Source organism: Streptomyces sp. NPDC093984 (assembly GCF_044764595.1).
Classification (GTDB): domain Bacteria; phylum Actinomycetota; class Actinomycetes; order Streptomycetales; family Streptomycetaceae; genus Streptomyces; species Streptomyces cynarae.
The window spans coordinates 1-114,440 of record NZ_JBIWIM010000005.1 but is presented as its reverse complement, the minus strand read 5'-3'; the positions used below and the strand labels follow the sequence as shown (position 1 = coordinate 114,440).

98 protein-coding genes, 1 tRNA gene and 3 pseudogenes (1 of these 102 running past the window's edge) are annotated in these 114,440 nt (G+C 72.3%); 53 read left to right on the top strand and 49 right to left on the bottom strand.

Features of this window, described 5'->3' with window-relative positions; translation table 11 throughout:
• A pseudogene (locus tag ACIRC0_RS19965) lies at positions 1-590 on the top strand (SelB C-terminal domain-containing protein) (its annotated part extends 1,159 nt beyond the left edge of the window); the annotation flags it as partial.
• 34 nt (positions 591-624) lie between these two features.
• Here ACIRC0_RS19965 and ACIRC0_RS19960 read toward each other — a convergent pair.
• Positions 625-718, bottom strand: a tRNA-Sec gene (locus ACIRC0_RS19960).
• Positions 719-752: 34 nt separating this feature from the next.
• Between ACIRC0_RS19960 and selD the strand changes: the two genes are divergently transcribed.
• Positions 753-1,760, top strand: coding sequence for a selenide, water dikinase SelD (gene selD / locus ACIRC0_RS19955; protein WP_403617463.1), 1,008 nt, complete (start codon positions 753-755; stop codon positions 1,758-1,760).
• A 16-nt stretch (positions 1,761-1,776) separates the two neighbouring features.
• Here the strand turns inward: selD and fdh are convergent, their stop codons facing one another.
• The 7 genes from fdh to ctaD all read right to left on the bottom strand — a co-directional run bounded on the left by fdh (position 1,777) and on the right by ctaD (position 11,419).
• Positions 1,777-5,037: a formate dehydrogenase gene (gene fdh, locus ACIRC0_RS19950; RefSeq protein ID WP_403617462.1), complete on the bottom strand. Its 3,261-nt coding sequence runs from the start codon at positions 5,035-5,037 to the stop codon at positions 1,777-1,779.
• A gap of 6 nt (positions 5,038-5,043) precedes the next feature.
• A complete protein-coding gene (locus tag ACIRC0_RS19945) occupies positions 5,044-5,859 on the bottom strand; it encodes a hemerythrin domain-containing protein (RefSeq protein ID WP_403617461.1) in 816 nt (271 codons plus the stop codon).
• A gap of 84 nt (positions 5,860-5,943) precedes the next feature.
• Positions 5,944-6,963, bottom strand: a complete 1,020-nt coding sequence (gene nrfD / locus ACIRC0_RS19940) for an NrfD/PsrC family molybdoenzyme membrane anchor subunit (RefSeq protein ID WP_403617460.1) — start codon at positions 6,961-6,963, stop codon at positions 5,944-5,946.
• Positions 6,960-8,006 carry a 4Fe-4S dicluster domain-containing protein gene (locus ACIRC0_RS19935; RefSeq protein ID WP_403617459.1) on the bottom strand — a complete coding sequence of 349 codons (1,047 nt, stop codon included), beginning with the start codon at positions 8,004-8,006 and terminating at the stop codon, positions 6,960-6,962. The genes nrfD and ACIRC0_RS19935 overlap by 4 nt, the downstream gene beginning before the upstream one ends.
• 459 nt (positions 8,007-8,465) lie before the next feature.
• Positions 8,466-9,206 (bottom strand): DUF4142 domain-containing protein, encoded by a 741-nt coding sequence (locus tag ACIRC0_RS19930; protein WP_403617458.1) that lies wholly within the window; start codon positions 9,204-9,206, stop codon positions 8,466-8,468.
• A gap of 132 nt (positions 9,207-9,338) precedes the next feature.
• Positions 9,339-9,710: a hypothetical protein gene (locus tag ACIRC0_RS19925; protein ID WP_403617457.1), complete on the bottom strand. Its 372-nt coding sequence runs from the start codon at positions 9,708-9,710 to the stop codon at positions 9,339-9,341.
• Entirely contained in the window at positions 9,707-11,419 is a 1,713-nt protein-coding gene (ctaD, locus tag ACIRC0_RS19920; protein ID WP_403617456.1) for a cytochrome c oxidase subunit I, read from the bottom strand. The genes ACIRC0_RS19925 and ctaD overlap by 4 nt, the downstream gene beginning before the upstream one ends.
• A 210-nt stretch (positions 11,420-11,629) precedes the next feature.
• Between ctaD and ACIRC0_RS19915 the strand changes: the two genes are divergently transcribed.
• From ACIRC0_RS19915 to ACIRC0_RS19905, 3 genes are all read left to right on the top strand, one after another.
• A complete protein-coding gene (locus ACIRC0_RS19915) occupies positions 11,630-12,649 on the top strand; it encodes a YihY/virulence factor BrkB family protein (RefSeq protein ID WP_403617455.1) in 1,020 nt (339 codons plus the stop codon).
• A gap of 152 nt (positions 12,650-12,801) precedes the next feature.
• Entirely contained in the window at positions 12,802-14,607 is a 1,806-nt protein-coding gene (locus ACIRC0_RS19910) for a thiamine pyrophosphate-requiring protein (protein ID WP_403617454.1), read from the top strand.
• Positions 14,597-15,760, top strand: a complete 1,164-nt coding sequence (locus tag ACIRC0_RS19905; protein ID WP_403617453.1) for an enolase C-terminal domain-like protein — start codon at positions 14,597-14,599, stop codon at positions 15,758-15,760. Before ACIRC0_RS19910 ends, ACIRC0_RS19905 begins: the two co-directional genes overlap by 11 nt.
• Before the next feature lie 27 nt (positions 15,761-15,787).
• Here the strand turns inward: ACIRC0_RS19905 and ACIRC0_RS19900 are convergent, their stop codons facing one another.
• From ACIRC0_RS19900 to ACIRC0_RS19890, 3 genes are all read right to left on the bottom strand, one after another.
• A complete protein-coding gene (locus ACIRC0_RS19900) occupies positions 15,788-16,597 on the bottom strand; it encodes a ribonuclease BN (RefSeq protein ID WP_403617452.1) in 810 nt (269 codons plus the stop codon).
• 111 nt (positions 16,598-16,708) lie between these two features.
• Positions 16,709-17,704: a YbhN family protein gene (locus ACIRC0_RS19895; RefSeq protein WP_403617451.1), complete on the bottom strand. Its 996-nt coding sequence runs from the start codon at positions 17,702-17,704 to the stop codon at positions 16,709-16,711.
• A gap of 203 nt (positions 17,705-17,907) precedes the next feature.
• Positions 17,908-18,195: a hypothetical protein gene (locus ACIRC0_RS19890; protein WP_403617450.1), complete on the bottom strand. Its 288-nt coding sequence runs from the start codon at positions 18,193-18,195 to the stop codon at positions 17,908-17,910.
• A 58-nt stretch (positions 18,196-18,253) separates the two neighbouring features.
• Between ACIRC0_RS19890 and ACIRC0_RS19885 the strand changes: the two genes are divergently transcribed.
• The 5 genes from ACIRC0_RS19885 to ACIRC0_RS19865 all read left to right on the top strand — a co-directional run bounded on the left by ACIRC0_RS19885 (position 18,254) and on the right by ACIRC0_RS19865 (position 26,467).
• On the top strand, positions 18,254-18,640 hold the full coding sequence (locus ACIRC0_RS19885; protein ID WP_403617449.1) for a hypothetical protein: 387 nt from the start codon (positions 18,254-18,256) through the stop codon (positions 18,638-18,640).
• Positions 18,641-18,871: 231 nt separating this feature from the next.
• On the top strand, positions 18,872-23,437 hold the full coding sequence (locus ACIRC0_RS19880; RefSeq protein ID WP_403617448.1) for an HAD-IC family P-type ATPase: 4,566 nt from the start codon (positions 18,872-18,874) through the stop codon (positions 23,435-23,437).
• Positions 23,438-23,762: 325 nt separating this feature from the next.
• Positions 23,763-24,173: a hypothetical protein gene (locus tag ACIRC0_RS19875; protein WP_403617447.1), complete on the top strand. Its 411-nt coding sequence runs from the start codon at positions 23,763-23,765 to the stop codon at positions 24,171-24,173.
• Between the two features lie 196 nt (positions 24,174-24,369).
• Positions 24,370-25,521 carry a glutathione-independent formaldehyde dehydrogenase gene (locus ACIRC0_RS19870; protein ID WP_403617446.1) on the top strand — a complete coding sequence of 384 codons (1,152 nt, stop codon included), beginning with the start codon at positions 24,370-24,372 and terminating at the stop codon, positions 25,519-25,521.
• A 64-nt stretch (positions 25,522-25,585) separates the two neighbouring features.
• Positions 25,586-26,467, top strand: a complete 882-nt coding sequence (locus ACIRC0_RS19865) for a universal stress protein (protein ID WP_403617445.1) — start codon at positions 25,586-25,588, stop codon at positions 26,465-26,467.
• Positions 26,468-26,471: 4 nt separating this feature from the next.
• Here the strand turns inward: ACIRC0_RS19865 and ftsH are convergent, their stop codons facing one another.
• Positions 26,472-28,610: an ATP-dependent zinc metalloprotease FtsH gene (gene ftsH, locus ACIRC0_RS19860; protein WP_403617444.1), complete on the bottom strand. Its 2,139-nt coding sequence runs from the start codon at positions 28,608-28,610 to the stop codon at positions 26,472-26,474.
• Between the two features lie 323 nt (positions 28,611-28,933).
• Here ftsH and ACIRC0_RS19855 point away from each other — a divergent pair, with 323 nt between their 5' ends.
• The 3 genes from ACIRC0_RS19855 to ACIRC0_RS19845 all read left to right on the top strand — a co-directional run bounded on the left by ACIRC0_RS19855 (position 28,934) and on the right by ACIRC0_RS19845 (position 34,627).
• Positions 28,934-30,499, top strand: a complete 1,566-nt coding sequence (locus ACIRC0_RS19855) for a cytochrome P450 (protein ID WP_403617443.1) — start codon at positions 28,934-28,936, stop codon at positions 30,497-30,499.
• Entirely contained in the window at positions 30,483-31,487 is a 1,005-nt protein-coding gene (locus tag ACIRC0_RS19850) for a (-)-alpha-amorphene synthase (protein ID WP_403617442.1), read from the top strand. The genes ACIRC0_RS19855 and ACIRC0_RS19850 overlap by 17 nt, the downstream gene beginning before the upstream one ends.
• A 236-nt stretch (positions 31,488-31,723) precedes the next feature.
• Positions 31,724-34,627 (top strand): ATP-binding protein, encoded by a 2,904-nt coding sequence (locus ACIRC0_RS19845; protein ID WP_403617441.1) that lies wholly within the window; start codon positions 31,724-31,726, stop codon positions 34,625-34,627.
• A 9-nt stretch (positions 34,628-34,636) separates the two neighbouring features.
• On the opposite strand, the gene ACIRC0_RS19840 is transcribed toward ACIRC0_RS19845, so the two are convergent.
• On the bottom strand, positions 34,637-35,053 hold the full coding sequence (locus tag ACIRC0_RS19840; protein WP_403617440.1) for an ATP-binding protein: 417 nt from the start codon (positions 35,051-35,053) through the stop codon (positions 34,637-34,639).
• A gap of 146 nt (positions 35,054-35,199) precedes the next feature.
• Between ACIRC0_RS19840 and ACIRC0_RS19835 the strand changes: the two genes are divergently transcribed.
• Together ACIRC0_RS19835 and glpK are read left to right on the top strand one after the other, a co-directional pair.
• Entirely contained in the window at positions 35,200-35,967 is a 768-nt protein-coding gene (locus ACIRC0_RS19835; protein ID WP_403617439.1) for an IclR family transcriptional regulator, read from the top strand.
• A 41-nt stretch (positions 35,968-36,008) separates the two neighbouring features.
• Positions 36,009-37,526, top strand: a complete 1,518-nt coding sequence (gene glpK, locus ACIRC0_RS19830; RefSeq protein WP_403617438.1) for a glycerol kinase GlpK — start codon at positions 36,009-36,011, stop codon at positions 37,524-37,526.
• Between the two features lie 40 nt (positions 37,527-37,566).
• Here the strand turns inward: glpK and ACIRC0_RS19825 are convergent, their stop codons facing one another.
• On the bottom strand, positions 37,567-39,297 hold the full coding sequence (locus tag ACIRC0_RS19825; protein WP_403617437.1) for a thiamine pyrophosphate-dependent enzyme: 1,731 nt from the start codon (positions 39,295-39,297) through the stop codon (positions 37,567-37,569).
• Positions 39,298-39,635: 338 nt separating this feature from the next.
• Here ACIRC0_RS19825 and ACIRC0_RS19820 point away from each other — a divergent pair, with 338 nt between their 5' ends.
• Entirely contained in the window at positions 39,636-41,231 is a 1,596-nt protein-coding gene (locus tag ACIRC0_RS19820; protein ID WP_403617916.1) for a cytochrome bc complex cytochrome b subunit, read from the top strand.
• Positions 41,232-41,243: 12 nt separating this feature from the next.
• Here ACIRC0_RS19820 and ACIRC0_RS19815 read toward each other — a convergent pair whose 3' ends face one another.
• From ACIRC0_RS19815 to ACIRC0_RS19760, 12 genes are all read right to left on the bottom strand, one after another.
• Entirely contained in the window at positions 41,244-41,735 is a 492-nt protein-coding gene (locus tag ACIRC0_RS19815) for a hypothetical protein (RefSeq protein WP_403617436.1), read from the bottom strand.
• Positions 41,736-41,738: 3 nt separating this feature from the next.
• Positions 41,739-42,101: a hypothetical protein gene (locus tag ACIRC0_RS19810; RefSeq protein ID WP_403617435.1), complete on the bottom strand. Its 363-nt coding sequence runs from the start codon at positions 42,099-42,101 to the stop codon at positions 41,739-41,741.
• Positions 42,098-43,771: a cbb3-type cytochrome c oxidase subunit I gene (locus ACIRC0_RS19805; RefSeq protein WP_403617434.1), complete on the bottom strand. Its 1,674-nt coding sequence runs from the start codon at positions 43,769-43,771 to the stop codon at positions 42,098-42,100. Before ACIRC0_RS19805 ends, ACIRC0_RS19810 begins: the two co-directional genes overlap by 4 nt.
• Complete coding sequence (locus ACIRC0_RS19800; RefSeq protein WP_403617433.1) at positions 43,768-44,427, bottom strand: cytochrome c oxidase subunit II; 660 nt, start codon at positions 44,425-44,427, stop codon at positions 43,768-43,770. Before ACIRC0_RS19800 ends, ACIRC0_RS19805 begins: the two co-directional genes overlap by 4 nt.
• A gap of 96 nt (positions 44,428-44,523) precedes the next feature.
• Positions 44,524-44,673, bottom strand: coding sequence for a hypothetical protein (locus ACIRC0_RS19795; protein ID WP_403617432.1), 150 nt, complete (start codon positions 44,671-44,673; stop codon positions 44,524-44,526).
• Positions 44,674-44,738: 65 nt separating this feature from the next.
• Entirely contained in the window at positions 44,739-44,945 is a 207-nt protein-coding gene (locus ACIRC0_RS19790; RefSeq protein ID WP_103842360.1) for a hypothetical protein, read from the bottom strand.
• 20 nt (positions 44,946-44,965) lie between these two features.
• Positions 44,966-45,550 (bottom strand): DUF5947 family protein, encoded by a 585-nt coding sequence (locus ACIRC0_RS19785; protein WP_403617431.1) that lies wholly within the window; start codon positions 45,548-45,550, stop codon positions 44,966-44,968.
• On the bottom strand, positions 45,547-46,098 hold the full coding sequence (locus ACIRC0_RS19780) for a NifU family protein (RefSeq protein WP_403617430.1): 552 nt from the start codon (positions 46,096-46,098) through the stop codon (positions 45,547-45,549). The genes ACIRC0_RS19785 and ACIRC0_RS19780 overlap by 4 nt, the downstream gene beginning before the upstream one ends.
• A complete protein-coding gene (locus ACIRC0_RS19775; protein ID WP_403617429.1) occupies positions 46,091-47,884 on the bottom strand; it encodes a nickel-dependent hydrogenase large subunit in 1,794 nt (597 codons plus the stop codon). The genes ACIRC0_RS19780 and ACIRC0_RS19775 overlap by 8 nt, the downstream gene beginning before the upstream one ends.
• A gap of 8 nt (positions 47,885-47,892) precedes the next feature.
• A complete protein-coding gene (locus ACIRC0_RS19770) occupies positions 47,893-49,014 on the bottom strand; it encodes a hydrogenase expression protein HypE (protein WP_403617428.1) in 1,122 nt (373 codons plus the stop codon).
• A complete protein-coding gene (locus ACIRC0_RS19765) occupies positions 49,011-49,556 on the bottom strand; it encodes a hemerythrin domain-containing protein (RefSeq protein WP_403617427.1) in 546 nt (181 codons plus the stop codon). Before ACIRC0_RS19765 ends, ACIRC0_RS19770 begins: the two co-directional genes overlap by 4 nt.
• A 55-nt stretch (positions 49,557-49,611) precedes the next feature.
• The gene (locus ACIRC0_RS19760) at positions 49,612-50,697 is read right to left on the bottom strand and encodes a hypothetical protein (protein ID WP_403617426.1); all 1,086 of its coding nucleotides are present in this window, start codon (positions 50,695-50,697) and stop codon (positions 49,612-49,614) included.
• A gap of 215 nt (positions 50,698-50,912) precedes the next feature.
• On the opposite strand from ACIRC0_RS19760, the gene ACIRC0_RS19755 reads away from it, so the two are divergent.
• Entirely contained in the window at positions 50,913-51,329 is a 417-nt protein-coding gene (locus ACIRC0_RS19755) for a phage holin family protein (RefSeq protein WP_403617425.1), read from the top strand.
• A 365-nt stretch (positions 51,330-51,694) separates the two neighbouring features.
• A complete protein-coding gene (locus ACIRC0_RS19750) occupies positions 51,695-51,904 on the top strand; it encodes a hypothetical protein (protein ID WP_403617424.1) in 210 nt (69 codons plus the stop codon).
• 104 nt (positions 51,905-52,008) lie between these two features.
• Here ACIRC0_RS19750 and ACIRC0_RS19745 read toward each other — a convergent pair whose 3' ends face one another.
• The 7 genes from ACIRC0_RS19745 to ACIRC0_RS19715 form a co-directional block, all read right to left on the bottom strand.
• Positions 52,009-52,758 carry an SDR family NAD(P)-dependent oxidoreductase gene (locus ACIRC0_RS19745; protein ID WP_403617423.1) on the bottom strand — a complete coding sequence of 250 codons (750 nt, stop codon included), beginning with the start codon at positions 52,756-52,758 and terminating at the stop codon, positions 52,009-52,011.
• Positions 52,755-53,726 (bottom strand): fumarylacetoacetate hydrolase family protein, encoded by a 972-nt coding sequence (locus ACIRC0_RS19740; RefSeq protein ID WP_403617422.1) that lies wholly within the window; start codon positions 53,724-53,726, stop codon positions 52,755-52,757. Before ACIRC0_RS19740 ends, ACIRC0_RS19745 begins: the two co-directional genes overlap by 4 nt.
• Positions 53,727-53,833: 107 nt before the next feature.
• Positions 53,834-54,772, bottom strand: a complete 939-nt coding sequence (locus tag ACIRC0_RS19735; protein ID WP_403617421.1) for a VOC family protein — start codon at positions 54,770-54,772, stop codon at positions 53,834-53,836.
• Positions 54,773-54,794: 22 nt separating this feature from the next.
• A complete protein-coding gene (locus ACIRC0_RS19730) occupies positions 54,795-55,844 on the bottom strand; it encodes an amidohydrolase family protein (protein WP_403617420.1) in 1,050 nt (349 codons plus the stop codon).
• Positions 55,841-57,001: an FAD-dependent oxidoreductase gene (locus ACIRC0_RS19725; protein ID WP_403617419.1), complete on the bottom strand. Its 1,161-nt coding sequence runs from the start codon at positions 56,999-57,001 to the stop codon at positions 55,841-55,843. Before ACIRC0_RS19725 ends, ACIRC0_RS19730 begins: the two co-directional genes overlap by 4 nt.
• A gap of 174 nt (positions 57,002-57,175) precedes the next feature.
• On the bottom strand, positions 57,176-58,150 hold the full coding sequence (locus ACIRC0_RS19720) for a cyclase family protein (protein WP_403617418.1): 975 nt from the start codon (positions 58,148-58,150) through the stop codon (positions 57,176-57,178).
• On the bottom strand, positions 58,129-59,109 hold the full coding sequence (locus tag ACIRC0_RS19715; protein ID WP_403617417.1) for a fumarylacetoacetate hydrolase family protein: 981 nt from the start codon (positions 59,107-59,109) through the stop codon (positions 58,129-58,131). The genes ACIRC0_RS19720 and ACIRC0_RS19715 overlap by 22 nt, the downstream gene beginning before the upstream one ends.
• Before the next feature lie 122 nt (positions 59,110-59,231).
• Between ACIRC0_RS19715 and ACIRC0_RS19710 the strand changes: the two genes are divergently transcribed.
• Positions 59,232-60,170, top strand: a complete 939-nt coding sequence (locus ACIRC0_RS19710; RefSeq protein ID WP_403617416.1) for a LysR family transcriptional regulator — start codon at positions 59,232-59,234, stop codon at positions 60,168-60,170.
• A 319-nt stretch (positions 60,171-60,489) separates the two neighbouring features.
• Here the strand turns inward: ACIRC0_RS19710 and ACIRC0_RS19705 are convergent, their stop codons facing one another.
• On the bottom strand, positions 60,490-61,764 hold the full coding sequence (locus ACIRC0_RS19705; protein ID WP_403617415.1) for an MFS transporter: 1,275 nt from the start codon (positions 61,762-61,764) through the stop codon (positions 60,490-60,492).
• 383 nt (positions 61,765-62,147) lie between these two features.
• Between ACIRC0_RS19705 and ACIRC0_RS19700 the strand changes: the two genes are divergently transcribed.
• On the top strand, positions 62,148-63,548 hold the full coding sequence (locus tag ACIRC0_RS19700) for an MFS transporter (protein ID WP_403617414.1): 1,401 nt from the start codon (positions 62,148-62,150) through the stop codon (positions 63,546-63,548).
• A 460-nt stretch (positions 63,549-64,008) separates the two neighbouring features.
• Here the strand turns inward: ACIRC0_RS19700 and ACIRC0_RS19695 are convergent.
• Positions 64,009-64,212 (bottom strand): annotated as a pseudogene (locus ACIRC0_RS19695) (RidA family protein); the annotation flags it as partial.
• A 27-nt stretch (positions 64,213-64,239) separates the two neighbouring features.
• On the opposite strand from ACIRC0_RS19695, the gene ACIRC0_RS19690 reads away from it, so the two are divergent.
• From ACIRC0_RS19690 to ACIRC0_RS19655, 8 genes are all read left to right on the top strand, one after another.
• Positions 64,240-64,437, top strand: a complete 198-nt coding sequence (locus ACIRC0_RS19690; RefSeq protein WP_403617413.1) for a cupin domain-containing protein — start codon at positions 64,240-64,242, stop codon at positions 64,435-64,437.
• Positions 64,438-64,855: 418 nt separating this feature from the next.
• Positions 64,856-65,587, top strand: a complete 732-nt coding sequence (locus ACIRC0_RS19685) for an SOS response-associated peptidase (protein ID WP_403617412.1) — start codon at positions 64,856-64,858, stop codon at positions 65,585-65,587.
• Positions 65,588-65,673: 86 nt separating this feature from the next.
• Positions 65,674-66,765: a substrate-binding domain-containing protein gene (locus ACIRC0_RS19680; RefSeq protein WP_403617411.1), complete on the top strand. Its 1,092-nt coding sequence runs from the start codon at positions 65,674-65,676 to the stop codon at positions 66,763-66,765.
• A 112-nt stretch (positions 66,766-66,877) separates the two neighbouring features.
• Positions 66,878-68,209 (top strand): ABC transporter substrate-binding protein, encoded by a 1,332-nt coding sequence (locus tag ACIRC0_RS19675; protein ID WP_403617410.1) that lies wholly within the window; start codon positions 66,878-66,880, stop codon positions 68,207-68,209.
• Between the two features lie 26 nt (positions 68,210-68,235).
• Positions 68,236-69,213 carry a carbohydrate ABC transporter permease gene (locus ACIRC0_RS19670; RefSeq protein ID WP_403617409.1) on the top strand — a complete coding sequence of 326 codons (978 nt, stop codon included), beginning with the start codon at positions 68,236-68,238 and terminating at the stop codon, positions 69,211-69,213.
• Positions 69,210-70,073: a carbohydrate ABC transporter permease gene (locus tag ACIRC0_RS19665; RefSeq protein ID WP_403617408.1), complete on the top strand. Its 864-nt coding sequence runs from the start codon at positions 69,210-69,212 to the stop codon at positions 70,071-70,073. The genes ACIRC0_RS19670 and ACIRC0_RS19665 overlap by 4 nt, the downstream gene beginning before the upstream one ends.
• A gap of 30 nt (positions 70,074-70,103) precedes the next feature.
• On the top strand, positions 70,104-71,135 hold the full coding sequence (locus tag ACIRC0_RS19660; RefSeq protein WP_403617407.1) for a hydroxyacid dehydrogenase: 1,032 nt from the start codon (positions 70,104-70,106) through the stop codon (positions 71,133-71,135).
• Positions 71,132-73,033, top strand: a complete 1,902-nt coding sequence (locus tag ACIRC0_RS19655; protein WP_403617406.1) for a DUF2264 domain-containing protein — start codon at positions 71,132-71,134, stop codon at positions 73,031-73,033. The genes ACIRC0_RS19660 and ACIRC0_RS19655 overlap by 4 nt, the downstream gene beginning before the upstream one ends.
• Positions 73,034-73,044: 11 nt before the next feature.
• Here the strand turns inward: ACIRC0_RS19655 and ACIRC0_RS19650 are convergent, their stop codons facing one another.
• From ACIRC0_RS19650 to ACIRC0_RS19640, 3 genes are all read right to left on the bottom strand, one after another.
• Entirely contained in the window at positions 73,045-73,893 is an 849-nt protein-coding gene (locus tag ACIRC0_RS19650) for a chitosanase (RefSeq protein ID WP_403617405.1), read from the bottom strand.
• A 183-nt stretch (positions 73,894-74,076) separates the two neighbouring features.
• Positions 74,077-76,869, bottom strand: a complete 2,793-nt coding sequence (locus tag ACIRC0_RS19645; RefSeq protein ID WP_403617404.1) for a SpoIIE family protein phosphatase — start codon at positions 76,867-76,869, stop codon at positions 74,077-74,079.
• A gap of 89 nt (positions 76,870-76,958) precedes the next feature.
• A complete protein-coding gene (locus ACIRC0_RS19640; protein ID WP_403617403.1) occupies positions 76,959-77,156 on the bottom strand; it encodes a hypothetical protein in 198 nt (65 codons plus the stop codon).
• 371 nt (positions 77,157-77,527) lie between these two features.
• Here ACIRC0_RS19640 and ACIRC0_RS19635 point away from each other — a divergent pair, with 371 nt between their 5' ends.
• The 15 genes and pseudogenes from ACIRC0_RS19635 to ACIRC0_RS19565 form a co-directional block, all read left to right on the top strand.
• On the top strand, positions 77,528-78,247 hold the full coding sequence (locus ACIRC0_RS19635; protein ID WP_403617402.1) for a hypothetical protein: 720 nt from the start codon (positions 77,528-77,530) through the stop codon (positions 78,245-78,247).
• 687 nt (positions 78,248-78,934) lie between these two features.
• On the top strand, positions 78,935-80,668 hold the full coding sequence (locus ACIRC0_RS19630; RefSeq protein WP_403617401.1) for an enoyl-CoA hydratase-related protein: 1,734 nt from the start codon (positions 78,935-78,937) through the stop codon (positions 80,666-80,668).
• 24 nt (positions 80,669-80,692) lie between these two features.
• On the top strand, positions 80,693-81,883 hold the full coding sequence (locus tag ACIRC0_RS19625) for a hypothetical protein (RefSeq protein WP_403617400.1): 1,191 nt from the start codon (positions 80,693-80,695) through the stop codon (positions 81,881-81,883).
• A complete protein-coding gene (locus tag ACIRC0_RS19620) occupies positions 81,880-82,422 on the top strand; it encodes a hydrogenase maturation protease (RefSeq protein ID WP_403617399.1) in 543 nt (180 codons plus the stop codon). Before ACIRC0_RS19625 ends, ACIRC0_RS19620 begins: the two co-directional genes overlap by 4 nt.
• Positions 82,423-82,497: 75 nt before the next feature.
• The gene (hypA, locus tag ACIRC0_RS19615) at positions 82,498-82,893 is read left to right on the top strand and encodes a hydrogenase maturation nickel metallochaperone HypA (RefSeq protein ID WP_403617398.1); all 396 of its coding nucleotides are present in this window, start codon (positions 82,498-82,500) and stop codon (positions 82,891-82,893) included.
• Between the two features lie 3 nt (positions 82,894-82,896).
• Entirely contained in the window at positions 82,897-83,646 is a 750-nt protein-coding gene (gene hypB / locus ACIRC0_RS19610; RefSeq protein WP_403617397.1) for a hydrogenase nickel incorporation protein HypB, read from the top strand.
• Positions 83,643-86,093, top strand: coding sequence for a carbamoyltransferase HypF (hypF, locus tag ACIRC0_RS19605; RefSeq protein ID WP_403617396.1), 2,451 nt, complete (start codon positions 83,643-83,645; stop codon positions 86,091-86,093). The genes hypB and hypF overlap by 4 nt, the downstream gene beginning before the upstream one ends.
• 53 nt (positions 86,094-86,146) lie before the next feature.
• Positions 86,147-86,458 (top strand): HypC/HybG/HupF family hydrogenase formation chaperone, encoded by a 312-nt coding sequence (locus tag ACIRC0_RS19600; protein ID WP_403617395.1) that lies wholly within the window; start codon positions 86,147-86,149, stop codon positions 86,456-86,458.
• On the top strand, positions 86,455-87,579 hold the full coding sequence (gene hypD / locus ACIRC0_RS19595; RefSeq protein ID WP_403617394.1) for a hydrogenase formation protein HypD: 1,125 nt from the start codon (positions 86,455-86,457) through the stop codon (positions 87,577-87,579). The genes ACIRC0_RS19600 and hypD overlap by 4 nt, the downstream gene beginning before the upstream one ends.
• The gene (gene hypE, locus ACIRC0_RS19590) at positions 87,572-88,651 is read left to right on the top strand and encodes a hydrogenase expression/formation protein HypE (RefSeq protein WP_403617393.1); all 1,080 of its coding nucleotides are present in this window, start codon (positions 87,572-87,574) and stop codon (positions 88,649-88,651) included. The genes hypD and hypE overlap by 8 nt, the downstream gene beginning before the upstream one ends.
• Positions 88,652-88,926: 275 nt before the next feature.
• A complete protein-coding gene (locus ACIRC0_RS19585) occupies positions 88,927-89,418 on the top strand; it encodes a hypothetical protein (RefSeq protein ID WP_403617392.1) in 492 nt (163 codons plus the stop codon).
• A gap of 31 nt (positions 89,419-89,449) precedes the next feature.
• Entirely contained in the window at positions 89,450-91,582 is a 2,133-nt protein-coding gene (gene pabB, locus ACIRC0_RS19580) for an aminodeoxychorismate synthase component I (protein WP_403617391.1), read from the top strand.
• Positions 91,579-93,105, top strand: coding sequence for an AMP-binding protein (locus ACIRC0_RS19575; protein WP_403617390.1), 1,527 nt, complete (start codon positions 91,579-91,581; stop codon positions 93,103-93,105). Before pabB ends, ACIRC0_RS19575 begins: the two co-directional genes overlap by 4 nt.
• A gap of 2 nt (positions 93,106-93,107) precedes the next feature.
• Entirely contained in the window at positions 93,108-93,890 is a 783-nt protein-coding gene (locus ACIRC0_RS19570; protein WP_403617389.1) for an AMP-binding protein, read from the top strand.
• Positions 93,794-94,294 (top strand): annotated as a pseudogene (locus ACIRC0_RS19565) (aminotransferase class IV); the annotation flags it as partial. The gene ACIRC0_RS19570 and the pseudogene ACIRC0_RS19565, both read left to right, overlap by 97 nt.
• A gap of 67 nt (positions 94,295-94,361) precedes the next feature.
• Here ACIRC0_RS19565 and ACIRC0_RS19560 read toward each other — a convergent pair.
• From ACIRC0_RS19560 to ACIRC0_RS19550, 3 genes are all read right to left on the bottom strand, one after another.
• Positions 94,362-94,847: a carboxymuconolactone decarboxylase family protein gene (locus ACIRC0_RS19560; protein WP_403617388.1), complete on the bottom strand. Its 486-nt coding sequence runs from the start codon at positions 94,845-94,847 to the stop codon at positions 94,362-94,364.
• 56 nt (positions 94,848-94,903) lie between these two features.
• Positions 94,904-96,481: a N,N-dimethylformamidase beta subunit family domain-containing protein gene (locus ACIRC0_RS19555; RefSeq protein ID WP_403617387.1), complete on the bottom strand. Its 1,578-nt coding sequence runs from the start codon at positions 96,479-96,481 to the stop codon at positions 94,904-94,906.
• A gap of 80 nt (positions 96,482-96,561) precedes the next feature.
• The gene (locus tag ACIRC0_RS19550; RefSeq protein ID WP_403617386.1) at positions 96,562-97,752 is read right to left on the bottom strand and encodes an AI-2E family transporter; all 1,191 of its coding nucleotides are present in this window, start codon (positions 97,750-97,752) and stop codon (positions 96,562-96,564) included.
• A gap of 209 nt (positions 97,753-97,961) precedes the next feature.
• On the opposite strand from ACIRC0_RS19550, the gene ACIRC0_RS19545 reads away from it, so the two are divergent.
• The gene (locus tag ACIRC0_RS19545; RefSeq protein ID WP_403617385.1) at positions 97,962-99,695 is read left to right on the top strand and encodes a GAF domain-containing protein; all 1,734 of its coding nucleotides are present in this window, start codon (positions 97,962-97,964) and stop codon (positions 99,693-99,695) included.
• Positions 99,696-99,942: 247 nt separating this feature from the next.
• Here ACIRC0_RS19545 and ACIRC0_RS19540 read toward each other — a convergent pair whose 3' ends face one another.
• Together ACIRC0_RS19540 and ACIRC0_RS19535 are read right to left on the bottom strand one after the other, a co-directional pair.
• Complete coding sequence (locus ACIRC0_RS19540) at positions 99,943-100,644, bottom strand: response regulator (protein ID WP_403617384.1); 702 nt, start codon at positions 100,642-100,644, stop codon at positions 99,943-99,945.
• A gap of 221 nt (positions 100,645-100,865) precedes the next feature.
• Positions 100,866-101,330: a cyclic nucleotide-binding domain-containing protein gene (locus tag ACIRC0_RS19535; RefSeq protein ID WP_403617383.1), complete on the bottom strand. Its 465-nt coding sequence runs from the start codon at positions 101,328-101,330 to the stop codon at positions 100,866-100,868.
• Positions 101,331-101,620: 290 nt separating this feature from the next.
• Between ACIRC0_RS19535 and ACIRC0_RS19530 the strand changes: the two genes are divergently transcribed.
• From ACIRC0_RS19530 to ACIRC0_RS19505, 6 genes are all read left to right on the top strand, one after another.
• Positions 101,621-102,508 carry a universal stress protein gene (locus ACIRC0_RS19530; RefSeq protein ID WP_403617382.1) on the top strand — a complete coding sequence of 296 codons (888 nt, stop codon included), beginning with the start codon at positions 101,621-101,623 and terminating at the stop codon, positions 102,506-102,508.
• A 160-nt stretch (positions 102,509-102,668) separates the two neighbouring features.
• Complete coding sequence (locus tag ACIRC0_RS19525; protein WP_403617381.1) at positions 102,669-105,047, top strand: phosphoketolase; 2,379 nt, start codon at positions 102,669-102,671, stop codon at positions 105,045-105,047.
• A gap of 294 nt (positions 105,048-105,341) precedes the next feature.
• Positions 105,342-106,409, top strand: a complete 1,068-nt coding sequence (locus ACIRC0_RS19520; RefSeq protein ID WP_403617380.1) for a zinc-dependent alcohol dehydrogenase family protein — start codon at positions 105,342-105,344, stop codon at positions 106,407-106,409.
• 19 nt (positions 106,410-106,428) lie between these two features.
• A complete protein-coding gene (locus tag ACIRC0_RS19515; RefSeq protein WP_403617379.1) occupies positions 106,429-107,115 on the top strand; it encodes a helix-turn-helix domain-containing protein in 687 nt (228 codons plus the stop codon).
• 50 nt (positions 107,116-107,165) lie between these two features.
• Positions 107,166-107,885, top strand: a complete 720-nt coding sequence (locus tag ACIRC0_RS19510) for a CBS domain-containing protein (RefSeq protein ID WP_403617378.1) — start codon at positions 107,166-107,168, stop codon at positions 107,883-107,885.
• A 24-nt stretch (positions 107,886-107,909) separates the two neighbouring features.
• Positions 107,910-108,488 (top strand): hypothetical protein, encoded by a 579-nt coding sequence (locus ACIRC0_RS19505; RefSeq protein WP_403617377.1) that lies wholly within the window; start codon positions 107,910-107,912, stop codon positions 108,486-108,488.
• 65 nt (positions 108,489-108,553) lie between these two features.
• On the opposite strand, the gene ACIRC0_RS19500 is transcribed toward ACIRC0_RS19505, so the two are convergent.
• The 3 genes from ACIRC0_RS19500 to ACIRC0_RS19490 all read right to left on the bottom strand — a co-directional run bounded on the left by ACIRC0_RS19500 (position 108,554) and on the right by ACIRC0_RS19490 (position 110,235).
• A complete protein-coding gene (locus ACIRC0_RS19500; RefSeq protein WP_403617914.1) occupies positions 108,554-109,174 on the bottom strand; it encodes a CBS domain-containing protein in 621 nt (206 codons plus the stop codon).
• 82 nt (positions 109,175-109,256) lie between these two features.
• The gene (locus tag ACIRC0_RS19495; protein WP_403617376.1) at positions 109,257-109,712 is read right to left on the bottom strand and encodes a Crp/Fnr family transcriptional regulator; all 456 of its coding nucleotides are present in this window, start codon (positions 109,710-109,712) and stop codon (positions 109,257-109,259) included.
• A gap of 265 nt (positions 109,713-109,977) precedes the next feature.
• The gene (locus ACIRC0_RS19490) at positions 109,978-110,235 is read right to left on the bottom strand and encodes a DUF1876 domain-containing protein (protein WP_403617912.1); all 258 of its coding nucleotides are present in this window, start codon (positions 110,233-110,235) and stop codon (positions 109,978-109,980) included.
• 197 nt (positions 110,236-110,432) lie between these two features.
• Between ACIRC0_RS19490 and ACIRC0_RS19485 the strand changes: the two genes are divergently transcribed.
• Positions 110,433-110,984 carry a hypothetical protein gene (locus ACIRC0_RS19485; protein ID WP_403617375.1) on the top strand — a complete coding sequence of 184 codons (552 nt, stop codon included), beginning with the start codon at positions 110,433-110,435 and terminating at the stop codon, positions 110,982-110,984.
• Positions 110,985-111,154: 170 nt separating this feature from the next.
• Here ACIRC0_RS19485 and ACIRC0_RS19480 read toward each other — a convergent pair whose 3' ends face one another.
• The 3 genes from ACIRC0_RS19480 to ACIRC0_RS19470 all read right to left on the bottom strand — a co-directional run bounded on the left by ACIRC0_RS19480 (position 111,155) and on the right by ACIRC0_RS19470 (position 113,250).
• Positions 111,155-111,715 carry a hemerythrin domain-containing protein gene (locus ACIRC0_RS19480; RefSeq protein WP_263228356.1) on the bottom strand — a complete coding sequence of 187 codons (561 nt, stop codon included), beginning with the start codon at positions 111,713-111,715 and terminating at the stop codon, positions 111,155-111,157.
• Positions 111,716-111,907: 192 nt separating this feature from the next.
• On the bottom strand, positions 111,908-112,528 hold the full coding sequence (locus ACIRC0_RS19475) for an L-threonylcarbamoyladenylate synthase (protein ID WP_366027652.1): 621 nt from the start codon (positions 112,526-112,528) through the stop codon (positions 111,908-111,910).
• Between the two features lie 191 nt (positions 112,529-112,719).
• Positions 112,720-113,250 carry a pep a2 gene (locus tag ACIRC0_RS19470; protein ID WP_403617374.1) on the bottom strand — a complete coding sequence of 177 codons (531 nt, stop codon included), beginning with the start codon at positions 113,248-113,250 and terminating at the stop codon, positions 112,720-112,722.
• 237 nt (positions 113,251-113,487) lie between these two features.
• Here ACIRC0_RS19470 and ACIRC0_RS19465 point away from each other — a divergent pair, with 237 nt between their 5' ends.
• Together ACIRC0_RS19465 and ACIRC0_RS19460 are read left to right on the top strand one after the other, a co-directional pair.
• The gene (locus ACIRC0_RS19465; protein WP_403617373.1) at positions 113,488-113,733 is read left to right on the top strand and encodes a DUF5133 domain-containing protein; all 246 of its coding nucleotides are present in this window, start codon (positions 113,488-113,490) and stop codon (positions 113,731-113,733) included.
• Between the two features lie 84 nt (positions 113,734-113,817).
• On the top strand, positions 113,818-114,440 hold a 623-nt coding region (locus tag ACIRC0_RS19460), incomplete at its 3' end, for a maltotransferase domain-containing protein (RefSeq protein WP_403617372.1).

Genomic DNA, 114,440 nt, shown 5'->3' with positions numbered 1-114,440 from the left:
TGCCGCCGCCCACCGCGCCCGTCGCCGGGGAGTGGCTGGTCGACGAGACCCACTGGGCGGCACTGCGGGAGCGCCTGGCCGCCGAGGTGAAGCGGTACGCCGAGGAGCACCCGCTGGAACCGGGCCTGCCGGCCGAGGCGGCCCGGCGCCTGCTCGGCCTGCCCGACCGGACGTTGGTGGACGCGCTCGCCGAGACACCGGGCCAGTCCCGACTGCTGCGCCGGCAAGGCCGGTTGTACGGTCCCGGCAGCCTCCGGCCGACACTGCCACCGCCCCTCCAGGCCGCCGTCGACGCCGTACGACACGAGCTGACGCGGACGCCGTTCCGCGCACCGGACGCCGACCGCCTGAAGGAACTCGGGCTGACCCGCAAGGCGGTGGCCGCCGCGGTCTCGGCGGGCGCGCTGCTGGCGGTGGCCGACGGCATCGTGCTGCTGCCGGGAGCGGACGCCCGGGCCGCCGACGTCCTGCGCCGGCTGCCCCAGCCGTTCACACTCAGCGAGGCCCGCCGCGCCCTGGACACCACGCGCAGGGTGGCCGTGCCGCTCCTGGAACTGCTGGACGCGCGGGGACACACCGAGCGGGTGGACGACCAGCGCCGGCGCTGCCGGCCCGAGCCGGGCAGCGGAGGCGGACGGGAATCGAACCCGCCTGCCCGAGATCCTCGGACACCTCGGTTTTGAAGACCGGGAGGGCCACCAGGCACCCACACGCCTCCACCGCCCGCCAGGCTAGTGCCCCAGGAGACAGGTATGACACCGACCCGCCAAGAGACCGTCCGCCTCACGCAGTTCGCCCATGGCGGCGGCTGCGCCTGCAAGATCCCGCCCGGAGAGCTGGAGGAGGTGGTCGCGGGGCTGACCGTGCCACCGCTCGCCGGGGGCGACACCCCGTTGCTGGTCGGCCTCGCCACCGGCGACGACGCGGCCGTGGTCACCCACCGGGGGACGGCGATCGTCTGCACCGCCGACTTCTTCACCCCGGTCGTGGACGACCCCTACGACTGGGGGCGCATCGCCGCCGCCAACGCCCTGTCCGACGTGTACGCGATGGGTGGCCGGCCCGTGCTGGCCGTGAACCTCCTGGCCTGGCCGCGCGACCGGCTCCCGTTCGACCTGGCCCGCGAGGTGCTGCGCGGTGGACTGGACGTCGCCACCGAGGCGGGCTGCCACGTCGGCGGCGGGCACAGCGTGGACGACCCGGAACCGAAGTACGGCATGGCGGTCACCGGTGTCGCCGACCCCGAGCGGCTGCTGCGCAACGACGCCGGCCGGCCGGGACTGCCGCTGTCGCTGACCAAGCCCCTGGGCACCGGTGTGCTCAACAACCGGCACAAGGCCACCGGCGAACGGTTCGAGCAGGCCGTCGCCACGATGGCCGCCCTCAACCGGGACGCATCCCAGGCCGCCCTCGCCGCCGAAGTCACCTGTGCCACCGACGTCACCGGCTTCGGCTTCCTCGGCCATCTGCACAAGCTGGCCCGCGCCTCCGGCGTCACCGCCGTGGTCGACACCGCCGCCGTGCCCTACCTCGACGGCGCCCGCGAGGCCGTACGGGACGGCTACGTCAGCGGCGGCACCCGGCGCAACCTCGAATGGGTCACCCCGCACACCGACTTCGGGGACACGGACGCCGACACCCGTCTGCTGCTGGCCGACGCGCAGACCTCCGGCGGCCTGCTCGTCGCCGGGGAGGTACCCGGCGCGCCGGTGATCGGGGAGCTCGTGCCGCGCGGCTCGCACTCGGTGGTACTGAGGTGAGCTCCGCGACGGTGGCTCAGACCTCCGTGCCGGTGTGGTCGTCGATGCCGGCCCGGGCCCGGTAGGCGCGCACCAGCTCGACGGCCGCCGGGCCCCTGGGACGGCGGCCGGGCCGGATGTCGACGGCGAACGCCTTCGTCTCCTGGATGTGGGTGTTGGGGTCGAGGGACATGTGCACCAGCTCGTTGGCCGCGTCGCCCGTGGTGTAGCCGTTCGGCCCCCAGTGGTAGGGCAGACCGACCTGGTGCAGGGTGCGGCCGTGCACGGTCAGCGGGGGCACCCGGTCGGTCACCAGCACCCGCGCCTCGATGACGTTCCGGGCGCTGACGATCGTTGCCCAGCCGGTGTGCTCCAGGCTGCGCTCGGCGGCGAGTTCGGGTGATACCTCGCAGAAGAACTCCGGCTGCAACTCGGCCAGGTAGGGCTGCCAGCGGGACATGCCGCCCGCGGTGTGGTGCTCGGTGAGCCGGTAGGTGGTGGCGACGTACGGGAACACCTCCGTGCCCGGCTCGTCGCCGCTGGGCTGGTAGCGGTTGTCCGGGTGCGTCGGCAGCAAGTGCCGTACGGGATTGCGCTGCTGGGGGTACAGCAGGTTGGTGAAGGGCGAATCCTGCGGCTCGTAGTGCGTGGGAAGCGGCCCGTCGGTGAGCCCGGAGGGCACGAACAGCCAGGCCTTGCCGTCGGCCTGCATGATGAACGGGTCGGTGCCCGACAGCGCCTCGGCGCCCGTGGCGTCCGGCGGGGGCTGGTGATGAGGGGACTTGTTGTTCGCGAAGTCGGGGATGTCGTGTCCCACCCACAGCGCCTTGTCCTCGTCCCACCACACCAGTGCCTTGCGCTCGCTCCACGGCCTGCCGTCCGGGTCGGCGGAGGCGCGGTTGTAGAGGATGCGGCGGTTGGCCGGCCACGCCCAGCCCCACTCGTTCGCCACCCAGTTCTGCTGCTTGCCCGGCTTGCGGCGGGCCGCCTGGTTCACGCCGTCGGCGTAGACCCCGCAGTAGATCCAGCAGCCGCAGGCCGTGGAGCCGTCGTCGCTCAGTTGCTCGTAGGAGGCCAGCGGGTCGCCCTCGGCGTCGTAGCCGTTGATCTCCGCGAGGACCGCCTCCGCCTCCGGTTCGGCGTTCTCGCCCTTCGTGGGGTAGTCCCAGGTCAGGTCCAGCACCGGGCGGTCCATCCCGTCGGCCGACCCGGCGAGCTTCTCCCGGATGATGCGGCCGAGGTGGTAGGTGAACCACAGGTCGCTGCGCGCCTCGCCAGGCGGCTCGACGGCCTGGTGGTGCCACTGCAGCAGACGCTGGGTGTTGGTGAAGGTGCCGTCCTTCTCGGTGTGCGCGGCGGCCGGAAGGAAGAACACCTCGGTGCGGATGTCCTCCGTGCGCAGCTCGCCCGTCTCGATCTCCGGGCCGTCCTTCCACCAGGTGGCCGACTCGATGAGGGAGAAGTCGCGTACGACGAGCCAGTCGAGATTGGCCATGCCCAGCCGCTGCATCTTGGAGTTGGCCGAGCCGACCGCCGGGTTCTCACCCATCAGGAAGTAGCCCTTGCAGGTTCCCTCCAGCTGGGCCATCACCGTCTCGTAGGTCGAGTGGGAGCCCGTCAGGCGCGGCAGATAGTCGAAGCAGAAGTCGTTGTCGGGCGTCGCGGCGTCGCCCCAGTACGCCTTGAGCAGGCTCACCAGGTACGCGCGCATGTTGCCCCAGTAGCCCTTGTGCGCCGCCTCCGCCTCGATGAAGGCGTCGAGGTCCTGGTTGTGGTGCGCGTGCGGCATCGGGATGTAGCCGGGCAGCAGGTTGAACAGGGTGGGGATGTCGGTCGAACCCTGGATGGAGGCGTGTCCGCGCAGGGCGAGGATGCCTCCGCCCGGACGGCCGATGTTGCCGAGCAGGCTCTGCAGCACGGCGGCCGTGCGGATGTACTGGACACCGACGGTGTGCTGCGTCCAGCCGACCGCGTAGGCGAAGGCGGTGGTCCGCTCGCGTCCGGAGTTCTCCGTCACGAGTTCGCACACCTGGCGGAACAGGTCCTGCGGCACTCCGCAGATCCGCTCGACCATCTCCGGTGTGTAGCGGGCGTAGTGGCGCTTGAGCACCTGGAAGACACAGCGCGGGTGGGTCAGTGTCTCGTCGCGCCGGGGCTCGCCCTCCGGGATCGCGGCGCCGCCCGAACCGTGGGCCTCACCGCGCGCCGCCTCCGACACCGAGCGGCCGCCACGCGTGCGCTCCTGGTACTCCTGGTCACGTTCGCCCGAGGCCGCCTGGATCTCCGTGCCCTCGTACTGCCAGCTGCTGTTGTCGTAGCTGCGGCTGTCGGTGTCCAGACCCGAGAAGACGCCGTCGAGGTCCTCGGTGTCCCGGAAGTCCTCCCGCAGCAGCACCGGCGCGTTGGTGTACGCCACGATGTAGTCGCGGAAGTACTTCTCGTTGCTCAGGACGTAGTTGACGATCCCGCCGAGGAAGGCGATGTCCGAGCCCGCGCGCAGCGGCACATGCAGGTCGGCCAGCGCGCTGGTGCGGGTGAACCGCGGGTCGACGTGGATCACCTTCGCTCCGCGGGCCTTGGCCTCCATCACCCACTGGAACCCGACCGGGTGGCACTCGGCCATGTTCGAGCCCTGGATGACGATGCAGTCGGAGTTCTGCAGGTCCTGCTGGAAGGTGGTCGCGCCGCCGCGGCCGAACGAGGTTCCCAGACTGGGAACGGTGGAGGAGTGTCAAACACGCGCCTGGTTCTCGATCTGAATCGCTCCCAGGGCGGTGAACAGCTTCTTGATCAGGTAGTTCTCTTCGTTGTCGAGGGTCGCCCCGCCGAGGCTCGCGATGCCGAGCGTGCGCCGGGTGCGGGTCCCGTCGACCTCCCACTGCCAGCCGGCCCGGCGCGCCGCGATCACCCGGTCGGCGATCATGTCCATCGCCGTGTCGAGGTCGAGACGCTCCCAATCGGTGCCGTACGGGCGCCGGTACAGGACGTGGTGCTCGCGCGAGTCGCCGGTGGTCAGCTGGAGGCTCGCCGCGCCCTTGGGGCACAGACGGCCGCGTGAGATGGGGGAGTCGGGGTCGCCCTCGATCTGCGTGACCCGCTCGTCCTCGACGTAGACGTTCTGGCCGCAGCCCACGGCGCAGTACGGGCAGACCGACTTGACCACCCGGTCGGCGGTGGCTACCCGGGGCGTGAGCCGCGCGCTGGTCCCGCTCTTGGCGGCGGCCCCGCGGCCCAGCGGGTCGGTGCCCTTGAGCTGGCGGTAGACCGGCCAGGAGTCGATCCATGTGCGTACGCCCATGTTTGGCTACTCCTCCCGCTCGGTTCCTCGTCGTGCGGCCTCCCAGGCGCGCACGACGCCGGACCCCAGACGTTCCCGGTCCTCCTGCGGCAGATTCTCCCGCAGGCGGGCGAAGACGGCATCCTCGAACGCCGCGTGCCGGCGCAGTCGGTCCACGAGTTGCTCGACCAGGTCGTCGAACTCCTCGGTGTCCGGGGACGCCTCGCTCAGGGCCGCGAGGGTGCCGGCGCCCTCCCGCTCCTGCCGGAGCCCCTGATCCGCCAGATGGTCCCCGTCGTCGAGCGCCTCCCGTACGGCCGGCCAGAGGTGGCGCTGCTCGGCCGGCTCATGACTGCGCAACGCCTCGGTGATCAGGCCGACGAGCAACCCCCTGCGCGACCGCTGGGCCTTCGAGCCGCCCTTCTTGGCGCCCGGCAGAGCCTGCACCTGCTTCAGCAGGGCCGTCACCCGGTCGTGGTCGCGCGTCAGCACCGTGGTCACCTCGTGCACGTCACCGGGGGCCCGCTCGCCCTCCGGGCGGAGATCCCGCTGCTCGGCGGCCCGCCGCATCTGGCGGTCCGCGGCGGCGCGGTGCTTGACCCACTGGTGTACGGCGTCCTTGCCGGTGGGGTTCTCGGACGGCGGGCTGGACAGGTGCTGGGTGGACTCCCCGGGCATGCCCGGACGGTGCTGCTCCGCGGTGGTGAGGGTGTCGCCGCCGTCCGCGGGCAGCCCCGTCGCGATCAGGAATGCCTGCCCCGCGGGTATGCCGAGCCGCCGGCCGGCCTCCTCGTAGTCGAGGCCGTCCGAGAGCAGGTCCAACACCTGGCTCCGGGTGGGCATGACGTCCACCTCCTTCCGGCCCGGCTGGTCCTGGGTACCCTCCGCGCGGCCGGTGAAACGGCCGCCCGGCCGGGTGCCGGGCCGTCAGCGACCGCGCGCGTCCAGCCGTTCCCGCTGCGGCACGACCGTGTACTTGGGGTCCTCGGCGGACACCACCCCGGCGTGGAAAACGGCGAACCGCAGAGCCGCCGAGCCGGCCAGCAGTGCCGCGCCCGCCGTCACCGACAGACGGCGGCCCGGACGCCGGCCCGCGAGGGCCGCCAGCGCCGCGCCGCCCGCCGTGAGCGCCTCCGCGGCGCGCAGCAGCGTACGGGGCCTGCCCTGCTCGTACGGTTCCGCCGCCAGGCCTGTGCGCCGCTTCATCAGCCGGAAGGCGCCGAGCTCCAGGGCGGCGCCCAGCACCGCCATACGGTGCGCGGGCCCCGCCTGCGCCGCCGGGGCGCCGACCAGGCCCAGCCCGGCCGCCGCGCTCGCGGCGGATCCCGCGAACACGAACGGCATCTCGCGGTAGCCCTCGTGCCAGGTGGGCACCGCCGTGTCGGAGATCAGGACGGCGGTGTAGGTGGCGACCGCCGGTCCCAGGACGGCCGCGCCCGCCGTGGCGGCGGCCCCGGCCATGCGGTAGCGGCCCGCGACGTCGGCGGCCGCGGCGGCCACCGTCAGCGGCGCGTAACCGGCGAGCAGCCAGGAGCCGACGCTCATCGGTGAGGTCGGCTTGAGGACGCGGAGCATGTTGACGAAACGGGCCGGGCGCCCCAGGTCGTGCACGAGCGCGGCCAGCGACAGCGAGATCGCGCCCGCGGCGCCCAGCTTCGCGGTACGCGCCAGCACCGGCCGTCCGGTGGCCTGGCCCCCGGCGGCGAGCAGCGACGACGCGCCCGCGAGGCCGCCGAGGTAGAGGTAGCCCGCGATGTCGAGGGGTTTCCAGACCGGCTTGTTCAGGATCGGTTTGCCGTAGTACGAGGAGAACCGCGCCTCGGGCACCATGGACCGCTCACCGCGTCCGCGGCGTCGCCGGCGGCGTCCGGTGTGCGCGCCGGTGAGGGCCTCGCGTCCGGGGCGGGCCCCCTCCACGCCGTCGCGGGTGACGTCGGAGCCGGTCATCGCGGCCTCCTGGCGAAGCTGACGGCGGCCAGCGCCGCGAGCGATGCGGCGGCCGCCGCCGCGTGCCGCCACATCGAGGGCAGGTCCCGGGTGGTGACGACCGGGTCGGGCGGCAGTCCGTAGACCTCCGGCTCGTCCAGCAGCAGGAAGAACGCGCCGTCGCCGCCGACACCGTCCTCGGGGCTCTCGCCGTACAGGCGGGCATCGGTGACGCCGGCGGCGTGGAGCTGTGCGACCCGGGCGGCGGCGCGTTCGCGCAGCTCGTCGAGCGGGCCGAACTGGATGGAGTCGGTGGGGCAGGACTTGGCGCAGGCCGGTTCCATCCCGACGCCGAGCCGGTCGTAGCACAGGGTGCACTTCCACACCCGCCCGTCGTGGGGACGCTGGTCGATGACGCCGTACGGGCAGGCGGGCACGCAGTACCCGCAGCCGTTGCAGATGTCCTCCTGGACCACCACCGTGCCGAACTCCGTCCGGAACAGCGAGCCGGTCGGGCACACATCGAGACAGGCGGCGTGCGTGCAGTGTTTGCAGACGTCCGAGGACATCAGCCAGCGGAGTTCGGTGCGTCCGTCCGGGGACACCGGCGAGATCTCCCCGGCCGGTGCGCCGGGGGGTGCGGAGCCGGGCGTGGGCGCCGTGGCTCCCGGACCCGGGGAGGAGGCGGAGGTGCCGAGGCTCCGGGCGGCGTCGAAGACGTCGACGTCCTGGTGACCGGCACCGGGTTCCTGACCGCCGAGCGGTTTGCGCTGCTCGATGAACGCCACGTGCCGCCAGGAGTCCGCGCCCAGCCCCTGGGTGTTGTCGTAGGACATGCCGGTCAGTTCCAGGCCGTCCTCGGGTACGGAGTTCCACTCCTTGCAGGCCACCTCGCACGCCTTGCAGCCGATGCACACCGAGGTGTCCGTGAAGAAACCCATGCGCGGCGGGGTGTCGGTGTAACCGGACGCCTTCGCCACGTCGGGTTGCGGACCGAAGAGCAGGTTGGCGCGCACGGCCTCCTCGCCTGCCCCGCCGGCCTCCGCGCCGCTGCCACGCGTCATGCCCCGACCTCCTGGACCCTGTCGTCACATCTCCGCCTGCGGCGCGACGCCTGGCCGCCCTGCGGACGGACGACGGGCATGTGACGGCAGGGCTCGCCCAGTCGTCACCGGCACCCGTCGAGCTCGGCGCTCACTCGCGTTTCGAGCCTGGCACGAGTCCCCCGGGCGCGCTCGCCGGAAACACCCTCGGGGGATTCCGTCCCGGAGACGGCAGTTCGGCAGCCCGGCCCGTTCGGCCCAGCGACGAGCCGCCGTGGACGGCGTCCACCGGCCGGCGAGTGGGGGTTCGCGGGAGCCGGGAGCGCCGCGCGGTGGAAAGGACGTATGCCGGAGCGTGAGGGCCCCGCGCGGGCCGCGGACGACGTCGTCGGCACCCGCGGAGAGCGAGCCGGAGCCGCATCCGCTCGCCTGGCGGCACGATGACCCCCGCCGCCGTCCCTCCCACCGCGTCGGCGGGCGTCAGTTGGCCGACGGGCTGGGCGTGGGGGAGGCCGTGTTGATGTTCAGGTCCGGGCGCGGAGTGAGGACGACCATCGGCTCTCCGGGCTGGGGCGCCGGCGGGGTGAGCTGGTCCTTGGGGAGCTTGGGCGGGGTGGTCTGCTGGAAGTTGGCCTGGTCGAAGTTGACCGTGCCCGTCTTCTCCATCATCGTCAGGTGGTCCAGGACGGTGTCGTTGGCCAGGTCGGCGAGCTGACGCACCAGCGTGTTCTTGGTGGTGGCACGGACCTTGGCGATCACCGGGAAGATCTGGCCGTGGGTCACACGCATGATGTTCGCGGCGGTGGAGTCGAACTCCTTGCCGTTGGCCGCGTCCGCGGTCGCCACGAACTGCTGCTGTTGCGGTGTCGCCCGGTTGGGCAGGGTGATGCCCAGCTCCGGGGCGATCTTGCGGCACATCTCGTCGAGTCCGGCGTGCCCGACGATGAGGTGCTTGCCGGCTTCCCGCATCTCCGGCGACGAGCCCTTCTTCAGCGAGATCTCGCCCAGGGGGTACTCCCACAGCCCCGCGGAACGCACCTTGACGACGAAGTCGCGGTCGGACTCGGTCAGCGGGCCGTACCGCGTGTTGGCGATGACCCGGTCCGGAGAGCTGGACGTGGTCTGGACGCCGAGCATGGCGGGGTAGGCGAGGGCGGTGAGGGTCAGGCCCAGTGCCCCGGCCACGAAGAGGGTTCCTGCGATGTTGCGGGATATGGGCATGCTGCCTCCATGCACGAGCGGCTTGTACAGCAGGAGGTACGTAGGCGCCAGCCGCATCGATCATTGCTTTGGGAAAAACTTGTCCATCCCCCTGTGTCGTGCGTCACAGGGGGAGGTGTGCGGGAGGTGCGTTCACCGTGTCAGGGGGCACAGGGCCGTGATGAGGCCTGTGATACCGAGGAGTGCGCAGGCGCACGCCGCGTGAGCCTTGAACAGAGCGCGCCGCAGTGCGGCGTACCGGGCCTCGTACTCGTCCCGCAGTTGCCGGGCGCGTCGGGCGATGGTGGCCAGTGTCTGACGGGTGATGTCGAGACGCTGGGTGACGTAGTGGCGTACCAGCTCCTCGGCCTGTGCGGTCGTCAGCCAGGGGAGCCGGGCGCACAGGGCCTCGGCTTCGCGGTGCGCCCTGTCGTACTCGGCGTGGGCGAGCAGGTAACCCTCGACCTCGGCGGCGAGCGCGGGCCCCTCGGTGTGCGGTGTCCTGTCGTCCGGTGCGGCGCTCACCGCGCAGGTCCCTGGTGTCCCGGTGCCTCGATGACGTCGCGCTTGCCGGTGTAGGTCGCGTAGTCGACCTCGGCCAGGTCGGGGTGGTGCAGGTCGAAGGCGGGGGACTCGGAGCGGATCCGGGGCAGGGTGGTGAAGTTGTGGCGCGGCGGTGGGCAGGAAGTCGCCCACTCCAGCGAGCGGCCGTAACCCCAGGGGTCGTCGACCTGGACGCGCTCGCCGTACTGCGCGGTCCTCCACACGTTGTACAGGAACGGCAGGGTGGACAGGCCCAGCAGGAAGGCGCCGATGCTGGAGACGGTGTTCAGCCAGGTGAAGCCGTCGGCGGCCAGGTAGTCGGCGTAGCGGCGGGGCATGCCCTCGGCGCCGAGCCAGTGCTGGACCAGGAACGTGGTGTGGAAGCCGACGAACAGCGTCCAGAAGTGGATGTACTCCAGGCGGTGGTTGAGCATGGTGCCGGTCATCTTCGGCCACCAGAAGCTGAATCCGCCGAACATCGCGAACACGATGGTGCCGAAGAGCACGTAGTGGAAGTGCGCGACCACGAAGTAGCTGTCGGTGACTTCCCAGTCGAGTGGCGGCGAGCCCAGGATCACGCCGGTCAGCCCGCCGAAGAGGAAGGTGACGAGGAAGCCGACCGCCCACAGCATCGGCGGCTCGAAGGACAGCGAGCCCTTCCACATGGTGCCGATCCAGTTGAAGAACTTCACACCGGTCGGCACGGCGATGAGGTAGGTCAGCAAGGAGAAGAACGGCAGCAGCACGGCCTGGGTGGCGAACATGTGGTGGGCCCACACCGTGACCGAGAGGCCGGCGATCGAGATCGTCGCACCGACCAGGCCCATGTAGCCGAAGATCGGTTTGCGGGCGAACACGGGGATGATCTCGGTGATCACGCCGAAGAAGGGCAGGGCGAGGATGTAGACCTCGGGGTGCCCGAAGAACCAGAACAGGTGCTGCCACAGGATCGACCCGCCGTTGGCCGGATCGAAGACATGGGCGCCGAAGCGGCGGTCGGCCTCCAACGCGAAGAGGGCGGCGGCCAGCACGGGGAAGGCGAACAGGACCAGGACCGAGGTCAGCAGCACGTTCCAGGTGAAGATCGGCATCCGGAAGATCGTCATGCCGGGAGCGCGCATGCACACGATCGTGGTGACGAAGTTGACCGCACCCAGGATGGTCCCGAACCCCGCCAGTGCCAGCCCCATGATCCACAGGTCGGCACCGAGGTGGGCGGTGCGCTCCGGGCCGCTGAGCGGGGTGTAGGCCGTCCAGCCGAAGTCCGCCGCCCCGTTGGGGGTGAGGAAACTGCTCAGCACGATCAGCGCGCCGAACAGGAACAGCCAGTACGACAGCATGTTCAGCCGCGGGAAGGCCACGTCGGGCGAGCCGATCTGCAGCGGCATGACCGCGTTGGCGAAGCCGGCGAAGGTCGGGGTGGCGAAGAGCAGCAGCATGATCGTGCCGTGCATCGTGAACAGCTGGTTGTACTGCTCCTCGGACACGATCTGCAGGCCCGGGCGCGCCAGCTCCGCCCGGATCAGCAGCGCCATCACCCCGCCGACCAGGAAGAAGACGAACGACGTGATCAGATACAGATGCCCGATCTTCTTGTGATCCGTCGTCGTCAGCCAGGACACCACCACGCGCCCCGGGTGGCGACGCCCCTCGACCGGTACGAGTGTGGCCGGCTCCGTCTGTGCGGTCATCGCAACAACTCCAGATACGGGAAAAAGCCGCGAATGGAAATTACGCGGTCAAAGATCCCGTAACGGCGCTTGCTGCGCACGCGCATGCGGCTGAATGGCCCGTCGTGTCGGACACCCGCCCAGTGGCGGGTGCATGCCACCTGACCTATCCTCACGAGCAGGACGACGTGAGGTGCCGGCGGGTGCCCGGCGGAGCGCACGAGGCAGACCATGGGAGTCGTGGCCCGCGTGGACGCGTACCAGCGGCGCCACCGCTGGGCGGGGCTGCCGCTCGCGGTGCTGTACAAGTTCTACGACGACCAGGCGACCTATCTCGCCGCGGTCCTCACCTACTACTCGTTCCTGTCGCTGTTCCCGCTGCTGCTGATCCTCGTCTCCGTCCTCGGCACCCTGCTCAGCGGCAACCCCCAGCTGCGGGAACGCCTGCTGAACTCCGCGCTCGGCGAGTTCCCCGTCATCGGCGACCAGCTCGGCGAGAACATCCACTCCTTCCACGGCAGCGGCGTCGCCCTCGTGGTGGGCGTGGTGGGCAGCCTCTACGGCGCCCTGGGCGTGGCCCAGGCCGCGCAGCACGCGCTGAACAAGATCTGGGCCGTGCCACGGCACGCGCGCCCCGATCCGTTCCGGTCACGGCTGAGGGGCCTGCTGTTCCTGTCGATCCTCGCGCTCGGGTTGTGCCTGACCACGGGGCTGTCCGTCGCGGAGTCGCGGGCGAGCGTCTTCGGCGCCCGGCTGGAGACCGGCGTCAGAGTCGCCGCCGCGGCCGCGGCCATCGTCCTCAACGCGGCTCTGCTGCTGCTCATCTACCGGACGCTGATCCGGCGCCGGCTGCCGCTGCGCCGTCTGTTCGGCGCCGTCCTCGGCGGCGCCTTCGCCTGGCAGCTGCTGCAGTGGGGCGGCTCGTACTACGTCAGCAAGGTGCTGCACGGCGCCACGGCCACCTACGGCCTGTTCGGCATCGTCCTCGGTCTGCTGGCCTGGCTCTACCTCGGCGCACTGATCTTCCTCATGACGGCCGAGGTCAGCGTGGTCCGGATCATGCGGCTGTGGCCGCGCAGCCTGCTGACCCCGTTCACCGACCGGGTGCAGCTCACTTCGGCCGACCGGCGCGCCTACCAGTCGTACGCGGCCACCGAGGCCTTCAAGGGCTTCCAGAAGATCAGAGTCCGCTTCGGTCCGCCCCCGCCCCCGCCCTCCGACTCCGAGGACCCTCCCAAGACAGCCGGCTGACCGGCGGGCGGCGGCACGACGGGCGGCGTGTCGTAGATTCTCCGGTTTCCGGCGCCTACGGCGTGAGGGTGGCCGCGTCGCCCGTGCCGTTTACGCGTCGCCCGAGAGGGTCACTCATCGTGGCGGCAGAGGTGCGTGGCGAGGGAGCAGACATGACGTTGGTCGCCGATTTCATGTTGCAGCGCCTGCGCGAGTGGGGTGTCGAAAGGGTCTTCGGCTATCCGGGGGACGGGATCAACGGACTGCTCGGTGCCTTCGACCGGGCCGCGGGGCATCCGGAGTTCGTCCAGGTCAGGCACGAGGAGATGGCCGCCTTCATGGCGTGCGCCCATGCCAAGTTCACCGGCGAGGTCGGCTGCTGCACGGCCACCTCCGGCCCCGGCGCGGTGCACCTGCTCAACGGGCTGTACGACGCCAAGCTGGACCACCAGCCCGTGGTCGCGGTGGTGGGCCAGCAGAAGCGGCTCTGTCTCGGCTCGCACTACCAGCAGGAGATCGCCCTCGAGCAACTGTTCGCGGACGTCTCCGAGTTCTGTCAGATGGTGGTCCACCCGGGGCAGGCCCGGCACGTCATCGACCGGGCGTTCAAAACCGCGCTGACCACCCGAGGCGTCGCCACGATCATCATTCCCGAGGACGTGCAGGAGGCGGACGCCCAGCCCTCGCCGCCCAAGACGCACGGCGCCGTCTTCTCCAGCGTGGGCTGGAGCCGCCCCCGGGTGCTGCCCGACGAGGCCGAGCTGCGCAAGGCGGCCGACGTGCTGAACTCCGGCAGCAAGGTCGCCATGATCATCGGCCAGGGTGCGGCCCACGCCGAGAGCGAGGTCGTCGAGACGGCCGAACTGCTGGGCGCCGGGGTCGCCAAGGCGCTGCTGGGCCGCGAAGTGCTGCCCGACGACCTGCCGTTCGTCACCGGCCCCATCGGTCTGCTCGGCAGCAAGGCCAGCGACAACATGATCCAGGGCTGCGACACCCTGCTGATGGTCGGCACCAGCTTCCCGTATGCCGAATGGCTGCCCGACGAGGGCCAGGCCCGCGGCGTCGAGATCGACATCGACGGGCGGATGATCGGCATCCGCTATCCCATGGAGGCCCATCTCGTCGGGGACTCCAAGGAGACGCTCAAGGCCCTCCTGCCGCTGCTCAGGCGCAAGGAGGACCGCGGCTGGCGGAAGAAGATCGAGAAGGACGTCGCCGAGTGGAACGCGGTCTGCGAGAAGTGGTCCGACCAGCACTTCGGCGGGAAGATCAACCCCCAGGCCGTCGCGGCCGAGCTGTCGCCCCGGCTGCCCGACGGCGCGATCCTGACGGCCGACTCGGGTTCGGGAACGAACTGGTGGGCGCGCCATCTGAAACTGCGCGAGGGCATGCAGGCCTCCCTGTCGGGCACGCTGGCCACGATGGGTCCGGGGACGCCGTACGCGATCGCCGCGCGGTTCGCGTATCCGGAGCGGCCGGTGATCGCGTTCGTCGGCGACGGCGCGTTCCAGATGAACGGCATGAACGAGATGATCACCGTCAAGCGGTACCTGGACCGGCTGTCCGGACCCGCGCCGTTCGTCTTCTGCGTGTTCAACAACCAGGACCTCAACCAGGTCACCTGGGAACAGCGGGCCATGGCCGGGGACCCCAAGTTCCCGGGCTCCCAGTCCATCCCCGACGTCCCGTACGCCAAGTACGCCGAACTCCTCGGCCTGAAGGGCGTCTACTGCGACAAGCCGAAGAAGGTCGGCGCCGCCTGGGACGAGGCGCTCGCCAGTGACCGGCCGGTGGTGCTGGAGTTCAAGGTGGACCCGGAGATCGCCCCGATCCCGCCGCACATCGTGACCGAGCAGGGCAAGAAGGCCGCCAAGGCCGCCGTGCGCGACCCCGAGAGGGTGGGCATCGCCACAAGGGGCGTGCGCCAGAAGCTCGCCGAGTACGCCGAGCGCCTCCCCGGACGCCACCATGGGGACTGACACCGGAACCGCCGGGGCCACCGGCCCGGCGACGGCCGAGTGCCGCATCGACGCGGTGGACGTGCACGCCTTCGAGGTGCCCACCGACGGCCCGGACGGCAAGGAGCAGGACGGAACGCTGGACTGGGACTCCACCACGGTCGTCCTGGTCCGGGTCCACGCCGGCGGGCGGACCGGGCTGGGGTACACCTACGGGGACGTGTCGGCCGCCTCGTTCGTCGAATCCAAGCTGGTGCCGGCGGTCAAGGGGCAGGACGTGACCTCGCCGCCGGCCCTGTGGCAGCGGATGGGCGTGCGGATCCGCAACGCCGGGCGCCCGGGCGTGGGAGCCATGGCGGTGTCCGCCGTCGACGTGGCGCTGTGGGACCTCAAGGCGAGGCTGCTGGGGCTCCCCCTGGTCCGGCTGCTCCCGGCCTACCACGACCGCGTGCCCGTCTACGGCAGCGGCGGCTTCACCAACTACTCGCCGGCCCGCCTCACCGAGCAGCTCACCGGATGGGTGGACCAGGGCATCCCCCGCGTCAAGCTGAAGACCTCGCGGGAACCGGAGCGCGACCCGCTGCGGCTGACCGCGGTGCGCAAGGCGGTCGGCGACGAGCCGGAGCTGTTCACCGACGCCAACGGGGCGCTCGGCCGCAAGGAGGCGCTCTACTGGGCGCGCCGCTTCCACGACGAGTGGGACGTGCGCTGGTTCGAGGAACCCGTCAGCTCCGCCGACCTGGAAGGACTGCGCCTGCTGCGCGAGCGCGGACCGGAGCGAGTGGAGATCGCGGCGGGCGAGTACGCCTACACGATGCGGGACTTCGTCAACCTCGTGGAGCGTCCGGCCGTGGACTGCCTCCAGGCCGACGTCACCCGCTGCGGCGGCATCACCGGCGTCCTGGAGGTGGCCGGCCTCTCGGCGGCCCATGACCTCGACCTGTCTGCGCACTGCGCCCCGGCGGTGTCCGCGCACGCCTTCTGCGCCGTACGACGGCTGCGGCACCTGGAGTACTTCCACGACCACGTACGGGTCGAGAACCTGCTGTTCGACGGCGCCCTGTCGCCCGAGGACGGCGCCCTGCGACCGGACACCGGACGCCCGGGGCTCGGCCTGGACGTCAAGTGGGCCGACGCCGAGCCGTACCGCGTGTACGGGGCGCCGCCGAGCTGAGCCGTGGCGGGCGCGGTGGCGGGCCGATCAGTGCGTGTAGCGCGGCCGCCAGTGGTGTTCGCAGAACCAGCGGCCGAACAGCGCACCGCCGTAGACCACGAACCCGACGCCGGTCAGCCAGGACTCCAGTACGAGGACGACCCCGAGCGGTCCGTAACTGACCGCGTTGCTGACGATGAGCGGCGTGAAGACGAGGTAGGAGAAGACCCGCAGACCGATCAGCCCGACCACGGTGGCCAGCGCGCCCGGCAGCAGGTCTCGCCAGCGGACCTGACCGCCCAGGAGGAAGCGCTGGCCCCACCAGAAGAACAGCACGCCGGTCGCCAGGGACACCGCGACCCGCAGCCATCCGTGCAAGGCCAGACGTGTCTGCACCTCCTGGTAGAGGTAGGTGGTGAGCACGATCAGCCAGGTGGCCTGGCGCCAGATGCGGTGCCACGGGCCGGGAGGCAGGTTCCAGATCCGTTCGTAACCGTTCTGGACGCTCCCGCCGAAGGACACCCCGAATACGGCGAGCAGAATCCCGCCCCACACACTGGTCGCGCTGATCACCTTGCGCGGCGCGGCGGTGATGGCGGTGACCACGTGCGCGGACCGGCCGGACAGCCCCATGCCGTCGACCAGCCACGTCGTGAAGCCCCCGTGCGCCAGAGGGTCGGCGGCCGCCACCACGATGAGCAGGGGCGCCAGCGTCACCAGGGCCAGCGTGGCGAAGCCGAGGGCGCGGTGCATCAGCTCCAGTTCACGGCCGCGCCGGACCAGGTCGTACGTCTTCAGCCGGTCCCACACGTGGTGCACGGCCTGCCGGATCAGTTTCACGGCCTGCTCCGCGATCATCCTCCCGCTCCTTGGGTGCCCCGCCGATGCATGACGGGTGATCGGGGGACGGGGGGACAAACGTGGGGCGGCACGGGCGGACCCGCTGTGACCTGACGGGATTCCCCCGGATCACAGCACCTTGCGCTGGACCAGGGCCGCGAGGGCCAGCGCGCCCGGGAGCAGCGGCAGCCAGACCGTCAGGACCCGGTAGCCGATCACGGTGGCCGTGGCCAGCTCCACCGGTGCGCCGTACGCGACCAGGGTGACCACCAGCGCCGCGTCGACCGGGCCGATGCCGCCCGGTGCGGGGACGGCCCCGGCCGCCGTGCTCGCGGCGAGGAACGCGAAGATCATCTGCGGCCAGGACAAGGGAAGGCCGAGCGAGGCACCGGCCGAGGCGACCACACTCGCCTGGAGCACCGGGGCGGCGGCCGAACCGCCCCACAGGGCGAGGACCCGGCTGGGCCGCGTGTGCAGCAGCCGCGCGTCGGCCAGGGCGGTGCGCGCGAAGCCGAGCGCCGCCCGGCGCAACGGACGTACGGCCGTCAGGAGCACGGCGGCCGTGCCGAGACCGAGGACCGCCCCTCCGGCCACCAGGAGCAACGTCCCCTCGTCCGGGACGAGTCGGCCGAGCCTCAGCATCCTGGGGAACGCCAGGACGAAAGCCACGAGCACCAGCGTCTTCGCGATCGGTTTGACCAGCGAGTACAGGGCCAGCGAGGCGGTGGCCCGGGCGAAAGGGATGCCGTGGGCCTGCAGGAACCGCAGGGTGACGGCATGGGCGCCGATGCTCGCCGGCAGCACGTGGTTGGCCGCCCCGGCGGCCAACTGGGACGCGAGCAGCGGCAGCGGCGGAAGCCGCTCCGGTACGGCGCCCTGGCGGACGCACGCCGCGGTCACCCAGCCCAGGCAGGTGAAGAAGACCCCGGCCACCAGCCACCAGGGGTCGGCGGAGGCCAACCGTGCCGTGCCGTCGCGCACGGCACGCCAGTCGGCCACCGCCCACGCCCCGACCAGCAGGAGCGGGACCAGGCCCAGCGCACGGCGGGCAAGGCGCGCGTACGAAGGGGAGCGGACGGGGGCGGGGAGCGGTCGGGAGAGGTTGTCGAGCGGGAGCAGGGACACGGCGCACATCGTCCTTCCCCATCACTCCCGCGGGTGCGCGGCGGACGGACGCAAGGCGAGGCAGGGGGACGCGAGCAACGTTCCCGCCCGGTGTGACGGCACGGTGTCCGGGAGGCGAAGGTCCGTCGGCGGGCGGACGACCGGCGATCGGCGGGCGGACGACCGGCCGAGGGCCCGCCGTCCCGCGCCCGCGACGTCCGCCGTCACTTCGAGCCGGAGAACCGGGCGAGCGGGCCCTTGTGCCGGAGCAGGGCGTAGCCGATGCCGAGCCCCAGGGCCACCGGCGCCTCGAGAGCGCCCGCGACGGCCAGCGCGCCGAGACCCACGTACAGGGGCAGGCCGTGCGCCTCGGGCAGGACCCGGCGCGCGGCGGCCACAGGAACCGCGACGGCGTTGACCGCCCAGGTGGCGGCCTCGCCGAGCGAGGGGACGGTCAGCGTGATCGTGCGCCCACCGAAGACGGCGGGCGGCCTCCTCTCCGGCCGTCTCACGGCCGACTGCCGCACGACCGGCCGAGCCGCGACGGACTGTCTCACCGTCGCCTGTCTCGTGGTCGCCCCTCTCGCCGCCGCCTGTCTCGTGGTCGCCTGCCTCGTCGCCGGCCGTTTCGCGGACGACTGTCGAGCGGACGACTGTCGAGCGACCGGCCGCGTCGCGGACGACTGTCGAGCGGACGACTGTCTCTTCGTCGTCCGGCTCGTCGCCTGTCTCCTCCTCGGCTGTGTCGCTGCCGCCTGTCTTGTCGTCGCCGGCCTTGTCGCCGACTGTCTCGTGGTCGGCTGCCCTGTGGTCGGCTGTCCTGTGGTCGGTTGTGTCGCGTTCGGCCGGCCGGCGACAGGCCGTCGGGCGGCCGACGAGGCGTCGGAGCGCTGCCTGGTGCGCGCCGCGGCGGCGGGCTGCCCCGCCTTCGTGCTGCTCGTCACCGTGCGTCTCTGAGCGGTCTTCACCGGGCGCTTCTGCGTGGACTTTCGCGCGGTCTTCGGCGTGGTCACGGTTCACATCCGTTCGTGGGTCCGGGACATCGCCCCCCACCGAGGCAGACGGTACCGGCGGGGAAAGGGGCCTGCGAGCCGGGAAGCCGTTCGGATCAGCCCGCCGAGCGGGTGCTTCCGGTGCGCGCGATGATCGGATCCGTACGGGGACCGGCCCGCTCGGGAGGTGGCACGGATGTCGCTGCTGTCAGGGACGCGCCTGCCACTGCCGGGCCCGCTGGCCGACGGCCTGGCCGCCGGCGCCCGGGGTGCCGCGGAGGCGGCCGTGACGCTGCTCGGCCTCGGCCGGAGGGACGTGTGGTCCCGCCCGGGCCGCTGCCACATCCAGGTCCGCGGCGTGCACGGTCCCCGCGGCCTGCGGGTCGGCCGGATCGTGGAGCGCGCGCTGGAGGAGCATCCCGGGGTCCTGTGGGCGCGCGTGAACGCACCGGCGGAACGGGTCGTCGTGGAACTGGCCTCGCCGCCGCCGTCGCGGCAGGAGCTGCTCCGGATCGTCTCCCACGCCGAGGCCCACGGGGCCGCCGCCACCGCGGAGCCCGGCGAGTACGACGAATGGTGCCCCGGACCGCACCACCCCTGTGAGGCGCCGCACAGCCGGCCCACCCTCCCGGTCCTCGCCGCGGACATCGCGGGCCTGCTCCTCACGGTCGCCACCCGCCTGTCGCCGTGGACACCGCTGCCGGCCGAGGTGGGCGCGCTGGCCACCGCAGTCCAGTGCCACCCGTGGCTGCGCAGGCTGGTCACCGCCGGCCTCACGGAACTGGAACGCCCCGAATCGGTGGTTCCGACGCTCAACGCGCTCGTCCAGGGCCTGGCCACCCGTGGCGGAGGACTGATGCTCGACGCCGCCCAGCGCATCGCGCAGTGGCGGGAGGCGAACGCGACCCTCGAGGCGTGGGCGGACGCGGAGCCGCGGCTGGTGCGGGGACCGGAGGACGCGCAGGCCGAGCCGGTCGTCGTGGAACGGCCGCGGGTCCACCGCGACGTGACGGCACGTTACGCCGAACGGGCCATGGGGGCGGGCGCCGCCGTGGGCGCCCTGACCGCGCCGTACGCGGGACCGCGGCGCGCGCTCGCGGTGGCGCTGGCCGGCATGCCGAAGGCTCCCGAGGCCGGGCGGGAGGGCTTCGCCACCAGCCTCGGCCGGTTCCTCGCACTGCGCGGCGTCGTGGCCATGGACCGCGGTGCGCTGCGCCGCCTGGGCCAGGTGGACACCGTGGTGCTGGACGTGGACGTGCTGCGCGGCGGGCGGTACGAGCTGACCGACCTGGTGCCGCTCGACGGCGCCGACACCGAACAGTGCTCCGACCGGCTCTTCGCCCTGTTCGACCCGGCCGCGCCGACACGGGTCCGGCGCGACGGCGAAGGCTGGGTGCTCGGCCCGCTCGAGGACCTGGAACTGACCGGCCGCACCGGGCGCCCGGATGCCGAGCGGCTGCGGTCCCGGGGCGGCGAACGGGTGCTGGGACTCGCCCTGCGGCGCCGCCTGATGGCCGTCGCGGGCGTGGCGACGCAGACCCTTCCGGGCGCGCAGGCCCTGGCCGCGGCCGCCAGACGTTCCCGGATCCGGGTGGTCCTCGCCGGCGACCGGACCGACCCGCGCCTCGGCTTCGTCGACGCCACGGTGCCCTCGGGGCGCCACCTGGTGGCGTCGGTGCGGGCCCTGCAGGCGGACGGCGCGGTGGTGCTGCTGGTGTCGGGCAACCGCCGTGCGCTCGCGGCCTCGGACTGCGGCATCGGCGTGCACCGGGACGGGGAGCCGCCGGCCTGGGGCGCCGACCTGCTCGTCGGCACCGATCTGGAGGCCGTGGCGCTGATCCTGTCCGGCGTCGGCGTGGCCCGCCGGGTCGACCGGGACAGCGCCGTGCTGTCCACCGGCGGCAGCGGCATCGGCGCGGTGGCGGCGTTGCGGGCACCGGCCACCGAGGCGTGCTCGCGCGGGCAGGCGGCGTGCAACACGGCCGGGGCGATCGCCTTCTGCCTGGGTGTCTGGCGCGCCCGGCAACTCTGCTCCCGCCCCGTCACCCCCTCCGTGGCGACCGTGCCCTGGCACCTGATGCCGCCCGCGCGGGTCCTTCAGAGGCTGCGGACGTCCGCCGACGGGCTCTCCCCGCAGGAGGCCGCCGCGCGGGCCGAAGGCCCCTCGGGGACGGGTGCCGCGCCGCGCACCACCCTGCTGTCCGCGTTCGTCGAGGAACTGGCCAACCCGCTGACTCCGGTGCTCGCGGGCGGGGCCGCCCTGGCCGCCGCCGTCGGGTCCAGGGCGGACGCCGCACTGGTCGCCGCGGTCACCGCCACCTCGGCGCTGGTCGGCGGTGTGCAGCGGGTCCGCACCGAGCGCGCGCTCGCCGAGCTGACCGCGCGCTCCGCGGTCGGGGCACGGGTGCGGCGCGGGGGCGTCGAGCGGCTGGTCACCGCCGAGGAGCTGGTGCCGGGGGACGTCGTCGTGCTGAGGCCCGAGGACGTGGTGCCCGCCGACTGCCGGCTGCTGCACGCCGAGGGTCTGGAGGTCGACGAGTCGTCCTTGACCGGCGAGTCCCTGCCCGTCGCCAAGACCCCGGCCCCCGTGGTCGCCGCGCAGCTCACCGAGCGCTCCTCGATGCTCTACGAGAGCAGCACCGTCTCCGCAGGCGAGGCGGTCGCCGTGGTGGTGGCCACCGGCGCGGCCACCGAGGCAGGGCGCACCATGGCCACCGCACGGGAGGCCGCACCGGTCACCGGCGTCGAGGCGCGGCTGTCGTCGCTGACCAAGGCCAGCCTTCCCGTGGCGACGGCGTCCGCGGTGGCGGTGGCCGGGGCGGGACTGCTGCACGGGCGCCCGCTCGCCCAGAGCCTCGCCTCCGCGGTGAACCTGGCCGTCGCCTCGGTCCCCGAAGGCCTGCCGTTCCTCGTCAACGCCGCCCAACTGGCCTCCGCGCGCCGCCTGGCCGAGCAGGGCGCCCTCGTCCGCAACCCGCGCACCATCGAGGCGCTGGGCCGGGCCGATGTGCTCTGCTTCGACAAGACCGGCACCCTCACCGAGGGCAACCTCCAGCTCGTCGCGGTCAGCGACGGAGAGCGGAACATGTCCGTCGACCGGCTGGGCCCGCGGCACAAGGCGATCCTGTCCGCGGCGCTCCGGGCCACCCCCGCCGCCCGGCAGTCCGAGCCGATGGCCCACCAGACCGACCGGGCGGTGGACGCCGGGGCCCGCCGGGCGCGGGTGTCGGTCGGCCGCGGCGCGCCCGGCTGGCGGCGCAGCGGCACCCTGCCCTTCGACCCGTCCCGGGCCTACCACGCCACGGTGGGCCGCACCGTCGGCTCCACCCTGCTGAGCGTCAAGGGCGCCCCGGAGACCGTCCTGGCCCGCTGCTTGCGCAGACGCCGGAACGGGGCCGAGAGCGCGCTCGACGACGCCGGGCGCAAGGCACTCGCCCGGGCCACGGAGGAGCTCGCCGGCGCGGGCCGCCGCGTCCTCGCCGTGGCCGAACGCGCCCTGGGCCAGGGCGAGGAGCTGACCGACGCCGCGGTGCGGGACCTGGTCTTCGTGGGCTTCGTCGTCCTCGCCGACCCGGTACGCCCTTCGGCCGCGCCGGCCACCGCCCGGCTGCGCGCGGCGGGCGTGCACACCGTCCTGCTCACCGGGGACCACGCCGCCACCGCGGAGGCCATCGCGGCCTCCGTCACCGGCGAGTCCCACCAGAAGGTCTGCACCGGGCCGGAGTTGGACGCGCTCGACGACGACGAACTCGACGCTCTGCTGCCCACGGTGGACGTGATCGCCCGGTGCACCCCGCACAACAAGGTCCGTATCGTCGAGGCGTTCCAGCGGCTCGGCCGCGTGGTGGCGATGACCGGCGACGGTGCCAACGACGCCCCGGCCATCCGGCTCGCCGACGTCGGCATCGCCCTGGGGCGGCGCGGCACGCCCGCGGCGACGGCCGCGGCGGATCTCGTCATCGGTGACGACCGTCTGGAGACGATCGTCGCCGCGCTCACCGAGGGCCGGGCGATGTGGACCTCGGTCAGGACCGCGCTGGCCATCCTGATCGGCGGCAACCTCGGGGAGGTCACCTTCAGCGTGCTCGCCTCTGCCGTGGCGGGCAGCTCACCGCTCAGTGCCCGCCAGATCATGCTGGTGAACCTTCTCACCGACCTCGCCCCGGCGCTGTCCATCGCCGTCCGCACGCCGGCCGAGAGCACCGGGGAGCAGTTGCTCCGGGAAGGACCGCACCAGTCGCTGGGGACCTCGCTCACCGAGGAGATGGTTCAGCGCGGGCTCACCACGGCGCTCGGCGCCGGACTGGCCTGGACGGCCGCCCGGTTCACCGGCACGCGCCGCCGCGCCGCCACCGTGGCGCTGGTCGCGGTGGTCGGCACCCAGCTCGCGCAGACCCTCACCAGCGGCGGCGCGGACCTCCAGGTGCTCGCCGCCACCCTCGGTTCGGCCGCCGTGCTCGTCGGCATCGTCCAGACCCCGGGCATCAGCCGGTTCTTCGGTTCCACACCGCTCGGCCCCGTCGGCTGGGGCACCACTGTGGCGTCCATCGCGACCGCCACGCTCCTCCACGGGACGCTGAAGCCGCTCTCGCAGCGCCTGGCCGGTGCCGGATGGCTGCCCGCCGGGGGTGACGACGCCGGGGCCGAGGCGCCCGGGGAGGCCGCGCCCGTGCCGGCGGCCGCCGCCCTGACTGCCTGGCTGAGCGGTGCGCTGTCCCGCCTGGGCCTGCCCGTACCCGGGGCGGGCCCTGTCATCGCGTGAACGACAAGCCGGTCCCGTGTTCCCGTCACTCCTCGGGCGCGTCCTCGTCCACCCGGTACGTCTTGGTCCAGGTGGCGCCACAGCGGCAGCGGGACGACTCGATCAGTTCGCCGTTCTCGCTCACACTCAGACCGTGTCCGATGCGCACGTGAACATGTTGACCCACGGCGCGTCTCCTCTCGCTGACGGCAGCCGGCGGAAAAGCCATTGAACGAGATACCGCGGCGGGGAGTAAGAGAGCGTTCGCATGGTGAGACGTTTCGAGAAACACGCGGATTCCTCCCGGACGTGACGCCGGACGTCAGAATGGAAGGGAGGAAGCGCCATGGCACGGATACTCGTCGACGGCGACGATCTCGTCGTACGCCTGAGATGGCGGGAAAAGGCGGCCGCCCGCCACGGTGACGTACGCGTGCCGCTCGAGGCGGTACGCCGGGTGACCGTCGAACCCGACTGGTGGCGTGCCCTGCGGGGAGACGCCCGGCGGGGGCTGTGGATCCCCGGGACGCTGTGCATCGGAACGCGGGGCCATCCCGGCGGAGAGGACTTCGTGGTGGTGAGGCCGGGCCCGCCCGTCGTGTGCGTCGCCCTGCGGCCCGGCGCCCCCTTCCGTCTCCTCGCAGTCTCGGTGCCGGACGGCGCCGAGGCCACGGCGCGGCGACTGCGCCGTCTCGCACCGAGGATCGACTCCTCCACCAGCGCGCGGGAGGCGATCCCCGTCCCTGGGGAGAGCTGAGCGCAGGACCCCGCGGCGGACCGCGCCGACATGGGTTGCGGCCCCTGCCGTACGGGCGTTTTCTGGAGGTGTCCGGCGGTGAAAGAGCGCGAACGGGGCCACGGCACAAGCCCGAGGGCCCGCGCCTGTAGTGCCTCCCCCGGTAGCGGCTCCGTTCCGCCGCCGTCAGCCGGCGTTCGACGCGGAGGTGACGCAGGTGAAAGCCGTCGTCTACGAGAAGCCCTTCAGCGTGGCTGTGAGGGATGTCCAGGATCCCCGGATCGAGCACCCGAACGATGTGCTCGTACGGGTCACGTCGACCGCGATCTGCGGTTCGGACCTGCACATGTACGAAGGCCGCACGGCGGCCGAGTCGGGCATCGTCTTCGGACACGAGAACCTCGGCATCATCGAGGAGGTCGGCAGTGGCGTGACCTCCCTGTCCGAGGGTGACCGTGTGGTGATGCCCTTCAACGTCGCCTGCGGATTCTGCAAGAACTGCCTCGTCGGAAAGACCGGGTTCTGCCTCACGGTGAATCCCGGATTCGCCGGCGGCGCCTATGGATATGTGGCGATGGGGCCGTTCATCGGTGGTCAGGCGGAGCGGCTGCGGGTGCCCTACGCCGATTTCAACTGCCTGAAACTGCCGCCCGGTGAGGAGTTCGAGACCGATTTCGTCCTGCTCGCCGACATCTTCCCGACCGGTTACCACGGATGCGAACTCGCCCAGGTGTCCCCCGGTGAGAGCGTGGCCGTCTACGGTGCCGGCCCGGTGGGTCTGATGGCCGCCTACTCCGCGTTGCTGCGCGGGGCGTCGAAGGTGTTCTCCGTCGACCGGGTGCCCGAGCGGCTCGCCAAGGCGGAGGAGATCGGGGCCATCCCCATCGACTTCACCAAGGGCGACCCGGCCGAGCAGATCAAGGAACAGACGAACGGAGAGGGCACCGACAAGGGCGTGGACGCCGTGGGCTACCAGGCCCAGGCGCACGACGCCAGCCACGAGGAACCCGCCATCGTCCTCAACGAGCTCGTGGAGACGGTGCGGCCCACCGGCATGCTCGGTGTACCGGGCCTGTACGTGCCCTCCGACCCCGGCGGACCCGACGAGCACGCCAAGCGGGGCCAGTTGCTGGTCTCCATCGGCCGGATGTTCGAGAAGGGTCAGCAGATGGGCACCGGCCAGTGCAACGTCAAGCGGTACAACCGCCAGCTGCGTGATCTGATCATCGCGGGGCGGGCCAAGCCCAGCTTCGTGGTCTCCCATGAACTGCCGCTGGACCAGGCGCCGCAGGCGTACGAGAAGTTCGACAAGAGGATCGAGGGCTACACCAAGGTGGTGCTGCACCCCGCTCACGCCCTCGCGGCCTGAGCGACGGGTCCGGGCGCGCACGGGCGCGCCCGGACCCCGTCAGTTCTGATCGCCGGAGACGACGATGGCTCGACCGGAGGATCGCCGGCCCATCGTGGCCGGTGTCGACCCCGATCCCGCCAAGCGGTGGGCGCTCGCCTGGGCGGCGGACGAGGCCGCCCTGCGCCGGGTGCCGCTGCGTCTGGTGCACGCCGCGACGCCGCCCACCGCGGGCATCAGGAGATGGGAGCCGCCCTCCTCCTGGGAGGCCTGCACCCGGGCGCTGCGGGAGGCGGGGGAGCAGGTGCTCCAGGCGGCGGTGTCGTTCGTGGAGGCCCGGCAGCCGGGGGTCGAGGTGTCCGGTCTGCCGGCCGAGGGCGACCCGGCGTGGGTCCTGCGGGAGCAGGGACACGACGCGGCGGCCGTCGTCCTCGGGTCGTGGCATCTGAGCCGGGTCCGGGAGGTCTTCTCCGCCTCGGTCACCCTGAACGTCATGGCGCACGCCCGCTGCCCGGTGGTCGTCGTGCCCGAACCGCAGGACACCGTCCCTGAGGACGCGTACTTCGTCGTCGGCGTGGACGGCAGCGCGCGTTCCGCTGCCGCCGTCGACGTCGCCTTCCAGGAGGCCGCCCTGCGCGGGGCCGGGCTGCGCGCGCTCTACGTCTGGCAGCCGGGGCTGCTCGGGGTGCTGGACGAGCACGCGGCCCGGAAGGAGTGCAGGCGGCTGCTCCATGAGACGGTGGCCGACCGCGGCGCCGCGTATCCGGACGTCGCGCTGCATCAGGAGCTGGTCGGCGGCCATCCCGTGAAGGTGCTGACCGAGGCCTCCGCCCACGCGCTCGGGCTGGTGGTGGGCACCCGCGGGCACGGCGGCTTCACCGGCATGCTGCTCGGCTCGGTGAGCCAGGGCGTGCTGCACCACGCCCGCTGCCCCGTCATCACCGTGCCGCACGACCTCCCCGCATGAGCCGCTAGGAACCTGCTCCCGTGCCGGTGCCAGTGGCAGTGCCAGTGGCAGTGCCGGTGCCGGTGGCAGTGCCGGCGGTGGTGGTACCGGTGGTGGTACCGGTCCCGGCGGCGCTGCCCTGGTCTTCCTGCCCCGGAACCTCTCCCGGCACGCGGACCGGTGGCGCCCCGGCCCGCAGATCCTCGACCGCGTGCTCCGGAAGGTTTCCGTCTGCCTCCCGCCGCTGCTCACGCTCCAGTCTCAGGACCTCCAGGACGGCCGAGCCGTCGATGGTCTCGCGGGTGACGAGCAGGCCGGCGAGGCGGTCCAGGGCCCGGCGGTGCTCCCGCAGCAGCCCCGTCGCCCGCTCCTCGGCCTCGCGCAGCAGACGGGCGGCCTCCTGGTCGATGATCCGCTGGGTCTGTTCCGAGTACGGCTGCCGCATCGAGTCCTCCGGGCTCTCGCCCAGGTAGTGCGGGCCCGCGGCGGCGTAGCCGACCGGGCCGAGCGCCGGGGACAGGCCGAAGTCCCGCACCATGCGCGTGGCGATCTGGGTGGCCCCGGCCAGATCGTTGGCGGCGCCGCTGGAGCCCGCGCCGAAGACCACCAACTCGGCCGCCCGGCCGCCGAGACGCACCGCGAGCAGATCCGTCAGGTAGGCCTCGCTGTACAGATGGCGTTCGGCCTCGGGAAGCTGCTCGGTCACCCCGAGCGTCATGCCCGACGGCAGGACGGTGACCTTCGCGACGGGGTCGGCGTGCTCGCACAGCGCGGCGACCAGGGCATGCCCCGACTCGTGGACGGCGACCGAGTGGCGCTCCTCGGGCAGCAGGGCGTTGGACGCCTCGCGACGGCCCAGCAGGACCCGGTCGCGGGCGGCGTCCAGATCGTGCGGCTCGATCAGCACGCGGTCGGCCCGTACGGCGTTGATGGCGGCCTCGTTGACCAGGTTCGCGAGGTCGGCGCCGGAGAAGCCGGGAGTGGCGCGAGCCACGGTGCCGAGGTCGACGTCGGGCGACAGGATCTTGCCCCGGGCGTGGACGGTGAGGATCGCGGCGCGCTCGGCCTGGTTGGGCAGGGGGACGGTGACCTGCCGGTCGAACCTGCCCGGGCGCAGCAGGGCGGGGTCCAGCGCCTCCGGCCGGTTGGTGGCGGCGAGCACGACGATGCCGGTGGACTGGTCGAACCCGTCCATCTCGGCCAGCAGCTGGTTGAGGGTCTGCTCGCGTTCGTCGTTGCCGCCGATGTGGCCGCTGCCCGAGCGGCGCGCGCCCACGGCGTCCAGCTCGTCGATGAAGATGATCGACGGCGCGCGCTTGCGGGCCTCGTCGAACAGGTCCCGAACCCGGGAGGCGCCCACGCCGACGAACATCTCCACGAACGCGGACCCGGTCACCGACAGGAACGGCACGTCGGCCTCACCGGCGACGGCACGAGCGAAGAGCGTCTTGCCGGTGCCGGGCGGTCCCACCATGATCACTCCGCGGGGTCCCTTGGCGCCGGCCGCCGCATAGCGCATGGGGTTGCGCAGGAAGTCGACGACCTCGCTGATCTCCTGCTTCACCCCGTCGTATCCGGCCACGTCGTCGAACCGGGTGGTGGGCCGCTCCGCCTCGATGATCTTCGCCCGGGAGCGGCCGATGGCGCTGAGCCCACCGGTGACCGAGCGCGCGGCACGGCGCCCGAACCACCAGAAGGCGCCGACCAGGAGCAGCAGCGGGAGGAAGGCGACGAAGAACGACAGGAAGGGGTTGCCGCCGCTCTTGCTCTGCGAGGCGGTGATCTGCACGTGCTTGGCCTGGAGCTGCTGCTGCAGCGACCCGGTCCCCAGCGCGGTGGGCAGCTGGGTGGTGAACTTGGTGCCGTTCTTCAGACTGCCGCTGACCGCCCCCCTGTCGTTGATGTCGACCGTCTTGACCTGCCCGGCACCGACCTTGGCGGTGAAGTCGCTGTACGTCAGGTGGGCCGGCGCAGTCCCCGACGGGGCGCGCACCAGCATGATGACGACCAGGAAGGCCACCCACAGCAGCGGAACGATCCACCACTGCCGGCCCCCCGGCGTGGGCCGCTGGTTCCCGGGCGGCCTCGGCGCGTCCCGCGGCGGCCCGGACTTGGCCGGTGGCGTGAGATGCCGGTGCGGCATCCGCACTCGCGTGATCACCACCCACCGCCTCCTCCCACCAGTGCGATGTCACCGGGCGCCCGGCGGCGGGGCATTCCCGGGTCACTTCTCATGGTCTCTCGCCCGGCCCCGGAAGGGTGCCCGGCCGAGGTAAGCCGGCGGCGAATCCGGAGAAGGAAGAATTGCCGGTCTGTGTAGCCGACATCAACAGTGGCCGGTCCCATGCGCCTTCGTGCTCCTGTGCGCCCCCCGGGAAAAGCGCGCGGGAAGCGGGCGGCGGGTTGGACTGGGCAGGACAGGACTCATGCTCCACGTCCGAGGAACGTTCACCGATTTCCTGTGTCGACCGCGGAAGGTGGTATTCGATGAGCGGTTCCCTGCCCGAGGCCCGGCGAGTATGGACGGTGGCCACTGCGCCGGGCATATTCCCATTCGTCGGTCACGGTATCACCCTGTTCCGGAACCCACTGGCCTTTCTGAATTCCGTTTCCGGTTACGGGGATCTGGTCGAGATACGCCTCGGTCCCCAGCGTGCCTGGCTGGTGTGCCACCCGGAGCTGGTGCACCGGGTCCTCATGGACGCCCGTACGTTCGACAAGGGCGGTCCGCAGTACGACAGGCTGCGGCCGCTGATGGGCAACGGCCTGGTCACCTGCGCCCACGAGGACCACCGACGGCAGCGCAGGCTGATCCAGCCCGCCTTCCACCCGGCCCGCATCGCCGACTACGCGCGGGTGATGGGCGAGGAGGCCGAGTTCGTCCTCGGCGCGTGGCGGCCCGGCGAGAAGGTCGACGTGAGCGGGGCGATGCTGGCCCTGACCACCCGGGTGACCAGCCGCTTCCTGCTCTCCGATGCGCTGGACGCCGTGACCGTCGCCGAGCTGCGGGACTGCCTCGGGGCCCTCGTCCGGGGCCTGTTCGTCCGTACGGTCGTGCCGCTCGCCCCCCTGTTCCGGCTCCCCACGCCCGCCAACCGGCGCTACCGCCGTGCCTTCGACCGCCTGCACGCGATCGTCGACTCCGTCATCGACGAACGGCGGCGGGGCCGTCCCCGCGACGATCTGCTGGGCAGCCTGCTGGAGGCCGAGCGAGGCCACGAGGGAGCGGCGGTCACCGGTCGGGAGATCCACGACCAGCTGATCACGCTCCTGCTCACCGGCGTCGAGAGCACGGCGATGTGCCTCGGCTCGCTGTTCGCCCTGCTGCCCCGCCATCCGGAGGTCGAGCGCCGGCTGCACGAGGAGGTCGACGAGGTGCTCGCCGAGGGGCGGCCGCCCGGCCCGGAGGAGCTGACGCGCCTGTCGTACACCCGCGGCGTGGTGACGGAGACGCTGCGGGTGTATCCGCCGGGCTGGCTCTTCACCCGGACCACCACCGAGGAGGCCGATCTCGCAGGCGTTCGCCTCCCCAGGGGGGCGACCGTCCTGTACAGCCCCTACGTCCTGCACCACGATCCCGCGTCGTTCCCCGACCCCGACCGGTTCCTGCCCGAGCGCTGGCTGTCCGGGCGGGCCGCGGCCGTACGCAACGGCGCCCTGCTGCCCTTCGCCGCCGGCAGCCGCAAATGCGTCGGGGACACCTTCGCCATGGCGGAGGCCACCCTGGCCGTGGCGACGGTCGCCCGCCGCTGGCGTCTGCGGCCGCTGCCCGGACATGTCGAGCAGCCACGCCCCGCCGCGACCCTCGGGCCGAGGGCACTGGAGATGATCTGCCGATCCCGGTCACAGACGCCACCGGGGAAACCGCCGGCGCGAGCGTCCGACACCCCGGACAAAGACGGTGCGCAGCCCTTTGAGCCTCTGGCAGAGGTCGTCCGCATTCCGCCCGGCACCACCACGCGATCCCCCCAGGAATTCCCCGCAAACGGAACGGCGACATCCTCGCCGCGGAACCGCCGAAGGGAAGGTGACAAAGGTGTCGGTGGAGCATGAGGACGTCACAGCCGGACCGCACGCAGGAAATCCGGCGGGAAACCTCAAGGAACTGATCGAGTCCGAGCTCTACATGCCCTTTCCCCCGCTGCGCAATCCGCACGAATCCGAGGCCGCGGCCGGCGTCGAGGAATGGTTGCGCAGCTGGGGCCTGACCGACGACCCCGCGGTCGCCGCGATGATCGCCCGCACCCGTCCCGCGGAACTGGCCTCCTACAACAGCCCGACCATGGATGCCGGCATCCTGCGGATCGTGGCGAACCAGATCGCCTACCAGTTCGTCTTCGACGACCGGGCGGAGGAGATCGGCCGGCGCCGGCCGAGCAGGCTGCTGCCCATGCTGTGCGAGAGCATCGCCGTACTGCGCGACGGCCGGCCGCCGACCACGCCTCTGGGGGCCGCCCTGGCCGACCTCCACCGGCAGGTCCAAGAGCGCTGCACCCCGGACCAGGCGGCGCGCTGGGCCTGGCACGGCCGCGAGTACGTGCACGGCCTGCTGTACGAGGCGGTGGCGCAGACCGACCCTCCCCGCGTACGGGTCGGCCTGTGCGGCTCGATACGGTCCCTCACCGCGGGCGTCGAACCGTTCTACCCGCTGTGCGAGGCCGCACAGCCCCACGAACTGTCCCCCGGCGAGCTCTGGCACCCGGCCATGCGCCGACTGCGCAGACTCTCGGCCGACGCCGCGGTGTGGATACCCGACCTGTTCTCCGCAGTGAAGGAGCAACGGGAGGGCGGCGTGATCAACCTGGCCCTGGCCTACGCCAGGGAGCACCACTGCACCCTGCCGCAGGCCGTCCGGCTCGCCATCGGAAGGATCAACCGCACCATCAGGGAGTTCGAGCGGCTCTCCGAGCAGATCCGGCCGCGGTCGAGCCCCGCCGCCCTCGGCTATGTGGACGGCATGGCCGGCTGGATCCGTGGCTGCTACTACTGGTCCCGCGACGTGCCGCGCTACGCGGACACCGCGACCGTCCCCGTCGGCTGACGTACGACGCCAAGGCGCCGCCCCGCGTGGCGGCGGCGCCTCGGCGGGCACTCCCCACCGGGCTCCCGCAAGGAGCCCAGTTCGCGGCGATACCCGAGGTGGGGACGGGCAAACCGCCGTCGTTGATGATTCATTCTTTCCATACGCCGTACCGCCAGAACGCCTCCTGACCGCGCCCACCAGGGCGTACGCTCAGCGCGTCTTCCGACAGCTGACGGCAGGAAGCGACGGGGCACATGGCACACGGACCACGGCAACCGATCACCGGCCACCGGCACTTGCTCGAGCGGAACCGGGAACTGAAGGCGATCGACTCGGCGTTGGCGGCCCTGTGCGACGCGGCCGACGGCGCCCCGCCCGCACGGCAGGGCGGACTGCTCGCCTTCACCGGATCGGCCGGCATGGGCAAGACCACCCTCCTCGCGGAAGTCCGCTCCCGCGCCGTGACCCACGGGTGCACCGTGCTCTCCGGCAAGGGCGGCGAGAACGAACAGGGCCTGGCGTTCCGCGTGGTCCGGCAACTCCTGCAGCCCGTCCTCGCGACGATGGACGACACGAACCGCCGGGAACTGATGGGAAGTTGGTACGACATCGTCGCAGCCGCCCTCGGTCTGGAGGCGGAGTGCGCCGCACCGGTGCCGGACCCGACCGTGGTCCGTGACGGCCTGGACTGGGTCATGACCCGACTGACGGTGGTCAAGGCGCCCGTCGTCCTGCTCCTGGACGACATGCACTGGGCCGACGACGAGTCCCTGAGCTGGCTCGCCTCCTTCGCGCCACGGGCCCACGACCTGCCGCTGCTCATCGTCGTCGCCTACCGGCCGGACGAACTGCCCTCCGTGGCGGCCGCGCTCGGCTCCCTCACCGAACGCCGCGGGGAACGCCCCTACACCCTGGCGCCGCTCACCGGCGACGGCGTCGCGCGGATCCTGCGGGACGAACTGGGACAGGAGCCTGAGGACGCGTTCTGCGACGAATGCCGGCAGATCACCGGAGGCAGCCCGTTCGAGACCGTCGAGCTCGCGATCCGGCTCGGCCGGCGCCGGGTGAAGGGCACGCGGGAGGAGCTTCCCGTGATGCGGGAGCTCGCCTCCGCGGTCAAGGGCCGCGGACTGCTCGCACGCCTGCGGCAACTCGGTACGCCCACCGTCCGCTTCGCCTGGGCCGCCGCAGTGCTCGGCAGCTCCATCTCGCGGGACCTCGCGGCCGCCATCGCGGTGGTCGGCGCCGAGCAGGCCGCCGAGGCGGTGGAGAGGCTGCGCTCCGCCCGCGTCCTGGCCGAGGACGAGGGCCCCGAGGGCGCCCTGGAGTTCGTTCACCCGCTGATCGCCACCACCGTCTACCGGGCGATCCCGCCCGGCGTGCGGGTCGGGCTGCACAACGCGGCCGCGGAGGCCGTCCGCACGGCCGGGCTCGGCGCCGTCGCGGCCGCCCGGCATCTGCTGGAGGTTCCCTGCGAGGGCAACGCCGACGCGGTCCAGTGCCTGCGCGAGGCCGCCCGTGACCACCTGCGCGCCGGGGCCCCCGAGGCCGCCCGGCGCGTCCTGACCCGGGCGCTGCGCGAGCCGCCCGCCGAGGAGGAGCGTGCCGCGCTGCTCTACGAACTCGCCGGTGCGACGTTCCTGATCGACCCGGTGGCGACCGTCGGCCATCTGCGGGCGGCGCTCGCCGAGCCCGTGATCGACGACGAGCTGCGCGCCCGTATCGTCTACCGGCTGACACAGGCGCTCGCGCACACCGACCAAGTGGCTCAGGCCGCGGCCGTGGCCGCCGAGGAGGCGCGCCGGGCCACGCACTCGCGCACGCGCCTGAGGATGCAGGCCGACCACTTCCAGTGGAGTTCCTGCCGCACCGACGAACCCGACCCGCGGGCCCGCTCCCGCCGGCTGGCCCGGCTGGCGGCCCGCCTGCCCGGCCGGAGCCTGGAGGAGCGCTGCATCCTCGGGCTGAGGGCCTGGGACGCCCTCCTGTGCGGCGAGCCGCGCAGCACGGTCCTGGCGTACGCCGAGAAGGCCCTGCGCGGCGGACTGAGCTGGACCGAGGAGAACCGCGGCTTCGAGGTGCCCGTCTCGGTCGCCCTCACGTTCATGTACTGCGACCAGCCGCGACGGGCGGAGGAGCTGTTCACCCGGGGCATCGCGGATTGCGAGGCGAAGGGCTGGCGCGGCTCCCACCTGGCGCTCGGCCAGACTCTCCTCGGCTACATCCGCTACCGCCGCGGCTGCCTCGCCGAGGCGGAGGACCTGGTACGGGAGGGGCTGCACATCGCCGAACGGGTGCGGGAGGCGGTTCCGGCTCAGTGGTTCGCGCTCGGCATCCTCATCCAGATCCTGCTGGCCCGGGGACGCACCGCCGAGGCGCGCCAGGTCGCCGACGCCCACCGCTACGGCGAGATCGTCCCGCACGCCGTCGTCTACCCCGACCCGCGCACGGTCTACGCCGAACTGCTCCTTGCGGAGGGACGCGACCAGGAGGCGGAGAGGCCGCTGTCCGCTGTCGGTGAGTGGCTGGAGTCCCGGGCCTGGCGCAACCCGGCCTGGTGCCCCTGGCAGCTCGACCTGGCGTCCGCCCTCGCCACCAGGTCCCCGGAGCGCGCGGCCGGCCTGGCCGAGGAGGCCGTCAAGCGGGCCCGGGACTTCGGCGCGGCATCCGTGATCGGCCAGGCCCTGCACGTCCAGGCCGAGGTGACCGGCGGCGCCGCCGCGCTCGACACCCACGCGGAGGCCGTGGCCCAGCTGGAGCGCTCACCGGCGTCGTACGAGCTGGCCCGGGCCCTGGTCGGGCACGGGGCCGCACTGCTGCGGGGCGCCAGAGTGCAGGAGGCCGCCGACCGGCTCTACCGCGGGCTGGAGGTCGCCGTCCACTGCGGCGCGGAGGGCGTCGCCACCCGGGCCAGGGCGGAACTGTCCGCGGCGGGACTGCCGTCGCTGCCCCTGCGCTACGCCCAGTCGGACACCCTCACCGCGCAGGAACGCACCGCCGCCGAACTGACCGCCCAGGGCCACCCGGCCCCGGTCGTGGCCAAGGAGCTGCGCCTGACCGAGCAGGGCGTGAGGCAGTTGCTCTCCTCCGTCTACCGCAAGATCGGCACCGACGCCGCGGGTCTCGCCCAGGCCCTGACGACGTTTCCCCGGCCGTGACGCCCCCCGTCACGCCACGAGCACGTCCGCCCAGCGGCTGGTCCCGCCCGGGTGCGTGTGCACACCGCACCGCGCCGACAGCGTGGTGACGATGTCGATGCCCCGGCCGTGCTCGTCCGGGTCGACCTCGCAGGACGTACGCGCGGGTCCCGTGTCGGTCACGTCGACCCGTACGGCACCGTGTCCGTCCACGAGGATCCGTGACAGTCTGAGCGTCGCCGGGGGCAGGGCGTGCACGAGCGCGTTGGTGAGCAGCTCCGAGGTCACGAGGAGCACGTCGTCAGCGGCGTCCTCGGGCACGTTCCAGCGGGTGAGGAGCGCCTGTACGCGTCGGCGTACCGCTGAGACGGCCCTGGGCGCGTGCGGCAGCGGAAAAACGTGTTCCACCTCCGCGCACGGCGCGGCGTTGAGCTGCGCTGTGATCATGGGCCTTCCTCCTCCATGCGACGCCCTCGGCCGGGAGCCGGGCGTGATGGAACGCTAAGGACCTAAATGTCGCGGGTCAATGAACTGCGGTCGGCATTACCGAACACAAGTCCTTAATCGGGACGAATCCGGACTATGATCGATTCATGGCAGGCCCGGTCCAGTCCATAGAGAGGGCGGCGGCGATCTTGCGCCTGCTCGCCGCCGGCCCCCGTCGGCTCGGACTCGGCGAGGTGGCTTCCGCGCTGGGTCTGGCCAAGGGCACCGCCCACGGCATCCTGCGCACCCTGCAGCACGTCGACTTCGTGGAGCAGGACGCCGCGACGGGAAAGTACCAGCTCGGGGCGGCGCTGCTGCACCTCGGCACGAGCTACCTCGACGTGAACGAGCTGCGGTCCCGCGCCATCAACTGGGCCGACGCCCTCGCCGCCCGCAGCGGGGAGGCGGTCCGCCTGGGCACCCCCCTGGAGGGCAAGGTGCTCGTGGTCCACCACGTCTTCCGGCCGGACGACACCCTCCAGACCCTGGACGTGGGCGCGCTGCTGCCGCTGCACGCCTCCTCGCTCGGCAAGGTCCTGCTGGCCTTCGGGGCAGCGCCCGTGGAACCCCTGATGGAGACCGAACTGGAGGCGTACACCCGGCACACCCTGGTCCTCCCGGAGGACCTCACCCGGGCGCTCGGCGAGATCCGGGAGCTCGGCTGGGGCGCCGAGGTGCAGGAGATGAGCGTCGGCGAGGGCGGGATCGCCGCGCCGATCCGGGGGCACGGCGGTCTGGTGGTGGGAGCGATCGGCCTGTCCGGCCCCGTCGAGCGGATCTGCGACACCAAAGGCCGGCCCCTGCCGGCCCTGATCACCTTGCTCCGGGAGGCCGCGCGGGCGATCTCCAGAGACCTGGGCGCGGCCCGCTGGTAGGTCCGGGCACCCCGGCGACGCATGGGAAGGCAGGCCCGATCATGGTTGAACGGTATGTGGTGTCCATCGACCAGGGCACCACGTCCACGCGGTGCATCCTGTTCGACCACCGCGGGCGGCTGGTCTCGGTCGCCCAGAGGGAGCACCAGCAGTACTTCCCCCGGCCCGGCTGGGTGGAGCACGACGCCGTGGAGATCTGGCGCAACCTGCAGCGCGTGGTGCCCGAGGCGCTGGCCAACGCCGGTATCGACCCCGGACAGGTCGCCGCCATCGGGATCGCCAACCAGCGCGAGACGACCGTCCTGTGGGATCCGCGCACCGGGGCCCCACTGGGACGGGCGATCGTCTGGCAGGACACCCGTACCGGACCGATGGTCGAGGACCTGATGGACCGGCCGGGGGAGGAGTTCTTCCTCGACCGCTGCGGCCTTCCCCCCTCCACCTACTTCTCCGCACCCCGGATCCGCTGGCTGTTCGACAACGTCGAGGGCCTCGAGCAGCGGGCCCGGGCGGGCGAGGTGCTGTTCGGCACCATCGAGAGCTGGCTGATCTGGAACCTGACCGGCGGCACCGACGGCGGTCTGCACATCACCGACGTGACCAACGCCAGCCGCACCATGCTGATCAACATCCGGACGCTGACCTGGGACCAGGAACTGATGGAGTTCTTCGGGGTGCCGCGCCCGATGCTGCCGGAGATCCGCTCCTCCGCCGAGATCTACGCCGAGGCCCGCTCGGTACTCCCGGGCGTGCGCATCACGGCCGCCCTCGGGGACCAGCAGGCGGCCCTGTTCGGGCAGACCTGCTTCTCGCCCGGCGAGGCGAAGTGCACCTACGGCACCGGCAGCTTCCTGCTGATGAACACCGGTACCGAGCTCGTGCGGTCACGGCACGGGCTGCTCACCACCGTCGCGTACAGGATCGCCCCCCATCCCACGGTCTACGCCCTGGAGGGACCCATCGCCGTCACCGGCTCCCTGGTCCAGTGGTTCCGCGACCGTCTCGGCCTGATCAACAGCGCACCCGAGATCGAGACACTGGCCCGTACCGTCGAGGACAACGGCGGCTGCTACATCGTCCCCGCGTTCTCCGGCCTGTTCGCCCCGCACTGGCGCAGCGACGCACGCGGCGTCATCGTCGGTCTCACCTCCTACATCACCAAGGGCCACCTGGCCCGGGCCGTCCTGGAGGCCACCGGCTGGCAGACGCGGGAGGTCGTCGACGCGATCAACGCCGACTCCGGGCTCGCCCTGAAGCAGCTCAAGGTGGACGGCGGCATGACCTCCGACAACCTGCTCATGCAGTTCCTGGCCGATGTGCTCGACGTCCCCGTGGTGCGGCCGATGGTCGCCGAGACGGTCTCCCTCGGCGCCGCCTACGCCGCCGGACTGGCCTCCGGCTACTGGCCCGATCTGGAGGTGCTGCGCCGCAACTGGCACCGGGCCGCCCAGTGGCTGCCCAACATGGACCCCGAGCGGCGGGAGTGGGAGTACGAGAACTGGCAGCGGGCCGTCGAACGGTCCCTGGGCTGGGTCCGGCCGCCGAAACACTCCTCGTGACGGGGGCGACGGAACCGACCGCGGCAGCAGAGCAGCCCGCTCAGGTCCGCCGTCCCCGCAGGAGCGCGCGGATCCGCCGGCGTGCGCCCTCTTCCGCGAGGCCGGCGGGTCGCGGCGGCTCGGTCTCCGCGTCGACCACGAACTCCACGACCACGGGCCGCCGCGCGGCGAGAGCGGCGTCCCAGGCGGCGCCGATGTCCTTCGGGCGGTAGCAGTGGACGCCCTCCAGACCGAGCAGGCGGGCGTAGGCGGCGTAGGGAACGTCCGGGACCGAGGAGGTGCCGCTCAGCCGGGGATTGCCGGTGGCCGCCCGCCGGTCCCAGGTGGCCTGGTTGAGGTCCCGGTTGTTGAACACGCAGAAGACCAGCGGGGGGCCGCCGGACAGGCGGTCCAGATGGTCCTTGACGGTGATCATCTCGGCCATCCCGCTCATCTGGAAGGCACCGTCGCCCACGAAGGCGATGACCGGCCGGTCCGGATGCGCGAAGCGGGCCGCCAGGGCGTAAGGGACGGCGGTGCCCATGGCCGCGTGGTGACCCGAGAGCGCGGCGCGCATGCCGGCGCGCAGGTGGAGATGGCGCGCCCACCACACGGTGCTGGAGCCCGCGTCGGCGGTGAGCAGCGCCCGGTCGGGGAGTCGGTCGGAGAGCTCGGTGGCCACCGCGGCCGGGTTGATGAGGTGCCCGAAGTGCTGCCGGGCCTCGGTGCGCCGGTTCCTGTGCCAGGTCCGCACGCTCTTCTCGACGCTTCGGCGCCAGGCGCGGTTCTTCTTGTGGTGCAGCAGGGGCAGCAGCGCCTCGAGCGTCGCCTTCGGATCGCCGACCAGACGCACGTCCCCCGGCCTGCACGGAGCGGTGACGCCCGCCTCCGGGTTGATCTCGACGCTCCGCACCGCCCACCGGCCCGGCGGCATCCAGGCCTCGCGGGGCCCCGCCCCGACCAGCAGCAGGGTGTCGCAGGCACGCACCAGCCTCTCGCTGGCCGGACTGGCGACCCGGCCCGCCGGACCGGTCACGTACCCCAGGTCGTCGGGGAGGACGTCCATCGCGAGCAGCGCCTTCGCCACCCCGGCACCGAGCAACCCGGCCGCCCGCTCGACCTCCGCCCCCGCGCCCGCCGCGCCCCGCCCGATGACCATGGCCACCTTCCGGCCCTCGTCGAGGATGCCTGCCGCACGGCGGAGCTCCCCCTCCTCCGGCATCAGGAGCGGCCGGCTCCGTGCGAGCGCGAGGACGTCCGGCGCAGCCGCCGTCCCGGCCGATGGCGGGGCCTGCTGGTCCAGGACGTCGGCCGGCAGGATCACCACCGCGACACCGCGCCGGGCCCACGCCGTCCGGAAGGCCCGGTCCAGGACGGGCCCCGCCTGGTCCGGAGAGATGACGACCTCGCAGGACTCCGACACGTCCGCGCACAGCCGGTCCAGGTGCACCGCCTGCGGCCGGCGTGCCCCCGGGCCGGTCCGCGGCGTGTCGCCTAGCAGGGCCACCACCGGCTGCCGGTCAAGCTGGGCGTCGTACAGGCCGTTGAGGACCTGTACGGCCCCCGGCCCGGACGGGGCGAGGCAGCAGCCGACCGTGTCCGTGAACCGCGCGTGCCCGCAGGCCATGAAGGAGGCGGCCTCGCCGTGCCGCGCCTGGACGAACTCCGGCTCCCGGCCCGCCCGGCGGAAGGCCTCCAGCAGCGGGTCGGCCCCCTGCCCCGGATAGCCGTACACCCGGACGACGCCCCAGGCGCGCAGGCGCTCCCGTACGACTTCCGAAACCACGGCCATGAGTCCTCCCAGCACATGTGCTGTGACGAGACCTGCCCCGGGCCCGGCCGTCCCCGACCGCCGCCGGGGCGAATGGGTCCCGCCGGACCGCTTTTTCCACCCATTGGCGCAGGTCCCCGCCAGGTGTGCCCGGCCGCCGGCGAGGCCGGACGCGGGCACCCGTCCGGCGCAGCGCGCGTTTCGCCCGCGCCACGAGAGGACACGGCTGTGTCGATGCTGTGTCGATCGAAAGCGGACGGCTGCCCCGGGAGGACGAGCGCGTGCCGGCGTCAGACGATGAGCGATCCGGTGCGGCGGAGCACCGCGGAGAGCGCCTGGTGTCGGTGCTCGACCGGCGCATGCCGCTGCGGACGTCGGCACGGGAGTACCTGCGCAAAGCCTTTCCCGACCACTGGTCGTTCCTGCTCGGCGAGATCGCCCTCTACAGCCTGCTCGTCCTGGTCGTGACGGGTGTCTACCTCACGTTCTACTTCCACCCTGACATGACCGAGACCCCGTATACCGGCTCCTACGCCCCGCTGCGGGGCACCCGGGCCTCCCAGGCGTACATCTCGGCGCTGAACATCAGTTTCGACGTCCGGGGCGGGCTGCTCATCCGGCAGATCCACCACTGGGGAGCGGACGTCTTCGTCGCCGCCATCGGCTGCCATCTGCTGCGGATCTTCTTCACCGGGGCCTTCCGCCGCCCCCGCGAGATCAACTGGATGATCGGGGTGACGTTGTTCCTGCTGGCCCTCTTCGAGGGGTTCTGCGGCTACTCGCTCCCCGACGACCTGCTCTCCGGCACGGGGCTGCGCACCTCGCAGGGGATCCTGCTGTCGATCCCCGTCATCGGCACCTATCTGAGCTTCTTCGTCTTCGACGGCCAGTACCCGGGACACGCCATCATCCCCCGGCTGTACATCGCGCACGTCCTGCTGGTCCCCGGCCTGCTGCTGCTCCTGGTCCGGGTGCACCTCGGGCTCGTGGTGCAACTCAAGCACACCCAGTGGGCCGAGCCCGGCCGCACCAACCGCAACGCGGTCGGCAAGCCGCTGTTCCCGCAGTACGCCGCCAAGTCGGCGGGTCTGTTCTTCGCCGTCGCCGGTGCCCTCACCCTGATGGCGGCGCTGTTCCAGATCAACCCGATCTGGGATTTCGGTCCCTACCGCACGGACCACGTGTCGCTGGACTCGCAGCCCGACTGGTACGTCGGCTATCTGGAGGGCGCCCAGCGCCTGATGCCCGCCTGGGAGACGAACTTCGCCGGCCACACGATCGTCTGGGACGTGCTCCTGCCCGGGGTGGCACTGCCCGCCGTGCTGTTCGGGGTCCTCTACTGCTATCCACTGTTCGAACGCTGGCTGACGGGGCCGTCCCACGAGCACCACCTGTGCGACCGGCCGCGCAACCAGCCCACACGCACGGCGCTCGGCGTGGTGGGCGTGACCGTCTACGCGGTGCTGCTGATGGCCGGGGGCCAGGACGTGCTCGGGTACGTCTTCCACGTCCCGGTCGAGTACCTGACGTACGCCTTCCGCACCCTGCTGTTCGCCGGGCCACTCTTCGCCTACTGGGCGACGCGGCGTCTGTGCCTGGGGCTGCAGGCGGCGGACCGGCGCAGGCTGCGGGAGGGAGGGGGCACCGGGGACGTACGGCGGACGGCGGCGGGCGGCTACCGCGAGGGCCGGACACCGCTCCCGGCCGAGGAGGCCTACCGGATACTGGTGCGCGACACCCCCCGCCCCAGGGCGTACGGTACGGAGGCGTGGCGGCTCTTCCGCCGGCACCGGGTGCGCAACCGGCTCAGCGCCTGGTACTTCGGCGACCGCGTCGAACTGCCCGCCGCCGACTGGCAGATGCGGGCGGTACGGGCCGTGACCGCCGACCCGGAGGAGGCCGAGAAGGCCGTGACCGCCGACCCGGAGGAGGCCGAGAAGGCCCACAGCGGCTGAGGGCCCGCGGGGTCAGCCGGTGCGTCGCAGCTCCCGGGCCTCCTCCGCGTGGATCCACCGCCAGGTCACCGTCAGCGCCGCGAGACCGACCGGCAGCATGGACACCACCATGGCGAGTCCCGCCACGTCCTCACCCGCCGCGATCAGCCCCACGGCGGGCAGGTCGAGCAACGGCATGGACAGGTAGAGGTAGAGGCATCTGCCGGGGTCCGTCAGACGGTGCCGGGTGCCCACGACCGGCAGCCAGAACCACACCGCCGCCACCACCACGGCCGCCTCCCACCAGGCCGTGGGGCCCGGTGGCCGGGCGGCCCCGGTATGCGCGAGCGTCACCGCGGCGTGCAGCACGAGGAAGAACGGCAGCGCGGCCCCCGCGGGCAGCGACAGGCGCCACCACACGGGGTGCCGCCGGGTGGCCCGGAGCACGCCCGGGACGAGCGCGGACACCGACAGCCCGGTCACCGTCATGCCCCACACGGGGCCGGCCATCGCGTGCCCGGTCACGCCTCATCCCTCGCCCGGGGTCGAGGCGCCCCGCACGGAGAGGGCGGCGGCCACCCCCAGCAGCGGGACGGCCACGACCAGCAGCCACAGGCCGTACACGGCGGAGAGCACGCCCAGGGTGATCCCCGCCGCCGCGGGCAGGACCGCCGCCGCGCCGCCCCGGGGCAGCCGGTAGCGGGTGTGCTGCTCCGGGCCGGCCTCCGAGGACCCGAGCACGAGCAGTGCGGCCAGTTCGAGCAGCGCCACCACCGAGCCCCACAGCCAGTAGACGAGGCTCGCCTCCCCGTAGACGGCGAGGATCGCGAGCAGCACGCCGTTGAGCAGCCCCCACCCGGCCACCATGACCGCCGCCGCGTGCCGTTTCACCCGCGGCTCCCGGACAGCGCCGCCCGGTCGTCCGGCTCCCTCCGCCCCTCCCGCAGCGTCAGCAGCGGGGCGTGGCCGTGCACCGGCGGCACCGGATACTCCGGCGTGAAGTTCGTGGCCGGCGGCGGCGAGGAGGTGGCCCATTCCAGGGTGCCCGCACCCCACGGGTCGGGCGGTGCGGGCACATGGCGGCCCAGCGAGCGCTTGCGCAGCGTCCACAGCACATTGACGACGAACACGACCATGCCCGCCGCCAGCACGGCGGCTCCGCAGCTGGCGAGCAGGTTGAGCAGGCCGAATCCGTCGAAGGGGGCGTAGCTGACGACGCGGCGCGGCATGCCCTCGTAACCGAGGGCGAACATCGGCAGGAAGGTCAGGTTGGTGCCGATCACCAGCAGCACGAAGTGCAGCCGGCCCAGGCGCTCGCCCAGCTCCACACCGGTGGCCTTCGGGAACCAGAAGTAGACGGCCGCGAACAGCCCGAAGGCGCTGCCGGCGAACAGCACGTAGTGCAGATGGGCCACCACGAAGTAGCTGTCCGTCAGGTGGTAGTCGAGGACCGGGGTGCCGACCATGATCCCGGTCAGGCCCCCGATCAGGAACTGCGGCAGGAAGGCGAGGGCGAAGAGCATCGGAGTGCGGAAGACCAGCGGGCCGCCGAGCACCGTGCCGATCATGGCGAAGTACTCCACGCCCGCCGGGACCAGCAGGCTGATCGACGTCAGCGAGTAGTAGTCGTTCGCAACCTGCCCGGTCGCGAACATGTGGTGGGCCCACACACTCATCGACAGGGCGGCGAACACGAGCAGGGACAGGACGGTCCCCTTGTAGCCGAAGAAGGCCCGCCCGGAGAAGACGGCCAGCACCTCGGCGACCGCCCCGAGATACGGGAAGAACATCACGTACACGACCGGGTGGCCGTAGAACCAGAACAGGTGCTGGTAGCCGATGTTCCACGCGTTCGCATGGAAGACGGACGGGTCGGCGCGGCCCGCGGCGAGCAGGGCCATCGCGGCCAGGAGCGAGGGGAAGGAGCCGATGACCATCAGGCAGCTGGCGACCATGGACCAGGTGAAGATGGGCATCCGCAGCATGGTCATCCCCTGGGTCCGCTTGCGCAGCGCAGTCCAGAGCACGGTCCAGCCCATGAGGATCACGCCCGTGGTGGAGAGCACCACGCCGACGATCCACAGGTCGGGTCCCACGCCGGGGGAGAAGTCGCTGTCGGCCAGCGGCGGATACGAGAACCAGCCCGAGCTGGCGCTGCCGTCGGCGGCGGCGAGACTGACCAGCAGCACAACGGCCCCGCACGCGTAGAGCCAGTAGCCGAGCAGCGTGGTGCGGGGCGCGGCGATGGCCGGGGCACCGATCTGCAGCGGGACCAGGTAGACACCGATCCCGAGGGCGAACGGCGTGATGACCAGGTAGATCATCCCCGAGCCGTGCAGGGTGAACAGCTGGTTGTAGGTGTGCGGGAGCACCAGGTCCAGCTCCGGCTGGGCGAGCTGACCGCGCATGATCAGGGCGAGGACGCCCATCACCACCAGCAGCACCAGCGAGGTGGCGACCGTCAGCAGGCCGATCCGCTTGTGGTCGGTGCTGGTCGCCCAGCCGAGCCAGTTCCCCGCCGGCACCTCCTTGGACCCGCTCGGCGCCTGAGCGGTCGTCATGCGGGCGTACCGCCCGCCGGCGCTCCCGCGTGCTGTGCCAGCCACTTGTCGTACGCCGCGGGCGAGACGGCCTTGAGCCAGAAGTCCATGGTGTGGTGCCGGTCCCCGCAGAACTCCCCGCACCGGCCGATCCAGCGGCCCTCGCGGTCCACGGTGAGGGTGACGGTGTTCACGTGGTGCGGGAAGATGTCCCGCTTGTAGCGGAGATCGGGCACCCACAGCGAGTGGATGACGTCCGGTGAGGCCATCTTGAACCTGATGGGCCGTCCCGTCGGCACCACGAGAGTCGGCTGCCTTCCCGCCCTGCAGTCGGCACTCACCCTGAGCGGCTTCCTGGCCTGCGGGTAGTCGAACCGCCAGCACCACTGGAACGCCGTGACGGTCACCTCGACCGGATCGCCGTGCGCCGCCGCGTGGTGCTCGTCGTGATTCTGCCGGGCCGTGTAGGCCACCAGGAAGGCCGCGACGGCGACCAGCACGGCGACGTAGAAGGCTTCGGGACGGGTGTGTTCGAGTCGGCGCGACGGGCGGCGCCGGGCCCCCGCCCGGCGCCGTACCACGGCGAGGAACACCAGCACCGCGACGACGGCGAACACGAACGCGGCGAGGGCGGACTCGAGGGCGAACACCGTCCCGAAGAACTGCCGCGTGGTCATGGGGCTCCTGTTGTGTCGCGCCGGACGCGTGAACAGGAACGGAGATTACGGGCGAACGGCGCTTTCCGGTCAGGTGACACACCGTACGCCCACGGTTCAGCGGGGGTGCCGGGCGCCGCGCCGCAACGCAACCATCCGCCAGATCCTGACCTCGCGCATGATTCCGGGCATCTCCCTCACCAGCAGGGTCAGCGCCACGCCGCCCACGATCAGCGCCTCCGCCATCAGCACTCGTCTGGCCGTCATCTTCCGTACTCCTCGCTCGTCGTAAGTGCGGCCGCGCCCCAGTGGGCGCGGCCGTGACCGCTGCCTCACCCCGGGGAGAGACTCGGCATCATCTTCATGATCGCGTTGTGCTTCTTCCAGTGGATCCCGGTCGAGCGCCGCGCGTCGGCGGTGCCGTCCTTGTGGTGCCCGGGCTGCCGGTGGTAGGGGCCCTTGTTCCCCTGGTGCAGCCCGGTGACGTGCCGGGGCGTATAGGTTTTGACCTGCGGTCTGCCTACTCGGATCCTGCCCATCGTCAGCTCCTTGCCGGGTCCTACGGTTGTTCGGTCAGCTCCGCGAAGAACCGCTCGACGGCGGGCCACACCCGGCTGCCGCCGGACAGGCCCCGCCACTCCCGCCGGACGAGTGCCACCATCCGGAAGCAGTCGTCCACGGGGACGATCCAGTGGTGCTTCGCGGACCGTGCGGTGTTCACGAGCAGTGCCTCCACCTCCGGTGCGAGACCGGCGAGCGGGGGACACCGGGCGACCACGTCACGCCAGGCCTCCGCGTCCGCCTCCCAGCGGGTGGCGCCCGCGGGGCTCGGGTAGTGCGCGCTCACGGTGCCGTCCGAGTGCCGTACGAAGAACGCCAGCCCCACCGGTACGCCGAGTTCCCGCGTGCCCACCTCGGGCAGCCGCACCCGGCGCCGCGGCAGCAGCCGGTACCGCCCCTCGCTCGCCTCCTCCTCCACGAAGAGCAGGGAGCAGGGCCGGCACGCGCACAGCACCTCCTCCTGCCCAGTGTCGTACAGGTGCCGGTGCTCGGGCTCGACGTCGGCGCCGCACAGGTCGCACCGCTCCGCGTCCGGCCGCCGGGCGGCCGAGCGGATGACGCGGGCCAGCGCGCCGGTGGTCACGACCGCTCCCCGGCGGACACCGTGCGCACGGTGAGCGTGTCGACCGGGACGAAGGCGGGGGGCCTCGCGTCGTCGCCAGGCACCCGTTCGACGCCGGAGAGTTCGGGCGCCAGGGCGAGCACGGCCTCGCGGACCGCCTCCTCCACCGAGGCCGAGGAGGATCCGCACCCCTTGGCGGCGAGCCGCACCCGGGCGACCCCCTCCTCGACGCCCGCCAGTTCCACGTCCCCGCCCCGCTCCCGCACCGCCGGGCGCATCCCGTCGACGGCGCGGGCGGCCCGGACCTCGGGCGGCTCGGGGTGGATGTCGTGCAGCACCAGGAGATGACCGACGAGGTCGTCGGCGGCCATACGGTCGACCAGGGTGGGGTCGGCGGCGTCCAGGACGCGGGCCAGGGCCTCGCCGTACACCTCGGTGAGGATCCGCACCGCCTCGATCGCCGCCCCGGTCATCGGACCCGGGGCGCCTTCGAGCTGCTCGAGCAGCCCGTCGAGGCGGGAGAGCCGCTTTGCGACCGCCGCTTCATCGAGCCGGGCGGAGTCATCCATGAGCCGCTCCGAACATGGGCGAGTGCAGCTTGGTCAGCGTGTTGCCCTTGCCGAGGTACATGTGCACGCCGCAGGGCAGACAGGGGTCGAAGCTGCGGACGGTGCGCATGATGTCGACGCCCTTGAAGTCCTCCGGACCGTTCTCCTCGAAGATCGGCTGGCCCTGGACGGCGTCCTCGTAAGGTCCGGGGGTGCCGTAGTGGTCCCGCGGGCTCGCGTTCCACGGCGTCGGCGGGTACGGGTGGTAGTTCGCGATCTTCTTGTCCTTGATCACCAGGTGGTGGGAGAGGACACCCCGCACCGCCTCGTGGAAGCCGCAGCCGATCGCCTCGTCCGGTACCTCGTAGTTCTCGAAGATCTTGGTGTCACCGCTGCGGACATGGTCCATCGCCCGCTCCAGGAAGAAGAAGGCCATGGCGGCGGAGTAGGCGACGAAGTACGGCCGGGCCCGGTCGCGTTCGATCGTGTTGCTCCACTGGGGGATCTTCCACTCGAACGTCATCTCCGGCAGCTTGTCGCTCTTGGGCAGCGAGATGCGCACGCTGTGTCCGGTGGCCTTCACATACGGCGTGTCGACCAGCCCGTTGAGCGCCGTCGACCACAACCGGGCGAGCGGGCCGCCGCCGGTGTCCAGCGCCAGGTGCTGGGCAGTGTTCTTGTCGTACCAGCGCGGGCTCATCACCCAGCTGTAGTTGCCCTCGAAGTTCCGCTTCTGCGGCACCGGCACCGTCGTCTGGTTCCACGGGTGGCGCATGTCGACGGCGTTGCCGAGCGGGTCGTGGGTGACGAACGGGTCCTCGTTCACCCAGTCCTCGTAGTACGAGCTGCCCAGCAGGATCCGCATGCCCAGGTTGATGTCGACCAGGTCGTTGGTGACGAGACTGCCGTCCACGATGATGCCCGGGGTGACGAACATCGCCTTGCCCCAGTCGCTCATCGTCTCGTAGCGGTAGTCCACAACGTCCGGGTTCTGCCAGGCGCCCCAGCAGCCGAGCAGGATCCGGCGGCGACCCACCTCCTCGTAGCCGGGCAGCGCGTCGTAGAAGAAGTCGAAGACGTCGTCGTTCATCGACACGGCCTGCTTGACGAAGTCCAGGACGCGCAGCAGCCGGGAGAGGTAGTCGGTGAACGTGGTCGGCTCCGGCATGGTGCCGACCCCGCCCGGATACAGCGTGGACGGGTGCACATGGCGCCCCTCCATCAGGCAGAACATCTCCCGGGTGATGCGGCTGACCTTGAGCGCCTCCTTGTACAGCTCGCCCTCGAAGGGGTTGAAGGCACGCATGATGTCGGCGATGGTCCGGTAGCCGTGGATGTACCCGTTCCGGGCCTCCGTGCGCTCGGCCCGGGCCAGGAGGCTCGGGTTGGTGGCCTTGACCATGGCCTCGCAGAAGTCGACGAACACCAGGTTGTCCTGAAAGATGGTGTGGTCGAACATGTACTCGGCCGCTTCGCCGAGGTTGACGATGGTCTCCGCCAGCCGCGGCGGCTTGACGCCGTAGGCCATCTGCTGCGCGTAGTTGGAACACGTCGTGTGGTTGTCCCCGCAGATCCCGCAGATGCGCGAGGTGATGAAGCCCGCGTCGCGGGGGTCCTTGCCCTTCATGAAGACGGAGTAGCCCCTGAAGAGCGAGGACGTGCTGTGGCACTCCACCACCTCGCGGTTCGCGAAGTCGATCTTCGTGTAGATGCCGAGATTGCCGATGATCCGGGTGATCGGGTCCCAGGACATGTCCACGATCTGCGCGGGCTTTCGCGCCGCGGCCCGCGGCTCGGTTGCCGTCATGTCCGTGCCTACCTCGCTCTCTCTCGCTGTCGCCTGCGCCCGTCGGGGCGCCAGTACGGGTCGTAGCCGCTCGTCAACTTGTCCTTGTTGTGGCGCCACTTGGGCTCACGGTTGACGGCCATGTTGGTGATGCCGCGCAGCCGCCGGATCACGGCCCCGTAGGGCCTGATCACAGCGGACGAGAGGGTCCCGCCCGTCGGCTCGTCCATGAACGGCATGAAGGCGTCCGGGAACCCGGGCATCGTGCAGCCGATGCAGATGCCACCGACGTTGGGGCAGCCGCCGATGCCGGCCATCCAGCCGCGCTTGGGCACGTTGCAGTTGACGACCGGGCCCCAGCAGCCGATCTTCACCTGGCACTTGGGGGAGTTGTAGTCCTTGGCGAAGTCGGCCTGCTCGTAGTAGGCGGCCCGGTCGCACCCCTCGTGCACCGTCTTCCCGAACAGCCACTGCGGGCGCAGCATGTGGTCCAGCGGGGGCGGCGGCGCCGACCCGGCCGCGTGGTAGAGCACCCAGGTGAGGGTCTCCATGAAGTTCTCCGGCTGGATCGGGCAGCCCGGCACGTTGACGATCGGAAGCGCGCCCTGCGACTTGAAGTCCCAGCCCAGATAGTCCGCGAGACCCATGCAGCCCGTGGGGTTGCCCGCCATCGCGTGGATCCCGCCGTACGTGGCGCAGGTGCCGGCGGCGACGACCGCCCAGGCCTTGGGCGCGAGCTGGTCGATCCACCAGTTGAGGGTGAGCGGTTCGCCGGTGTCCTGGTCGTTGCCGAACGACGTCCAGTAGCCGTCGCCCTCGATGATGTTCTGGTTGGGGATCGAGCCCTCGATGACGAGGATGAACGGCGCCAGTTCACCGCGGGCCGCGGCGCGGAACGGGGCGAGGAAGTCCTCGCCGCCCAGGCTCGGGGAGAGCACCTTGTTGTACAGGTTCACCTTCGGCAGGCCCGGCACCAGCCCGGCGACGATGTCCTCGATCGCCGGCTGGCCGGACGCCGTCATCGAGACGGTGTCCCCGTCACAGCTCATGCCCTCGGAGATCCACAGGATATGGATCTCGTCGAAGCCGTTCCTCTGTTCAGCCCTCGTGGGCTGCTGGCTGACCTCCGTGGTACCGCTTTCGACGGTCATGTCCTCGGCCTCCCTTGCAGTCGGTCCCTAAGGCGGTCGTAGGCCGCGGCCACCGGTCCGGCGAAGGCCAGGGCGGGAGGCTCGGCGGGCGCGTTGGGGTGCGGACGGGTCGGGGCGGTCTGCTTGGACCGGGCCAGGAGTCTGCCGAGCCGCAACAGCTCCTCCTCGGAGACCGCGTCGCGGAGCAGGGGCATCAGCTCGCCCTCCTCCTCGCGGATGTGCTCCTCGACCTCGCGGCGCAGCTCGTCCATGAGTTCGCTCGTGCGCTCGTCGTCCCCGGACTGCTTGTCCAGGGCCAGGAGGGTCTCCTTGACCGCCCTGTGCTCGCTCAGGTGCTCGCGGATCCGCTGGTCCCCGTCCGACAGGACCTTCTTGGCCAGCGGGTAGACCATCAGCTCCTCGAGCGCCGCGTGCTTGGACAGCTCGCGGACAAGGGTTTCCACCACGGCCCGGCGCTGCGCTGCGGAGGCGGCGGCGTGGTAGTCGCGGAACAGCTGCTCGACCATTCGGTGGTCGTGCATCAGCAACTCGATGGCGTCCATTACGGCCTTCCTGGTCGGGGACGGTGGCGGCACAGAGGTGGGGCGGATCCGCCGGCTAGGAGGCGGAAGAGGGGGAGGGAGCGAGGGAGCGGACGGCCCCGTGCAGCCGGGCGAGCACCTCCGGCGGCATGGTCTCCACCCGGTCGAGGATCCGCGCGGCCCGCGGGTCGGTGGCGCGTGCCTCGCGTTTCTCGTCGTCCGTGAGCAGCAGCGTCCGCAGCGTCAGGATCTCGTCGATCTCCGCGGCGTCGTGCAGGTCGCCGGGGCTCTCCGGGGCCACCTGCGGGTGGTCGGGCAGGATGATCGGCGACGACAGGACGAGCGAGTCGGACCCCTCCGGGCCCGCGAGCACCGGGAAGGTGTGCAGGTTGCGGCACTCCCTCACGTACGGCGCGACGTCCTCGGGCGGGTCGATCGAGGAGTAGAAGCCGAGCCCCTCACCGCCGACGAAGGTGTGCGCCGCGATGAGCGAGTGCCGCAGGGCCTCGTCGCGGGGAGCGTCGGGCGGCGTCGTACGGCCGGTGTTCTCGGTGCGGACGCGCAGGCGGTACAAGGAGTCGGCGCCCGCGACGGGTTCGAGGTGCAGCGTGGTGCGCGCCTCGACGGGGGAGCGGCGGCGCACCAGGCGCCCCGCGTCCGCGGGCAGGGGCTCGGTCTCGTCGCCGCCGGGAGCGCCGAAGGCGAACTCCGCGTCGTGGGCGAGGAGTTCGGCGAGCGGAGCGGTGAGGTCGGTCTCGCGCGGCATCGCCTCGTCGAAGGACAGATGGACCGTACCGGCGGTCTCCAGGGAGTCCACGGGCGTGTAGTGACCGTCCTCGTCCCGTCGCTCCACGCCTCGGTACTGCATCTGCAGATAGCGCACGCGCACCCGCACCACGGCGCCGGGTCGCGCGCGCAGCAGGCACTCGGTCTGCTGCCGCCAGGACTCCACGGACCCCGAGACGCCCGGCGTCACCGGGCCGTGGGCCTCGGCCCAGGCGCGGGGGGCGAGGATGCCGAACTGCCAGCGCACCCGGTTCTTGGCCGACGAGCGGCGGTACGGGTAGAGCAGGTATCCCTCGTAGAGGACGGCGTCGGCCACGGCGCACGCCTCTTCGACCGCGGAATGCACGCTCACGGTATGGCCCAAGGGGTCGCTCACCGTAACTCCTCACTGACCAGATGTGCCTATTGCAGGGTTTACAACGATCACACCTTTTATTGCGATGAGCGCGTATTGAGCGCGGATGGGTGAGTGGCGCGTCGAGAGGGGCGGGGGGTCGTCGTGTCGTCACGGCCTGAGCGGGTACTGCGGGGAGGTGACTCACGGCCGTCGGCCCCGGCGGGAACCCGAGGAACGAGACGGAGGCGGCAGCGATGCGGATGCAAGGCGACGACTCGGCGGAGGGCAGGAGCCGAGTGGGCGACGCGGCGGCGCGGCTGGCCCAGGACACCGCGCAGCTCGCTCGCCACGAGATACTCGCGGTGCAGAGCGAGGTCAGGGCGGCGCTGCGCCGGATCGGAGCGGGTGGTGCGCTGCTGAGCGCCGCCGGGGTCTGCGGCCTGCTGGCCCTGTGGTCGGCCCACGAGACGGCCCTGCGGACACTGGAGCCGGCCCTGCCGGGCGCCCGCGCACCGGCCGTACTGACCTGCGCCTACGCCACGGGCGCCGCCACGCTGGGCGTCGCGGCCCGCAACCGGGTACGCGCCGCCGGCCAGGCGTCGGCGGACGCACTGGACCGGGCACGGGAGGCCGTTCCGACGGGGGTGCGAAGGGGCGAGGGGAGCGACTGAGCGGGGCCGGCGCACGGGCCGGTGGGGTCAGCGGCCCGGAGTGCGGGGCTGCGGTGAGCCGGCGCGGGCGCCGAATCGGGGCGAGTCGGAGGGCTCGGGCACGCCGGGCGTTGGGCCGTTCGGGTGGTCGCGCGGGAGTCGGTGCGGCGCGTATGCGGGGCGGGAGCGCGTGCGGGGTGCCGGGGTGGCAGGCTGCGGGGTCGGGTCGGGGCCGTCCGGGTCAGGGGGGTGTCCGACGATTCGCGTCGCCCGCCCGGCGGGAATCCTCGGACGCCCCCAGCCCCGGCCCTGCCGGGCGGCACCACGCTCGCGCGCCGTGTGGGCCGTCGGTCCATGGACGGCGCGTACGGAAGGAAGGGGTGTCCGTGGAGATGATCCCGGTCGACTCCGAACCGGCTCGCTCCGGTACCGCGTTCACCGAGCCGGCGTACCGACGGGTGCGAGCCGCGCAGGGCGGCAGCGCACCGGTCGGTGACGCGACCGCCTGGGACCTGTTCCGCATGGCCTTCGCCTCGGTCGCCCCGCCGGGCGCAACCCGCCCGCCCGCCGCGGGCAGCGGCTGCCGACGCCCGTGACCAGGGTCCGACCATGCTGGTCGGACCGGCCGGGCCGCCGCCGTATCGACGGCTGCCTCGTCGTCGACGCTCTGTAGCCGGGCCAGGAGAGGGAAAGCGAATCTTCAGGCGTCCTCGCGCAGGGCGTCCGCGATCGGCTTGGCGCCGCCGTGTGCGGTGAGGCCGCCGTCGACCGGGATCTCGGCGCCGGTGATGAAGGACGCGTCGTCGGAGAGGAGGAAGGTGACGAGCGGGGTGATGTCGTCGACGGTCCCGGTGCGGCCGAGCGGTGTCCCGAGGAGGTTGGCCTCGCGGAACGCGGGAGCGGCGGAGGCGGTCATCTCGGTCTCGATGAAGCCGGGATGGATGCTGTTCACGCGGATGCCGCGCGGTCCCAGTTCCATGGCGGCGGTCCTCGACAGGCCGCGCAGGGCCCACTTGCTGGCGGTGTAGGCGACCGGGTAGTGGGCGGTCAGGGCCGCCGACGAACCGATGTTCACGATCGACGCCCCCGCCCGCATCAGCGGCACCAGGTGCTGGATGCCGAGGAGCGGCCCGGTGACGTTGACGGCGTGGACGCGGGCCATGTCCTCGGGGCGTACGTCGTCCATGCGGGCGCGCCAGGTGACGCCCGCGTTGTTGACCAAGCCGTGCACCTGCCCGTACGTCTCGCGCAGGTCGGCGGCGAGGCGGGCCCAGTCCTCCTCGCTGGTGACGTCGAGGCGGCGGCAGCCGGGGGCCTCCGTCGCGTCGGTGGCGATCACGCGGGCGCCCTCGCGGTTCAGCGCCTCGGCCTCCGCGGCGCCCTGGCCTCGGGCCGCGCCGGTGACCACGACGACCTTGCCCGGCAGCCTCTTGGCGCGGAGGTCGGTCACGGTCGCTCCCGCAGGCGGAGCCGAGCGGGCGGAACCGGCACCGGGGCAGGGCCGGCCACCACGGTGTTGGAGACGCTGCCGATGCCTTCGACGGTGAGCGTGACCAGGTCGCCGGGCTTCAGCGGCGGCGGGTCCTGCCTGCCGCGTACGCCCCACAGCTCAGCGAGGCAGCCGCCGTTTCCGCAGGTCCCGGAACCGAGCACGTCACCGGGGCGGACGACGGTGCCGCGCGAGGCGTACGCGGTCATCTCCTCGAAGGTCCAGCTCATGTTGGACAGCAGGTCCTTGCCGACGACCTCGCCGTTGATCTCGGCGGTCAGCGCCAGACGCAGGAAGCCGTCCGTGTCCCGGCAGGGCTCCAGCTCGTCGGCGGTGACGAGATACGGGCCGAGGGTGGTGGCGGTGTCCTTGCCCTTGCAGGGGCCGAGGCCGACCTTCATCTCTGCCGACTGCAGGTCGCGGGCCGACCAGTCGTTGAAGACCGTGTAGCCGACGATGTGGTCGCGGGCCTGTTCGGGGATGAGGTCGCGGCCCTCCTTGCCGATCACGGCGGCGACTTCCAGCTCGAAGTCCAGCACCCTCGAGCCCGGCGGCACGGGGATGTCGTCGTGCGGGCCGTACACCGCGTAGGGGTTGGTGAAGTAGAACGTCGGGGCCGCGTACCACTGCTCCGGCACACCGGCGGCCCCGTCCACGGACCGCCGTACGCCCTCGACGTGTTCCTCGAAGGTGACGAAGTCCCGCACGGTGGGCGGCTGGAGCGGCGGAAGCAGCCGCACCTCGGAGACATGGGGGCCGGGCGGGGCGTCGAGCACCGCGGCGCCCGCGTCCAGCAGTCCGGGCAGGCCGCTCAGGTCGGCGAGCAGTCCGGTCAGGGAGCGGGCCCCTGGCAGCGGGTGGAGCGTGCCGTCCTCTTCGACGACGGCCACTTGGCGTCGGTTGCGGTGCTCGTAGGTGGCGAAACGCATGGCGGTTCCTGTCGGCGGGAGGGCGGGCACTGGGCGAGCCCGGGGGCGCGGCGGGCAGTCAGGGCGACAGGGGATCGCCGCGCCCCCGGTGACCGGGGCCTCGCCGGTCAGACCGGCGGGGCGACGAAGCAGCCGCGGTCGACGTCGTTGAACGACTCCTTGGCGACCATCTCGTTCATCGGGTTGGCGGTGCCCCACTGGTCGGTGACCTCGGGCTGGGAGAAGTCGTAGACGTGCGGGTGCCAGGTGTCCTCGTCGAGGAGTTCCAGCTCGGTGGTGTACTCGACGGTGTTGCCGTGCGGGTCGAAGAAGTAGGAGAAGGTGTTGTCGCCCGCCATGTGCCGTCCCGGGCCCCAGATCTTGCGGACCCCGGCGCGCAGCAGGCGGCCGGTGCCGCGCATGTACTCGTCGATGCCGCGCAGCTCGAAGGAGATGTGGTGCAGGGAGGTGTGCGGGCCCTGCGCGATGGCCATGGAGTGGTGCTGGTTGCTGATCCGCATGAAGTGCATGACCTCGCCCATGTGCGGAGAGCTGAGGGTGTCGGAGAGGCGGAAGCCGAGGTGGCGCTCGTACCAGTCCCGGGTGCGGTTCAGGTCTGGGGAGTTGAGGACGACGTGCGACAGCTTGACCGGGATGGACTCCTTCTCCTCGATCCTGCGGTGCCGGCGGGCCTCGACATCGGCGGAGACCTCGATGGTGCGCCCGTCGACGTCGAAGAAGCGGAAGCCGTAACCGCCGCCGGGGGTCTCCACCTTCCCCGGCTGGGAGAGCGGCTGAACGCCGACCGCGAGGAGTTGCTCGGCCAGGGTGTCCACGTCCGCCGCGCTCGCGGCACCGTAGGAGACGAGGTCGAGGCGCTTGTCCTCGGCCTTGCGGAGCCGTACGACGTACTGCTCGGGGCTGCCCTCGGCGGCCAGGAAGGAGATGCCGGAGTCCTCGGCGACCTTGGTCAGGCCCCAGACGCCGGAGTAGAAGTCGAGCTGCTTTTCGTAGTCGGGCACGGCCAGGTCGACGTGCCGCAGGTGGGTGAGCAGACGTGCGCTCATGGTCGTTTCCTCCTGTGCGGGGTCAGGTCAGGCGCAGCAGCGCTGTCGCGTTGCCGCCGCGCACGGCGTGGAAGTCGGCGTCGGGCAGCCGGGCGGCGCGCAGTGCGCCCACCGGGTCCTCGGTGCCCATGTCGAAGGGGTAGTCGGACCCGAGCAGGACCCGGTCGGCCCCGGCGGCCTGGATCAGCGCCCGCAGCACATGGGGGTCGTGGACGAGGGAGTCGAAGTACAGGCGGCGCAGGTAGGTGCTGGGCAGGTGGGCGCAGCCGCCGCCCGCGTCGGGGCGGGTGGACCAGGCATGGTCGGAGCGGCCGATGTGGGTGGGCAGGTAGCCGCCGCCGTGCGACGCGATCAGCTTCAGTTCCGGGTGGCGGTCCAGTACCCCGGAGAAGATCAGGTGGGACAGGGCGACGGCGTTCTCGGTGGGCTGGCCGACCGTGTTGGACAGGTACCACCGGTCCAGGCGCTCGTCGAGGGTGCAGCCGAAGGGGTGCAGGAAGAGGATCGCGCCGGTCTCCTCGGCCCGGGACCAGAAGGGCTCGTACGCCGGGTCGGACAGTTCGCGACCGGGTGCGTGGCTGGAGATCTCCACACCCAGCAGCCCCTGTTCCAGCGCGTGGTCGAGTGCTGCCACGGCCTGGTCGGGATGCTGGAGGGGCACGAGTCCCAGCCCGCGCAGCCGGTCGGGTGCGGCCGAACAGTGGGCGGCAGTCGCCTCGTTGGCGAGCCGGCACAGCTTCTCGGCCGTCTCCTCGTCCGTCCAGTAGTGGTAGTGCGAGGGGGACGGGCTGACCAGTTGGACGTCCACGCCCTGCGCGTCCATGGCGGCCAGCCGCACGCCGACGTCGGTCATCCTCGGTATGCGCTCGCGGACCATCGGAGCGCTGACGGCCAGCGCATCGGGCCCGTTGCGGCGGGCGTCGAGCGCCTTGGCCTCCTCGAGCCCCGGCAGGTCCGCCACCAGGGTCTCGACCTCCGACAGCAGGACGTGAGCGTGCACGTCCACGGTCGGGGAGGGGCGTGCGTCAGCGCTCCATGAGGGGTGATGGTCGGGTGACGGGCGGGAGGTCACGGCCGCTCCTTGAGGAAGCTCATCGTGCGGACCATCAGCCCCGGCACGTCGCCGCGCACGCCGTCCAGCTGCCACTGCCCGAGCTGCACGGAGGCATCGACGACGGTCCGCACCCGGGGGACGCGGCGCTCGTAGTAGGCCTGGAACAGCTCGTCGTCCCAGTCCCGTCCGCAGGTGAGGAGCTCGGCGAGTACGGAGGCGTCCTCCAGGGACATGGCCGCGCCCTGGGCGAGCGTGGGCGGGCAGCAGTGCGCGGCGTCACCGATCAGCACGACGCGGCCGCGATGCCAGGAGCCCTCCACCAGCAGCCGGTCGAACCACGTGTAGTTGACCTTCTCGGGGTCGGTGATGTGCCGGGTGATCTCCGTCCAGGCGCCGCCGTAGCCCTGTGCCAGGCGGCGCATCTCGGCGGCGTAGTCGGCCGGGTCGACGGACTCCCGGTGACGGCACCCCTCGACGACGTACGCGTAGATGGTGTCCTGGCCGGTGGGGCAGTACCCGGCGATGTAGGCCGGGCCGCCGTAGGCGAGGTCGGTGCGCATCACGCCCTCGGGGCGCGGCGCGGCCACCCGCCAGATGGCCATGCCGGTCGGTTCGGGCTTGTCGGTGATCCCGATCGTCGCGCGGGTCGCGGAGTTCAGGCCGTCGGCGGCGATCACCAGGTCGTAGCGGCCCTCGGTGCCGTCGCCGAACCGCACCGAGACCCCGTCGGCGTCCTGCTCCAGGGCTGTGGCGGTGGTGCCCAGGCGGACGGTGGCGCCGGAGGCGCGGACGGCGTCGATGAGGATCTGCTGGAGTCGGGGGCGCTGCATGCCGAGGGTGGCGGGCAGGTCGTCGCCACCGGTCCGGATGTCCTCGGCGACGTGCAGCACGGTGCCGTCGGGGGCGGTCACACCCACGGAGCCGAAGGCGAATCCGCTGGCCTCCACCTGCTCCCAGACGCCGAGTTCGCGCAGGACCCTCAGGGCGTTGCCCTGCAGGGTGATGCCGGAGCCGGTGGTGGCGTTCCAGTCGGGCTTGGCCTCGATGAGATCCACGGCGATGCCGGCGCGGCGCAGGAGGACGGTGACGGCGTTGCCGGAGGCGCCTCCTCCGACGACGAGGACGGTGCGGGTACTTCCGGCCGGAGGCTGGGGGAGAGTGCGGCTGTCTGCCATGGCGGGGATACCTCTCGAGGTCGGCCGCGCGGCTTCGGGCGGCTGGGGTGCGGCTCGCCCGCTCCGAGTGCGGGCCAGGTGGGCTGACGGGTCACCCGCAGCGGGTGGTGCGGTGGTGCGAGCCGGGTGCGCGCGCCCGCTGGCCGGGACGCGGCGCACCCGGGCGGCTCGCCGCTACTTGACGGCTATCGGGTTGACGGGGGAGCCGACGGCTCCGGTGATGGGCAGGGGCGCGGCGGTGAGCCAGAACTCGTACACGCCGTCCGCCGCGCAGTCCTCGGCGAGCGCGTCGAGATCCCACATCTCCCCGATGAGCAGGCCCATGTTGGGGATGGCGACCTGGTGCAGCGGCTGGAAGGCGTTCTCGAACTCGTTGGGCCGTACCTCGAATCCCCACGTGTCGGTGGCGATCGCGGCGATCTCGGTGCCGTGCAGCCAGCCGGCGGTGCTGAAGGACAGGCCGGGCGCGGGCCCACCGGCGTAGTCGCCCCAGCCGTCGCGCTTGGCACGGGCGAGGTGACCGGTGCGGACGAGGACGATGTCGCCGCGGCCCACGGTCACTCCCTGCGCCTCGGCGGTCGTGGTCAGATGCTCTTCTGTGATGGCGAACCCGTCGGGCAACTCGCCTGCCTCGCCGACGACTTGGCCCACGTCCAGCAGCACCCCGCGTCCCGCGACACACGGCGCCATGTGCTCGATGCCGGTGACGAGATCGCCGTCGGAGGTGACGACCCTGTCGGCCCGGCGCCCGTTCCAGGCGAAGCCGTGGTCGAAGATGTGCCCGAGCCCGTCCCACTGGGTGGAGCACTGCAGCGGCATCGCGATCACGTCGTCGGCGCCGCCGATCCCGTGCGGGAAGCCCTGGTTGCCGAGGGCGGCGTCGGTGCCGGTGTCGAGCATGGTGTGCACCGGGTTGGTCCGGCGCCGCCAGCCCTTCTGCGGGCCGTTCATGTCGAACCGCTGTGAGAGGGAGAAGCTCACCCCGCGCCGGACCAGAGCGGCGCCCTCGCGTCGCTTGTCCTCGCTGAGGAAGTTGAGCGTGCCCAGGACGTCGTCGTCGCCCCAGCGCCCCCAGTTCGAGTACGCCTTGGCGGCCTCGGCGATCGCGCCCTCCGGGTCGTGCCGGTTCACACCGCCTCCCGCACGCATCGGGTGCGCTGCGCGCCCAGCCCGGTGATGGAACCCTCCATGACGTCGCCGTCACGCAGCAGCCGGCCCCAGTGGATTCCGTTGCCCGCCGGGCTGCCGGTCAGCACCAGGTCACCGGGCAGGAGCCGGGCGCTCTGGGAGACGTACGACACCAGCCGCGCCACGCCGAAGAGCATGTCCTTGGTGGTCTCGTCCTGCATGGTCTCGCCGTTGAGCTTGAGGGTGACCCGCAGGTCGCCCGGGTCGGCGATCGACTCGGCCGGCACGAGCCACGGGCCGAGCGGCGTGAAGCCGGGCGCGTTCTTGCTGCGCAGCCAGTCCGTGCCGATGGCCGGCATGTCGCGGCGGAAGACGGTGGCACGGTCGGTGAGGTCGTTGGCGATGGTGTAGCCGGCGACGTACTCCAGGGCCTCCTCGACCGGCACGCGATGGGCGGCCCTGCCGATCACGGCCGCCAACTCGAGCTCCCAGTCCGGCTTTTCGGCCCACGCGGGCAGGACCACGTCGTCGTACGGACCCGTGAGGGCGCTCGGCAGGCCGATGAACACGTAGGGCAGGTCCTCGGCGGCCCGCCGGTCCATGAGGGCGGCGATCTCCGCGCGTACCTCCTCCACCGTGCGGGAGTCGTCGGGGGCGCGGTGGGCGACCTCCAGGTCGATCACGTGCTGCCGGTAGTTGGCGCCGGACTGGAAGATCTGCCGCGGCTCGACCGGGGCGTGCACCCGCAGGCCCTCCAGCGGCCGCCAGTCGAGGGCGTCGTCGTCCGCGAGGGAGTGCAGGACGGGGAGGGTCTCCTCCCACCGCTCCAGTACGGCACGCACACCGGACGGCGTCCAGTCCAGGACCCGGCTCAGGTCCAGCACCCGCTCCTTGGCCAGCAGTCCGGGGAACGGCCCGCCGTCCGGGGCGGAGAACGTGCCGAGCGCGAACGGGCCGACAGGTTGCACGAGTGTTGCCATGAGATGTCCTCCCGCTGGGTTGCGGTCTACTCTGGCCCCGATCGGCCAATCACGGAAATCAATCCTGTAAATGCGTCGAATCCATGCCATGGATGGTTTTCTCGTTGCTTAGGCGGTGCCCGGTGAACCTGTCCCGACTCGACCTGAACCTGGTGGTCGCCCTGCGCGCGCTGCTGGAGGAACGCAACGTCACCCGGGCCGGCGAGCGCATCGGACTGAGCCAGCCCGCGATGAGCGCCGCACTGGCCCGGCTGCGCCGCCATTTCGACGACGAATTGCTCGCCCGCACCGGCAACGCCTACGAGCTGACCCCGCTCGGGGCCGCCCTGCGCGACCGCAGCGCCACCGCATGCGACCTGCTGGAACGCGTCTTCTCCAGCCAGGCCGACTTCGACCCGACCGCCGAGACCCGCGAGTTCACCCTGCTCGCCTCCGACTACGGTGCGGCCGTGTTCGGCGCCGAACTCGCCCGCACCGTGCACCAGGAGGCGCCCGGGATCCGGCTCACCTTCCAGCACCCGGCGCCGTCCGTCGTCGAGAACACGGCCACCGTGCTGAGCACCGTCGACGGACTGCTGATGCCGCACGGCGTGATCGACGGCTTCCCCACCGTCGACCTCTTCCAGGACCGGTGGCTGTGCCTGGTGGCGGACGACCATCCCGAGGTCGGCGACGAGCTCACGCTCGACGAGCTGGCCCGGCTGCCCTGGGCCGTCTACCAGCGCCCCTTCGACGCCCCGGCCGCTCGGCAGCTCAGCATGATCGGCATCAGCCCCCGGGTGGAGGTCTCCGTGCAGACCTTCCAGCTGCTGCCCCACATGGTCGAGGGCACCCGCCGGGTGGCGATGATCCAGGAGCGGCTGGCGCGCAGAGCGGTCTGCTGCGCCGCCGTGCGCGTCCTGCCCTGTCCCTTCGAGGCGGTGCCGGTGCAGGAGGCGCTGTGGTGGCACCCGGTGCACGCCCAGGACGCGGCCCACATCTGGCTGCGGCAGAAGGCCGCGGAGGTGGGCGCCACGCTGGCGGGCCACGATTCGAAACGGCCGGCGGCCAACCGACTCTGACACCGGCGAGGCGGCGGCCCGTGAGGAACGGGAACCCGCCCGTGCGGGCAGCGGTGACCGGCCCGTGCCCGCCTCGCCGTCGTACCGGGGGAAGGGCGAACGAGGCGGGCGGACCGCGGTCGGGCGCGGTCCCGACACGGACTCGGCGCCCGAGGCCTCCGATCTGACGGGAGCGCCGCCACCGCCGCGGCCTCGCATCGGGGGCGCCGCCTCGGACGTACTGCGCCGCCCGCCGAGCGGCAACGCTGCCATCGCGAGCGGAGGCGGGTGGAGACGCGGCCCGTGGCGTCGTCGGCGGTCGGGCCCACCGGCGTCCCGCTCAGGCCAATTGTTCGGGCAGCGGCCGGGTGTCCGTCGCGGCGGCGCGGCGACGGACCGCCGTCATTCCCGCCGCGACGACCGCGGCGGCCAGCCCGAGGACGCCCACCGCTCCGGCGAGACTGCCGACGGCCGACTCCACGGCGAGCAGGACCAGCGGGCAGACGAACTCGCCGGCGAAGAAGGCCGCCATCCACAACCCCGTGCCCCGGCCGCGGTCCTCGAACGCCAGCCGTGACATGGCGCTGGTGAGGAGGGCGGGCAGCAGCATGCCGGTGCCCACGCAGTTGACCACGGCACCCACGACCAGCAGCGGGACGCCTCCGGCGAGGAACATCACCCCGAAGCCCGCCGCGCAGATCGCGAGGACGGCGGGCAGCACAGGGTCCGGGGAGCGCTTCAGCCGGGCGAAGGTGACCGCTCCGGCCACGGTGGCGGCGCTGGCGATCGCGGTGGCCAGGCCGATCACGGCGGAGTTCGTCATCCCCAGGTCGTCGAGCAGGTACGCCATCTCCACGGGGACGGTGTAGAAGACCATCGCTCCGAAGAAGGTGAGGGCACAGATGCCCGACGACCGCCGCCAGGGGAACGGTCTGCGACTGCCGACCGTCGCCGTCTCGGCTCGGGCCTCCCCGGCTGACGCACGGGCGGCCGGGTCGGGGAGGGCGGCGGCCATCAGCGGGGCGAGCACCAGGCTCACTGCGTAGACCCAGAAGGGCACGCGCCAGCCCGCCGACCCGGCGGCGCCGCCGAGCACGAAGAAGGCGGTGGCCGACGCGGAGGCGCACATGGTCTGCAGCGCCAGGTACTTCACCCGCCGCTGACCGGTGTAGTAGTCGCCGATCAGTGTGGTGCAGCAGGTCATGATGGCGGCCTCGGTGACACCGACCAGGACTCGGCCGGCGATGATCGCGCCCAGCGAGTCCAGCCAGAGGGGGGCCGTACCGAACACGGCGTACAGGACGGTCGTCACGACCAGCAGGCGCTTGCGCCCCAGCCGGTCCACGATCACTCCGGCGAACGGAGCCAGCACCGCGAGCGCGAGCGCCGGAACGGTCAGCGCGAGGGGGACCAGCGCCTTGGCCCCCGGGGTCGACGCGAAGTGGTCCTGCATCTTCGGCAGTACCGGGGCGATCAGCACCGCCCCGAGGATCGGCAGACAGCTGCCCGCCATCAGCAGGGCCACGCGCAGCAGATGGGCCGGGCCCGTCACGGCGACGGGCGACGGAGCGGCGTCATCGACCGCGGCGGGAGGCAGGGGCACGGAACCGGGCATGGCGACTCCAGGGGACGGTGTACGGAGCAGGCATGCCTCGACGGGCGCCGACGGCCCCAGGGCATGCGGAGAGGCGAGGGCCGCACACCTACGGCTGATCCGGACAAAGGGCGTGCGGGGTAGGGACGACTATGGGCCGTCCGAGGGCCCGCGGCCATCCTCCGCACGATCCGAATCCCGTATCCGGGTCATCCACGCCGTGGATGGGGAGGGCGGGGCGGGTGCAGGCAGTCGGTCTGCGCGCCCAGAGATCACCGACGCGCACCAGGCCAGGGTCGGCCAGGTGGCGCCGGCTCGGCTGATCACCCACTACGGCGACAGCGTCGCCGCCACACCAGAAGCCTCAAAGCCGCACCCATCATGCGCGGCGCCGCAACGCGGAGTTGCCCGCGTTCGGGGTGCTGGTCCTTCTGGCGGGCGCGTTCCTGCCGATCATGGACTTCTTCATCACGAACGTCGCCCTGCCCAGCATCGACACCTCGCTGCACGCCTCGGCGCCCTCGCTGCAGTTGGTGATCGCCGGATACGGCGTCGCCTATGCCGCCCTGCTGGTCCTCGGCGGACGGCTGGGCGACCGGTACGGCCGTCATCGGCTGTTCCTCGCCGCTCTCATCGGGTTCGTCCTGGCCTCGCTGGTCTGCGGACTGGCGCCGAGCGTCGGTCTGCTGATCGCGGCCCGGATCATTCAGGGGGCCACCGCGGCGCTGTTGGTGCCGCAGGTGCTGGCGACCTTCCACCACACTCTCGAAGGCGAGCGCAAGGCGCGCGCCCTGGCTCTGTACGGGGCGACCTCGGGCATCGCCGCGGTCGTCGGCCAACTGGTGGGCGGGCTGCTGGTCAGCGCGGACATCGCCGGCGCCTCCTGGCGGCCGATCTTCCTGGTCAACGTGCCCATCGGGCTGATGGTCCTGCTCGTCGCCGCCCGTATCGTGCCGGCCACGCGTTCCGAGCACCCGGTCGGCATCGACCTGCCCGGCACGGTTCTGTTCGCTGCCACGCTCGTCGCCCTGCTCGTCCCGCTGACCGAGGGGCACTCGCTCGGCTGGCCGTGGTGGACTTGGCTGCTGCTCGCCCTGGCCGTTGCTCTGGGAACCCTCGCCTACGGGGTGGAGAATCGGGCCGAGCGGCGCGGCGAGGTTCCGCTGCTGCCGCCGTCGCTGCTGCGGTTGCCGTCGATGTCCCGCGGGCTGGTCATGGTGCTGGCCTTCAGTATCGGCTTCGGGGCGTTCATGTTCGTCTTCGCGCTGACCGTCCAGGACGGGTTGCACGCCGACGCCCTGCACGGCGGCCTTGCGATCCTGCCGATGGCCCTGCTGTTCTTCGCCGGCTCCGTACTGGCGCCGCGGCTGATCTCCCGTTTCGGGCGGGCTGCGATGTCCGCGGGTGCCGTGCTGCAACTGGCCGGGCTGGCCTGGCTGGTGGCGACCCTCCTGGTGGACTGGCCGCACGTTTCCCTCTGGGCCATGGCCGCCCCCCTGGCCCTGGCGGGGGCCGGACAGTCGATGCTGTTCGCCGGCCTGTTCCGCAGTGTGCTCGCCGACGTTCCCGCCCACCTCGGCGGCATCGGCAGCGGCGCGCTGATCACCCTGCAGCAGAGCGGGCTCGCGCTCGGCGTGGCCACGCTCGGCACCCTGTACATCGGCCTGGCGCCGCGCGGCACCTCACACGCCTTCGCCGTCGTGGAGTCCGTGCACATGGGTATCGTCGCCCTCCTTGCCGTCGGCGTCGCCGCGCTGCCTCGCTTCACGCAGGCGGCCTCCGACGTTTTGGTGGCCGAAGCCTGAGGCCGGACGGCTGCCGCCGAGGCGGCGGTACGGCGCCGGGCGTGCAGGCCGCGTCCGTCGCCGCCCCGGTCGGGGAGAGCCATGACGACCACGCCAGAACGAGCCCCGGAGGTTGGGGGGAGCCCTCGGCGGACCGGCAGCCGCTTCGACGTCCAGCAGGGTTTCGTCCCCATCACCTGCCGCGGCCTGGTCGGCTCGGACCAGACCGGCTTGCCGCGCCGGCTCGGGGAGTTGCCGTCGGGTACGGAAACGGCATGGCCGGATGGACTCCGCCGGGTGTCTCGTGCCGGACGCGGACACATGGGCGGCCGGTGCGGAGGCGACGGCTTACCTGCGTCCGCAATCAGCGGGCCCTGCGGTGAGGCTAGGAGCGTGGGTCAGTAACTGTGACTGAGCACGCGGGTTGGCCGCTGAGCGCCGTAGTTGGCCATTTCGGCGCTCAGTGGCAAAGAGCACCTGTTCAGTCGAGGACCGCGGTGGCTTCGATCTCGACCAGATGGTCGGGGACATCCAGTGCCGCAACGCCTATCAGCGTGGTCGGCGGGGCCGGGGTGATCCCCAGCTTCGCGGCTGCCCGGGAGATCCCTTCCAGGAGCGGGGGCATCTTGTCGGGGGTCCAGTCGACGACGTAGAAGGTCAGCTTCGCCACGTCGTCGAAGGAGCCATCGCGGACCTCATGGAGCCCGACGGCATGCACACGTCGCCGACCGTCGACTACGGCATCGTGCTGCAGGGCGAGATCTTCCTCGAACTCGACGACGGCCACTGCACCCCGCTCTCGGCCGGAGACATCGTGATCCAGAACGGCACCTGGCACGGCTGGCGCAACCGCAGCGGCGAACCAGTCACGATGGCCTTCGTCCTCATCGGTGCCGAGCACGCGGGCTGACTGGGCCGAAGCCGCGGACAACGCCGTAGCCCGTCCATGGGCTTCGGACGTTCCGCTCTTCTCGACTGCATGCCTGTCTCCGGGTACCGGGTCGGCCGGCCGGCAGGCTTGCGCACGCCGTCGATCCCAGCCTTGTAGCACTGGACCCTGTCGACGGAGCGACCAGAGAAGCGCACTTGGAGGGCGCCCGGCTCTCCGGCGTCGCTGCGAGGGAAGAAGCGGCAGCGGTCTGCCAGTCTTGGACGTGTCCAGGTGGCCGGCGCACAAGAGCATCAACGCGACGGCGGACACGTACGGGCACCTGACCCCGGACGCCACCGGCCGGGCGGTCGAGGTGCTGGATGTGCGCTGACCCGGCACCGTGCTGACCCGGTGCGGCACGAGCCAGCGTTTTCGCAGGTCGGAGGAGTGGTTTCATATGTGCGGCCGATATGTCTCCACCCGGGGCCCCCAGGATCTCGTACGACTGTTCAGGGTCACCGACTGGGACGAGCGGGACGACCTGCCGCCGAGCTGGAACGTCGCTCCGACGGACGAGGTGTGGGCGGTTCTCGAACGCGCCCCTCGCGGCTCGGGAGCCGTCCGGCGGCAGTTGCGCCCGCTGCGGTGGGGCCTGGTGCCGTCCTGGGCGAAGGACCCGAAGATCGGCGCCAGGATGATCAACGCGCGGATGGAGACGGTGCACGAGAAGCCCGCCTTCCGCCTGGCCTTCCTCAGGCGGCGCTGTCTGCTGCCCGCCGACGGCTTCTACGAGTGGCAGCAGGTGCCGGCCGGCGGCAAGGCCAAGGTCCGCAAACAGCCGTACTTCATCAGCCCGCAGGACGGCCAGGTCATGGCCCTGGCGGGGCTGTACGAGTTCTGGCGCGACCCGTCGGCGGCCGAGGACGACGACTCCGCCTGGTGGACGACCTGCACCATCCTCACCACGGAGGCCACCGACGCCGCGGGGCGCATCCACCCTCGGATGCCGCTGGCCGTCGCCCCCGGCCACCAGGACGCCTGGCTCGACCCCGCGCACCAGGACCCGGCCCGGCTGCGCGCCCTGCTGAACCCTCCGGCCGACGGCCGTCTGGACGCCCGCCCCGTCTCCACGGCCGTCAACGACGTCCGGAACAACGGCCCCCAACTGCTGGAGCGAGCCGAGGCGTAGGCTCCGACGGCACGACGCCCGTCGGCGCATTCGCTCGTATGCTGTCCCCGAATCGCTCAAACGAACATTCAGGGCGGGGAGGCCTCATGCGTGAGCCGGTCGATCTCAGGCGTCGGCGGATCCTGGCCGCGGTGCAGTCGCGCGGTGCGGCGCGGGTGCGGGACCTCGCCGCCGAGCTCCAGGTGTCCGTGGTGACGATCCGCAGGGACGTGGAGGAGCTGACCCGTGAGGGGAAGCTGCGGCGCGGTCACGGGGTGGTCCGCTCGACGCTTCCCGCCCAGGAGGTGCCGGGCACCCCCGTCGCGGACGGGGACACCGTCGCCGTGGTGGTGCCCGAGCGGCATTCGTACCTCTACGAGACCCTGCACGGCGCCCGCACGGCGCTGGAGGAGGCCGGCCTGCGCATCGCCCTGCACATCGCGCCGCAGGTGCCCGGAGCGGAACGCCCGCAGGTGGAGCGGGCGCTGGCGGAGGGCGTACGCGGTGTTCTCCTCGCGCCGCGGTGGCGCACTCCGGCGGCCGAGGAGGCCGATCACGAGTGGCTCGCGGACCTGGGCGTGCCGACGGTGCTGATGGAACGGCGGCCCCGCAAGGGCAGCGCCCTGCACGCGATGGACTCGGTGTGCTCGGACCACTGGTACGGCGCCCATCTCGCCGTGGAGCACCTGGTGGGTCTCGGACACCGGCGGATCGTCTTCGCGACACGTGACGACAGCCCCACCGCGCGCACCCTGCGGGCCGCGCTGGGCGAGGTCGCCGAGGCGCATCCGCTCGTCGAGGAGTGGGCCTGGGCGCTCAGTTCGCCCGCGGCCGGGGAGGGCGGGCCGACGGACCTGGCCGCTATGCTGCGCAGACTCGGGGCCACCGCGGCCGTGCTGCACGGCGACGTCGACGCCCTGATGCTGGTTCAGCAGCTCGCCGAGAACGGTGTGCGGGTCCCCCAGGACTGCTCGGTCGTGGCGTACGACGACGTGGTGGCAGGGCTCGGCACCCCAAGGCTGACCGCCGTCTCGCCGCCGAAGGGCGAGGTGGGCCGCGTCGCCGCCGAACTGCTGCTGCGACGGCTCGAGGGCTCCGGCAAGGGCGCGGTCCACACGGCGCAGCGCATCGAGCTGCTGCCCACGCTGGTGGTGCGCGACTCCACCGGTGAGCAGCCGCGCACGGAATTGAGCGTTTGACCGTTTCATTTTCTTCTGATCGATCTATTGACCGTTTCTTGTACGGCCGTGAGGATTCCCGTGTCTCGAACAGGTCGTGTCCGCACGGACACCAGCAGCCGCGGGAGGCACCATGCCTGGTCGACAGAGCCGTCGATCCGTGCTCGCCGCGATGGCCGCACTACCGCTGACAGGGGCCGTGAGCGCCTGCAGCGGCTCGGCGGGTTCCCCGTCGCGCGGCACCGGCAGGACCACGCGCATCACCTTCTGGTCCGCCCTGCGCGGGAGCCAGGAGGTGGTGGACGCGTTCAATCGCACGCACGACCGCATCCAGGTCGACTTCCAGCAGGTCCCCTCCGGGGGACAGGGCGGCTACGCCAAACTCAGCAACGCCGCCCGGGCCGGCAACGCGCCCGACGTCGCCACCATCGAGTACCCGCAGGTCCCCGGCTTCGCCATCGACGGCGTCGCCCGTGACGTCACCGCGCTCGTCAGTGACACCCTGCGTGCCAAACTGCTCCCGCAGGCCCTCGGCCTGACCACGTTTCAGGGGCGTGTGTTCAGCGTCCCGCTCGACGTCGAGCCGATGGTCATGCACTACCGGGCGGACCTGTTCGAGCAGTACGGACTCCAAGTGCCGCGTACCTGGGACGAGTTCGCGGACCTGGCCCGCACCGTCAGGCGCAAGGCCCCGGAGCGGCGGCTGGTGCTGTTCCCCACCGACGGGGCCACGCAGTTCGCCGCGTACTCCTGGCAGGCGGGCGCCCAGTGGTTCGACACCTCCCACGGCGCCTGGAACGTCTCCCTCGCCGACGCCCCTACCCGGCGCACCGCGGCGTACTGGCAGCGGCTGATCGACGACGACGTGGTGTTCGTGAACGCCGTCGAAAGCCGGCAGTCCGACGCGCAGATCGGCAACGGGCTGGTCCTCACCCGGCTGAGCGGCGCCTGGGACGCCGGTGCCCAGATGAAGGCGCGGCCCGCGCAGAAGGGCCAGTGGCGGATCGCCCCGCTGCCCCAGTGGGACACCGGCCGGCCCCACGTCGGCACGCACGGCGGCTCGACCTTCGCCGTCACCAAGGACAGCAGGCACCCCGAGGCCGCCATGGAGTTCATCGAGTGGCAGGTCTCCCACCCGGACGCGCTGCGCGCCCGCCTCTCCAGCGGCACCAGCAGCCAGTACCCGGCGGCCTCCGCCCTCGTCGCCGTGGGACGCGCCGCCTTCGACCGGTCGTACTACGGCGGTCAGGACATCTACCGCCTCTTCGAGCAGGAGGCCCACAAGATCCGCGACGGCTGGGTCTGGGGACCCCGGATGACCGCCACCGGGAGGGTGATGCAGGACTCCTTCGCCCGTGTCGGCGCCGGCCAGGGCACCCTCATCGACGCCGTGCGCGCGGCTCAGGACGGCACCATGCCCGACCTGAAGGCCCTGGGCCTGTCCACCACCCAGCACAGCACCTGAGCCGCCCGAAAGGCAGGTGATGCCCCATGACCGCGACCACCCCGCACGCGCAGGCCACCCCGCTCCACACCGCCGCCCCGGCCACCGCCGGCCGCACGCGCAGGGCCGCCAGGCGCCGTCAACTCGCCGCCTGCGCCGCCCTGATGGCGCCCTTCTTCGCCCTGCTCGTCACCGTCTTCCTGATCCCCGTCGGCACCGCCGTCTACCTCAGCTTCTACAGCGACGACCACCCCGGTCTGGGCTTCGGCCCCGGCCGCACGGTCTTCGTCGGGCTGCGCAGCTACGCGGCCGTCCTCACCGACCCGACCTTCCTGTCCGGGCTCGGCACGGTCGCCCTGTACTGCCTGCTCTACATCCCCGTCATGGTCGTCGGCGCGCTCGCACTCGCGCTGCTGCTGGACTCCGGCGTGGTACGCCTGCGCGCCTGGGCCCAGCTCGGGCTCTTCCTGCCGCACGCCGTCCCCGGCATCATCGCGGCCCTGATCTGGCTCTACCTCTACACGCCGGGCATCAGCCCCGTCATCGACCTGTTCGCCAAGGCCGACATCACCATCGACTTCCTCGGCCTGCACACCGTGCTGCCCTCCATGGTGAACATCGCCCTGTGGAGCAACCTCGGCTACAACATGGTCGTCTTCTACGCCGCCCTGCAGGCCGTGCCCCGCGAGGTGATCGAGGCGTCCGTCGTCGACGGCGCCGGACCGGTGCGCACGGCCCTGCAGGTCAAGACGCCGCTGGTGCGCGCCTCCGTCGTGATGGTCGCCATGTTCACCCTCATCTGGGGACTGCAGCTGTTCACCGAGCCGATGCTCCTCAGCCAGTCCTCACCGATGATCAACTCCCGCTTCTCGCCGAGCATGTACGTCTACGACGCGGCCTTCACCCGCAACAACTACAGCCTGGCGGCGGCCGCCTCGGTCGTCCTGCTGCTGTGCACCATCGCCCTGTCCTACGGCGTCACCCGCTTCACCAGCCGTTCCACGACCGCCGAGGAGGCCCGATGAGCGCCGCCGGCACCACCCTCCCACGCCACCGGCTGCTCGGCCGGGCCACCGTCAACACCGTGGTCGCGCTGTCCGCGCTGTACACCCTGCTGCCGGTGCTGTGGCTGGTCCTCGCCGCGGGCAAGACCAGGGACGCCCTGTTCGGCAGCGATCTGCTGTCCCTGAAGGACTTCTCGTTCCTGACGAACCTGCACGACCTGTTCGCCATGGACGACGGCCAGTACGGCCGCTGGTACCTCAACAGCCTGCTCTACGCGGTCGTCGGCGCCGCGCTCGGCGCCCTGATCAGCGTGGCCTGCGGGTACGCCTTCGACAAGTATCGCTTCCGGCACAAGGAGAAGCTGTTCGGCCTGGTCCTCGCGGCGGTGATGGTCCCGCAGACCGTCCTCGCGCTGCCGCTGTACTTGATGGCCTCCGGCGCCGGCCTGGTCAACACCTTCTGGGCGGTGTTCATCCCGGTCCTGTTCAATCCGTTCGGCGTCTACCTGGGCCGTATCTTCAGCCAGGGCTACGTGCCCGACGAGGTCCTGGAGGCCGCGCGCATGGACGGCGCCGGCGAGCTGACCACGTACGTCAGGGTGGCGCTGCGCATGCTCGGCCCCGGCCTGGTGACCGTGTTCCTCTTCCAGCTCACCGCCATCTGGAACAACTTCTTCCTGCCCATGGTGATGCTGTCCGACCAGGACCTGTATCCGGTCAGCCTGGGCCTGTACACCTGGAACAGCTCGGCCTCCGTGTCGCCCGAGTACTACCCCGTGGTGATCATGGGCTCGCTACTCGCCGTCCTCCCGCTGATCCTCGCCTTCGCCCTGCTGCAGCGCTTCTGGCGCAGCGGACTGACCGCCGGCGCCGTCAAATAGCCCCCTCCCGTCAGGAGTTCCCGCACCGACATGACCGTCTCGACGCCAGGACCCGGCTTCCGCCCCCGTGCCGCCCTCGCCATGTCCCCCCAGGCCGCCGCGGCCGTCCTCGACCCCGAGTCGCTGGACGCGCTCGCCGCGCTCTGCGAACTCGCCCCGCCGCCCGTCCTGGACGACTTCACCACGCCCCGGGCCCGGGCCGTCCTCGCCGACGTCGACCTGCTGGTCACCGGCTGGGGCTGCCCTCCGCTCGACGAGGAGGCGCTCGCGGCGGCGCCCCGGCTGCGGGCGGTCGTGCACACCGCGGGCAGCGTCCGCGGCCACATCACCGACGCCTGCTGGAAGCGCGGCATCGACGTGTCCTCCGCCGCCTCCGCCAACGCCGTCCCGGTCGCCGAGTACACCCTCGCGATGATCCTGCTCACCGGCAAGCACGTCCTGGAACGCGCCCGCGCCTACCGCGCCACCCGCACCCGCGACGACTGGCTGCGCACCCCGCGCGCCATCGGCAACCACCGCCGCACCATCGGCATCCTGTCCGCATCGCTCACCGGCCGCCGCGTCATCGAGCTGCTCCGCCCCCACGACTTCCACGTCTTCCTCCACGACCCGTACGTCACCGACGCCGATGCCGCCGAACTCGGCGTGGAACGCGTCGAGTTGGACGAGCTGTTCACCCGCTGCGACACCGTCAGCGTGCACACCCCGCTGCTGCCCGCCACCCGCGGTCTGGTCAGCCGCGCACTGATCGAGTCGATGCGCCCCGGCGCCGTCCTGATCAACACCGCCCGTGGCGCGGTCGTCGACCAGGACGCGCTCACGGATGCCGCCGTGGCCGGCCGCATCCGGGCCGTCGTCGACGTCACCGACCCCGAAGTCCTGCCGCCCGAACACCCGTTGTGGAACTGCGACAACGTTCTCCTCACCCCCCATCTGGCCGGCTCCCAGGGCAACGAGTGGCGTCGCCTCGCCGACCTCGCCCTCGCGGAGATCGCGCGGTGGGCTTCCGGCGCCGGCTTCCTGCATCCCGTACGACGCGAAAGGCTGGCTTTCCAGGCATGAGGACCCCCGGCATCCCCTTCGAACTCCCCCCTGCGGACCGAGAGTCGAGCCCGTACACCGGATACACGCGGGCCCACTGGGAGGCCGTCGCCGACGGGCTGCTGGCGTCCGCGTGGCGCTGGAGCACACCGGGCTGCGCCCTGCTCGACCTGCCCGGGCGTCCCTCACGCTCGGGAGTGCGCTCCGACGGACTGGAGGGCTACGCCCGCACGTTCCTCGCCGCCGCCTTCCGGGTGGCGGGCGCCGCGGGGGACGACCCGCACGGCTGGCTCGAGCGGTACGCGCGCGGCCTCGCCGCCGGCACCCGCACCCCCGGCCGCGACGACGCCGAGTCCTGGCCGCTGATCCTCGACCACGACGTGCAGGGCCAGCCGATGGTGGAGTCCGCGTCGGTCGCGCTCGGGCTGCGGCTGACCGCGCCCTGGCTGTGGAAGAACCTCGACGCGGACGTCCAGGACCGGGCGGAGGAATGGCTGCGCGGGGCGCTGCGCCACACGCCCGCGCCCAACAACTGGTACCTCTTCCCGTACACCGTCGCCGGGTTCCTGGAGTCGGTCGGCCGAGGCGACGCGGAGACGGCCGCGGCACGGCAGCGGGCGCTGGACCTGCTGGAGGAGTGGTACCGGGGCGACGGCTGGTACGCGGACGGGGACGGCCGCGCCTTCGACCACTACAACGGCTGGGCCCTGCACCTGTACCCGGTGCTCGACGCCCACCTCGCCGGGGACGAGGAGTCGTCCGCCCGCTACGGGGCGCGGCTGCGGGAGCACCTGGACGGCTTCTCGCTGATGTTCGGCGCGGACGGCGCGCCAGTGCACTTCGGCCGGTCGCTCGCGTACCGCTTCGCCGCGTCCGCCGCCGTCGGCCTGGGCGCCCTCACCGGACACACCCCGCTGACCCCGGGCACCTCCCGGCGCCTGGCGAGCGGCAGCCTGCGGTACTTCCTGGACCACGGCGCACTGAACGAGGACGGGCTGCTGAGCCTCGGCTGGCACGGCCCGCACGAGGCGACCCTGCAGACCTACTCGGGTCCGGCGTCCCCGTACTGGGCGTCGAAGGCGTTCGTTTCCCTGCTGGCACCCGCCGGCCATCCCCTGTGGACGGCCCGGGAGGAGCCCGCGCCGGCCGAGGAGGCCGACCGGGTGCTCGCCCTGCCGGCGCCGGGGCTGCTGGTGCAGGCCACCCGGGCCGACGGGATCGTACGGTTGCACAACCACGGCAGCGACCATGTGCGGCCGCACGAGGGCGAGTTCGCCGCCGAGGACGATCCGCACTACGGGCGCCAGGCGTACTCCACCCGCACCGGCCCCACAGCCCTCGGGAACATCCCGGACAACCACCTGTCCGTCGAGGTCGAAGGGCGGGGGACCGTACGGCGGCGCGTCCACCCCCTGGGGGCGGGCGACGGCGACGGCTGGGGCTGGGCCGCCTCCTGGCACCGGCCCGTGTTCGCCGCCGGGCCGCCGATGGTGCCCGGCCTGAGGGTGGAGAGCGTCACGGTGGTCCGCGGACGGTACGAGCTGCGCGTCCACCGGGTGATCGGCGCCCCGGACGGCGCCCGGGTCACCCACACCGGCTGGGCCACCGGCCCGGAGGAGCCCGTGGTGTCGGCGCTGCACGGGCTCCACGGCTGGGACGAGGGCCCCGAGCCGGTCCCCGCGCCCGGCGGCACCGCCTACGCGCGCTGGGCCCGGGTCCCCCGGCTCACCGGTCGCGCCGGCGGCACCACCGTGCACGTGTGCCTGGCGAGTCTGACCGCGGAACCCGACCCGGCGCCCCTGGCGGAGGCGGTCGCCGGCGTGACGGTCGACGACGACGGCGTCGAGGTGACGTGGGCCCACGACGGGGCGCGGTCCCGGGTCGGGTTCCGGCCGTTCGGCGTCTCGCTCCTTCAGTGAGTGAGGGGCCGTCAGCCGATGTGGTAACTGTCGCCGTACACCTTCCAGTCCAGCGGCGGGTCGAGGTTCAGATTGCCCTTGCGCAGGAACACCCGCTGCTCGGTGTCGACCCTGCTGGTGTCGCTGTGGGCCTCCTCCTGCTTCATGGCCCACACCCGCGCGTCCAGGAAGGCGTTCAGGTAGGCGACCTCGCCGCCGCCCTGCGCCGGCGGCTTCGCCGTGCGCAGGGCCCGCTTGCGGATGTTGCGGAAGCTCGTCGGGTCGTCCCCGTCGCCGTGCATCACGATGGCGTCGTAGTACGTGAACTGCCCCAGGACGCCGAGCCCGTCCGCCTTGCCCCGCTGGACGGCCGGGTTGAAGTACACCCGGTCGCGTTCGTCGTTCTGCGCCTGCTGGAACGCCGTGTCCTGCACCGCCTTGCGCCAGTCCTTGGGGAAGTTCGGGTCCAGTCCGTCGTGGGAGTCGCCGCCGTTCACCCGGCGCAGCGCCGGCAGGTACTTGGCGAGGACGTTGCCGGGCTTGCGGTCGGTGTAGAGCTGGACGAGGTCCAGCATGTCGCCGGTGCCGGAGCAGAATCCGATGATGCCGGCGGTGTAGCCGCGGCCGTCGCCGATGTCCTCGATGTACTTGTACTGGGCCTTCCAGTCGAGGGAGGAGTTCTCCGCGCTCGAGACCAGCTCCATGGCGATCTCCTTCTTCGCGGGGTCGTCGAGCCCGACGGCCCTCGCCGCCTCGGGGGCCGCCGCGGCGCGCTGGGCGTCCAGGAGCGGGACGGCCGCCAGAGAGGCGCCTACGAAGGCGAGGACGGCGCGACGCGAGGTGCCGGCGGGGGCTGCCGCGGCATGGTTCGGATGCACCACTGGGACTCCAAGTGAAGGTGGGGGGTGGGAACTTGGGGCGTGCATTGTTAGGAAGGTTTCCTATCAGAGATGGCGCCCACGGTCACCTGTGCGGCGGGCAAGTTCCTGGTAAAGAGCGGGAGATGGGCGAGACGTCTCCTGCCGGGACGTCTCCTGGCTGGACGTCTCGTGGCGCGACGTCCCTCAGGGCAGAGACTGCTCGGCCCAGATGACCTTGCCCCGGGGCGTGTAGCGGGTGCCCCAGCGCTCGGTGAGCTGGGCGACGAGGAACAGGCCGCGCCCGCCCTCGTCGGTCATGGCCGCGTACCGCAGATGGGGTGAGGTGGTGCTGCCGTCGAAGACCTCGCAGATCAGGCTGCGGTCGTACAGCATGCGGACCCGCACGGGCGCGCTGCCGTACCGGATCGCGTTGGTGACCAGCTCGCTGAGGATGAGCTCCGTGGTGAACGTCAGCTCTTCCAGACCCCACAGCGCCAGCTGCCGGGTCACCGACGCGCGCACCTCGCCGACGGCCGCCGGGTCCGTCGGCACCGGCCACTCGGCCACCCGGTCGGCGGCCAGGGCCCGGGTGCGCGCGACGATCAGGGCGATGTCGTCGCTCGGCCGGTCCGGCAGCTCCGACTCCAGGACGGCCCGGCAGGTGTCCTCCGGGGACGGCCCGGCTCCGGCCAGCGCGGCGCGCAGCAGCTCCAGACCGTCGTCGATGTCCCGGCCCCGGTCCTCGACCAGTCCGTCGGTGTACAGCACCAGCCGGCTGCCCTCCGCGAGCTCGAGGTCGGCCGTCTCGAACGGAAGGCCCCCGAGACCGAGCGGGGGACCGGCCGGGACGTCGGGGAACTCCACGCTGCCGTCGGGCCGGATCAAGGCCGGCGGCGGATGGCCGGCCCGGGCGACGGTGCAGCGCCGGGAGACCGGGTCGTAGATCGCGTACAGACAGGTCGCGCCCGTGACGGGGGCGCTGCCCGGATCGGCCGCCTCGTCCTGGTCGATGCGGCCGACCAACTCGTCGAGCAGCCCGAGAAGTTCGTCGGGCGGCGGGTCGAGCGCGGAGAAGTTGTGCACCGCGGTGCGCAGCCGCCCCATCGTGGCCGCGGCGTGCAGCCCGTGGCCCACGACGTCGCCCACCACCAGCGCCACCCGGGCACCGGACAACGGCAGTACGTCGAACCAGTCACCGCCCACTCCGGCCTGCGCCGGAAGGTACCGGTAGGCGATGTCCAGGGCCCCCTGCGCGGGCAGCGTCCGCGGCAGCAGACTGCGCTGCAGCGTCACCGCCATGCTGTGCTCGCGAGTGAAGCGGCGGGCGTTGTCGATGGAGACGGCGGCGCGGGCGACCAGCTCCTCGGCGAGGGCCAGGTCCTCCTCGTCGAAGGGCTCCGCCTTCTCGCAGCGCCAGAAGTCGACCAGGCCCAGGATCAGGGACCCCGCCCGCACCGGCACCGTGATCAGCGAGTGGATCCCGTACTCCACCACCTGAGCGGTCCGCTCGGCGTCCTGCGCCAGCCGGCCCGGAGCCTCGCCGAGACGGGGCTCGAGGACGGCCCGTCCGCCGCGCAGCCCCTCGGCCTGCGGAGAGGACTCCACCCACTGGATCCGCTCGCCCACCGAGTACAGCGGAGTGTCCTTGCGGACACCGCTGAACGCCGCACGGCGCAGCTCGTCCCCCGCCCCCGGCTCCTCGCCGTCCAGCACCGCCTCGAACAGGTCCACACTGGCGAAGTCCGCGAACCGGGGGACGGCCAGCTCGGTCAGCTCCTCGGCGGTACGCGTCACATCCAGGCTCGTGCCGATGCCCAGACCGGCGTCGTAGAGCAGGCTGAGGCGTTCCCGCGCCACCTCGGCCCGGCCGGACAGGGCGCGCAGCTCCGTCGAGTCGCGGAGGGTGGCCACACTGCCGGGCGGGCCGCCGTCCACGTCGGTGGACCGCTGGTTGATGGCCAGCAGCCGGTCCCCGACCAGGTGCACCTCGTCGGTGGCGACCCGTCCGGACGCCAGGAGGGCGGCGGTCTCCGGGGGGAGGCCGAGCTCGGACACATGGCGCCGCTCGGCGTCCTTGGGCAGGCCGAGCAGGCGGTGCGCTTCGTCGTTGGCGAGCAGCAGGTCGCCGTCCCCGTCGAGGATCAGCACCCCTTCCCGTACCGAGTGCAGCACCGCGTCGTGGTGCTCGTACATCCGGGTCATCTCCCGCGGCCCCAGGCCGTGGGTCTGGCGCAGCAGCCGCCTGCTGACAAGTGCGGTGCCCGCTGTGGCCAGGGCGAGGCCCACGGCCGCGGCGGCCAGGACGAGCGGCATCTGCCGGTTCGCCGCGCCGCCCACGTGTTCCGTCGTGACACCGGCCGCCACCAGGCCCACGACCTTGCCGTCGGGCGCCCTGACGGGCACCACGGCCTGCACCAGCCGCCCGATGGTCCCGTTGATCTCCTCGATCTCGGTGCCCCCGGCCAGCGCCGGCTGGATGTTCCCGACGAACTTCTTGCCGATACGGTCGGGTCTCGGGTGGGTGTAGCGGATCCCGTCGGTGTTCATGACGACGATGAAGTCGACCTTCGTCGCCTTGCGGGCGGCCTCGGCCCGCGGCTGCAGCACGGCCGTGGGATCCGGGCTGCCCAGCGCCTGGACCGTGCCCGGCGCGTTGGCGAACGCCTCGGCCACGGCGAGGGAACGGTTACGGGCCTCCTGTGTGGTGTCGTGCCGCACCTGCAGCAGCAGCGCCGCCACCGCCGCGACGACCAGCAGCAGCACGATGACGACCTGCAGGACGAAGACCTGCCCGGCGACGCTGCGTCCGCTCAGCGCCGCCCGCAGTCCCGACCGGGACCGGCCCGCCGCCTCCTGCTCGCGGCGGGCGAGCGACCGGCGCGCCGCTCGCCCCGGTCCCTGCTCGGACGCCCCTGGAGCGCGGTCGTGCGCTGGTGCGCGCACACCGCTGGCACGACGGGGCGAACGGGTACCGGGTCGACCCGGAAGCCGGACCATGTGCCGACTCTATCGGGCGGCAACTGTGTCCGGGAGGGCGCGTTGCCTACGGCAATGACGTCCTGATGGGAGGCGTCACGGCAGCCGTCTCACACCGGGTCTGTGAGATGTGTGTGAGACGGCGTGAGCGCGCAACGGCCCCGGGTCTCCTCGCCGGCCGCATCGAGTTCTTCGACCTGCGCGACGCCGGCCGCGCCCAGCAGACCCTCCTCCGCGCGCTCCAGACCGCCGGCGAGGCCGACGATCCACTGCTCGGATCCGCGATCCTTGCCCGTACGAAGCCCCACGGCGGCGCGCTTCTCACGCTCCTCGTACAGGTCGAAGCCGGGCCGGAACTCCTGAAAGGTCCGAGTCCTGGCCTCGCGGAGAAACCCGGGCCACCTGAACCATCTCCAGGTCCGGATCGGCAGCGACCACCGCCGCCCACTCCTGTGTTGTGATCTGCTCGCCCTCATCCTCCCACCACGGCGTACGCCTGGTGATGTGCACGTCATAGCCCATGCCCGTCACAGTAAGGGGCGCCACTGACACCACCGAGCGCTCACGAAGTCACACCGGAGTACTGGGGCCCGTCCGATGGGTCTCTCGGAGCTGCCACCACGACAGACCTGCGAACGCGGAGTCGCCCCTGGCCGCCTTGGGAGGGTTCAATGCCCAGGTGGTGAACTGGGCACAAATGCGTGACTGCAGATTCGACGTCGATCGCGTCCCTGAGCTCTTGGAGCGGGTGGAGCGCCAGGTCGACCCTGAAGCGTGGAAGGAGCTGCGTTGGCGGCTCGTCCTTGAGCACGACCTGCTGTCTCCGGCCAGTTTCGCCGCCTTGCCGCGTCTGGTGCGCCTCGCGCCACGCAGCGCGGAGGCGCGCGGCCTGGCCGGGAAGATCCTTGAGCGCGCGGCAGGGCGGCACGGCTGCGATGGTCTGCTGGCGGACTGCGCCGACGCGATCAAGGAGTTCCGTGAGGTGCTGGACGGGCATCTGCGGTCGCGGCCGGCTGACTACCTCGTGTCCTTCCGTGCCCTGCTCGCGGTCGAAGAGGAGTACCACTGGGCGAACGCTCTGGAGGGCTTCGCGGACGACATCATTGGCGTGGACTGTCCCCACTGTGGCATGGCCGTGACGATCGCCATCGGCGGCTTCGGATACTACTCGGAGGTGTGCGACGGGGGTGAGGAGATCCGACGGGACCTGCGTCCGGTGGCCGCCGAGGAACTCACCGGAACCGGCCGATGGATGCACGAGATCACTGTCCGCGACGGGCAGGAGGCGCTCGCCAACGGAATTGCCCATCTGTTCGGTAAAGCGGAATGCCCGTGCTGTGCCAGCGTCTTCACCGTCGCGGACGAGTACACGTCCGCCAACCGTCCGGTCATGCGGTAAGCCGCCTTCGCCGCCATCCCCACTGCCTCACGGAAGTGACCTCTACTCCACAATCCTTGCATGCTTCCCCAAACCCACGGGTGAAGGGTCGCTGCATCCAAATGTGGGGCGCCACTGCCAAGGTTGTCGATCAACTCCTGCTCCGCCTCCAACTGGGCGATAGCCCGATGAGCGGCTTCGCGGTGGCGCCGATACGGCTGGCGGGCGGGTTCTGGCCAATCGGCAGTACGCCAATCGGGAAGAACGCGATCCAGAACTTGTTCGATGATCTGAGCAGCCGCCTGCACTTCCGCCTTGGGCTTGTCGAGTTCGTAGCTCCAGAATCCGATAGTTCCCGGAGGGTCGGGGCCCCACTCGTTCCAACCGTTCTTCGTCTCGATCTTCACGACGCACAGGCCGCTGTCCCGATACATCTTGCGGGGCATGTTCCTCGCACCTCCCCGCTACGAGACCTGCCGCCGGAGGATGTGCGATGTCTACACTGCCGTGCCCCGGGAGGCGAGGGGCGTCACACACGGTGGCGGTTCCGGTGCGGTTCCCGTGACCTGCCCGCCGCCGAGTGGTGGCCCCGGTACCCGCCTTTCGGGTGAACCTGCCGCCTGTCTGCGGGAGCGGCCGACGGGTGTGGCCGACGATCGCAGACGGCCGGGCACATCTGTCCGTACCGTCGTCCGCCGGGAGTACGCCGTGCACATTCTGCTCGTGGCCAGCGCGTTCAACAGCCTCACCCAGCGCGTCCATGCCGAACTGCGCGACCGCGGCCACACCGTCGCGGTGGAACTCGCCCTGCCCGACGGTTCGCTGACCGAGGCGGTACGGCGGCACGCCCCCCAACTCGTCCTGGCGCCCCTGCTGAAGACGGCGATCCCACGCGAGGTGTGGGCGGCGTACCCGTGCTTCATCGTCCACCCGGGTCCCGTCGGCGACCGGGGGCCGGCCTCCCTCGACTGGGCCGTCCAGGAGGGCGCCGAGCGCTGGGGCGTGACGGTCCTCCAGGCGGAGGAGGAGATGGACGCCGGTGACGTGTGGGCGTCCGTCGCCTGCCCCCTCCCGCCGCTGTCCAAGAGCGACCTGTACCGGGGCGAGATCGCCGACGCGGCCCTCGCCGCAGTCCTCCTCGCCGTCGAGCGCTTCGCCTCCGGGACCCACACGCCCGTGCGGCAGGACACCTCGCGGCCCCGTCCGTATCTCGACCAGAGCGTGCGGCGCATCGACTGGGACAGCGACACGACCGACACCGTCCTGCGCAAGCTGCGCGCGGCCGACTCGCAGCCCGGTGTGCTGGACGTGCTGCTCGGCGAGGAGTGGTACCTGCACGGCGGCCACCCCGACAACGATCTGCGCGGCGCCCCCGGGGAGCTGCTCGCCACCCGGGCCGGGGCGGTCTGCCGGGCGACACGCGACGGCGCCGTGTGGATCCCCGAGCTGCGACGGCGGCGCCGCCCCGGACAGCCGCGCTCGGTCAAGCTCCCGGCCGTGCAGGCCCTCGGCGACCGGCTGCCCGAGCTGCCGGAGCTGCCCGTCCCGCCGGGCGCTCGGTGGCCCACCTGGACGGACATCCGCTACCGCGAGGAGGCCGGCGTCGGCTTCCTCGCGTTCTCCTTCCCCGGCGGCGCGATGAGCACCACGCAGTGCCGGCGCCTCCTGGACGCCTACCGCCAGGCCTGCGCGCGCCCCACCTCGGTGCTGGTGCTCGGCGGGCAGCGGGACTTCTTCTCCAACGGGATCCACCTGGGCGTCATCGAGGCGGCCGAGGACCCGGCGGCCGAGTCCTGGGCGAACATCAACGCCATCGACGACCTGGTCGAGGCGGTCCTGACGACCACGGACCGGCTGGTGGTGGCCGCACTCGCGGGCAACGCGGCGGCGGGCGGCGCGATGCTGGCCCTGGCCGCCGACGAGGTGTGGTGCCGCTCCGGCTGCGTACTGAACCCGCACTACCGGCTGATGGGCCTCACCGGCTCGGAGTACTGGACGTACACGCTGCCCCGCCGGGTGGGAGCCGCCGCGGCCGACCGCATCGTGCGCGAGGCGCTGCCGATGAGCGCCGCCGGCGCCCTCGGCCTCGGGCTCGTCGACCGGGTGATCGAGTGCGCGCCGCAGGACTTCACCGCGGAGGCCGGCCGGCTGGCGGCGCGGCTGGCGTCGCTGCCCGGGACACGGGCACGGATCGCGGCGAAGAAGGAGGCACTGGAGCGCCAGGAGAGCGCCGAGCCCCTGTCCGCCTTCCGGGAACGGGAGCTGGCCGCTATGCACCGCGTCTTCCACGACCCGGACGCCCCCTACCACGCCCTCAGACGCGCCTTCGTCCGCAAGGAGAAGCCGTCGTGCACACCCCCGCACCTGGCCCGGGCCACCGGCCCCCGCACGGCGGGGGATCCGGTCCGGGCCGAGGCCCCGGCCGAGGAGCACACCCCGTAAGCCGGCCCCACCGGAAGGACCGCCATGAGCGTGACCGCGTTCACCCCGCAGACCGAGGCCCGCTTCGCCCTCGCCCGGAAGGTGGCGGACGCCGTCCTCTTCGCGGGCTGCCCGCTCCACCCGTACCGGACCTCCGCCCCCGGCACCCGGCTGCGAAGGCAGTGCGGGGTGCTCGTGCCGCCCGCCTGGGGGGCGGGCAGCGAGGAGAACGACTTCCAGCACACCGAATGCCTGATGGAGCCGGGGCCCGGCGCCACCCTCGCGGTGGAGCTGCGCTTCCTGCGCGCCCGGCGGCGCATGGTGCAACGGGCGTGCCCCGACGGCGAGTTCGAGACGGTACCCGAACTCCGGCTGGGCGAAAGGCTCCTGGTGCCCTGCGACGAGGGCACCGAGGAGCGCGTCGAGGCGGTCGTCACCGTGGACGAGCTCACCGGCGGCGACGGGGTCATCGTCGCCTTCGGCCGCCGCGCGGGGGAGGAGCACGAGCAGATCCTCGACGAGGACGGCCGGGTCGCCGGCCGTACGGTCCGCCGGGGCGAGGAGATCCGCGGCCTGCTGCGGCTGTCGGCACACCGGCTCGAGGGGCCCTGCCCGGTCCTGCGACTCACCGCCGTGGTGGAGAACACCAGCGTCTGGGCGCCCGAGGCCGGGGAGAGTGCCGACCGGGGCGCGGCGCTGCCGCACTCCCTGGTCTCCACCCATCTGCTGATGGGGCTGAGTGCCGGCTCCTTCCTGTCGATGAGCGATCCCCCCGAGTGGGCCCGGGCCGCGATCGCGTCCTGCCGCAATCTCCACACCTGGCCCGTCCTCTCCGGCGAGCCGGGCCGCGCCGACGTGATGCTGTCCTCACCGGTCATCCTGGAGGACCACCCGAGGACCGACGCGCAGGGCGTGCCGCCCGCGGACACACCGTGGTGGGATGCGGCGGGCGAGCCCGGCGGCGAACCGGAGGGCGGGCGCATCGTGGTGAACGGGCGGCCGTTGGGTCCCGGGAGCCGGGTGCGGCTCGACCCGGGGCTGCGGCGCACCGACGCCCAGGACGTGTTCCTGCGGGGCCGCCCCGCGACCGTCGAGGCCGTGCGGCACGACGTGGACGGCTCGGTCCACCTGGCGGTGACCGTGGACGACGACCCGGGCGCCGACGTCCGCCGCGAGCGGGGAACCTTCCACTACTTCCGGCCCGACGAGGTCACCCCGCTGGAGGACCACGTATGAGCGGCACCGTCCTCGTCGCCGGCATCGGGAACGTCTTCCTCGGGGACGACGGCTTCGGCGTGGAGACCGTCCAAGCGCTCACCCGGCGCGAACTGCCCGCACACGTCGAGGTCGTGGACATCGGGGTGCGCGGAGTGCACCTCGCCTACCAGCTCCTCGACCGCTACGACACCCTGATCCTGGTGGACGCCACCGCGCGCGGCGAGGCCCCCGGCACGCTGTACGTCATCGAGCACGACGACACGGGCGCCGACGATCTCGAAGTGGCCACGATCGACGGCCACCGGATGACCCCCGACGCCGTACTCGCCCTGCTGAGCAACCTGTGCGCCGGAACCGGAGCCGAACCGCCGCGCCGCACGCTCGTGGTCGGCTGCGAACCGGCCTCGGTGGAGGAGCGCGTCGGACTCAGCCCGCCCGTGTCCGCCGCCGTCCCCGAGGCCGTCCGGCTGATCGAGGAGATACTGTGCGGCGAACGGCGTACGCCGCCGGACGGCGACGGCGTGCCGGTCCACGGGCCCGGGGTGCCTCACCTCTAATGGTTCCCGGCGGGCCGCGCACGCGGTCTCCGTCCCCACGGGGCGGGGCCCCGGCCTTCGCCGGGACGGAGACCCATGCACGAGATGTCCATCGCGCTGGCGGTGATCGGCCAGGTGGAAGAGGCGGCCGAGCGGGCCGGTGACGTCACGGCGGTGCGTTCGGTACGGCTCCAGGTGGGCGAACTCGCCGGTGTCGTACCCGACGCCCTGTCCTTCTGCTTCGAACTGGCCTGCGCCGGGACCCTGCTGGAGGGCGCCGAACTCGTCACCGACGAGGTCCCGGGGCGGGCCCGCTGCGAGCCGTGCGCGCACGAATGGGCCGTCGGCATGCCGCCCCTGCTGAGCTGCCCGCGGTGCGACGGCGCCGCCATCGAGCTGCTGTCGGGCCGCGAACTGCAGATCGTCAGCGTGCACTGGGAGGACTCCCGGACGCACGCACCCACCCGCGAAACCGTCCCCGAGGAGCGCTGAACCATGTGCCGAGTGGTCGACCTGCAGCAGGCCGTACTCGCCAAGAACGACCAGGCCGCGCACACCCTGCGCGCGGAGCTCGCGGCCCGCGGCACCACCGTCGTCAACCTGCTGTCCAGCCCGGGCAGCGGCAAGACCGCCCTCCTCGAACGCGAACTCGTGCTGGCCCGGGAGCGGTCCGTGCCGGTCGCGGCGCTCACCGCGGACCTCGCCACCGAGAACGACGCCACACGGTTGGCGCGTTCGGGCGTGCCGGTCAAGCAGGTCCTCACCGACGGGCTGTGCCACCTGGAGGCCGACATGCTCGCCCGCCACCTCCAGGGGTGGCTGCCGGAGGGGACCCGGCTGCTGTTCGTGGAGAACGTCGGCAACCTCGTCTGCCCGGCCTCCTACGACCTGGGGGAGACGCTGCGCGTCGTCCTCGCCTCCGTGACCGAGGGCGAGGACAAGCCGCTGAAGTACCCCACCGCCTTCGGCCTCGCCCACCTGGTGGTGGTCACCAAGACCGACATCGCCGAGGCCGTCGCCTTCGACCTGGCGGCGTTCCGCGCGAACGTCGAGCAGGTCAACCCCGGTGTGGAGGTGCTGCTCACCTCCGCCCGCCGGGACCTGGGGCCCGGCGCCCTGCTCGACCGGGCGCTGGCCGCAGCGGACGGCGCCCCCGTGCACACACCCGTCATGGCCCGGCCGGCCCACGGCCACACCCATGACCACGCGGACCGCGCCGGCGCCCTGGCGCAGTCCCGCTCGTGAGCGCTCCGCCCCCGACGGCCGTCGCCGTCCAGGCGCCGCTGCGCCGCAGGGTCACCGTACGGGGCGTGGTGCAGGGCGTGGGCTTCCGGCCGTACGTCCACGCCCTCGCCACCTCCCTCGGCCTGTCGGGGCATGTGACGAACACCCCGCAGGGTGTCGTCGCGGAGGTCGAGGGGGCGCCCGCCGCCGTCGGCCGGTTCTGCGACCGCATCACCGAGGACGCCCCACCGCTTGCCCGCGTCGAGCACGTCGACCACCAGGACGTGCCCCCCGCCGGCGACACCGCGTTCACGATCCTCGCCTCCCGCACGGACGGCCCCGCGGGCACCCTGATCCCGCCCGACACCGCCACCTGCGCCGCGTGCCTGCGGGAACTCGCGGACCCCGACGACCGGCGCCACCGCCACCCCTTCATCACCTGCACGCACTGCGGCCCCCGGTTCACGATCGTCACCGGCCTGCCCTACGACCGGGCGAAGACGACCATGGCCGGCTTCCCGATGTGCCCCGACTGCGCCCGTGAGTACGCCGATCCCGCCGACCGCCGCTTCCACGCGCAGCCGGTCGCCTGCCCCGCCTGCGGGCCACGCCTGCGGCTGCTCGTCCTCCCCCGGGACGGCGACGGCCCGCCGCGACCGGTCACGGACACCGATCCGGTCGCCGGGGCGCGCCGGCTGCTGGCGTCCGGCGCGATCCTCGCCGTCAAGGGCCTGGGCGGCTACCACCTGGCCTGCGACGCCACCGACCCCGCCGCCGTCGCCCGGCTGCGCAGCCGCAAGGCCCGCGGGGACAAACCGTTCGCCCTGATGGCCCGGGACACGGACGACATCGCGCACCTGGTGCGGCTGACCGACGAGGAGCGGAGCCTGCTCACCGGCACCGTCCGCCCCATCGTGCTGCTGCGCCGCGTGACGCCCGCGCGCGGAGCCCACCAGCCCGCCGACGCCGTCGCACCCGGCAGCCCCGACCTCGGCGTCATGCTGCCGTACACCCCCGTGCACCATCTGCTGCTCGGCCTGCCCGGTGACGCCGACGGCCCCCGACTGCTCGTCATGACGAGCGGCAACGTCTCCGGCGAACCGATCGTCACCGACGACGAGGAGGCGCTGGAACGACTGGCGCACCTGGCCGACGCCTGGCTCACCCACGACCGGCCCATCCATGTGCCGTGCGACGACTCCGTGGTGCGCGTGTGCGACGGCAGGCCGCTGATCGTGCGCCGCGCCCGCGGCTACGCCCCCCTGCCGCTGACCCTTCCGGTGCCCGTGCGCCCGGCCCTCGCCGTCGGCGGCGACCTGAAGAACGTCTGCTGCCTCGGCGAGGGCCGCCGGGCCTGGCTGTCCGCCCACATCGGCGACATGGACGACCTCGCCACCCAGCACGCCTTCGAACGCGCCGTCGCCCAGCTGGAGTCGATCACCCCCGTCCGGCCCCGGCTGCTCGCCGTCGACCGGCATCCCGCCTACCGCTCCGCCCGGTGGGCCGCCCGCAACGCGGCGGGCCGCCCCGTCGTGCGCGTCCAGCACCACCACGCCCATGTCGCCGCCGCGATGGCCGAACACGGACTCGACGGCAGCAGGCCGGTGCTCGGCGTGGCCTTCGACGGCACCGGCTACGGCGACGACGAGGCCGTATGGGGCGGGGAGTTCCTGCTCGCGGACTACGACGGTTTCACCCGCCTCGGCCATCTCGCCTATGTGCCGCTGCCCGGCGGCGACGCCGCGGTGCACCGGCCGTACCGCATGGCGCTCGCGCATCTGCGCGCCGCCGGCCTCGACTGGTCCGCGGAGCTGCCCTGCGTGGCCGCCTGCCCGCCCGACGAACGCCGCGTGCTGGAACGGCAGTTGGAGCGGAACCTCAACTGTGTACCCACATCCAGCATGGGCCGGCTGTTCGACGCGGTGTCGTCCCTCGCCGGCGTCTGCCACCGGGCGGGATACGAGGCCCAGGCCGCGGTCGAGCTGGAGGCCGCCGCGCTGCGGGCACCGGCCGGCAACACCTCCGCGTACGCGTTCGCCCTACGGGAGCCGGAGACGGTCGGCGGCGCGGACAGGATCGGTGGCGCGGAGAGGGCCGGTGGCGCGGAGAGGATCGGTGGCGCGGAGGGAGTCGGCCCGCTGCGGGCCGATCCGGCGCCCGTCCTCGCCGCGATCGTCGACGACCTGCGCGCGGGCGCGGGAGCGGAGCTGATCGCGGCCCGTTTCCACCGGGCCGTCGCCCATCTCGTGCACCGCCTGTGCGCGCTCGGGCGGGAGCGGCACCAAGTGGACACGGTCGCCCTGACCGGCGGCGTGTTCCTCAACTCCCCGCTCTCCTCGGCCTGCGCGCGGGCCCTGGGCGCGGACGGCTTCACGGTGCTGCGCCACCGCCTGGTCCCGCCGGGCGACGGCGGCCTGGCCCTCGGCCAGCTCGTCGTCGCGGCACGCGCCGGGGCGGCCCCCGACTGACCGACCGTCCCGGCGGCGCCGGGCGACGCACCACCCACAGCGAGGAGAGGCCCATGTGCCTGGCGGTACCCGGCAGAGTGCTGGACATCGAGGAACGTGACGGCACCCGGATGGCCAACGTCGACTTCGGCGGTGTGGTCAAGGAGGTGTGCCTGGAGTACCTGCCCGACCTCCAGGTCGGCGAGTACGCCATCGTCCACGTCGGCTTCGCCCTGCAGCGCCTGGACGAGGAGTCGGCGCGGCAGACGCTCGAGCTGTTCGCCGAACTCGGCATGCTGCAGGAGGAGTTCGGCGACCCCTGGGAAACGGCCGCGGAGGCGGGCGGGGCGCTGCCGCCCGCACGCGAGGAGGCGCGGAAGCAGTGAAGTACATCGACGAGTTCCAGGACCCGGATCTGGCACGCCGGCTCCTCGACGAGATCCACGCCACGGTGACCAGGCCCTGGGCGCTGATGGAGGTCTGCGGCGGACAGACGCACAGCATCATCCGCCACGGCATCGACCAACTGCTGCCCGACCAGGTCGAACTGATCCACGGGCCCGGCTGCCCCGTGTGCGTGACCCCGCTCGAGGTCATCGACAAGGCACTGGAGATCGCCTCCCGTCCCGAGGTGATCTTCTGCTCCTTCGGTGACATGCTCCGTGTGCCCGGGACCGGACGGGACCTGTTCCAGGTACGGGGAGAAGGCGGAGACGTACGGGTCGTCTACTCCCCGCTCGACGCCCTCAGGATCGCCCAGCAGAACCCCGGCCGGCAGGTGGTGTTCTTCGGTATCGGCTTCGAGACGACCGCGCCGCCCAACGCGATGACGGTGTATCAGGCGCGCAAGCTCGGCATCCCGAACTTCAGCATGCTGGTCTCCCATGTGCGCGTGCCGCCCGCCATCGAGGCGATCATGCGGTCCCCGCAGTGCCGGGTGCAGGGGTTCCTGGCCGCGGGGCACGTGTGCAGCGTGATGGGGATCGACGAGTACCCGGAGCTGGCCGAGCGCCACCGGGTCCCGATCGTGGTGACGGGGTTCGAACCCCTCGACATCCTGGAGGGCGTGCGCCGGACCGTGATCCAGCTGGAGCGAGGCGAGCACACCGTCGACAACGCCTACGCGCGCGCGGTCCGCCCCGAGGGGAACCCGGCCGCCAAGGCCATGCTGGAGGACGTCTTCGAGGTCACCGACCGTTCCTGGCGCGGCATCGGCGTGATCCCGGGCAGCGGCTGGCGGCTGTCGGCCAAGTACCGCGACTACGACGCCGAGTACCGCTTCTCGGTCGAGGGCATCCGGACCGAGGAGCCGGCCGCGTGCCGCAGCGGCGAGGTCCTGCAGGGCCTGCTCAAGCCGCACGAGTGCGAGGCGTTCGGCACCGTGTGCACCCCGCGCAGCCCGCTCGGCGCCACGATGGTCTCGAGCGAGGGCGCCTGCGCCGCGTACTACCTCTACCGGCGCCTGGACACCACCCCTGCGGCCCGGGAGGCGACCTCCGTTGTCTGACGCCATCGACCTGACCGCGCCGCTGCCGGACCCCGCGGCCTGGACCTGCCCGGCCCCGCTGCGCGACCAGTCCCGCATCGTGATGGGCCACGGCGGGGGCGGGGCGCTGTCCGCGGAACTGGTCCAGGACGTGTTCGCGCCCGCGTTCGGGGGCGAGGTGCTGCACCGGCTCGGCGACGCCGCCGCGCTGTCGCTCGGCGGCCTGCGCCTGGCCTTCTCGACCGACTCCTTCGTGGTGCGGCCGCTGTTCTTCCCCGGCGGCAGCATCGGCGACCTCGCCGTCAACGGCACCGTCAACGACCTCGCCGTCAGCGGGGCCCGGGCGGCCTACCTCTCCTGCGGGTTCATCTTGGAGGAGGGCGTCGAGATCGACACGGTCACCCGGGTCGCCGACGCGCTGGGCGCCGCCGCGCGGGCGGCCGGGGTCGAGGTGGTGACGGGCGACACTAAGGTGGTGGAGGCCGGCCACGGCGACGGCATCTACATCAACACGGCCGGGATCGGGCTCATCCCGGCGGGTGTCGACCTGCGGCCGCAGCGGGTCGTCCCCGGTGACGTCGTGATCGTCAGCGGTGCGATCGGCGTGCACGGTGTGGCGATCATGAGTGTGCGGGAGGGGCTGGAGTTCGGCGTGGAGATCGTGAGTGACTGCGCGCCGCTCGGCGGACTGGTGGACGCCATGCTCGCCGTCACCCGGGACCTGCACATGCTCCGGGACCCCACGCGGGGCGGGCTGGCGGCCGCCCTGAACGAGATCGCCGCCGCCGCGGGCGCCGGGGTCGTCATCGAGGAGCGCAAGGTCCCCGTCCCGCCCCCCGTCGCCAACGCCTGTGCCGTGCTGGGCCTGGACCCCATGTACGTGGCCAACGAGGGCAAGCTGGTGGCGTTCGTGCCCCGCCAGCACGCCGACGCGGTGGTGGACGCGATGCGGGCGCATCCGCGCGGTGCCGAGGCCACGATCATCGGCGAGGTGGTCCGCGACCATCCCGGCATGGTGGTGGCCCGTACCGGCCTCGGGGGTACCCGGGTGGTGGACATGCCGCTCGGGGAACAGCTGCCCAGGATCTGCTGACGCAGAGCCCAGGGGAGCGGAGGAGCATGACCGAGAGCGGGCGGGAGCCGTCCGGCATACAGCGGCGGCAGGAGCCGTTGCCGCTGCCCGGCGCCTCGGTGGACGCGGTGTTCTCTCACATGCTGCTGTCCAATGGAGCTGCCCACCGAGGAGATCCAGGGCGAACTCCCGCGCCGTCTGTGGCGGATCACCATGAAGGCTGGAGTGGGCGGGCGCTGACGCGGCGACCGTGAAGGGTTACGTTCCGGACACTCGAAAAGACCTTCGTTGAAGGTTTGAACGTGACTCGAGATCTTTCCGTACTCGATGGTGTGACCAGGAATCCCGTTACCGGCACCGTCGCATATCAGGTGGTGCCGGGCCGCGAGGCCGATTTCCACTCGTGGGGATGGGCCCTGCTGCGTGCGACCGCGCAGCAGCCTGGTTTTCTCGGTGGTGGGGTGCTCGTCGACGGAGAGGCGGACTGGCATGTGATCTACCGCTTCGGGGGCGAGGACTCCGTCCGCGCCTGGGAGAACTCCCTCGCCCGGGCACAGTGGGCGGCCCGTGCCGAGGAACTCGCCCGGGAGACGGGGCGACGGAGTGTGCATGGTTCCAGAATCTGGTTCGACTCCCAGGAACCGCGGAAGCACTCCCCACCCGCGCCGGGCCCGCCGGCGAAATGGAAGTTGTGGTTCGTGATGCCACGGCTCCAGCGTTTCTTCAAGAAATGGCTGTATCCGCCGCTCCAGGCGCTCCGTGGACGGCACAAGCGGCGGACCGCTTGAGGCCCGAGAACGACGCAAGGGAGGTGGGCGGGTGAAGACCCTGCTCATCGACAATCACGACTCGTACACGTACAACCTGTTCCAGCTGCTCGCCGAGGTCAACGGCGAGCAGCCGGTGGTGATCCTCAACGACACCCCCGCCGACGCCGTGCCGGACCTGGGGGAGTTCGACAACGTGGTGATCTCGCCGGGCCCCGGACACCCCGCCGAACCCCGGGACTTCGGCATCGCCGCCCGGATCGTCGCCGACTCCGCCGTCCCCGTGCTCGGGGTCTGCCTCGGCCACCAGGGCATAGCGGCGGGGGAGCGGGGCCGCATCTCGCCCGCACCACAGCCCCGGCACGGGCACCTGTCCACCGTCCGGCACGACGGCCGGGACCTGTTCCACGGACTGCCGCAGAACTTCACCGCCGTGCGCTACCACTCGCTGGCCGTCACCGAGCCGCTGCCGGACACCCTGGAGGCCACCGCCTGGGCCGAGGACGGCGTGGTGATGGGCCTCAGACACCGCACCCGGCCGCTGTGGGGCGTGCAGTTCCACCCGGAGTCCGTGCTCACCGACTACGGCCACCGCATGCTCGTGAACTTCCGCAACCTCACCGCCGAGCGCGCCCGCAGACCCCGCACGAAGAACACCACCATTCCCCGTTCCGCGGCCATCCCCCGTCCACGCCGCGCCACGCCACCCGCCCACCGGCTGCACTACCGCCGCCTGCCCGGTGCCGTCGACACCGAGGCCGCCTTCACCCGGATGTACGCGGACGCTCCGCGCGCGTTCTGGCTCGACAGCTCGCGCGTCGAGCCGGGCCTCGCCCGCTTCTCGTTCTTCGGCGACGGCACCGGCCCCCTCGCCGAGTTCGTGCGCTACGACGTCGACGCCGGCGTGTGCGAGGTCGAACGGCCCGGCCGGCCCCCGCGCAAGGTGCGCGCGAGCGTCTTCGACTACCTCAAGCGGCAGCTCGCGACCCGCCGCGTCGACGCCACCGGACTGCCCTTCGACTTCACCGGCGGCTACGTCGGCTACCTCGGCTACGAGACGAAGGCCGACTGCGGCTCCGTGAACCGCCACCGGGCCCGCCCCCCCGACGCCTGCTGGCTGTTCGCCGACCGCCTCATCGCCGTGGACCACGAGGAGGGCGCCACCTACGCGGTCTGCCTCGCCGAGGACACCCCGCAGGCCACGCGGGAGGCGACCGACTGGCTGGACGCCGCGACGGCCCAGCTCACCTTCGTCCGTGGACCGTCGGGACAGGACACGGCGACCGAGCCGCCGGGCGACGAGCCCGGCCCCGACCCCACCGCCGCCGAGCCGTGGCTCGTCCGGGACCGCGCCACCTACCTCGCGGACATCGAGGCCTGCAAGGACGCGCTCCGGGCGGGCACCAGCTACGAGGTCTGCCTGACCGACGCCGTCCGGTTACCGGCACCGCGCGACCCGTACGCCTTCTACCGGGCACTGCGCCGGGCCAACCCCGCCCCCTACGCGGCCTTCCTGAGGTTCGGCGACCTGGACGTGGCGGGCTCCTCGCCCGAGCGGTTCCTGCGGATCACCCCGGACGGCGTCGCGGAGGCCAGACCCATCAAGGGCACCGCCCCCCGCGGGGAGAACCCCGCGCAGGACGCACGGCTGCGGCACTCGCTGGCCGTGGACGACAAGACCCGCGCCGAGAACCTCATGATCGTCGACCTGCTCCGCAACGACCTCGGCCGGGTCTGCGAGACCGGATCCGTACGGGTCACCCGGCTCATGGCCACCGAGACGTACGCCACCGTGCACCAGCTGGTCTCCACCGTCGAGGGGCGGCTGAGCGAGGGCACGGACGCCGTGGACTGCGTCCGCGCCTGCTTCCCGGGCGGCTCCATGACCGGCGCGCCCAAGCTGCGCACCATGGAGATCATCGACGGCCTGGAGACCGAGGCCCGCGGCGTGTACTCCGGCGCCCTCGGCTACTTCGGCTGCGGCGGCGGCGCCGACCTGAGCATCGTCATCCGCACCGCCGTCATCGCCGGCGGCGAGCTGCACCTCGGCGCCGGCGGCGCGATCGTCCTCGGCTCCGACCCGGCCGCCGAGTACGACGAGATGCTGCTGAAGACCGCCGCCCCGATGCGCGCCTACCAGGAGCACACCGCCGCCCCGGCCACCGAGGAGGAGCCGGCCCGATGACCACACCCCAGGCCGCGCTGATCCCCGCCGACGCCCAGGCGCCCGGCAACCTCGCGGCCCAGCTCGCCGCGCTCGCCGAGCGGCGCGCGTGGAACGACCGGCCCGCCTTCCACCAGGGCCACCGCACCTGGACCCACGGCCAGGTGCACGACCTCGCGGCCCGCGCGGCCACCGTCCTCGTCGACCACGGGGTCGGCCCCGGCGACCGGGTGCTGCTCGCGCTGCCCGACTCCGTCGTCTGGGTGACGGCGTTCCTCGCCGCCGCGCGACTCGGCGCCGTCGCCGTCCTGGTCAACCCGGAACTCACGCCGCCCGAACTGAAGTTCATGGCCGAGGACACCGAGGCCGTGCTGTGCGTGACCGGGCCGCGCCTCGACGACCGGTTCCCGCGCCGCGTCCGGCTCGGCGCCGACCAGCTCGTCGCGCTCACCCGGACCGCACCGCCCATGACCGTCGCCCACCAGGCCGACCCGCACACCCCGCTCTACATCCAGTACACCTTCGGAACCACCGGCCGCCCCAAGGGAGTCGTCCACCGTCACGGCGACCCGAAGGCGTACCACGACCTCATCGGCCGCCGACTGCTGGGGATCACCCCCGACGACGTCACCCTGTCGGTGTCGAAGCTGTTCTTCGCCTACGGCTTCGGCAACGCCTTCGCCTTCCCGCTGTTCTCCGGCTCCTCCGCGGTCCTCGTGGACCGCCGCCCGAACCCCGCCGCCGTGGACGAGCTCGTCGTACGCCACCGGGTGACCCTGCTCTACTCGGTGCCCTCCCAGTACGCGGCTCTGGTCGCGGAGCGGGCGGACGGGCACGAGGCGTGCTTCGCCTCCGTCCGGGCCGCCGTGTCGGCCGGGGAAGGGCTGCCCGCGGGTCTCGGCCGGCGCATCACCGATCTGCTCGGCGCCCCCGTCCTGGAGCAGATCGGCTCCACCGAGGCCGGACACGCCTTCTGCGCCAACAGCTTCGACCACAACCACCCCGGCACCGTCGGCCGGCCCGTGCCGGGCTTCGAGGTGGAGGTGCGCGACCACGCCGGACGCCCGCTGCCCGACGGCGAGGAGGGCGAGCTGTGGGTGCGCGGGCCGACGGTGACGCCCGGCTATCTGGGCCGGCCCGAGGAGACCGCGCGCACCCTCGTCGGCGGCTGGCTGGCCACCAGGGACCGGGCGCGCCGCAACCTCGACGGCACCTTCACGCATCTCGGCCGCGCGGACGACATGGAGATGGTCGGCGGCATCACCGTCTCCCCCCTGGAGGTGGAGGCACTGCTGCGCACGCACCCGGCGGTGAAGGAGGTCGCGGTCGCCGCCGTCACCGACCACCGGGGCGCGGGCCGGCTGCGCGCCTTCGTCGTCCCCGTCACCCCGATACCCGTCGGCCTGGAGGCCGACCTCATCTGCCTGGCCCGCGAGAACCTCGCCGCCTTCAAGGTGCCCCGCGGCGTCAGTTTCGTACCGTCGCTGCCCCGCACCCCCACCGGCAAGCTCCGCCGCCACCTGGTCCGCCGGGGAGCGTGGTGACCATGACCGACACACGCACCTTTCACCTGGGCCCGATGTTCCGGCGGGCGGCGAACCGCCATGGAGCGGTCTTCGTGACCCTGGACCGGCCGCTCGACGTCCGGCCCGGCCTCGGTGTCTCCCTCACCTACACCGCGCTCGCGGACCTGGTCGACGAGTTGTCCGCACGTCTGTGGGCGGCCGGGATACGACCGCGGCAGCGCGTCGCCGTCCACAAGCGGGACAACGTCGACATCGTCCTCCTCACCTGCGCCCTCTCCCGCATCGGCGCCGTCCCCGCACTGCTCTCGCCCAGCCTGTCCGGCCCCGTGACCGGACAACTGCTCAAGACGCTCGACCGGCCCTGGCTGATCACCGACAGTGCCACGCTGGAGGGTCCGTTGAAGGACATCGGGGTGCCCGACCTCGTCCGGCGAACCCTGACCGTGGACGAGACGGCGGAGATGGACGAGACCGACGACGCGGACCACGCGCCCGGAGCCGTCCCGCTCGCGCGGTACGCCGGTGCCCGCCCTCCCACCCCCCGTGCGGCTCCAGCCCCGCGAACCCTGCCTGATCACCCACAGTTCGGGCACCACCGGCGTGCCCAAGCTCGCCGTGCACTGCCCGAACGCCCTGTGGAACCGGCTCATACCGCAGAAGGCCATGGGCTGGCCCACCCGCGGCGAGACCACGGCGCTGCACCTGTCGTTCGTGCACACGCCACCGGGAGCGTTTCCTGCGCGCCTGCGCCGGCTGCGACGGGCCGCCGCTGCGCCGGCTCGTCGAGTTCTGGCAGGACATGACCGCCGCGCTGCCGCGCACGGGGGAGTGGTTCCCGCGGGTGGAACTCGCCGCTCAGCCACCCCGGTTGAGGCTGCGGTTGCGTCAGGCCCCGCCGCTCGCGCCGGATGTGCGGGTGTGGGCGGTGGGCCAGCCCGACCCGCGGACCGTGCCCCGCCGCAAGGGCCCGGACCTGGACCGGCTGGCCCGGGTCCGTAACCGGGCCTCGCTGCACGGCGCGGCCCACCGCGAGCGCACCGTCGAGGAACTCGACGGGTGCGAGGTGTGGCTGGTGAACGCCCTGCACGGCATCCGGCCCGGGACGGAATGGACGGAACGGTCCATGACCGCGGGACCCGCCGCACACGCAACGGAATGGCGGTCCTGGCTCGACGGCATCATGGAACCGTTGCCGGAAAGTCACTGAATTCCATCAGGAGGCGCCGGGGCCCGATTTCGGGCCCCGGCGCGCGCGAGTTGCTTTTCGGGGGAATTCACTTCCGGGTGGGCTGGTAGGCCCCCGGGACCATGCGGGTCGCTATCGCGATCCGGTTGTACGCGTTGATGACGGTGGCCGCCCAGATCAGCGCCGCGATCTGCGCCTCGTCGAAGACCCCCGCCGCCTCGGCATAGACCCCGTCCGGGACGTGCCCGTCGTGCACCAGGGTCACCGCCTCGGTCAACGCCAGTGCGGCACGCTCCCGTTCGATGAAGAACGGCGTCTCCCGCCAGGCGTCGAGCGCGTAGATCCGCTGCTCGCTCTCACCCTGGGCGCGGGCGTCCTTGGTGTGCATGTCGAGGCAGAACGCACACCCGTTGATCTGCGAGGCCCGAATGCGGATCAGTTCCAGGATTTCCGGCTCGACCTTGGCGTCCAGCGCCGCGGAAACCGCGGCCTGGTGCAGCGCGCCCATGGCACCCGACACCTCGGGAGTAACGCGCTTGAGGGAGACGCGAGAAGGAGATTCGCTTTTGACCATTGGGCGACTCTATCCCTGAAATGAGGACCGGCCGGCGGGAAACCGGATAATTCCTTTCACGCCGACCCCTTGTACACCTCCGTCACGTTCGGGCGCGGCGCGGGGCGGTGGCGGGCGGCCGGGCCGAGCGCGAAGGCGTGCAGCAGGTTCTCCGTCGTCCGGGTGACGAAGGCGCGGGTGCGGGCGTCCATGCCGTGGTCGTGGCCCCCGTCCGGGGTGCCGGCCATCAGGGCCTCCACCCAGCGCATGGTGCCGGTGGCGAAGACCCCCGCCCCGCTCGGCACCGTGTAGTACGCCGAGTCGCTGGTGCTGCGCCTGCCGTTGCACACCAGCGGCGAATGGGCTGTGATCTCCAAGGGCCCCGGGACGGGGGCGCCCGGGGTGACCCGGTCGTACTCCACACCGACCAGATGGCCGAAGCCGTCTGAGGGGCGTACACCCGTCCCCTCGTACAGCCAGTGGTCCGCAGCGTGCACGACGTACGGCGCGTCCGTCGGATACCCCTCGTACAGCACGCCCGTCATCGACGACTCCGGGTCGGCGCCAGGGGACTGCCGGAAGTCCGTCGTCACCAGCGTGGGGTGGGTGCTGTAGCAGGGGTCGGCGCGGAAGGAGGACTTGTAGCAGACCACCGTACGGTCGGGCCGCGCCTCGCCCTGCTCCAGCCGGACCCGTCGGAAGCAGGTGTTGGCGCCGAGGAAGGCCACGTTGGTGCCCGCATCGCGGGCCTGGGTGACGTGCCGGCGCTGCTCCGGGGTCCAGTACTCGTCGTGACCGAGGCAGATGACGGCCCTCGCACCGTGCAGCACGCGCGGGTCGCGGTGCACGTCCACCCCGGTGGTGTAGGCGAGGGGAACGCCGAGCCGCTCGGCCAGCACCACCGCCGCCCGCTCGTACACCAGGAACTTCTCCGCGCCGCTGGAGTCGTAGGGCCGGTCGAAGCTGACGGCGAGGGACCGGGCGGCATACGCACCGGAGGGACCCTCGTAGAGGCTGTAACCGCCCCACCGGTTGTACGCCTGCCAGGTCGCCGGGGCGTGCATCAGCACCGTACGGCCCGCGGCCCGCGTGGAGCGCACGATCAGCGGGACGTACCGCTGGTGGCCGCCCTCCGCGTCCATCCGCAGCAGATACGCGCCCTCCGGCCAGCCCGCCGTGCTGAAGGCGAGCGTGCGCTTCCAGGCGGTGCGGATCGTGCGGGTGCCGGACGTCAGGTGCGGCTCCGCCTGGACGCGGCCCCGTACGCGTCCGGAGGACCAGACCAGCCGGGCCTCGGCCCCGCCGTACCAGCCCACGCGGAAGGCCGAGACACGGAAGGAGGACGCGGTCGTCGACACGTAAAGACCGCACTCCTCGCCAGGGGTCACGCTCACCCGGTCCGCATACCCGACGACGGCCGTCGCGGGACCTTGGGAGCGGATACGCCAATCGGGTGTCCCGGCGCGGTCCCGCTCCGCCTCGGGGCGGTGCGAAGCGGCCGCCGACGGATCGTCGTGCGCGGAAGGGGCCGGGTCGCAGGCGGTGGCCGCCGCGACGAGCCCGGCGCCCGCGCACGCTTCCAGGAAAGTCCTGCGCCGCAGCCCCGGTATGGGCTCCGTCCCGTGCCGCGGCACCTCTCGCTGGTCAGAGCCCACATTGCCTCCCGTGCGTACGGCTCGGGTGCCCACCGCTCCCTCCGCGAGTCAGCGTGGCACAGCACACGGAGGCGCGCGCCTCAGGGAGGAGCCGGGCGCAGCGCCTGCAGCACCGCCCAGGCGACGGACACGAACGGCACGGCCACCACGGCACCGATCACGCCCGCGACGATGCTGCCCGCGAGGACGGAGACGGCGACGACCAGAGGGTGCAGGCGGACGGCCCAGCTCATCACGAGGGGATGCAGGACGTGCCCCTCGATCTCCCCGATGACGACGATGAGCAGCACTACGGCCGCCGCCGTGAGCGGACCGCGCCCGGCGAGGGCGACCACGGTGGCCACAGCGAGCGCCACCGGCGAGCCGACCAGCGGCACGAACGTGGCGAAGAACTCCAGCAGGGTGAGCGGCAGCGCGAGCGGCACCCGAAGCAGCAGCAGGACGATGCCGACGAGGATGGCGTTGGTGCCGGCCACGATGATGATGCCCCGCGTGTACCCGGCGAAGGTCCGCCAGGCCGCGTGCCCCGCCCGGTCCCACGCCGGTCGGGCACCCCGGGGGAGGAGCTGGTCGCACACCCAGGTCCACAGGCGTTCGCCCGAGTGGATGAAGAAGACGGCGAAGAACAGCGCGAGGGCGAGCCCGGTGACCAGCTCGACGACCCGGCTCAGGCCGCTGAGGGCGCTGCTGAACACGGCCGCCCGGTGGGACGAGAGATACGAGCCGACCTGGTCCTGCAGATGCGAGAGACTCTTGTGACTGACCCGGAACGGCGGGCGCTCGAGCCATCGTTCGATCCTGTGGATGCCGCCGCGGAACTCCCCGGTCAGTCTTCCCCACTCGCCCGCCACCGCCTCACCCACCAGAGCGAACAGGGCGAGCAGGAGCAACAGGCTCCCGACGAGGGAGACCCCGACGGCCAGGGGCCGCGGCAACCAGCGGCCGAGCAGGTCGGTCAGGGGGCGCAGCACCGAGGTGATCACCAGCGCGAGGAACCACGAGACGGCGATGAGCTGGAAGCGGCCCAGAATGGTGAAGATGCCGTAGACGACGAGCCCGACGAGGACCAGGCGCCAGGCGTAGGCGGCGGCGACGCGCAGCCAGGGAACGACACGCTCGGCCGCGGGAACCCGTTCGGCGGCCCGGGCGCGCGGCGGGAGGCGCACCGACGGGGACGGCCGGCTGCCCCGCACCACACCCGCCCTGCGCCGCCCCCGCCCCGTCCCGCCCGCGTCCGCCACCACACCTCCCGCGCGCCCGCTGCCGGTCACCTGCTGAGGTCAGTAGGCACCAACCGCACACGGACCGCCACACCACGCGCCCCCACGGCCGGCGCCGTGGCCCCGCCCCGCGCGCACCGCAGACGGGTCACTCCGAGTGAGCGCAAGAGGCCGCCGTCCGGGCGGAAAGTCAGTATCGTGAGGGCGGGAGAGTCGCCGTTTACCCGCACCCTGTCTGCGCGATCCGGCCGGAGGAATCGATGAGCGGGGAAGCGCGCGGGCGGTCCGAGCAGCACCTGCCGCAGCTGCGGCTCGACGAGCTGCTGGACGAACTGCAGGCCCGCATCGACGCGGCACGCGGTACCCAGGACCGGGTGCACCGCCTCCTTCAGGCCGTCCTGTCGGTCGGACGCGAACTCGATCTGGCGCAGGTGCTGCGCAGCATCGTCGAGGCGGCTGTGCTGCTCGTCGACGCCGAGTACGGCGCGCTGGGCGTCATCGGCGACGACCTCACGCTCTCCCAGTTCCTCACCGTCGGCGTCAGCGAGGACGCGCGGACCAGGATCGGGGCGCTGCCCAGCGGGCACGGCATCCTCGGCGAGCTGATCCGCCATCCGGAGCCGCTGCGCCTGTCCGAGCTCTCCGACCACCCGGCCTCCTACGGCTTCCCGGCCCACCACCCGCCGATGCACTCCTTCCTCGGCGTGCCGATCAGGGTCCGCGACCAGGTGTTCGGCAACCTCTACCTCACCGAGAAGCGCGGCGCCGAGGAGTTCGACGCCGAGGACGAGGCCGTGCTCTCCGCCCTGGCGGTGGCGGCCGGCGTCGCCATCGAGAACGCCCGGCTGTACGAGGAGACACGGCTGCGTGAGCGCTGGGTGCGGGCCAGTTCCCAGGTCACGAGCGCCCTGTTGTCGGGTGCCCCGAGCGCGGACGTGCTGGAGCTGATCGTCGAGCAGGCGCGCAGGATCGCCTCCGCAGAGGTCGGCATGATCGCCGAACGGGTGCCCGGGGAGGACGTGCTGCGCCCGCTGCTCGCGGTCGGTCGCGAGGCCGACAGGCGCCGCGGGCTCGTGATGTCCCGGCGGGACGGTTTCGTGGAGGCGGCGCTGAGCACCGCCGAACCGGTGGTCAGCCCCGACATCCGGCACGACCCCCGGATCGACCCGGACTCGGCGCTGTGGGCCGGACTCGGGCCCGTGGTCGGCGTACCGCTGGTGGCGAGCGGCAAGTCCATCGGCGTCCTGGTGCTGGGGCGCACCGCGGGGCGCACCCCGTTCACGGACACCGACGCCGGCCCCCTGCTGGGCTTCGCGGGGCAGGCGGCGCTGGCGCTGGAGCTGGCCGAGCGGCGCCGGGACGCCGAGCAGATCACGCTGCTGAAGGACCACGACCGGATCGCCCGCGATCTGCACGACCTCGCGATCCAGCGGCTGTTCGCGGCCGGCATGACCCTGCAGAGCACCCAGCGCTTCGTCGACCACCCCGAGGCCGCCGAACGGCTCTCGCGGACCGTCGACGACCTCGACGAGACCATCAAGATCATCCGGTCCACCATCTTCGGGCTGCGCGCACACGGCGACCGGCGGCAGGAGGAGTCCGGGCTGCGCAGACGGGTGTCGGAGACGGTGACGGCGTCGGCCGACGCGCTGGGGTTCACGCCCGCGCTGCGCATCGAGGGCCTGGTGGACACCGACGTCCCGGGCGACGTCGCCGACGATGTGACCGCCGTGCTCGGGGAGGCCCTGAGCAACGCGGCCCGGCACTCCGGGGCACGGTCGGTGGACGTCCATCTGCGGCTCGGCGGGGGCGAGCTGACCCTCACGGTGGCCGACGACGGCTGCGGCGTGCCGACCGGTGCCGTCCGCAGCGGCCTGCGGAACCTCGAGGAACGGGCCGTCGCCCTCGGCGGCACGCTCGGCGTGGGGGAACGCCCGCAGGGCGGCGGGACGCGGCTGGTGTGGCGTGTGCCGGTGCGGCCGGCCGGCGAGTGATGGTGCAGCTGGTGGGTGAGTGACGGTAGGGCCCGGCGGGCGAGTGGTGGTGCGGCTCGGCGGGCCAGTGATGGTGCGGCTCGGCGGGCGAGTGACGGTGCGGCTGGCGGGGGACTGATGGTGCGGTCGGCGGTGAGTGACGGTGCGGCTTGGTGCTTGGTGGGTGACTGGCGGCGCGGCCGGCGGGTGACTGGCGGGCGGCCGGTGGGTGACTGGCGGGCGGCAGACGAAGTGCCTACGGCACCGCTCAGCGGGCGGTGCGTTCCGCCGACTCGGACGGTCCCAGGTGGGTGGCGAGGACGGCCGCCTGGACGCGGCGCTGCACGCCCAGCTTGGCCAGCAGCCGCGAGATGTGGTTCTTGACCGTCTTCTCCGACAGATAGAGCCTCTTGCCGATCTCCCGGTTGGTCAGCCCGTCCCCGATCAGCGCGAGGATGTCACGCTCGCGCGGGGACAGGCTCGCCAGTTCGGGTGACAGGGCCGGCTGCTCGGCGGGGTCGGCGCGCAGCGAGTGCATCAGCCGCGCGGTCGTCGCCGGGTCGAGCATCGACTGGCCGGAGGCGACGGTGCGGACCGCGGACACCAGGTCGGAGCCCCTGATCTGCTTCAGGACGTACCCCGAGGCCCCCGCCATGATGGCGTCGAGCAGCGCGTCCTCGTCGTCGAACGAGGTCAGCATCAGACAGGCCAGCTCCGGCATGCGGCTGCGCAGCTCACGGCAGACGGTGATGCCGTCGCCGTCCGGCAGGCGCACATCGAGGACGGCCACATCCGGCCGCACCGCCGGACCACGGGTGAGCGCGTGTTCGACGGTGTCTGCGTCCCCGACCACCGAGATGTCGGGTTCGGCGTCCAGCAGGTCGGCCAGGCCACGCCGTACGACCTCGTGGTCGTCCAGCAGGAACACCCGGATCGGGTCCTGCTCGCTGAAGGTGCGCGCCTCGGCCATGACGACTCCTCGTTCCCCTGTCGAACCTCTGCCGAAGGACGGATAGCGGGCCGCCCACTGTCGACGATCATCACGTGCCCCGCCCGCACGCACCAGGGCCGATCGGCCCCACTCGCCGCCGTGCGCCCTTCTCGGCCCTGACGCCGCGGTCCGGCATCCCCGCCGGCGAGCCGTCCCCCGAAGGGGACCGCCCCGGTCGCCACGCCCTTGCCGGGCCCTCGTCAGCCGAAGCTGCCGCTGCCGTAGGGGGCGTACAGGTCCAGCAGCCGGGTGCGTTCCGAGCCGAGGCGGTGGGACAGGATGCCGCACATCCACTGGGCGACCTCGAAGCCGAGCACCGGATCGTCCTGGCACATCGAGCGGACCGCTGCGGCGTCGAACTCGTACGCCCGCACCGGCGTCGTCGTCTCGGCGCCCAGGTGCCAGGCGTGCGAGCCGAACAGCCAGGACCAGCCGAGGAGTTCGTCGTGTCCCAGGGTCTCGATGACCGCGGCGCGGCGGCCGGGCACGTGCAGATCGAGGTCGACGGTGCCGGAGCGGATGATCCAGAACCGGTCGGCGCGTCCGCCCTCCTCGCACAGGCGCGTTCCCTGCGGGAAGGACACCTCACGGGCGGTGCGCATCAGCTGTTCGCGGTGCGCGAGGGGCAGCGCACGCAGCATGCTGGTCGTGGGGGGAGCGTTCATCACGGCCTCCGGGGGCGGCGTGGGGACCCGACGCTTCCCAGCGTGACCCCGCCTCCCGCCCCGGGCCATGGGCCACCCGGCCCCAGGGCCGGGACGTCCGGCACCGCGCCGGCGACCCCGGCCACCTGGGGTCATGCGGCCTGGCCGGCGCACCGCGAGGTGACGGGCAGGGCGTGGGGGCGTTGGGCCGTTGGGCCCCCCTGATGGGTCCCTGCGGCCCCTGCGCGCGACGCCGTTCCCGCGCCAGGCTCGACGCAGGAACAGCAGAGCCCGGACAGGAGGTGCGCGCCATGGTCCGGCCGGTCACCGCGGGAGTCGACGCGTCCGGCGAGAGCCTCGCGGCCGCCCACTGGGCCGCTCGGGAGGCGCTGCGCCGGGGTGCGCCGCTCCACGTCGTCCACGCCTGGAGGCGGCAGCCGCTCCCGGCGCCGTCCGGCGGGTACGGGGACGACCGGCGCGCGGTGGGGGAGCAGATCCTGGAGCGCGCCGTGCGCAGCGTTCGCGCCGCGCACCAGGGGCTGGAGGTGGAGGCTCTTCTGCCGTCCGAGTCCCCGGTGACCGCGTTGCTCGCGGCGGCCGAGGATTCGGAGATGCTGGTGCTCGGATCCCGTGGTCTGGGCCGCGTCGCCGGGTTCGTGGTCGGCTGGGTGTCGCAGCGTGTCGTGGCCAGGGCATCGCGCCCCGTGGTGCTCGTACGCGCCGGTGAGACCTCCGCCGACGAGCACCTGCCGGCCCTGGACGGCGTCTCGCCCGATGAGATCCCGGAGACCCCCTACCGCGACGTCGTGCTCGGGCTGGACCCGCGGCATCCGCTCGAGGAGCCGATCGAGTTCGCCTTCGACTCGGCCCGCCGCCGCGGCACCGCGCTGCACGTGGTCCACGCCGTCGGCGACGTCCACGCGCACGCGGCCGGGGGACCGGAGGTGCTGGCGGAACAGGAACACCTCGTGAACGCCGCGCTGCGGCCCTGGCGCGAGAAGTTTCCCGGGGTTCCGGTGTCCGAGACCGTCTCCACGGGCCGCCCCGCTCCGCAACTGGTGCGTGCCTCCATGCGCGCCTGTCTCGTCGTCGTGGGGCGCCGGACGCGGGACGGCGTGTTCGGCCCGCACATCGGCTCCGTCGCGCACGCCGTGCTCCACCATGTGGCCTGTCCGGTCGCCGTCGTCCCGCATGCCTGACACCGGCCTCGGGACGGCGGTCCGGCCCCGCTGCACCGTGCCGCCTGCCCGGTCGCCGTCGTCCCCCGGCGGCCGGGACCGGCGGCGTTCCTGTCACCGCACAACGGGTACCCCAGCCCGCCGCGCCCGATGAACACCCCGACGACGTGTGGAGTCACCGATGCCCGACGCCGAGCACCCCGGCACCGTACTGACCGACGAGGAACTGCACACCCTCGACGCCCACTGGCGGGCCGCCAACTACCTGGCCGCCGGTCAGATCTACCTGATGTCCAACCCGCTGCTGACCGAGCCCCTCAGGCCCGAGCACATCAAACCCCGCCTCCTCGGCCACTGGGGCACCTCGCCCGGGCTCAACCTCGTGTACACCCACCTCAACCGCGTCATCAAGGCGCGCGACCTGACCGCCCTGTGCATCTGGGGACCCGGGCACGGCGGACCGTCCGTGTTCGCGGGGTCCTGGCTGGAGGGCAGCTACAGCGAGACCTATCCGGACGTGACACGGGACGCGGAGGGGATGGCGAAGCTGTTCAAGCAGTTCTCCTTCCCGGGCGGCGTACCCAGCCATGTCGCGCCGGACGTGCCGGGCTCCATCCACGAGGGCGGCGAACTCGGCTACTCGCTCGCCCACGCCTACGGAGCCGCCTTCGACAATCCGGACCTGGTGGTCGCCTGCGTGATCGGTGACGGCGAGGCGGAGACCGGACCCCTTGCCGCCTCCTGGCACTCCAACAAGTTGCTCGACCCCGTCCACGACGGCGCTGTCCTGCCGATCCTCCACCTCAACGGCTACAAGATCGCGAACCCGACCGTCCTGTCCCGGCTCCCCGAGCCCGAACTCGACGAACTGCTGCGGGGATACGGCCACGAGCCGATCCACGTCACCAGCGACGACCCCCTCCAGGTGCACCGCGCCATGGCGGAGGCCTTCGACTCCGCCCTGGACCGCATCGCCGAGCTGCAGCGCACGGCACGCGAGGACGAGGCGGCCGAGCGGCCGCACTGGCCGGTGATCGTGCTGCGCACTCCCAAGGGCTGGACCGGGCCCGCCGAGGTGGACGGCGAGCCGGTCGCCGGGACCTGGCGCTCCCACCAGGTGCCGCTGGCGGGCGTCCGCGAGAACCCCCAGCACCTGCGCCAGTTGGAGGCCTGGCTGAAGTCCTACCGGCCCGAGGAACTCTTCGACGCCGCCGGCCGCCCGCGCCCCGACGTGCTCGCCTGCGTGCCCTCCGGCGCCCGTAGGCTCGGCGCCACCCCGCACGCCAACGGCGGGCTGCTCGTGCGGGGCCTGCCCATCCCGTCCCTGGACGACTTCGCGGTACCCGTGGAGAAGCCGGGCTCGGCCCTGCACGAACCCACCCGCGTCCTCGGCGGCCTGCTGCGGCAGATCATGAAGGACACCGCGGAACGGCGGGACTTCCGCCTGGTGGGCCCGGACGAGACCGCCTCCAACCGGCTGCAGGCCGTCCTCGACGTCAGCGGCAAGGCCTGGCAGGCCCAGGTGCTCCAGGTCGACGAACACCTCGACCGGCACGGCCGTGTGATGGAGATCCTCTCCGAACACCTCTGCCAGGGCTGGCTGGAGGGCTACCTCCTCACCGGCCGCCACGGACTGTTCTCCTGCTACGAGGCGTTCGTCCACATCGTCGACTCGATGGTCAACCAGCACATCAAGTGGCTGAAGACCTCCCGGCGGCTGCCCTGGCGCGCCCCCATCGCCTCCCTCAACTACCTGCTGACCTCGCACGTGTGGCGTCAGGACCACAACGGCTTCTCCCACCAGGACCCCGGCTTCGTCGACCACGTCCTCAACAAGAGCCCGGAGGTGGTCCGCGTCTATCTGCCGCCGGACGCCAACACACTGCTGTCCGTGGCGGACCACGCCCTGCGCAGCCGTGACTACGTGAACGTGATCGTGGCGGGCAAGCAGCCGTGCTTCGACTGGCTGTCCCTGGACCAGGCCCGCGCTCACTGTGCGCGCGGCGCCGGGATCTGGGACTGGGCGGGGACCGAGAACGGCGGAGAGCCCGACGTGGTCCTCGCCTGCGCCGGAGACGTGCCGACGCAGGAGGTGCTGGCCGCCGCGCAGCTGCTGCGCCGGCACCTGCCCGAGCTCGCGGTCCGGGTGGTCAACGTGGTCGACATGGCCCGGCTGATGCCGCGCGAGGAACATCCGCACGGCATGTCGGACTTCGAGTACGACGGCCTCTTCACCGCCGACAAGCCGGTGATCTTCGCCTACCACGGCTACCCGTGGCTGATCCACCGCCTGGCCTACCGCCGCACCGGCCACCGGAACCTGCACGTGCGCGGCTACAAGGAGGCCGGGACCACGACCACGCCGTTCGACATGGTGGTCCGCAACGACCTCGACCGCTACCGCCTGGTCATGGACGTCATCGACCGCGTCCCCGGCCTCGCGGTGCGGGCCGCCGTCGTGCGCCAGCAGATGGCCGACGCCCGCACCCGCCACGAGGCGTGGATCCGCGATCACGGTACGGACATGCCGGAGGTCGCGGACTGGACGTGGGCGTCCTGACCCCACCTGTCCAGGGCGGGAGACCTCCGGAGCACCGGGATCTCACCCGGCGCTCCGGAGGTCGTGAGCAGAGGCAGGGGCGCGCAGAGGGGTACTCGAAAGTCCCGTGCACTTCCGTTCGTGCGGTCCGCTCGGGCCCGGCCGGTGATCGGGGCCGACCGGCCCAAGCAGAACCCCGCAAGGTGGGACAAGCTGGATGTGATGGGGAAGTCCGGCTCGACGCCGGATGTACCGCCGTACCGGCTTCCGGACGGTCCCCGGGTCCCGGCCCGGGGGGAGGAAGGAAGGTTCGTCATGAAGGGCTTCGTCTTCCACGGCCCCGGAAAGTCCGCCTGGGAGGAGGTCCCGGACCCGGACATCAAGGAATCCACCGACGCGATCGTGCGCGTCGAGACCACCACCATCTGCGGGACGGATCTGCACATCCTCAAGGGCGACGTGCCCGAGGTGCGCCCCGGCACGGTGCTGGGGCACGAGGCGGTCGGCGAGATCGTGGAGGCCGGACGGGACCTGCACGCCGTACAGCCGGGGGAGCGGGTCCTGGTCTCCTGCATCACCGCCTGCGGCCGATGCGGCTACTGCTGGGAGCGGACGTACGGCCAGTGCCGCGGCGGCGGAGGCTGGACCCTCGGGCACGTCGTCGACGGGACCCAGGCCGAGTACGTCCGGGTGCCCCACGCCGACCTGTCCGTGCACGCCTTGCCCGGCGCGGTCGACAGCAAGGACGCCGTGCTGCTCGCGGACATCTTCCCCACCGCCTACGAGGTGGGCGTGCTCAACGGACACGTCCGCCCCGGGGACAGCGTGGTCGTCGTCGGAGCCGGCCCCATCGGGCTCGCGGCGATCGCCACCGCCCGGCTCTTCGCCCCCGAGCGGATCGTCGCCGTGGATCCGGCCGCCATGCGGCTGGACGCCGCCAAGGGGCTCGGCGCCGATGCCCTGGCCGACCCTGCCGACGCCCAGGAGCTGATCGCCGACCTCACCGACGGACTGGGCGCGGACGTGGTCATCGAGGCGGTCGGCGTGCCGGAGAGCTTCGAGCTGTGCACACGCGTGGTGCGGCCCGGCGGGCACATCGCCAACGTAGGCGTGCACGGCCGGCCCGTGACCCTGCACCTGGAGGACCTGTGGAGCAGGAACGTCACCATCACCACCGGCCTGGTCGACACCTACTCCACGCCCACACTGCTGCGGATGGCGGCCGCCGGCCGGCTGCCCACCTCGTCGCTGGTCACGCACACCTTCCCGCTGGACCGGATGGAGGAGGCGTACGACGTCTTCGGCCGGGGCGCCGACACCGGCGCGCTCAAGGTCGTCCTGGGCGGGGAGCAGCACGAAGTCGTCGCCGTCCGGGCGACCTGACGGAAGGAAGTGACGCGCCATGCCCACACACGCATCGCCGGACGCGGTGGAGGGTCACCAGGGTCACCACCCACCAGGAAATCTCGGACGCCGGATCGCCCTGCGGCGCGAGGAGCTGGGACTGTCCCGGAAGGAGGCGGCGCACCGGGCCGGCATGGCCTCCAGCTATCTGCAGTACCTGGAGGAGCAGCCCACCGCAGCGCCCGGCGTCAGCACCTTGCTGAGGCTGGCCGGCGCACTGGAGACCACCGTGCTCGAACTCACCGGCGGGGACGTCGACCTGCCGCCCGGCCTGGGACAGGCCGGAGGGCACCCGAAGTTCACCGAACTCAGCATCCGGGAGTGCCGGGACCTGCTGTGCACGCACGGCGTGGGGCGGCTCGCGGTGCCCACGGAGTCGGGGCCGGTGATCGTTCCCGTCAACTACGGCGTCGTCGGCGACTCGATCGTCTTCAGGACCGCCCCGGAGGCGGTTCCCTCGCAGGCCGCCGACTCCCAGGTGGCCTTCGAGGTCGACCGCATCGACGGATCGTTCAGCCAGGGCTGGAGCGTGCTCGTGTGCGGACACGCCCGCACCGTGACGGACCCCGACTCCGTCCGGCGGCTGGAGGAGCAGGCGTACAGCACGCCGTGGGCGGGCGGGCAACGGGACCTGTGGATCCGCATCGATCCCCACAGAATCACCGGACGGCGCATCACCGTGTGACCAGCCGGCGGCCCTCACCCGGACATCTGTGGCCCCGATCGGAGGACACCATGCACGGCACCCCCCACCTCGTCGGCGACGTCATGACCCGCAGGGTCGTCGCCGTCGGCCACGCGGCGACGTTCAAGGACATCGTCAAGGCCATGGGCCAGTGGAAGGTCAGCGCCCTGCCCGTCCTGCGGGAGGGCAACCGGGTCGTCGGCGTCGTCTCCGAGGCGGACCTGCTGCGCAAGCAGGAGCTCCGCGACGGCGAACCCGGCCGGTACGCGTCGCTGGAGCGGGCGGCGGACCTCGCCAAGGCCGGCGCGGTGACCGCCGAGGAGCTCATGACCGCGCCCGCCGTCACCGTCCACGTGGAGGCGACCCTCGCCCAGGCCGCCCGGACCATGGCCCAGGCCGGGGTGAAACGTCTTCCGGTGGTCGACGACGAGGGCACCCTGCTCGGCATCGTCAGCCGCTCCGACCTGCTCAAGGTGTACCTGCGCGACGACGAGGACATCGCCGAGGAGATCCGCCGCGAGATCGTCGCCCGTCTGTTCCCCGCCCCGTCGGAGCCGGTCCGCGTGGAGGTGCGGGACGGCGTCGTGCGGCTCACCGGCCGCGTCCGCGACACGGGTCTCGTGCCCGTCACCGCACGGCTGGTGCGGGGCGTCGAAGGGGTGGTGGACGTGGACTGCGCGCTCATGGGGCCGCCCCGGGTTCCGGACCTCGAGGCCGACTTCGCGCAGGACGAGGTGTCGCGACTCCGGAGAGCCGGCAGCGTCGGATGACGCGCCCCGAGAAGGTGACGACCGATGGCGACGACCTGTCGTACGGCGGGGACCAGGGTGTGGTTGTGGCGGTGGCGGCGCAATCCGCTGCTGCGGCGCAGTGACCGCTTCGAGGCCTGGATCGTCCTCGTCACCTGGTTGCTGGTCCTGCTGGCCGGTGTGCTCGCGGGCCGGGCGGCGGCGGGCGCCGTGGAACACGGTCTGGCCGTGCGGGCCGCCCACTCCCACCCCGTGCGGGCGGTGCTGACCCAGGACGCGGCGGGAACCGCGGAAGACGTGCACGCATACGGCGACGGCGGCGTGTGGGCGAACGTCCGCTGGAGCGCATCCGGAGGCCCGCACACGGGTCTGGCGAGGGTCGAGCCCGGCCTGAAGGCGGGAGACCCGGTCACCGTGTGGACGGACGGCGCCGGGAACCTGGTGTCCAAACCGGCCACCGGCGCCGAGACGCGGCTGCAGGCATCGCTCGTGGGCACGATCGTCGGGTGCGGTGCCGCGGGCGGGGTGCTGGCCTGCGGGTGGCTGGTGCGCGGGCGCCTGGAGCGGCAGCGCATGGAGGAGTGGGCCCGGGAGTGGGAGTGTGTCGGGCCGCAGTGGCGGTAGGGACCGCAGTGGCGCAGGGACCGCAGTGGCGCAGGGACCTGCTGAGAGACGCGTGCGGTCGGCGGTCAGCCCGCCTCGTTCCCGGAGAGGTGGCAGTCCACGTCGACCACACCCTCGACGGCACGCGCCAGCCGGACGGTCATGGGGATCATGGTCGTGTCCCTCACTCTGCCCGTGAGGGTGACGACGCCTTCGGCGACCATGACGTGGATCGGCTCCACGGGTGCGGGGAAGAGGACGTCGACGATGTCGCGGCGTATCTCGTCGGCGATGTCGTCGTCCTCCCGCAGGAACACCTTGAGCAGGTCGGCGCGGCTGACGACACCCTCGAGCAGACCCTCGTCGTTGACCACGGGGAGCCGCTTCACCTTGCGCAGGGCCATGATGCGGGCGGCCTGGGCGAGGGTCGAGTCGGCGTGCACGGTGACCGCCGGAGCGGTCATCAGCTCGCCCGCGGTCACCGCCCCGGCCTTGGCCAGGTCGGACAGGCGCCGCACCTGCGTGTACGGGTCCGGATCGCTGTCGCGGAACTCCTCCTTGGGCAGCAGGTCGGCCTCGGAGACCACGCCGACCACCCGGCCCTCGCCCTCCAGCACGGGCAGGGCGCTGACCTTCCACTGCTCCATGAGCTTGACGATGTCCTTGAACGGGGCGTCACGGCCGACGGCGACGACGGTGTGCGTCATCACGTCGCTGACGACGTGCGGGCCGGCGGTCACGGTTCCTCCTCGGGGTCGGACGCGGTCCCCTGCGGTCGGGCACCGGCTCTCAGGGGTTGCCGCTGCCGTAGGGGCCGTACAGGTCGAGCAGCCGGATGCGGGCCGCGTTCAGCCGGTGGGCGAGGACCTGGCCCACCCAGACGGCGATGGCGCGGCCGAACTCGGGGTCCTCGTCGCACATCGCCAGCACGGTCACCGCGTCGAACTCGTAGGCTCGCACCGGGGTCATGGCTTCGGCGCCCAACTGCCAGACATGCGGTTCGAAGTGCCAGGACCAGCCGACCAGCTCGCCGTGGCCCAGCGACTCGATGACGGCGGGCCGGCGGCCGGGCACATGCACGTCCAGGGCCACGGTCCCGGTCCGTACGATCCAGAACCGGTCGGCCCGCCGGCCTTCCTCGAACAGCCGGGTTCCCTCGTCGAAGGAGACCTCGCGGGCGATCCGCATCAGCCGCTCGCGGTGCTCGGCGGGAAGGGCCGCGCCCACGGTGGTGACAGAGGCCATGGCTTCACCGTCCTCTCGTTCCTGCCGCCGCTGCCGCCGCGAAGGCAGGGCGCGCCACACTCGGCGCTGGGACTCCACAGGACGCATGACGGGCGGGAAGGACCCATCCGGTTCTCTCGGATCCTGATTGCGCGGTGCGCGGCTGCCGGCCGCTTCCCCGCGTCTTTCGCAGGTCCTTCCCGTCACCATCAGCACACCACGCACCCGTCGCGACCACCAGGGCCGATCGGCCCCATGGCACTCCGGGTGCGTGGAGAGACGCCCGTCACGGTCGGGCAGGGCCCGCCATCTGGACGATGTCCTCGGAGGCGACGTCGTGCAGCCGGATGGCGAGGTCCTCCAGTGCCCGGCTGGCGGCGAGCTCGTCGCCGATCTCGGGGATCGGCCGGTCGACGGGGTTGCGCCGGGCCGCGCCTCTGCCGGCGACGGTCGACGCGTCAGGCGTCCTCAGCACGGCGCGGGCAAGGGTGTCGTCGCCGTCCTCGGTGATGTAGATGTCCACGGTCCACTGCTTGGCTTCCATCGGGATCACTTCCCCGCACCACGAGGTGTTCGTGCCCTCTGCTTCGGCTTCTTCCAGCCTGCGCCTGTCTCCCGGCCCGGTCCACACCGGCGTGCCGCGGCCGTGGGCCGCACCTGTGACGGATCACACCGTTTGGCGGGCTCCCTCTGTGATTGGCGCCATTTCTCCGTTTCCGGCCGACCGGTAGCGTGAGGCCGATGTCAGCCGATCTGTCCCCTGTCATAGCCGCCACCACCCAGTGGCTGCTGCGCTCCTACCCCGGGACCGGAGGAGCCCTGGACGCCGCCCTCGCCGAGGCCCAGGCGTCCCAGGCCGTCATGGTCGCCGCCTGGCTGCGCTACCCCACCGAGGCCGACGCGGCCCTCGTCGTGTTCGTCGGGCCCGGCGGCTCCGACCGCCTGGACTGGCTGACCGGAGCGGAGGCGGCGGCCGTCGACGAGGGCGACGCCGGCTGGCGGACCTGGGTGGACGAGGTGGTCGCCAGCTGGGCGGCCTGCCTGCTGACCATGCCGTCCCTTGCCGGCGAGGCCGTCGCGGCACTCGACGGCAGCGACCACGCCCGGGGGCTGGTGTTCGACTTCCGCAGGCTCACCGACCCCGGTGAGCAGGACCGCCGGGCGGCGCCCCTGCTGCGCCACCCCGACCTGCTGGCGCCGCTCGCCGGCCTGCACCGGGACTCCCTCGTGAAGCGGCTGCACGGCGAACCCGTGGACGAGGGCGGCCCCCTGGGGGACCCGGTCGCCGGCTGACGAGGGTGCACCGCGGGGGCGCCGGGTGACTCGGCGCCCCGATGACCGCGAGGGGCGGGGTCGCCGACATCTGAGGCGCCCGCACCCTTCGCTCCCCGACCGGCCGCGGCGGGCTACTGCTCCCGTGTCCGAGGCGGCCGCTCCCGTGTTCGGACGGACCGCTCCCGCGTTCAGGAGCGGCCGCGGCCGGTGACGAAGTCCCGGACCCGGTCGACCAGACCCGTCCCGGGCGCGAGCAGCTTGTTGAGCGGCGGTGTGTCGGGAGCCGCCGGGTGGGGGCGCGTGGGCGCCATCTTCTTGGCGGTGCGGATCTTGTCGCCGAGCTGGTCGAGCATCTCCTGGCCGCAGGCCTGTCGCAGCCTGGGGAAGAGGTTGTTCTCCTCGTCCTGGACGTGCGAGGTCACCTCGTTCTTCACGGTCATGAACGTCCGGTCGAACTCGGGGTCCTCCACGGAGCACCCCTCCAGCTGTTTGAGGGCCTCCTCCACCCGCGCGTGGTCGGCGAGCTCCTTGTCGGCGATCGCGCCGCCGCCCTCGACGTGCTCCCGCACCGCCGGGTACAGGTACTGCTCCTCCGCGACGGAATGCCGTACGAGTTCGATCGTCATCTCGTCGGCCAGCTTGCGGCGGTCCTTGTGGCCGCTGGGCAGCGACTCGATCCGCTGGAAGAGGCTTTCCACCTCCCGGTGGTCGGTGGTGAGCTCGGCGATGACGTCGCCACCGTGTGCCATGGCGGCCTCCCTGTGACGTGGCTGATGTGTGGGGCGGACGGCTGTCCGGGCTGCTTGTGGCAGCCCTGAACCGCCCGGACATCGTTTCCCCGGACAAACAGGGCGTTAACGGCACCCGCCGGTAGTCCCCGGATCAGCCGAACGGCCACCTCACCGGCGCGGCTCGGGGAGCGCGGCGTCACTCGGAGCGTGTCACTCGAAGCGTGAGGTGTCGCCCGCTCCCTTGCGTACGATCTCGGGCTCGCCCCCCGAGAAGTCGATGACCGTCGTCGGTTCGGTGCCGCAGTCCCCGGAGTCGACCACGGCGTCCACGACGTGATCGAGCCGCTCCTTGATTTCCCAGCCCTGGGTCAGCGGCTCCTCCTCGCCCGGCAGGAGCAGGGTGCTCGACAGCAGCGGCTCGCCGAGCTCGGCCAGCAGCGCCTGCGCCACCACGTGGTCGGGGATGCGGACCCCGACCGTCTTCTTCTTCGGGTGCAGCAGCTTGCGCGGCACCTCGCGGGTCGCGGGCAGGATGAACGTGTAGCTCCCGGGCGTCGAGGCCTTGATCGCGCGGAACACGTCCTTGTCGACGTACACGAACTGGCCGAGCTGCGCGAAGTCCCGGCAGACCAGTGTGAAGTGGTGGCGCTCGTCGAGATGGCGGATCGCCCGGATGCGCTCCATGCCGTCCCGGCTGCCCAGCCGGCACCCCAGCGCGAAGCAGGAGTCCGTCGGATACACCACGAGCGCACCGTCACGGATGCTGTCGGCGACCTGGCCGATCGTGCGCGGCTGCGGGTTGTCGGGATGAACGTCGAAGTACTTCGCCATCCGCCGAGTGTCGATCACGCGGGGGTGCGCTGTCCACGTGACCGAACCTCGGGCGCGCATGTCCGTGGTGCGGAGACCGCTGACGGCGAGTCGGGCTTCCGGCTTCCGTCGGGTCCGAGGTCACCGGGCGGCTCCGCGGTCACCGGGCGGCGGGGTGTGCCGCCCGGCAGGGGTTCGGCTTGGCGCGGTGGTCAGGCGGGGGCCGCGACCGGCTCGCGTCGCCCGGCCCTCGCGGTCTCCCGCTCCCGCCCCGTGGCGTCCGCCGTGAGGGGCAGTGCGCGCGGGAGGGGGCGCGTCTCGCGCAGACTCGGCGCGGGGCCCACCGGCACGAGCGCAGCGGGATCGCCGGCCCGGGCCCGTTGCGAGAACCAGATGATCTTTCCGCCGGCGTCGGTGGCGCAGCAGCCCCAGCCGTTGCTCAGCGCCGCGATCTGCGCCAGGCAGCCGCTCGGCGCGTAGTGCGGCCGGATGTCCCGCTCGCTGTCCTGGACAGCGGTGATCAGGTGGTGACCGTTCCACCACATCTCGATGGTGGTGTTCTTGTCCGCGGCGTGGGCGTCGATCGTCCGCAGTAGCGCTTCGGCGCACTGGCAGACGGGTTCGACGAGGGTCTCCAGGTCCCAGTAGCGGAGATGGGCGGCCAGGATCCGCCGGACGTGCCCGATCCGCTCCGGGCTGACCTCGACGTCGAGGTGGTAGTAGCAGGGCGCTGCGGTCTTCATTGTCGTTGGCTCCTCACCGGCGAAGCTCTCGCTCCTCCTCGCCCCTGTGGGCCGGGCCCCGATCACGAAGCGTGAGCGGTCGTCGCTCTCGAGTCAGTCCCAGAGTGCGAGCACTACTCCATTCGTGCAACACGAAGCCCTCCAGCCCCAGTGGTTGAATCCCGAACAGGACGCTGAGTGATGAGCCGTGCACCATAGGTGAAACACTCAGCGCTGAGAGCGGAGGTGACTGGTGCCATGCCCCTGCCGGCCAGAGCCGAGGTCGCCAGACATCTCGAGCGGTACCGCGAGTGGGAGCGCCTGATGCTCGCGTCCCCCGACAACCGGGAGGTGCGCGGCACCTTCGAGAGCACCGGCTACAGCCTGTGCGAGCTCATGGGGAAGCGCTGCGCACGCGAGGCCGCCGACGCCGCCGAGCTGTACCTCCGCACGCACAGTGAGCGGACCGCACGCCCATCCCAGGCAGCTTCGACGGACGGGTAGGCAGAGCGCCGTACGCAGCCCTGGACCCATGACCGCAGAGCCGGCGCCCACCGAGCTCGACGACGGCGAAGGAGGCGAGGACGGATGGAACCACAGGCCGCGCACCGGGACGGGGCGAGCCCTGTCGCCGGGGGCGCGAGGGCCTCGATCGGACGCATACCGATCGTGGACGTCCGTCCGGCCGTCGACGGCGGCCGACGCCCCGCCAAGGCGGTGGAGGGGGAGACCTTCCAGGTCACCGCCACGGTCTTCGGTGAGGGGCAGGGCGCGATCGGCGCCGACGTCGTCCTGTGCGACCCCGAGGGCCGCCCCGGCCCGTGGACGCCGATGCGCGAGCTGGAGCCCGGCAGCGACCGCTGGGGCGCCGAGGTGACCCCGCTGTCGGCCGGCCGCTGGACCTACGCCGTGGAGGCGTGGAGCGATCCGGTCACCACCTGGCGCCGGCACGCCCGGATCAAGGTCCCGTCCCGCATCGACGTCGCCCTGGTCCTGGAGGAGGGCGCCGACCTTTACGAGCGCGCGGCCGGGGGAGTTCCGCAAGGACCGTTGCGGGACCTGCTGTGCGCGGCGGCCCGCGCCCTGCGCGACGAGTCCCGCCCACCGGTCGCACGTCTCGCGGCGGCGTTGACTCCTGAGGTGGATGCGGTGCTGGCGCGGTATCCGTTGCGTGAACTGGTGACGTCTTCTGATCCGTTGCCGTTGGTGGT

What these genes read in the sequence shown, in the direction of transcription:
- selD (WP_403617463.1), top strand. Translation starts at nt 753, where the DNA reads ATGACACCGACCCGCCAAGAGACCGTCCGCCTCACGCAGTTCGCCCAT.
- ACIRC0_RS19945 (WP_403617461.1), bottom strand. Translation starts at nt 5,859, where the DNA reads ATGCCCACCCGGAGCCAGGTGTTGGACCTGCTCTCGGACGGCCTCGAC.
- nrfD (WP_403617460.1), bottom strand. Translation starts at nt 6,963, where the DNA reads ATGACCGGCTCCGACGTCACCCGCGACGGCGTGGAGGGGGCCCGCCCC.
- ACIRC0_RS19935 (WP_403617459.1), bottom strand. Translation starts at nt 8,006, where the DNA reads ATGACGCGTGGCAGCGGCGCGGAGGCCGGCGGGGCAGGCGAGGAGGCC.
- ACIRC0_RS19930 (WP_403617458.1), bottom strand. Translation starts at nt 9,206, where the DNA reads ATGCCCATATCCCGCAACATCGCAGGAACCCTCTTCGTGGCCGGGGCA.
- ctaD (WP_403617456.1), bottom strand. Translation starts at nt 11,419, where the DNA reads ATGACCGCACAGACGGAGCCGGCCACACTCGTACCGGTCGAGGGGCGT.
- ACIRC0_RS19915 (WP_403617455.1), top strand. Translation starts at nt 11,630, where the DNA reads ATGGGAGTCGTGGCCCGCGTGGACGCGTACCAGCGGCGCCACCGCTGG.
- ACIRC0_RS19910 (WP_403617454.1), top strand. Translation starts at nt 12,802, where the DNA reads ATGACGTTGGTCGCCGATTTCATGTTGCAGCGCCTGCGCGAGTGGGGT.
- ACIRC0_RS19905 (WP_403617453.1), top strand. Translation starts at nt 14,597, where the DNA reads ATGGGGACTGACACCGGAACCGCCGGGGCCACCGGCCCGGCGACGGCC.
- ACIRC0_RS19900 (WP_403617452.1), bottom strand. Translation starts at nt 16,597, where the DNA reads ATGATCGCGGAGCAGGCCGTGAAACTGATCCGGCAGGCCGTGCACCAC.
- ACIRC0_RS19880 (WP_403617448.1), top strand. Translation starts at nt 18,872, where the DNA reads ATGTCGCTGCTGTCAGGGACGCGCCTGCCACTGCCGGGCCCGCTGGCC.
- ACIRC0_RS19875 (WP_403617447.1), top strand. Translation starts at nt 23,763, where the DNA reads ATGGCACGGATACTCGTCGACGGCGACGATCTCGTCGTACGCCTGAGA.
- ACIRC0_RS19865 (WP_403617445.1), top strand. Translation starts at nt 25,586, where the DNA reads ATGGCTCGACCGGAGGATCGCCGGCCCATCGTGGCCGGTGTCGACCCC.
- ACIRC0_RS19855 (WP_403617443.1), top strand. Translation starts at nt 28,934, where the DNA reads ATGAGCGGTTCCCTGCCCGAGGCCCGGCGAGTATGGACGGTGGCCACT.
- ACIRC0_RS19845 (WP_403617441.1), top strand. Translation starts at nt 31,724, where the DNA reads ATGGCACACGGACCACGGCAACCGATCACCGGCCACCGGCACTTGCTC.
- ACIRC0_RS19840 (WP_403617440.1), bottom strand. Translation starts at nt 35,053, where the DNA reads ATGATCACAGCGCAGCTCAACGCCGCGCCGTGCGCGGAGGTGGAACAC.
- ACIRC0_RS19835 (WP_403617439.1), top strand. Translation starts at nt 35,200, where the DNA reads ATGGCAGGCCCGGTCCAGTCCATAGAGAGGGCGGCGGCGATCTTGCGC.
- glpK (WP_403617438.1), top strand. Translation starts at nt 36,009, where the DNA reads ATGGTTGAACGGTATGTGGTGTCCATCGACCAGGGCACCACGTCCACG.
- ACIRC0_RS19825 (WP_403617437.1), bottom strand. Translation starts at nt 39,297, where the DNA reads ATGGCCGTGGTTTCGGAAGTCGTACGGGAGCGCCTGCGCGCCTGGGGC.
- ACIRC0_RS19820 (WP_403617916.1), top strand. Translation starts at nt 39,636, where the DNA reads ATGCCGCTGCGGACGTCGGCACGGGAGTACCTGCGCAAAGCCTTTCCC.
- ACIRC0_RS19805 (WP_403617434.1), bottom strand. Translation starts at nt 43,771, where the DNA reads ATGACGACCGCTCAGGCGCCGAGCGGGTCCAAGGAGGTGCCGGCGGGG.
- ACIRC0_RS19800 (WP_403617433.1), bottom strand. Translation starts at nt 44,427, where the DNA reads ATGACCACGCGGCAGTTCTTCGGGACGGTGTTCGCCCTCGAGTCCGCC.
- ACIRC0_RS19795 (WP_403617432.1), bottom strand. Translation starts at nt 44,673, where the DNA reads ATGACGGCCAGACGAGTGCTGATGGCGGAGGCGCTGATCGTGGGCGGC.
- ACIRC0_RS19790 (WP_103842360.1), bottom strand. Translation starts at nt 44,945, where the DNA reads ATGGGCAGGATCCGAGTAGGCAGACCGCAGGTCAAAACCTATACGCCC.
- ACIRC0_RS19780 (WP_403617430.1), bottom strand. Translation starts at nt 46,098, where the DNA reads ATGGATGACTCCGCCCGGCTCGATGAAGCGGCGGTCGCAAAGCGGCTC.
- ACIRC0_RS19775 (WP_403617429.1), bottom strand. Translation starts at nt 47,884, where the DNA reads ATGACGGCAACCGAGCCGCGGGCCGCGGCGCGAAAGCCCGCGCAGATC.
- ACIRC0_RS19770 (WP_403617428.1), bottom strand. Translation starts at nt 49,014, where the DNA reads ATGACCGTCGAAAGCGGTACCACGGAGGTCAGCCAGCAGCCCACGAGG.
- ACIRC0_RS19765 (WP_403617427.1), bottom strand. Translation starts at nt 49,556, where the DNA reads ATGGACGCCATCGAGTTGCTGATGCACGACCACCGAATGGTCGAGCAG.
- ACIRC0_RS19755 (WP_403617425.1), top strand. Translation starts at nt 50,913, where the DNA reads ATGCGGATGCAAGGCGACGACTCGGCGGAGGGCAGGAGCCGAGTGGGC.
- ACIRC0_RS19740 (WP_403617422.1), bottom strand. Translation starts at nt 53,726, where the DNA reads ATGCGTTTCGCCACCTACGAGCACCGCAACCGACGCCAAGTGGCCGTC.
- ACIRC0_RS19735 (WP_403617421.1), bottom strand. Translation starts at nt 54,772, where the DNA reads ATGAGCGCACGTCTGCTCACCCACCTGCGGCACGTCGACCTGGCCGTG.
- ACIRC0_RS19725 (WP_403617419.1), bottom strand. Translation starts at nt 57,001, where the DNA reads ATGGCAGACAGCCGCACTCTCCCCCAGCCTCCGGCCGGAAGTACCCGC.
- ACIRC0_RS19720 (WP_403617418.1), bottom strand. Translation starts at nt 58,150, where the DNA reads ATGCGTGCGGGAGGCGGTGTGAACCGGCACGACCCGGAGGGCGCGATC.
- ACIRC0_RS19715 (WP_403617417.1), bottom strand. Translation starts at nt 59,109, where the DNA reads ATGGCAACACTCGTGCAACCTGTCGGCCCGTTCGCGCTCGGCACGTTC.
- ACIRC0_RS19705 (WP_403617415.1), bottom strand. Translation starts at nt 61,764, where the DNA reads ATGCCCGGTTCCGTGCCCCTGCCTCCCGCCGCGGTCGATGACGCCGCT.
- ACIRC0_RS19690 (WP_403617413.1), top strand. Translation starts at nt 64,240, where the DNA reads ATGCACACGTCGCCGACCGTCGACTACGGCATCGTGCTGCAGGGCGAG.
- ACIRC0_RS19685 (WP_403617412.1), top strand. Translation starts at nt 64,856, where the DNA reads ATGTGCGGCCGATATGTCTCCACCCGGGGCCCCCAGGATCTCGTACGA.
- ACIRC0_RS19680 (WP_403617411.1), top strand. Translation starts at nt 65,674, where the DNA reads ATGCGTGAGCCGGTCGATCTCAGGCGTCGGCGGATCCTGGCCGCGGTG.
- ACIRC0_RS19675 (WP_403617410.1), top strand. Translation starts at nt 66,878, where the DNA reads ATGCCTGGTCGACAGAGCCGTCGATCCGTGCTCGCCGCGATGGCCGCA.
- ACIRC0_RS19670 (WP_403617409.1), top strand. Translation starts at nt 68,236, where the DNA reads ATGACCGCGACCACCCCGCACGCGCAGGCCACCCCGCTCCACACCGCC.
- ACIRC0_RS19665 (WP_403617408.1), top strand. Translation starts at nt 69,210, where the DNA reads ATGAGCGCCGCCGGCACCACCCTCCCACGCCACCGGCTGCTCGGCCGG.
- ACIRC0_RS19660 (WP_403617407.1), top strand. Translation starts at nt 70,104, where the DNA reads ATGACCGTCTCGACGCCAGGACCCGGCTTCCGCCCCCGTGCCGCCCTC.
- ACIRC0_RS19655 (WP_403617406.1), top strand. Translation starts at nt 71,132, where the DNA reads ATGAGGACCCCCGGCATCCCCTTCGAACTCCCCCCTGCGGACCGAGAG.
- ACIRC0_RS19645 (WP_403617404.1), bottom strand. Translation starts at nt 76,869, where the DNA reads ATGGTCCGGCTTCCGGGTCGACCCGGTACCCGTTCGCCCCGTCGTGCC.
- ACIRC0_RS19625 (WP_403617400.1), top strand. Translation starts at nt 80,693, where the DNA reads ATGAGCGTGACCGCGTTCACCCCGCAGACCGAGGCCCGCTTCGCCCTC.
- ACIRC0_RS19620 (WP_403617399.1), top strand. Translation starts at nt 81,880, where the DNA reads ATGAGCGGCACCGTCCTCGTCGCCGGCATCGGGAACGTCTTCCTCGGG.
- hypA (WP_403617398.1), top strand. Translation starts at nt 82,498, where the DNA reads ATGCACGAGATGTCCATCGCGCTGGCGGTGATCGGCCAGGTGGAAGAG.
- hypB (WP_403617397.1), top strand. Translation starts at nt 82,897, where the DNA reads ATGTGCCGAGTGGTCGACCTGCAGCAGGCCGTACTCGCCAAGAACGAC.
- ACIRC0_RS19600 (WP_403617395.1), top strand. Translation starts at nt 86,147, where the DNA reads ATGTGCCTGGCGGTACCCGGCAGAGTGCTGGACATCGAGGAACGTGAC.
- ACIRC0_RS19575 (WP_403617390.1), top strand. Translation starts at nt 91,579, where the DNA reads ATGACCACACCCCAGGCCGCGCTGATCCCCGCCGACGCCCAGGCGCCC.
- ACIRC0_RS19570 (WP_403617389.1), top strand. Translation starts at nt 93,108, where the DNA reads ATGACCGACACACGCACCTTTCACCTGGGCCCGATGTTCCGGCGGGCG.
- ACIRC0_RS19560 (WP_403617388.1), bottom strand. Translation starts at nt 94,847, where the DNA reads ATGGTCAAAAGCGAATCTCCTTCTCGCGTCTCCCTCAAGCGCGTTACT.
- ACIRC0_RS19545 (WP_403617385.1), top strand. Translation starts at nt 97,962, where the DNA reads ATGAGCGGGGAAGCGCGCGGGCGGTCCGAGCAGCACCTGCCGCAGCTG.
- ACIRC0_RS19540 (WP_403617384.1), bottom strand. Translation starts at nt 100,644, where the DNA reads ATGGCCGAGGCGCGCACCTTCAGCGAGCAGGACCCGATCCGGGTGTTC.
- ACIRC0_RS19535 (WP_403617383.1), bottom strand. Translation starts at nt 101,330, where the DNA reads ATGAACGCTCCCCCCACGACCAGCATGCTGCGTGCGCTGCCCCTCGCG.
- ACIRC0_RS19530 (WP_403617382.1), top strand. Translation starts at nt 101,621, where the DNA reads ATGGTCCGGCCGGTCACCGCGGGAGTCGACGCGTCCGGCGAGAGCCTC.
- ACIRC0_RS19525 (WP_403617381.1), top strand. Translation starts at nt 102,669, where the DNA reads ATGCCCGACGCCGAGCACCCCGGCACCGTACTGACCGACGAGGAACTG.
- ACIRC0_RS19520 (WP_403617380.1), top strand. Translation starts at nt 105,342, where the DNA reads ATGAAGGGCTTCGTCTTCCACGGCCCCGGAAAGTCCGCCTGGGAGGAG.
- ACIRC0_RS19515 (WP_403617379.1), top strand. Translation starts at nt 106,429, where the DNA reads ATGCCCACACACGCATCGCCGGACGCGGTGGAGGGTCACCAGGGTCAC.
- ACIRC0_RS19510 (WP_403617378.1), top strand. Translation starts at nt 107,166, where the DNA reads ATGCACGGCACCCCCCACCTCGTCGGCGACGTCATGACCCGCAGGGTC.
- ACIRC0_RS19505 (WP_403617377.1), top strand. Translation starts at nt 107,910, where the DNA reads ATGGCGACGACCTGTCGTACGGCGGGGACCAGGGTGTGGTTGTGGCGG.
- ACIRC0_RS19500 (WP_403617914.1), bottom strand. Translation starts at nt 109,174, where the DNA reads ATGACGCACACCGTCGTCGCCGTCGGCCGTGACGCCCCGTTCAAGGAC.
- ACIRC0_RS19495 (WP_403617376.1), bottom strand. Translation starts at nt 109,712, where the DNA reads ATGGCCTCTGTCACCACCGTGGGCGCGGCCCTTCCCGCCGAGCACCGC.
- ACIRC0_RS19490 (WP_403617912.1), bottom strand. Translation starts at nt 110,235, where the DNA reads ATGGAAGCCAAGCAGTGGACCGTGGACATCTACATCACCGAGGACGGC.
- ACIRC0_RS19485 (WP_403617375.1), top strand. Translation starts at nt 110,433, where the DNA reads ATGTCAGCCGATCTGTCCCCTGTCATAGCCGCCACCACCCAGTGGCTG.
- ACIRC0_RS19480 (WP_263228356.1), bottom strand. Translation starts at nt 111,715, where the DNA reads ATGGCACACGGTGGCGACGTCATCGCCGAGCTCACCACCGACCACCGG.
- ACIRC0_RS19475 (WP_366027652.1), bottom strand. Translation starts at nt 112,528, where the DNA reads ATGGCGAAGTACTTCGACGTTCATCCCGACAACCCGCAGCCGCGCACG.
- ACIRC0_RS19470 (WP_403617374.1), bottom strand. Translation starts at nt 113,250, where the DNA reads ATGAAGACCGCAGCGCCCTGCTACTACCACCTCGACGTCGAGGTCAGC.
- ACIRC0_RS19465 (WP_403617373.1), top strand. Translation starts at nt 113,488, where the DNA reads ATGCCCCTGCCGGCCAGAGCCGAGGTCGCCAGACATCTCGAGCGGTAC.